The organism is Pseudonocardia sp. UM4_GMWB1 (genome assembly GCF_017312155.1).
Lineage (GTDB): Bacteria > Actinomycetota > Actinomycetes > Mycobacteriales > Pseudonocardiaceae > Pseudonocardia > Pseudonocardia alni.
On the sequence record NZ_QJPN01000001.1, the window covers coordinates 4,158,397 to 4,272,477 of the forward strand.

Below are 114,081 nucleotides of genomic sequence, written 5' to 3' on the forward strand. Positions count from 1 at the left end.
CCAGGCCGCGTGCGCGCCGCCCGGCGACCCGCAGCGCCGGGTCGCGATCGTGCTCGACCAGCAGGTCATCTCCTCCCCGCAGGTCGTCGAGGACATCCCGTGCAACGTCGGCATGCTCGGCGGGCAGACCCAGATCACCGGCAACTTCTCCCCCGAGCAGGCCTCCGAGCTGGCCGTACTGATCGAGGGCGGCGCCCTCCCGCTGCCCGTGGAGATCATCGAGCAGCGGACCGTCGGCCCGACCCTGGGTGCCGACGCGATCTCCGCGAGCGCCTGGGCCGCGATCATCGGCTCGGCGCTGGCCGGGGCGTTCCTCATCGTGGTCTACCGGCTCGTCGGGTTGGTCGCCGTCGTCGCGCTCGGCGGGTACGCACTCGTCGCCTACTCGGTGCAGACCGGGCTCGGTGCCACGCTCACGCTGCCCGGCCTGGCCGCGTTCGTCCTCGCGGTCGGCATGGCCGTCGACGCGAACGTGCTGATCGCCGAACGTTCCCGCGAGGAGTACGCGGCGAAGCCACGCCTGGAACGCGCCTCGGAGATGGGCTATGCGAACTCGCTGTCCGCGGTCGGCGACGTCGCCGTGACCTCGCTGCTCGCCGCGGTGCTGCTGTTCGGGCTCGCGTCGGGCCCGGTCCGCGGGTTCGGTGTCACGCTGGTCATCGGTGTGGTGGTGTCGCTGTTCTCGGCGCTGGTGCTGTCCCGGCTGCTCACCCTGGCCGTCCTCCGGATCCCCGCGGTGAAGCGTAGGCCGGGCATCACCGGTATCACCGGGGTCGGCCCGGTCCGGCGCAGGCTCGAGGCGAGGGACCCCGGATTCCTGCGGCGGCCCGGGCGGTACCTCGCCGTCGCCGGGGTCGTGGTGGTCGTGATGGTGTCCGGACTGTTCGTGCGCGGCCTGGAGCTCGGCGTCGAGTTCACCGGCGGCCGGCTGGTCGAGTTCACGACGACGGACCCGGTGGGCGTGGAGCAGGTCCGCGACGCCGTCGCCACCACCGGGATCGGCGGGCTCACCGTCACCGAGACCGGCGACGGCGCGGTCGCGCTGCGCTCCGGCGAGCTCACCGACGCCCAGGTCGGGCAGCTGCGCGAGGTCGTCGGCGCGGCCGGTGGCGGCGCCGAGCTGCTGCGCGACGAGCTCATCGGCCCCAGCCTCGGTGCCGAGCTGGCCCGCGGCGGGATCATCGCGCTGGGCGTCGCGCTCGCCGCGCAGTTCCTGTATCTGGCGTTCCGGTTCCGCTGGACGCTCGGCGCCGGCGCGGTCGCGGCGCTGCTGACCAACGCGCTGGTCGTGGTCGGGGTGTTCGCCTGGACCGGGCGCACCGCCGACGGCGTGTTCCTCGCGGCGCTGCTCACCGTCATCGGCTACTCGGTCAACGACACCGTGGTCGTGTTCGACCGCGTGCGCGAGCACTGGGCACGCGATGCGAAGGCGCCGTTCCACCGGGCCGTGGGGTCGGCGGTGCTCTCGACGCTGCCGCGGACGGTGAACACCGGCATCTCGACGCTGACGATCCTGGTCATGCTGCTGTTCCTCGGCGGGGCGACCCTCGGGGACTTCGCACTGGCGCTGATCGTGGGCATCGTGGTCGGCACGGTGTCGACGATCGTCGTCGCCGGGCCGGTGTCGATCCTGCTGCAGCAGCGCTGGACCGGGCCCGCGCCGCGGACCTCCGGAGCGAAGCAGCCGGTCGGCAAGGCGGGACGGCGACACCCCTCGAAGGCCGACCGGGCACGGCGCCGCGCGGGCGACGGCGCGGTCGTCTGAGTGCGGCTCGCTCACGTGCGGTCCCCGAGGTCGAGGCGCTCGCCGCAGCGGTCGATCCCGGCGCGGATCATCGCGCCGTAGCCGTCGTCGGGCAGCGCCCCCACCCGGTCCCGGGCCCGGGTCAGGTGGTGGCGCGCCCGGTCGTCGCAGCCGAGGCGACGGTGCACGTCGGCCAGGTTCAGGTGCAGCGACGGCAGGAACCCGCCGACCGTCAGCCCGGCGTGGTGGCGCTGCGCCCGCTCGTCGGTCAGCTCCTCGGCGGCGGCCAGGGCGCGCTCGTCCCACACCAGCTCGGCGGCCGGGTCGTCCTGCACGTCCGCGGCGTAGTGGGCCAGCGTGCACCGGTGGAACGGGTCGCCGTCGGCGGTCACCTGCTCCCACAGGGCCTCGAACCGGGCGCGGGCCCCGGCCCGGTCACCGGCACGGCCCGCCTCGACGGCGGCGCCGACGGCGTCCATGACGGGGTCCGCGGTGACGGGCTGGTCCACGGGGGCCTCCGGTGCTCGGGGGTGGGTCGGGACGCATGCTGCACCGGACCCCCGACAGTTCCGCCCGAGCGGTTCCGCTCGCGCCGATGCGGACACCCGCTGTCCGCATCAGCGGCCAGGATGGTCGCCGTGACCCCGACCCTGCAGATCGCGTTCGACGCCGCCGACCCGCATGCCCTCGCGCGGTTCTGGGCGGCCGCCCTCGGCTACGAGGTGGAGGACCACACCGCCGTCGTCGACGGTCTGCTGGCCGCGGGCCACCTCGGCGAGGCCGACGTGCTCGTCGACGGCGACCGCCGCGGCTTCCGCGACGTCGCCACCGCCCGCGGGCCGGGTCCGCGGCTGTTCGTACAGCGGGTGCCGGAGCCGAAGTCGGCCAAGAACCGGGTGCACCTGGACCTGCAGGTCGGCCCGGAGGAGGCCCCCGCGGAGGTGGAGCGCCTGGTCGCGCTCGGCGCCCGGGTGCTGTGGACGACGGCCGACCGCGGCCCGGTCACCACCACCCTGTGCGACCCCGAGGGCAACGAGTTCTGCGTGTCCTGAGGTCGCCGCGACCGGCTCAGGCGGGCTCGAAGTCGTAGGTCCGCCCGCCGACCCGGAGCAGGTCGACGGCCGAGACCAGCCCGGCGTCGCCGCCGCCCTGGTTGAACCCGGCGGCGTAGGCGGTCATGTCCGGGTACGCGGCCATGATGTCGGCCAGCGTGCGCTGCTCGCCGCCGTCGCGGCACTGCCGGTAGGCGTCGACCCGGCCGATCTGCTGTGTCGTGCAGTAGGTGCCGGACCCGACGTCGTAGCGGGTCCAGGTGCCGGTCGGGGCCCGGTCGGGCAGGTAGGTGAGGACGTACAGGTCGCCGGCCTCCAGGGTGCCGCCGTTCACGTCGACGGCGATCGCGAACGACGGCATCGCCCCGCTCGACGACGCCGGGTCGCGGTAGGCCCAGTAGCTCGCGTCGGTGAACCGGGACAACGGCCCGGCGACCTCGTCGGTGACGTACTGACGCTTGTCCCCGTCGCCCGGGGTGCGCAGCTCGAGGGCTCCGCTGCCGCCGTCGGGCGGGGCGCCGTGGCGGGCGGTGAACCCGCGGCTGCCGGAACCCTCGTCGAGGGTCCCGGCGAACTGGTTCGACGCCGCCGGGGTGACGGTCACCCGCCCCGACGGGCCGAACGGGCCGACCGCGACGGCGGGCTGCAGCGAGGCGAGCCCCACGAGCGCGACGACGGCCGCGGCCGTGGCGATCAGTCCGTTCCGTCGTCCTCGACGCATCCGCCCTCCCCGAAGCCGGTCGTGGGGATCAACGACCGGGGACGCCCGGGGATACCGCCCGGTTCAGGCCAGCAGCGTGCCCGGCGCCGCCTCGTAGGGCTGGAAGAAGTCGTTGGCGGGCGCCCCGGCGAGGGTGAGCACCAGCGCGGGCACCGCGACGCCGTCGATCTGCTCGCGGAGGATGTCGGCGTGCCCCGCGTGCCGGGCGAACTCCTCGACCAGGTGCACCAGGTAGTAGCGGGCGTGGATCGGCCGCGCGTCGTGGATCCCGTGCCAGGGGGCGGGCGGGGCGGTCGAGTCGCCGGCCGGGTCGGTCTTCGCGACGGTGGCGAGCAGCTCGGCCCGGACCCGGTCGAACTCCTCGACGGTCGCGGCGACGGTCTCGTCGTCGCCGACGGTGAAGCTGCCGGTGAACAGGGCGACCGCGGCCGCGTCGAGCGGCTGCTCGGTGACGTCAGCGGTCAGCCGGTCCAGCGCGCCGCGCATGCAGTAGGCGGCGTGCTTGACCAGGCCACCGACGGACAGCGCGCTGCCGCACGGCGTCGCGCGGGCCTGTTCCTCGGTGAGGCCGAGGAGCGCGGAGCGGATCGCCGTGAGCTGCTGGTCGATGTAGTTCAGGAGGCCGGTGACCTCGTCGTGGCGGGCGGGTGCGTACATGGGGTCCTCCGGGTGCTCGGGGGCGGTTCGAGGACGACTGTGCCGCCCGATGCGGTCAGGTCCGGTCCTCGACGGCAGAGGAGCGCGTGCGGATCCGCTACCGGGCCGCGCCGATCCACGACAGCCACGCCGGCATCGCGAGCCGGGCGAGGCGGTCGTAGCCGTCGGCACCGGGGTGGGCGCCGTCTCCGTCGCGGACCCCGGTCGTCCACACCTCGTCGGCCGACAGCGCATCGAACACGTCGACGAAGGGCACCCCGGCGGCGTCGCACACCCCGAGGAACCGCGCGGTCAGGTCCCGCACCCGCCGGTTCACCGCGGCGTCGGCGATCGGCGGGGGTCCGACGACGAAGGCCGGCAGGCCCGCGGCCTCGGCCCCGGCGAGCAGCCGGGTCAGGTTCGCGACCGTGACGTCCGGCTCCACCCGGCACCGGCCGTCCTCCTCGACGCCGTCGTTCACACCGAAGGACAGGACCAGGCGCTCGTCGCACCCGGGGGCACGGCGTGCGCCCGTCTCGCGCTCCCAGCGGGCGAGGACGTCGCTGCTGGTGTTGCGGCGGATCCCCAGGTTGTAGGCGGTCGTCGGGACGCCCCGGCGCCCGACCGCCGCCACCAGGCGGCCGAACCACCCCCGGCAGTCGGGGTCACCGACACCGGCCACGACGGAGTCCCCCAGCGCGACGACGCGGAGGTCGCGGGTGCTGCTCACCGGCAGATCGTCAAACGTGCCCGGGGCGACCACGCCGCCACGCCCCCGTCCGCGCGGGGCCCCGGCCCGCGAGCCCGGTCCCGGAGCCGTCCGAGCGACACAGCACACCCGGGAATCCACTGGTCCGCAGACCGTCGCCGTGATTCGCTCCCGATCACCAGCCGTTCGGTGAGGAGTCGCCGTGATCGAACCGTCCGCAGCCCTGGGTGTCGTCGTGATCGCCCTCGGCATGGTCCTCACCCCGGGGCCGAACATGGTGTACCTGACCTCCCGGGCGATCTCACAGGGCCGGCGCGCCGGACTCGTGTCGCTCGCCGGTACCGCGGTCGGCTTCCTCTGCTACCTCCTCGCCGCGACAGCCGGGCTCTCGGCGCTGTTCGTCGCCGTCCCCGCCGCCTACACCGCGGTCAGGATCGCGGGGGGGCTCTACCTCGCCTGGCTCGCCTGGGGCATGCTGCGCCCCGGCGGACGGTCACCGTTCGAGGCCCGCGACCTCGCGCCCGAGCGCGACCGGCGCCTGTTCGGCATGGGGCTGCTCACGAACCTCCTGAACCCGAAGATCGCGCTGATGTACGCCGCGCTGCTGCCCCAGTTCGTCGACCCCGCCGACGGCGCCACCGGGAGCCAGCTCCTGCAGCTCGGAGCGGTCCAGATCGCCGTCGCGGTGACCGTCAACGGGCTGATCGTCCTCACCGCCGCGTCCGTCTCGGGGTTCCTGGCCGCACGGCCGCGGGCGATGACGGTCCAGCGGTGGGTGGCCGGCACCGTGCTCGGCGGGTTCGCCGTCAGGACCGCACTGGCCCCCGGCCCGGCGACGAGCTGACCCGACCCACGCGGGCCACAGGAGTCAGGCCGTCCCGGTCCTCCCCGGCGCCCCGGACGGCGTGGTCACGACCTCGCGCCGGTGCCGGCCCCGGTCGCGGACCGGGTGCCCGGCGGGGATCGGGCGCGGGCAGGGCTGGGGTGCGGACGAGCCGGTCTGTAAGCCGGATCCTGTTCCCGGGCACCTCACGGTGCTCCGTTCGGCGACCATCCATCTCGGCCTGCCGTCGCCGGCAGGCTCCAGCGGTCCACCCGCAGGCTCGGGCGGGCAGCCCTCATGCGCCTGCGCAGCCGTACACGTACGGCCTCTCGACCTTGCTCCGGGTGGGGTTTACCGAGCCACCCCGGTCACCCGGGGTGCTGGTGGTCTCTTACACCACCGTTTCACCCTTACCCCGCGGCTCCGGGGAGCCGCGTGGCGGTCTGTTCTCTGTGGCACTGTCCCGCGGGTCGCCCCGGGTTGCCGTTGACAACCACCCTGCCCTGTGGAGTCCGGACTTTCCTCGGCGGGACCCGGAGGTCCCGCCGCGGCCGCCCGACCGACTCGTCCGCGTACACGAGGATACTCACGCCGCGACGGCGGCCCGCACGACCTCCGCCAGTTCGTCGCCGCCGGGGCCGTCGGCGAGCGGCGCGCGCCATCCGCCCTGGTAGACGGCGCGGGCGAGCGGCTCCACCGGGTCGAGGGACTCCGGGCCGGCGAGCATCGCGAGGTAGGGCCCGAGCGCCGGCGCGATCCGCGGGTCGGCCGCCGCGGCGGCGAGGATCAGGTCGCTCGGGATGCGCCGGGTGAGGTCGACGTCGCCGCTACCGGGACTGGCTGGTCACGGTCGCGCAGTGCTCGCTGCTCACGTCCCGCAGAACGTCGTGAACGGCGGCGAGTCCGGCCCCGCGGGCTGGGCGTAGCGCTCGTAGCCCTCGCGCTCGGTGAACGGGTGCGCGAGGACCTGCAGCAGCCACTGCACCGGCTCCAGGTCCCCCTCGACGGCGGCGCCCAGCGCCTCCTCGACCAGGTGGTTGCGCGGCACGTAGACCGGGTTGACCCGGTCCATTGCGTCGGCGTCCGGACCGGCGGCCCGCCAGGACTCCAGCCACGGGTCCAGCGCGGCCGGGTCGGAGAGCAGGGCGCGGACCGGCCCGGCGTCGCCCCGGGCGGCCTCGGACAGCCGTCGGAAGAACAGGGTGTGGTCGGGCTTCTGGTCCTCGATCACCGCGAACAGGTCGGCGAGCAGCTCCGGGGTCCCGACGCCGATCTTGGCGAGGTAGCCGCGGTCCCGGGCGGCGAGGTAGGCGTCGGCGAAGCCCGCCAGCTCCTCGGTCGCGAGGCGCACCGCCTCCTCCTGGGAGTCGGCGAACAGCCCCAGCAGCGACTCGCCGAGCCGGGCGAGGTTCCACTGGGCGATGCCGGGCTGGTTGCCGTAGGCGTAGCGGCCACCGGAGTCGATCGAGGAGTACCAGGTCGCCGGGTCGTGGGCGTCGAGGAAGGCGCACGGGCCGTAGTCGATGGTCTCGCCGGAGATCGTCATGTTGTCGGTGTTCATGACGCCGTGCACGAACCCGATCTGCATCCAGCGCGCGACGAGCCCGGCCTGGACGGCGATCACCGCGCGGTAGAGCTCCAGCGGCGAGGACGCCTGCGGGTGGTGCCGGGCGATCGCGTACTCCGCGAGCCGGCGCAGCACGTCGATCTCCCCCGTGGCGGCCGCGAACTGGAAGGTCCCCACCCGCAGGTGGCTGGCCGCGGTGCGGGCGAGCACGGCGCCCGGCTCCGGGCCGCGGTCGCGCAGCACGGGCTCGCCGGTGGCGACGACGGCCAGCGACCGCGTGGAGGGCACCCCCAGCGCATGCATCGCCTCGGAGATCACGTACTCGCGCAGCATCGGCCCGAGCGGGGCCCTCCCGTCGCCGCCGCGGGCGAACGGGGTACGTCCGGACCCCTTGAGGTGCAGGTCGCGGCGGACGCCGTCGGGGGTGACCAGCTCGCCGACGAGCAGCGCACGCCCGTCGCCGAGCCGCGGCGAGTAGTTGCCGAACTGGTGCCCGGCATACGCCTGCGCGACGGTCGTCGCCGAGTCGGGCACGGTCGTGCCGGTGAGCAGCGCGACGCCCTCGGGGGTGCGCAGCTGCGCCGGGTCGAGGCCCAGCTCACCGGCCAGGGACTCGTTGAGCAGCACCAGCCGTGCGTCCGGCGCCGGGGCGGCCTGCCAGGGCAGGTAGAGCCCGTCCAGGTCGCGGACGAAGGTGTTCTCGAACGCGATCTCGGTGGCAGCGGTCATGGGTTCCAGGCTACGGACCCGCACGGTCGGCTGCCGGGGAGGACCGCGGCGTTGCACCGGGATACCGTCCGGTGGTGATCGACCTCTCCCAGCCGTGGGCGCTGGTGTTCCTGCTGGTGGCCGGGCTGCTCGCGGGTGCGGTGAACGCCGTCGCGGGCGGCGGGTCGCTGCTGGTGTTCCCGGCGCTGCTCGGGGTGGGGTTCCCGCCGCTGGCGGCGAACGTCACCAATTCGGTCGCCCAGTGGCCCGGCTACGCCGGGCTGGTGCTCGGGGCCCGCCGTGAGCTGCCCGGACAGGGCAGGCGGATCGCGGTCACCGCGGTCGCCGCGGCGCTGGGCAGCGGAGTGGGCTGCACCCTGCTGCTGGTGCTGCCCAGCAGCGTGTTCGACGCCGTCGTGCCCGTCCTGGTGATCCTGGCCAGCCTCACGATGGCGGTCGGGCCGTGGCTCAAGCGCCGGATCGGCGACCCGGCCGCCCGGGGGCGGGACCGCACCCCGGCACTGTTGGTCGCGGTGTTCCTCGCCGCGGTCTACGGCGGCTACTTCGGCGGCGCCCTGGGCGTGGTGCTGATCTCGGCACTGTCGCTGTTCGCCCACGACGAGCTGCGCAGGCTCAACGCGCTCAAGGGCGTGCTGTCGCTGGTCGTCGCGACGGTGACGGTCGTCGTGTTCGCCCTCGGCGCCCCGGTCGACTGGCTCGCCGTCGCGCTGCTCGCGCCGACCACGCTGGTCGGCGGCTACGTCGGCGCACTGGTCGCGCGGCGGATGCCGGAGACCCTGCTGCGCTGGGCGGTGGTCCTGCTGGGCCTGGCCGTCGGCGTCGCGCTGCTGTTCACGTGAGCCTCCTGCTGGCGGTCGCCCTGCTGGCCGCGGTCCTGGCCGCCGCGACGCTGCGCCCGTTCGGGCTGCCCGAGGCCGTGGTCGCGGTCCCGGCGGCACTGGTCGCCGTCGTCGCCGGGCTGGTGACCCCGGCCGGGGCGTGGACCGAGATCGGCGAGCTCGCCCCGACCGTCGGGTTCCTCGCCGCGATCCTGCTGCTCGGGCACCTCGCCGACGCCGAGGGCGTGTTCCGCTGGCTGGGCGCGCGGCTGGCGACGGCGTCGGCCGGGTCCCCGCGACGGCTGCTGGTCGCCGTCTTCGCCGCGGCGGCCGGGACGACCGCGGTGCTGAGCCTGGACGCGACGGTGGTCCTGCTGACCCCGGTGGTGCTGGCGACGGCGGCCCGGCTGGGGGTGGCGTCGCGGCCGCACTCGTTCGCCTGCGCCCACCTGTCGAACTCGGCGTCCGGGCTGCTGCCGGTGTCGAACCTGACGAACCTGCTGGCGTTCTCGGCGTCGGGGGTGGGGTTCCTGACCTTCGCGGGGCTGATGGTCGGGCCGTGGGTGGCGGTGATCGTCGTCGAGTACCTGGTGCTGCGGTGGGTGTTCCGGCGCGACCTCGCCTCGGAGCCGGAGCCGGCCCCGGCCGGTCCCGCGGTGCCCGCGCCGGCCGCGCCGGTCGTCGCGCTGGTGGTGCTCGGGCTGACCCTGGCCGGGTTCGCGGTGGCCTCGCCGCTGGGCGTCGAACCGGGCTGGGTCGCCGCAGCCGGGGCCGCGGTGCTGGCGGTGCGGGCGCTGGTGCGGCGCGAGACCGGGCCGCTGCGCCTGGTCGCCGCGGCCTCCCCCGGGTTCTGCCTGTTCGTGCTGGCCCTGGGCGTGGTCGTCGCCGGGATCGGTGCGCAGGGGCTGTCGGGCTGGATCGGTGCGCTGCTGCCCGCCACCCCGGACCTGACCGGGCTGCTGGTCACCGCGGCCGTCGCGGCGGTGCTGGCGAACGTGGTGAACAACCTGCCCGCGACGCTGGTGCTGCTCACCGCACTCGGCCCGGCCGCGCACCCCGGCCTGGTGCTGGCGATGCTGCTGGGCGTCAACATCGGGCCGAACCTGACCTACGCCGGGTCGCTCGCGACGCTGCTGTGGCGGCGTATCGCCACCGGTTACGGCGACCCGCCGCAGCTCGGCACGTTCCTGCGCCTGGGGGTGCTCACCGTCCCGCTGGGCCTGCTCGCCGCGACGACCGCGCTCTGGGCCGGGCTCGCGGTGCTTCCCCGGTAGCGGCACGGCCCGGACGGCACGACGGCCCCACCCGGAAGGGGCGGGGCCGGTCGCGGACGGTGGGCAGGGATCAGAACTCGTGGGCCATGTCGTGGCCGAGGTCGGTGTCCGGGTCCATCTCGCGGGCCGGGACACCCATCGGGCGTGAGCTGCCGCGCCGCTGCTGGGGCAGCCGCGCGATCACCTTCATCTCGTGTGCCAGGTCGTAGCCGTAGTCGTGCTCGTGGATCTGCGACATCGCTGTCCTCACCGTCTCCCTGTTCCCCGCCGACACCGAGACTGTCGTTCACGCTCCGTAGGTTGACCACCCCGTACGGTGCACACGAAGCATCGCTCAGGTGAGGAAGGGGGACAACTGTCCGGAGTCGACACCGCCCGAACGGGGCAGGACGGTATCGATCCAGCAGGCGGTGACGGGCCGGTGACTACCGGAGGTCGTCCAGGTAGGACGTCTCGTTGACCAGACGCACCGAGGCGCCCCCGTCGGGGTAGAAGTCGGCGATGTTGAGGCAGGCCAGGTCCAGGTGCATGCGGTAGAGCACCTCGTCGCCGGCGCCGAGCGCGGTGCGCAGCAGCATCTTGATCGGCGTGACGTGGCTGACCAGGACCACCGTCCGACCGGCGAACTCCTCGACGATCCGGGCCCGCTCGGCCTCGACCCGCTCCCCCACCGCGCGGAAGCTCTCGCCGCCCGGCGGTTCGACGTCGGCGGATCCGAGCCAGCGGCCGTGCAGCTCGGGGTCGCGCTCGCGGGCCTCGGTGAAGGTGAGACCCTCCCAGCCACCGAAGTCGGTCTCGATCAGGCGGTCGCGGACCTCGAGGTCGGCCCCGGTCGTCTCGGCGACGGCGGCCGCGGTCTGGCGGGCCCGGCGCAGCGGCGAGGACAGCACCACGGCCGGTTCGACGCCCTGGCCCGACAGCCGGGTCGCCAGCGCGCGGGCCGCGGCGGCGGCCTGCTTCTGGCCCAGCTCGGTCAGCTCGGGATCGCCGTGGCCGGAGTAGCGGCGCTCGACCGACAGCTCGGTCTGGCCGTGGCGCAGCAGGATCAGCCGCGTCGGGGAGCCCGTCTGCCCGGTCCACGCGGCCGCGGCGGCCGCGGAGTCCGTCGACGCGGTCGCGTTCGCGGGCGGCTTCGGCGCCGGTCCCACCGCGCCGGACGGGTCCAGGCTGGGGTTCGACTCCCCGTCCATCGCCCGGTTGGCGAGCGCGTCGGCGCGGGCGTTGTCCTTGCGCGGGATCCACACGAAGGTGACCGCGTCGAAGCCCGCGGCCAGCTCGCGGGCGGTGTCGGCGAGCTCCTGCAGCGGCGGGTGCTTGATCTTCCAGCGCCCGCTCATCTGCTCGACGACGAGCTTGGAGTCCATCCGCGCCTCGACCTCGGTGGCCCCCAGGTCGCGGGCGGCCCTCAGCCCGGCGATCAGGCCGCGGTACTCGGCGACGTTGTTGGTGGTGGTCCCGAGGCCGTCGTAGACCTCACCGAGCACCTGGCGTGCGCCGGCGTCGAGCACGACCGCGCCGTAGCCGGCGGGCCCGGGGTTGCCGCGGGAGCCGCCGTCCGCCTCGACGACCAGCCTCACCTGCCACGCACCAGGATCGCGCCGCACTCCTCGCAGTGGACGACCTCGTCGGCGGCCGCCGTGCGGACCTGCCCGAGGAAGGTCCGGTCGAGCTCGAGCCGGCACGCGCCGCAGCGGGACTCGCGCAGCTGTCCGGCCGCGACCCGGCCGCCGGCGCGGATGCGCTCGTAGTCGGCGAGCAGGTCCGCGGGCAACGCGGCGACGACCTCGGTGCGGGCGCGGTCGCGCCCGGCGCGGGTGGCGTCGATGTCGCCCTCGGCGGACTCGCGCTTCGCGGTCACCTCGCCGAGGGCGGTCTCGGCCTCGGCCAGCTCGCCGCGGGCGTGGTCGAGCTCGATCCCGACGGCCTCGCGCTCCTCCATGATCCCCAGCTGCTCGTCCTCCAGGACGCCCTGGCGGCGGGCGAGGGTGTCGAGTTCGTGCTGCAGCTCGGTGGCCTGCTTCGCGGAGATGCCCGAGCCGGCGAGCAGGGTGTGGTCGCGCTCGGTGCGGGCCCGGACACCGTCGATGTCGCGTTCGAGCCGGGCGATGTCGCGGTCGAGGTCACCGGCGCGGGTCTCGGCGCGGACCAGGGCGTCGCGCGCCGCACGGACCCGCTGCTCGGCCTCGTCCAGCTGCGCGAGTTCGGGCAGCGTCGAGCGCCGGTGGGTGAGCCGGCCGATCTCGGCGTCCACCTCGGCCAGCGTCACCAGCTTCGCCTGCGCGGTGGGATCGGCCTTCATGCACTCGCCTCCGGTTGTCCTGCTGTCGTGTCGGATCCGCTGCTCGGGGCGGCGGTGGTCCAGGGGTCGGTACGGGCCCGCGAGACCGCGACCGAGACGCTACCTGCGAGGGCCTCGGCCACGACCCCGGCCGCCTGCCCGCACCACGGCCACTCCGAGGCCCAGTGGGCGACGTCGACCAGCGCGGGGGTCGGGCCGCCGGGGCCGGTCCCGGCGAGCGCGTGCTCGGACGCGGGGTGGTGGCGCAGGTCGGCGGTGACGAACGCGTCGACGCCGGCCCGGGCGGCCGAGTCCAGGGCCGAGTCCCCGGCGCCGCCGCAGACCGCGACCCGGCGGATCGGGCGCTCCGGGTCCCCGGCACCGCGCACCCCCCATGCGGTGGCGGGCAGCGCCGCGGCGACCCGGCGGGTGAATGCCGCGAACGGCTCGGCGGCGGTGAGCTCGCCGACCCGGCCCAGCCCCAGCGACGACGGCAGCGGCGCCATCTCCAGCAGGTCGAAGGCCGGTTCCTCGTAGGGGTGCGCGGCCCGCAGCGCGGCGACGACGTCGCGGCGCCGCGACCGGGGCAGCACCATCTCCAGCCGGGTCTCCGCGACGCGCTCCAGGCGGCCGACCGACCCGATGACCGGGGCGGCGCCGTCGAGGGGAAGGAACTGGCCGGTCCCGGCGGTGGCGAACGAGCAGTGCGAGTAGTTGCCGATCGCGCCGGCACCGGCGTCGGACAGGGCGGTGTGCACGGCGGCGATCGACGGGCCGACCGGCACGAACGTGACGATCTTGTCCAGGGCCGGGCCGGGCTCCGGTTCCAGCGGGCCGGACACGGTCAGCCCGAGGGCGGCGGCGAGCGCGTCGGAGACGCCCGGGTCGGCGACGTCGGCGTTGGTGTGCGCGGTGAACAGCGCGACCCCGGCCCGGATCAGCCGGTGCAGCAGGGCGCCCTTGGGGGTGTCGGCGCCGACGCCGTGCACCCCGCGGAGCAGCAGTGGGTGGTGGGTGACCAGCAGCTGGGCGCCGGAGGAGATCGCCTCGTCGACGGTCTCCGGGGTGGGGTCGACGGCGAACAGCACCCGGGAGACGGTGTCGTCGGGGTCGCCGCAGACCAGGCCGACCGCGTCCCAGTCCATGGCCAGCCGGGGCGGGTAGGCGGCGTCGAGGGCGGCGACGACGTCGCGCACCGTGCTCACGCCGACACCGCCAGCCGGCGCAGTGCGGCGTCGAGGGACTCGACGAGGCGGCGGACCGTCTCCGGCGGGCGGACCGCGACGCGCAGGTGGTCGGGCCCGAGACCGGGGAAGGTGTCGCCGCGGCGCACCGCGATCCCGGCCTCGCGCAGCATGCGCCGCACCGCCTCGCCGGTGCCGTCGGGCAGGTGCAGCAGCAGGTACGGGGCGGGCCCCGCCGACACGCCGACGCCGTCGAGGCCCGACAGCGCCGCGGCCATGGAGACGCGGTGTGCGGCGAGCTCGCGGGCCGTCCGGTCCGCGGCGGAGACCGCATCGGGCTCGCAGCAGGCGATGACCGCCTCCAGGGCGGGGGTGGAGACCGGCCACAGCGGGCGGGTCGCGGCGAGCCGGGCCAGCAGCTCGGGGGCGCCGAGCGCGTAGCCGGCGCGCAGCCCGGCCAGCGCCCAGGTCTTGGTCAGCGAGCGGAACACCAGCAGGCCGGGCACGCCGGCGTCGCCGGCGAGTGTCTCCGGCTCGCCGGGGACGGCGTCGGCGAACGCCTCGTCGACGAGCACGGTCCGTCCCGGGCGGGCGAGCGCGCGCAGCGCGGCGGCCGGGTGCAGCACCCCGGTGGGGTTCGTCGGGTTCCCGACGACGACGAGGTCGGCCTCCTCGGGCACCGCGGCCGGGTCGAGCGCGTGCCCGGTCGCGGCGTCGGTCAGCACCCGCACCACGTCCACCCCGCCGCCGCGCAGCGCGGCCTCCGGCTCGGTGAACCCGGGGTGCACGACGGCAGCGAGCCGGGGGCGCAGCGACGGGAGCAGCGCGAATCCCTCCGCGCTGCCCGCGAGCACCAGCACCTCGTCCGCGTGGCGGCCGTGCCGCGCCGCGACGGTGGCGCGGGCGCGGGCGTCGTGGTCGGCCCGCGGGTAGCGGCCGAGACCGTCCAGGGTCGCGACGAGCCGGTCCCGCAGCCAGGGCGGGGGGCCGTCGCCGATCACGTTGACGGCGAAGTCGACGAGCCCGTCGGTGGCCTCGGCGTCGCCGTGGTGCCGCAGGTCGTGCCCGCCCGCGTGATCCGTCCCGGCCGCATGGTGATCGAACGGCATCGGGCCACCCTACGGCGCGCACCGGTGCGCGGTGGACAATGGCCCGGCCACCACACCCGAGCGTCAGGGTCGACGTCGGTGCCCCCGCTCCCCGGAGGAACGTCGCAGTGAACGTCGTCTTCGTCTGTACCGGCAACATCTGCCGGTCCCCGATCGCCGAGAAGATCCTCGCCGCCGAGGTCGAGGCCGCCGGGCTGGCCGACCGGGTGCGCGTGACCAGCGCCGGGACCGGCCACTGGCACATCGGGCAGCCCATGGACGAGCGCGCCGCCCAGGTGCTGGCCGAGCACGGTCACGACACCGCCCACAGCGCCCGCCAGGTCGACTCGGAGATCCTCTCCGCGGACCTGCTGGTGGCGCTGGACATGGGGCACCTGCGGACCCTCGAGCAGTCGGTGCCCGATCCCAAGCGGGTCCGACTGCTGCGCTCGTTCGACCCGGCAGCCCCCGCGGGTGCCGAGGTGCCCGACCCCTACTACGGCGGCCCGGACGGGTTCGCCGAGGTCCACGCCATGATCGTCGCGGCGATGCCGGGCCTGGTCGAGCACGTCACCCGGAACGCATGACCGACCGCGTCGCCCGGCTGACCGGTCGTGCGGTGCGCGACGGGCCGGCCGGGCACCCCCCGCACGCGACCCTGGACGACGGCACCGTCGTCGTGGTCAAGGACGCCTCGGCGGACCCGGGCGCGGCCCCGGCCGAGGCCGCCGGGATGCGCTGGATCGCGGTGCCGGGCGGACCGCCGGTCCCCCGTGTGCTCGGCGCCGACGACGCGGTCCTGGTCACCGAGCTCGTCCCCCCGGGCCGGGCGACGCCCGGCGCCGCGGAGCGGTTCGGCCGGGAGCTGGCGACGCTGCACGCCGCGGGCGCCGACGCGTTCGGTGCCCCGCCGCCGGGCGGGCCGGCGCGGGCGTGGATCGGGCACACGCGGATGGAGAACCGTCCGCACGACGGCCCGTGGGCCGACTGGTTCGCCACCGACCGGGTGCTGCCCTACCTGCGGGCCGCCCGGGACCGCGGCGCCCTCGACCCGGCCGGCGCCGCCGCCGTCGACGACGTGTGCGGGCGGATCGGTGCCCTGGCCGGTCCGGACGAGCCGCCGGCCCGGCTGCACGGCGACCTCTGGTCCGGCAACGTGCTCTGGTCGGGCGACGGGGGCGGCGACGGCGCTGCGTGGCTGATCGACCCGGCCGCGCACGGCGGCCACCGCGAGTCCGACCTCGCGATGCTGGACCTGTTCGGGCTGCCGCACCTCGACGTCGTCCTCGCCGCCTACGACGAGCACTCCCCGCTCGCCGACGGGTGGCGCGAGCGGGTCCACCTGCACCAGCTGTTCCCGCTGCTGGTGCACGCCGTGCTGTTCGGGGGCGGGTACGGCGCGCAGGCCGTCGCGGCCGCGCGCCGTCTCCGCCGACTCCCCTAGTACGCCCCGTGCTCCCCGCGCAGCGGGAACCCGGCGGCCCCGCCGTCGGCGAGCTTCACACCCAGCACCTGGTGCAGCTGGATGTTGTTCAGCTCGAAGCCCAGCCGGCACGCTGCCATGTAGAGCCGCCACACCCGGGCCCGCCCGACACCGACCTCGGCGACGGCGTCGGTCCAGTTGCGCTCCAGGTTCGCGCCCCAGTCCCGCAGCGTCATGGCGTAGTGCTCGCGCAGGTTCTCCTCGTGCCGGATCTCGAAGCCGGCCTCGTTCATCGCGTCCACCAGCGCCGCGACCGGCTCCAGCTCCCCGTCGGGGAACACGTAACGGTGGATGAACGGGTCGGTGTGACGGTGGTCGGGCCGGTGCGGCTGGGTGATGCAGTGGTTCAGCATCCGCCCGCCCGGCCGGAGCTTGGCGTACATCGACGCGAAGTAGGAGTCCAGGTTGGCCTTGCCGATGTGCTCGGTCAGGCCGATCGAGGACACCGCGTCGTAGACGCCGTCGGGGACGTCGCGGTAGTCGAGGTGCCGGACCTCGGCCAGCTCGGACAGGCCCTCCCGCTCGATGGCCTCCTGCGCCCAGGCGGCCTGCTCGCGGGACAGGGTCACCCCGAGCGCGCGGACGCCGTGCTCGCGGGCGGCGTGGCGGACCATGCCGCCCCAGCCGCAGCCGACGTCGAGCAGCCGCATCCCCGGCTTCAGGTCCAGCTTGGTCGCCACCAGCTCGTACTTGGTGGCCTGTGCGGTCTCCAGCGACGCGTCGGCGTCGGGGTAGGCCGCGCAGGTGTAGGTCATCGACGGCCCGAGCACGAACTCGTAGAACCGGTTGGACACGTCGTAGTGGTGCGAGATGGCCTGCGAGTCGCGCCGCTTGGAGTGCAGCAGCCCCTTGGGGCGGGCCTCCAGGTCGGGCGGCGGCATCCGGTGCTCGCGCCAGTAGGGCAGCAGCCGGCGCGCCAGCCACAGCTGCTCCCGGCGCGGGATCGAGTGCAACGTCACCTCGGCCATCGCCCGCAGCGCGGTGTAGAGGTCCCCCTCCACGTCGAGCTCCTCGGTCACGTACGCCCGGGCCAGCCCGAGCGAGCCCGGGGCGCTCACCAGCCGGGCCAGCGCCCGGGGCGATTTGACCCGCAACGTGACCGGGGCGTCGTCGGGCCCCGACCGCGACCCGTCGAACCCCTCCACCCGCAGCTCACGCGTGGAACCCAGGACGTGGGACAGGATCCCCGCCACCGGCTCGGTCGTCGCGGCCCGCCGTTCCAGTACTCCTGTCATCGCCGATCCCTCCCCTGTCGATCCCCGCGGTGCGCTCGTCAGCGGCCGGTGACCTTGGCGAACAGGTCGGGAGACCGACCGTCCGGGTCGTACCGCTGCTTCACCGCCCGGTAGGCCGCACCGTTGTAGTGCGACCAGAACTCGTCCTCGCCGTAGTGCACGGTCGAGTACAGCGACTTGTGCCCGCCCAGGTCGGCGACACACTCCTCGATCAGCCGGTTGTGTGCCCACCGGTCCCCCGGCTTCTCCGCCACCGAGGACCAGAAGCCGACATTGACGTAGAGCCGGCCCGGCTCCATCGGGTACAGCGGCCAGCTCCGCTCCCCGCGCAGCTGCAGCGGGCACAGCCACACCGGCTCGATCCGGATCTCCCGGTGGAAGAACTCGAGGAACTCCGGGAGCCGCTCCACCGGGATCTCCACGTCCTGCACGACCATCTCCTCGGCGGTCCCGCCGAGGGCCTCCCGGACCCGGTTCGACGCGCCGTGACGCTGGTCGAGGGCGACGAGACGGCGGTAGACGTCCGAGCGGCGCAGGCGGCGTGGCCAGAACCGGCGCACCACCGGGTGCTGCACGCCGAACGCCCGCGAGCACCAGAACCAGTCGGTGTCCCAGCGCCACAGGTAGTCGTGCACGGTGAGGTGGTCGACCGGGCGGCGCTGCAGCGACCGGTAGAACACCTCCTGACCGGTGTAGTCGGAGATCCGGGCGCCCGGCATCGGGGCGTCGACGAACTCCCCGGTGGTCAGGTACTGCTCGTCGGGGCCGAACACGACACCGTCGAGGAAGTCCACCTCGCCCGCCGCCACGAACCGCTCGATCGCCGCCGACGCGGCGGAGGCGCTCGCGTACCGGTGGTGGGTGAGCTTCACGAAGGGCTTCACGGGCGCCAGCTCGACGACCAGGCGGACCGCGTAGCCGAGCGTGCCGTAGGAGTTGGGGAACGCCGCGAACAGGTCGGCGTGCTCCCCGTCGGGGGTGACGTGCAGCAGCTCCCCGGCCGGGGTGAGGACGTCCATCTCGAGCACCGACTCGTGCGGCAGCCCGTCGCGGAACGACGTCGACTCGACCCCGAGCCCGGTGACCGCGCCGCCGAGGGTGATGGTCTTGAGCTGCGGGACGACCAGGGGCATCAGCCCGTGGGCGAGGGTGGCGTCCACGATGGTCTCGTAGGTCGCCATCCCTTGGACCTCGGCCGTGCGCCGGTCCGGGTCCACACCGAGCACACCGTCCAGCGCGGAGGTGTCGAGGCGTCGCGCGGCGGCGCCGGTGTCGCGGTCGCCGAACCGGAACAGGTTCGACGACGGCTTCCCCAGCTGGACGGCGCCGGCTCCGGCGCGCGCCCGGCGCAGGTTCTCCACCGCGGCGTCGTGCGCGGTTCGGGTGGCGGTCCCGGCGAGCATGGCGGTGACGATAGACCCATATCGTTTGCGACGCTCATGATTAACGGAGGGTCCTCCGTCACAGGACGCAACGATCTTCCCGGCGGGCGGTACCGGCACCGTCGTGATGTCATCGCGCCCGTGGCACACACCAACGAGAACCCCGCGCAGAACGTCACCTTCCCCTCCGGCGGCGACACCGCGCACGGCTACCTGGCCCTGCCCGAGTCCGGGGCCGGACCCGGCCTGATCGTCATCCAGGAGTGGTGGGGCCTGACCGACCACATCGTCGACGTGACGAACCGGTTCGCGGCCGAGGGATTCGTCGCGCTCGCCCCCGACCTGTACGGCGGGCGCACCACGCACGACTCCGACGAGGCGGGGGCGCTGATGGGTGAGCTGCCCGTCAACGGCGCCGCGACCGACCTGGCAGGGGCGGTGGAGTTCCTGCTCGGGCGCGACGACGTCACCTCCTCGGCCGTCGGCGCGGTCGGCTTCTGCATGGGCGGCGGCTTCGTGCTGGTCCTCGCCGCGCAGCAGGGCGACAAGGTCGCGGCCGCCGTGCCCTTCTACGGGGTGCTCAAGGAGGACTACCCGTCGTTCGCGAACCTGACCGCGGCCGTGCAGGGCCACTTCGGGTCCGAGGACACCATGGCCCCGCCGGACGCGGTGGAGTCCCTCGCCGACCGCATCCAGGCCGAGTCCGGCACCCGCCCGGAGTTCCTGCAGTACCCGGCCGGGCACGCGTTCTTCAACGACGAGAACCACATGGGCACCTACGACGCCGAGCAGGCCGAGATCGCGTGGACCCGCGCGACGCAGTTCCTGCGCGAGCACGTCAAGTAGCGGCTCAGCGGGAGCGCAGCAGCTCCCGGGCCACGGCGGGCAGCGTGGCGGGTCCGGTGCGCAGCCGGACCCGCTGCGCGGCCGCGGTGAGACCGACGTACTCGTCGGAGGTCAGCACGATGTCCGCCGCGGCCACGTTCGACTCCAGCTGCGCCACGCTCGACGCACCGGGGATCGCCACCGTGTTCGGGTGGTACACCACCCACGCCAGCGCGACCTGCGACGGCGTCGCGTCGTGCGCGGAGGCGACGTCGCGCAGAGCGTCGGTGAGCGGGGCCAGCGCGGCCAGGTTCTCCGGCAGCCACTCCGGCTTACTGCGGCGCACCGCGTTGGTGGGCCGGTGGCCGGCGTCATAACGGCCGGTGAGCAGGCCCTGGGCGAGCGGGCTGTAGGCCATCACGATGCGGCCGTGCGCGGCGGCGTGCGGGACGAGGGCCGCGACGGGCCTGCGGCGCAGGAGGCTGAACTCGACCTGGTTGGACAGCACGGGTCCGCCGAGCGCCTCCTCCGCGGCCAGCCAGCGGTCCAGCGTGTACGACGAGACGCCGGCGTGGCGGACCAGCCCGGTCCGCTGCAGCTCGGCCATCCCACGCATCGCCGACGCGTCGCCGACCAGCGGGTGCGGCTTGTGCACCTGGTAGAGGTCGATCTCGGTCACCCCGAGCCTGGCGGCGGAGGCGGCCGCACGGTGCCGCAGCACCGGGCCCAGGGGCAGGACCGGGAAGAACTTCGTCGCGATCACGACGTCGTCGCGCCACCCGGGGCCACCGCAGGCGCGCAGCGCGTCGCCGAGGATCCGCTCGCTGCGCAGCGGGCCGTAGAGCTCCGCGGTGTCGAACACGGTGACGCCCAGCTCGCGGGCGCGGGCGACGATCCGCCCGGCCTCCAGCGCGTCGCCGTAGCCCCACTCGCTCGTGCCGAACTGCCAGGTGCCCAGGCCCATCACCGACCAGCGTCGTGGACCGGGACCGGGACCGTCGAGGTAGCGCACCTGCGCCAGTGTCCCCCACCGTCCCGGTCCCCGCCCCGCGTCCGTCCCCTCAGCGGACCGGGGCCCCCGGGCCCAGTGGGATCCCCAGTGCCCACCAGGCGAAGAACAGCAGCGTCCAGACCGCCGTCATGGCAACGGCCAGGGGCAGCGTGTACGACGCGAGCGTCCCGATGCCCGCGTCCTTGCGGTAGCGCTGCAGGAACCCCAGCGCCATCACGAAGTACGGGCTCATCGGGGTGATCGCCGTCGAGCCGGAGTCGGCGATCCGGAACAGCGCCTGGGTGGTCTCCGGCGGCACCTCGACCAGCATCAGCATCGGCACGATCACCGGCGCCGCGATCGACCACATCGCCGTCCCGCTGGTGACCATCACGTTCACCACGGTGAGCACGGCCAGCACCATCAGGAACACGACCGGGATCGGGACGCCGGTGGTGCGCAGCGCGTCCGCGGCGACGACGGCGAGCACGTCCCCGACGTGGGTCCAGTCGAAGTAGGCCAGGAACTGGGCGATCGCGAAGAACAGCGCCAGCACGGGGGCCATCTGCCGGATCCCGTCGGCCATCAGCTTCGGGACGTCGGCGGCGGTGGCGATCGTCCCGACCGCGCGGCCGAAGACGATGCCGAGCAGGCCGAACAGCAGCGCGATGACCGCGCCGATGCCCTCGACCAGCGGGGACTCGACGACCGAGCCGTTCTCGCCGCGCAGCGGGGACCACTCCGGGGCCATGACCGCGGCGAGCAGGACGGCACAGCCGAGCAGGACCCAGCCGGCGCGGCGCAGGCCGGTCCGCTCGGCCGCGGACAGGCTCAGCCCGGCGACGTCGTCGTCGGGGGCGTCGGGGTCGGGGTCCAGGTCGGGCCGCTTGGCCAGGACGACCCGGGTGACCAGCGTGATCACCAGCGCGAGGACGACCGAGGAGGCGATGTTGAAGAACCAGTTGCCGACCGGGGTCACCACGACCGCCGGGTCCACGATCCGGGCCGCGGCGGTGGTGATGCCGGCGAAGATCGCGTCGTTCGGGGTGGGGACCGGGCTGGCGTCGTAGCCGGAGGCGATCGCGGTGTAGGCGACGACGATCCCGAGGATCGGCGAGCGCCCGACCGCCCGGAACGCGAGCCCGCCGAGCGGCACCAGGATCACGTACGCCGCGGCCGACGCGACGTGCGCGACGGTCCCGGCGAACGCGACCGCGAACACCACCAGCGACGCGGGCACCCGGGCGACGCCGGCGCGCATGGCCGCGGCGAGCAGCCCACTGCGCTCGGCGACCGCGACACCCATGATCACCGTGACGATGGTGGCCATCGGCGGGAACTGCGCGAAGTTGTCGATCATCGACGAGACGGCCATCGCGAGGCCGTCGCCGGAGAGCAGGTTCCGCACCGCCACGGGCTCGCCGTCGGGTGCGACGACGGCGACGCCCGCCGCCGCCAGCCCGGCGCTGACCACGGCGAGGATCGCCGACAGCACCCAGAACAGCCAGAACGGGTGTGGCAGCGCGTTCCCGACCCGTTCGACGACGGCCATCGCCCGCACGAGTCGGGGCAGCTCCCGGTCCTGGGTGGCGGCGGGGGTGCTCATCGCGGTCCCCCGAGGCCGAAGAAGTCCCCGACCAGGGCGGTGGCGCGGACCGTCTGCGTGGTGACGCCGCCGCCGGAGTAGGCGGTCGCGCCCGGCCAGGTGTGGCCGCCGCCGTCGACGGCGACGTGCCGCACCCGGGCCCCGTCCCGGCAGCCGCGCCAGGTCGCGATGGTCACGTCGGGCTCGATCCGGCGGGTCTGCGGGCGGGCCCGGCAGCCGTCGCGGGCGACCCACTCGGCGACCTTCGCCGGGATCGCGGGCAGGCCGCGGTCGGCGTCGCCGGTGTAGGGGATGGTGGCGTCGCCGGTACCGTGCACGAACAACGCCGGGACCGGCCGGCCGGGCCGGCACGGCGGTTCGCCGTCGCGGTAGTAGGCGCCCGCGACCGGGGCGATCGCGGCGATCCGGTCGGGCATCCGGCAGGCCAGGATCTCGGTGAAGCCGCCGCCGTTGGACTTGCCGGTGGCGAAGACCCGGCCGGGGTCGACGCAGAGCGTGGACTCCAGCTCGTCGAGGAGGTCACCGGTGAAGGCGACGTCGTCGACGCCCGGCGCCGAGTACGGGGCGCCCTGCCAGGAGCGCTTCCCCTCACCGCCGGGGACCCCGTCGGGGTAGGCGACGACGGCGGGCAGCCCGGACAGGCCGGAGAAGTCCTCGGTGGTGGCGCCGTCGTTGCCGCGTCCGTGGAAGACCAGGACCACCGGGGTGGGCCGGTCGGGGCGGTACCCCTCGGGCAGGTGGACGCGCACGGTGCGGGCCAGGCCACCGCCGTCCACGGTGCGGACGGCCGTGGTGCCCGGTGCCTGCGGTGGGGTGAGGCCGCAGCCGGGGCTCCGCGCTCCGGCCGGGCCGCCCGCCGGTCCGGCGGCCGCGCCGAGGCCGGCAGCTCCGGCAGGTCCGGCGGGTGCGCCGGAACCGGCGGGTCCGGCCGGCGCCCCGGATGCGGTCGGGGCCACGGCGGCGTCGGACGGTGTCGGGGCGACGGCGGCGCCGGTGGTCAGGGCGGCCGCGGCCAGGCAGGCCGCCGCCACGGCACGCAGGCGGCGTCCCCCGGGACGTCGCGTCGCGCCCACGCTCGGGCGTCCCGGAACGGGCGGTGTCGCTGCGGACGGTCTCGGTGCGGACATGGGGTTCCCTTCGGACGGCGTCGTCGACGGCCGGTGCTGTGGCCCCGCCCGGGTCGCGGGCAGGGTCGTGCGACGGGGGCACCGGGTGGCGCCACCGCGGGAGTGCTGTGGGTCCGTGCGGGTCGGAGGGGGCGTCAGTCCCTGAGCCAGGCCGTGACGAAGTCGGTGATCCGGTCGACGATCGCGGCGACGATCGCCTCCCCGTGCTCCGGATCGGCCCGGCGGGGGTCGCCGAGGACCCCGTTGCCGGACAGACGGTCGTAGGGCGCGGTGAGCCTCGGACCACCGCGCCGGCGGGCCAGTGCGCCGAAGGCGTCGAGCTCGGCGAGCCGGGTGGTCCCGGCCGCGAGCCGGTCGGTGTGCACCAGGTGCGGTGCGACGGCGAGCATCTGCGCCGTCTCGGCCTGCCCGCTGTGCCCGCTGACCTCGGGCGGCCCGGCCGCGGCGACGACGTCGGCGGCCAGCGTGGTGAGCGGGCTCCAGGCGAACTGCAGGTCCGGACGGGCCGCGAGGAGGTCCTGCGCGACCGTCGCGAGGGTGGCGTCGTTCCCGCCGTGCCCCGTGACCACGCAGATCCGGCGCCAGCCGTGCCGGTACAGACCGTCGACGTACTCGCGGACGAGCGTGGCGAACGTCGTGGTGGTCAGGCTGACCGTGCCCGCGAAGGCCAGGTGGTGCGGCGACACCCCGACCGGCAACGACGGCCCGACGACGGCGGTGCCGCCCAGTGCCTCGGCGACCCGGTCGCAGACCGCCTCGGCGCGGATCAGGTCCGTCGCGAGCGGCAGTCCCGGCCCGTGCTGTTCGAAGGCCCCGGCCGGCAGCAGCACCACCGGGCTGTCGACGACGGCGGCCGCGGCCTCGACCGTCGTCATCTCCCCCAGGCGCCGCGTGCTCACGCGCCCACCGCCGCGGCGATGGAGGCGAGGTGCTCGCGACACAGCCGATCGGCCAGGTCCGGGTCGCCCCCACGGACGGCCTCGAGCAGCGCGACGTGCTCGGCGTGGTCGCGCTCGCGGTCGTCGTAGCGGTGCCGGATCTCGACCTGGTCGTGCGCACGCACGTGCAGCAGCGCCTCCACCGTCTCCCGGAGGAGCGCGTTGCCGCTGGTCGCGGCCAGCGCGACGTGGAAGTGCACGGCCGGACGGAGGTCACCGACCGGCGGGTGCAGGGCGTTGGTGACGCTCTCCGCGAGCATCGCCAGCCCCGCGGCGTCGCGCTCCCGGGCCGCGGCGGCCGCGATCGGCGGCTCCAGGACGAGCCGGGCGCGGATCAGCTCGTGCACGCCGTCGGGGGTCCGGGACGGCCGGTGCGGGTTGGCGAGCAGCCGCCGCCCGACCCCGGCGCCGACGTAGGTGCCCGAGCCGTGCCGGAACTCCACCGCACCGGTGGCCTCCAGGCGGCGCAGCGCCTCGCGGACGGTCGGGGTGGTGACCTCGAACCGTCGCGCCAGGTCGCGGGAGGACGCGAGCTGGTCCCCCGGGCCGAGGTTCCCGGTCCGGATGATGTCCATGATGTCGTCGGCCAGGCGCTCCGACAGCGTCTCCCCTGCGGTCATAAAGTGACTAAATCACTTAGAGACCTGACCGGTCAACTCTCTCCCGCCGCCTCCGCACGCCGGTGATCGCGATTCCGCGCGCTGATCCGCTGGGCGCGCGCGTCCGGACGCACGCGGACCGCGGATCACCGCGCGAACTCCGGATCACCGTGCGGGCGGGCTGCGGACGGACCGGGGACGGCGAGGCGCCGTCGGCGGCGGACGAACCGGGCCGCTCGGGCGGCAGTGGTCGGAGCGGGCCGGTCAGGCCCCGGCGGCGGCGGCCGGGCCGTCGGCGTCGTCGGGGGTGTCCGCGGCGGCGTCCCAGTCGGCCAGGGCCCGGTCGAGCTCGGGCCAGGTCGTGTCCCGGGCCCGGCGCCCGGTCAGCACGCCCAGGTGCCCGCCCGGCGAGGTCGTGAACCGCACCTCCGGGCTGCCGGTCAGCAGCGGAACGCCGGCGCGCACCGCCCGCAGCGGGGCGATGACGTCGTCCCGCCCGGCGACGACGAGCACCGGCACCCCGACGTCGGACAGCTCCACGTCACGCCCGCCCAGGCGCAGTCCGCCGTCGGCGAGGTCGTTGCTGCGCAGCAGCAGGTGGAAGATCTGCCCGAACACCCGCCCCGGGTAGCCGTGCATGTTGCTCATCAGATGGTCGACGGCCTCGATCTGGGCCAGGCAGTCCCGGTCGTCGATCCGCGACGCGATCGCCAGCGGCTTGGTGACGAGCTTGTCCACCGCGGTCAGCTGGAACGCCCAGCTCACCATCGGCGCCGGGAAGCTGCCGACGCCCCGGTAGATCGAGGAGATCAGCCGGCCACCGGTGATCTGCGCGAGCGGCCGGATCGGCGCCACCAGCGGCACCCGGGAGATGTCGACCGGGGTGCCGATCGCGGCGACCGAGCGCACCGGCAGCGGGTCGCGGGCCTGCACCGCGGCGGCGACGGTGAGCAGGGCGAAGATCCCACCGAGCGACCAGGCGACGAGGTGTACCTCGTCGTCGGTCTCCTCGGCGACCCGGCGGATCGTGTCGGGCAGCAGCTCGTCGACCCAGCTCTCGATGCCCAGGGTGCGGTCGGAGAACGACTTGGGACCGTAGTCGATCAGGTAGACGGTCCGGCCCTGCTGCAGCAGGTGCTCCACCAGTGAGCAGCCGCGACGCAGGTCGTAGGCGAAGTCCGGGGCGCCCAGCGGCGGCACGAGCAGCACCGGTGCACCGCCGGAGGGGTCCACACCGGACAGCGGGCGGTACCGGAACAGGATGCCCTGCGGCGAGCCGACCACCGCGTCGCGCGGCATCCGTCGCAGGTCGGCGAGGTGACCGACCACGGCCCGGTCCCACACGTTGGCGGCGGCGTCGACGAGATCCACGGGCGCACCCTACCGGCACGCGCGGGTCACCGACGGCCCGTGAGGACGACCGGAGTTACCGACGGGTATGTGAGACTGCCGGGCATGCAGCGCGAGATCTTCGACGACGAACACGACGCGTTCCGCGACCTGTGCCGGACCTTCATCGCGAAGGAGGTCACCCCGCACCACGAGCAGTGGGAGGAGGACGGCCAGGTCGACCGCGCGGTATGGACCGCGGCCGGGGCGGCGGGCCTGCTCGGCACCGCGGTCCCCGAGGAGTACGGCGGCGGCGGGGTCGACGACTTCCGCTACAACGCGATCCTGGCCGAGGAGATCGTCGCCGCCGGGGCCAGCGGGATCGGTTTCCCGCTGCACAACGACGTGGTGCAGCCCTACCTGCTGCGCCTGTGCACCGACGAGCAGAAGCAGCGCTGGCTGCCCGGGTTCTGCAGTGGTGAGCTGATCACCGCGATCGCCATGACCGAGCCCGGCACCGGCTCGGACCTGCAGGGCATCGCCACCAACGCCAAGCAGGACGCGAACGGCGACTGGATCCTCAACGGCTCCAAGACCTTCATCACCAACGGCATCCTCGCCGACCTGGTGATCGTCGTCGCCAAGACCGACCCGGACGCCAAGCACCTCGGCTTCACCCTGTTCGTGGTCGAGCGCGGGATGGAGGGGTTCGAGCGCGGCCGCCGCCTGAAGAAGGTCGGCATGAAGGCTCAGGACACCGCGGAGCTGAGCTTCACCGACGTGCGGGTGCCCGACGCGAACCGGCTCGGCGAGGTCGGCCAGGGCTTCGTCTACCTGATGCAGAACCTCGCCCAGGAGCGGCTGTCGATCGCCGTCGCCTCGGTGGCCGGCGCCGAGGCCGCGGTGGCGATGACGCTGGAGTACACCAAGGAGCGCAAGGCCTTCGGCCGCCCGGTGGCGAACTTCCAGAACACCCGCTTCGAGCTCGCCGAGATGGACACCGAGGTCTCCATCGCCCGGGTCTTCGTGGACCGCTGCATCACCGAGCACAACCGCGAGGGGACCGAGCTGTCGGTGCCCGACGCGGCCAAGGCCAAGTGGTGGTGCTCGGACCTGCAGAACCGGGTCGTCGACCGCTGTGTGCAGCTGCACGGCGGCTACGGCTACATGCTCGAGTACCCGATCGCCCGCGCGTTCGTGGACTCCCGCGTGCAGGCGATCTACGGCGGCACGAACGAGATCATGAAGGAGATCGTCGGCCGGTCGCTCATCGGCTGACGGTGTCCAGGGCCCGCGCGATGTCGGCCACGAGGTCGCGCGGGTCCTCCAGCCCCACCGACAGCCGCAGGTGGCCGAGCCGGCGGAACTCCGGCGGGAAGTGCGCCGCGCGGCCCTCACCGCCCGCGCCGACGTGCACGATCAGCGACTCGTCGTGCCCGAGCGACACCGCCGAGGTGATCACGCGCAGTGCGGCGACGAACCGGTTCTGCAGCTCCGGCGGACCGTCGAGGGCGAAGGCGAGCATGCCGCCGTACCCGCCGTCGAGGGTGCGGGTCGCGAGCGCGTGCTGCGGGTGCGACGCCAGCCCCGGGTAGGCGACGTACGCGACCTCCGGGCGGGACTCCAGGTACTCCGCGACCTGCTGCGCGCCGGCGCAGTGCGCGCGCATCCGCATCGGCAGGGTCACCGCGCCGCGGGCGATCAGCCAGGCGTTGAACGGGCTGATCACTCCCCCGGCGTCGACCATCGCGTCGGCGCGGATCCGCTCGACCAGCTCGCGGCGGCCCAGCACGGCACCGCCCATCGCGTCGCCGTGGCCGTTGACGTACTTGGTCAGCGAGTGCACGACGAGGTCCGCGCCCCGCTCCAGCGGCCGTTGCAGCACCGGGGTCGCGAACGTGGCGTCCACGCTGAGCAGGGCACCCGCCTCGTGTGCGACGGCGGCGACGGCGTCGACGTCGGTGATCCGGGTCGTCGGGTTCGCCGGGGTCTCGACGTGTACCAGCCGGGTCTCCGGACGGATCGCGGCGCGCACCGCGTCCGGGTCGGAGGAGTCGACCAGGGTGGCGGTGATCCCCCACCGGGCCGGCAGCAGCTCGGTGAGCAGCCGATGGGTGGCGACGTAGGTGACGTCGGAGCTGACGACGTGGTCCCCGGACCGCAGGAACGTGAAGAACACCGCGTGCAGCGCGGCGACGCCCGAGGCGAGCGCGACCGCGGCACAGCCGCCCGGCGACACCCCGGAGGGATCCTCCAGGGCCACGAGCTTGTCCTCCAGCCAGCCCTGGTTCGCCCCGCCGTTGCGGGTGTAGAGCCGGGTCGCGGTGCCCGACCAGTCCAGCTCGGAGGGGTCCTCGGGCAGCGCGTAGGAGTTGGCCGCGACGATCGGGCGGCGGATCGCACCGGTCCCGGGATCGACGTCGTTGCCCGCGTGCACCGCGCGGGTGGCGAGGAAGGGCGGTCGGTCGCCGGAGGTCACGCCGGAGATCATGCCTCGGCGATCGGCTCCGGGGCACGCAGCGACGGGCCCGCGTCCGGCACGACCAGCGGGGTGCCGGTCACCGGGTCGGGCAGCACCCGCGCCCGCAGCCCGAACACCTCGGCCAGCAGCTCCTCGGTGACGATCTCGGCCGGCGACCCCGCCGCGACGATCCGGCCGTCCTTCATCGCGACGAGCCGGTCGGCGTAGCGGGCGGCGAGATTCAGGTCGTGCAGCACCATCACCACGGTGCGGCCCGCCTCGGACTGCAACCGCCGCACCAGCTCCAGCACGTCGACCTGGTGGGCCAGGTCGAGGAAGGTGGTCGGCTCGTCGAGCAGCAGCAGGTCGGTCTGCTGCGCCAGGGCCATCGAGATCCAGGCCCGCTGGCGCTGGCCACCGGACAGCTCGTCGACCGGACGCTCGGCGAGGTCGGACAGGCCCGTCCAGGTCAGCGCCTCGGCGACGGCGCGCTCGTCGTCCGAGGACCACTGCCGGTACCAGGCCTGGTGCGGGTGCCGCCCGCGGGCGACGAGGTCGCCGACGGTCAGCCCCTCGGGCGCCAGCGGCGACTGCGGCAGGATCCCCAGCACCCGGGCGACCTCCCTGGTCGGGGTGCGGTCGATCCGCTTGCCGTCGAGCAGCACCTGACCGGTCCGGGCGGGCAGCAGCCGCCCCAGCGCCCGCAGCACGGTGGACTTGCCGCAGCCGTTCGGGCCGATGACGGTGGTGACCGCGCCGGGCTGCACCTCCAGGTCGAGCCCGTCGACGATGGTGCGGTCGCCGTAGCCGAGCGTGACCTGCTCGGCCGACAGCCGGACCACACCGGGACGGACGGGGTCGCCCGCCGTCGTCGTCCGGGAGGTGGTGGCCTCCGCGACGCTGATGTCCTCGACGGTGCTCATCGACGGGCCTCCTGGCGGGTGCGGGCGAGCAGGTACAGCAGGAACGGGGCGCCGAGCACCGCGGTCACGATGCCGACCGGGAGCTCGACGGACCCCAGTGCGGTGCGGGCGATCAGGTCGGACAGCACGGTCAGTGCCGCGCCCAGCACGAGGGAGACCCCGATCGGCGGGGTCCCGACCCGGCAGAGCCGGCGCGCGATCTGCGGGGTGACCAGTGCGACGAAGGCGATCGGGCCGGCGGCCGCGGTCGCGACCGAGGCGAGCCCGACGGAGACGAGCAGCAGCGCGGTGCGGGCGCCGTTCACCCGCACGCCGAGGCCGCGGGCGGTGTCGTCGTCGAAGCGCAGGGCGCCGAGCAGGTGCACCAGGGCCAGCGCCGCGGGCACGAGCACCAGCATGGAGATCGACAGCGGGACGACCTCGTTCCAGCTGCGCGCGTTCAGGCTGCCGTTGAGCCAGACCTGGGCCTGGGCGGCCTGGTAGATCTGGGCGACGGTCAGCAGCCACTGCACCGCGGCGACGAGCACGGCCTGGATCCCGATGCCGATCAGCACGAGCCGGAAGCCCTGGATGCCCTTGCGCCAGGCCAGGACGTACACCGCGGCCGACGACACGAGCCCGCCGATCAGGGCGGCGAGCGGGATGCCGAGCGAGGCGAAGGCGCCGCCGACCCCGGCCACGCCACCCCCGAGCACGATGACGAACACCGCTGCCGCACTGGCGCCCCACTGGACGCCGATGATGTCCGGGCTCGCGAGGGGGTTGCGGGCGACCGACTGCAGGATCGCGCCCGAGACGGCCAGCGCGCCGCCGACCAGCGCACCGACCAGGGTGCGCGGGAGCCGCAGCTCGAGCACGACGAGCTGCTGACCGGCGTCACCGCCGCCGAACAGCGTCGCCAGCACGTCGGTGATCGCGATCGGGTAGTCGCCGCGGCCCATGTTGACCGCGGCGGCGAGCACCAGCGCGACGGCACAGGCGAGCAGCACGACCGCGGTGCGGATGCGCAGCACGCCGGAGAAGCGGCCCGCGCGGACGGCGCGACGGCCGGGGACGGCCACCGTGCTCGGCGGGCCGGGTTCGGTCACGGTGCTCACACGGCCCCCAGCTTGCGACGGCGCACGAGCGCGATGAAGAACGGCCCGCCGATCAACGCGACCACGATGCCGACCTGCAGCTCACCGGGGCGGGCCACCACCCGTCCGACGACGTCGGCGAGCAGCAGCAGCACCGCCCCGGCGAGCCCGGAGGCGGGCAGCAGCCAGCGGTGGTCGGGCCCGGTGAACACCCGGACGACGTGCGGGACGATCAGTCCGAGGAACACGATCGGCCCGCAGGCGGCGGTGGCCGCCCCCGCGAGCAGCGTGATCGCGACGACGCCGACCACCCGGGTCCGGCGGACCGAGTGCCCCAGCGAGGTGGCGACGTCGTCGCCGAGGGAGAGCGCGTTGAGGGCGGGCGCGCTGGCCAGCGCCAGCGCCGTGCCCGCGAGGATGAACCACACCACCTGGCCACCGACCGCGGCGTCGCGCCCGGCGAGCGAGCCGACCACCCAGAACCGGTAGGCGTCGAGGCTGGTCTCGTCCAGCAGCACCACCGAGGACGTACCCGCCTGCAGCAGGAAGCTGACCGCCGCACCGGCCAGGGCCAGCGACACAGGGGTGGCGCCGCCGGGTGCCCGGGTGCCGATCACGAACACCACGACGCTGGCGACCAGCGCCCCGGCGAAGGCGAACCAGACGTAGCCGAACAGCGTGCTGACACCGAAGACGTAGATGCCGAGGACGACGAAGAACGCCGCACCCGCGTTGACGCCCAGCAGGCCGGGGTCGCCGAGCGGGTTGCGGGTGAAGCCCTGCACGAGCGCGCCGGCCAGGCCGAGCGCGATCCCGACCAGTACCCCGAGCAGGGTGCGCGGGATCCGCAGGGAACGGATGACCACGTCGTTCTCGCTGCCGGTCGGGGCGACCAGCGCGGAGAACACCTCGTTCACCGGGATGACCTTGGTCCCGATCGCGATGCTGGCGAGTACCGCGAGCAGCAGCGCCGTGGTCAGGGCGGCGAGGCCGAGCAACCGCCTGCGCCGGAGCGACCGCCGTGGGGGCGCCGGTTGTTCCACCGACGGTGGTCGGACGCGGATCGCGTTCACCTTGCTCGTGGCCCCCTGCTCGACCGGATGCCCCACCCGTCCGGTGCGGCTCCGCTCACCATAAGTGAGGCTGCCCTACGACAGAACACCCCCGTGCGTCACGCCGCCCGCACGGCGGGATGCTCGGGCGGTGCCCATCGAACCCTCCGCGTCCGGTCCCCCGCCCGTCCGGCCGCGGGTCACCGCGGTCATGGTCAGCTCCGCCGACGGGGCCGTGACGGCAGGCGGAGCGGGGTCCGGTGGCCTGTCCACCCCGGCCGACCGCGACCTGTTCCGCGCCCTGCGACGGTCGGCCGACTGCGTGCTCGTCGGGGCGGGCACCGCGCGGGACGAGGACTACCGGGGCGTCCGGCCACGCCGCCCCGGGCCGGACGGGCGGCCGCCCGGGCCGCCCCCGCCGGTCGTCGTCGTGAGCGGGTCGGCCGGACTGGACCCGGGTGCGCGGCTGTTCACCGACACCGTCACGGCGCCGGTCGTGCTGACCACGGCCGCCGCCCCCGCGGACCGGCGCGCCGCGCTGCGCGCCGCGGGTGCCGAGGTCGTGCTGCTCGACGACCTCTCCCCCGCCGCACTGCTCGCCGCGCTCGCCCGCCGCGGCCACACCTCCGTGCTGTGCGAGGGCGGGCCGACCCTGCTCGGCGCGCTGGTCGGGGCCGACGTCGTCGACGAGCTGCGCCTCACCCTGGTTCCGGTGCTGGTCGGGGGCCCGGAGGGACGGATCGCGACCGGGCCGCGGCCCCTGCCCGTACCGCGCGCGCTGCGCCTGGCCGGCCACGAGGCGGCCGCCGACGGGACCCTGCTGCTGCACTACGTCCGCGCCGCCCCCGGGACCCCGGCTCCTCCGAACGAGTGAACCACCGTGAGGGAGGGCCACGGACGGGCATCCCACGGGGGACACCACACGCACCGCGGCGGGCCCCCACCCGGGGCCGGCCCGTGAGAGGAGCACCGATGACCTCCGGCACCCCGACCACCACCCCCGCCACGACCCCGGCCGCGCCCCCCGCGGGACGCCTCGCCGACGGCACCGGCCAGGGCCGCACCACCATCGCCGCGTCCGTCGTCCAGAAGATCGCCGGCATCGCCGCGCGCGAGGTCTCCGGCGTGTACTCCATGGGCTCCGGCGCATCCCGCGCCTTCGGTGCGCTGCGCGAGCGCATCCCCGGCGGCGGCACCAGCGGCGCCTCCACCGTCGCCGGCGTGGCCGTCGAGGTCGGCGAGAAGCAGGCCGCGGTCGACCTGGACGTCGTCGTCGAGTACGGCGTCGCCATCGCCGACCTGGCCTCCGCGGTCCGCCGCAACGTCGTCGGCGCCGTCGAGCGGATGACCGGACTGGAGGTCATCGAGGTCAACATCTCGGTGAACGACATCCACCTGGCCGGCGAGGACGACAACCGCGACGAGGCCCCGGTGGCTCCGGCCCCGACCGGCCGCGTCGTGGAGTGACGGTGTCCGAGCCGACCCCGCCCGACGCCCGGTCCCCCGCCGCCGTGGTCACCGGTCCGCCCGGTGCGGCGGAGGTCGCCGCGCAGCGGCGCCGGGAACCGGCACCGGCCACGCTGGCCGAGCTGGTCGCCGAGGCCGTCGTCGCGCACCCGTCGGTGGTGCGGCTCGACGGCGGCACCTTCGGGACCGTCGCGACCTGGCTGTCCGGGCGGCGGTTGGTCGGCGTGCTCGTCGGCAGTACCGACGAACCGGTCGAGATCGGGGTGGTGCTGCGCCTGGACCGGCCGATCCCGGCTACCGTCGCGGCGCTGCGGGCGTCCCTCGCGCCGTTGGTCGACGGGGTCCCCGTCGACGTGACGGTCGCGGACGTGGAGGTCCCCTGAGGTGGAGGTGGGTACGGGATGGACGAGCCGGATCCCGGCGGGCACGGGGGCCTGACCCCCGCGCAGCGGTCGGCCTACCGCTCGTTCGTCCGAACCCACCACCCCGACCGCGGCGGTGACCCGGAGGTCTTCCGCGCCGGGCTGGCCCGCTTCCGCGCGCTCGCGGCCGACCCGCACGCCGGCCGGACGCCCGACCCGGACGACCGCCGCTACGACGCACCGATCGAGATCGTGCCCGACCTGCCGCTGCCGACCCGGGTCCTGGTGGCCCTGATCCGCACCATCCGACGTCGCACGCACCCCCGGGTCGACCGGCCCGGCCGGCACGCCCACCGCTCCACCCGTCCCGGAGAGGACATTCCATGAACGCCACCCAGACCGGCCTGCTCGCCGGCCTCCTGCTCGGAGTCGCCGGTGCCACCGGCGGCTTCCTCGCCTTCGTCATCACCCTGGTGCTCGGCATCATCGGCCTGGTCGTCGGCCGGCTCCTCGACGGCGAGCTGGACCTGTCCGGCCTCGGCCGGGGCCGCGACCGGTGAGCACCCTCCCCGACCCCGCCGAGCGCGGTGTCCTGGAGATCGACCCGGCGGTGCTGCGCACGATCGTCGAGTACGCCGCGGACACCGCCCCGGCTACCCGGCACCGCGCCCGGCGGGTCGCCGGGCTCGACGTCGGCGAGTCCGGGCCGACCGCCCGGGTGACCCGGCGGCCCGGTCCGGCACGGGGCACGGTCGGGGCCGCCGTCGGCGCGGCGACCGGCGACGCCGGTGAGGTCGACGTCCGGCTGCGGCTCACCCTGGCCCACCCCGGGTCGGTGCGGGCCGCCGTCGCCGACGTCCGGGAGCGGATCGACGCCGACCTGCGTCGCACCACCGGGCACCGGCTGCGCGGCCTGACCGTCGAGGTCGAGGCCCTCCGGCCGGAGGACGCCCGGCCGCGCCCGGACGCCCCGCGCGTGCAGTAGAACCGTCGGATCCTGAACGAGTCGGAAGAAGGAGGCCGGGCCCCGTGCGTGTCCTGCTCCGCGTTCTCGCGCCGCTGCTGAGCCTGGTGGTGGCCGCGATCGGCGCGCTCGTCGTCGTCGAGGTGGTGGCCGCCTGGGTCGGCCGGGTCTCCGGCGCCGGGCTGCTCGTCCCCTGGCGGGACTGGCGCACCACCGTCCAGAACACCCTGTGGACCGCCGAGCCGGTGCTCTGGATCGCCGTGGGGCTGATCGTCGTCGGGGCCGTGCTGCTGCTCGTCGGGTTGCTCGCCCGCCGCCACGACGTCGCCCTCGACGCGCCGTCGCCCGGGCTCACCGTCGCCACCGCGCCGCGGGTGCTGGCCCGGCTGGTCGGCACCCGGGTCCGGGCCGCGGACCCGGTGACCGCGGCGTCGGTGACCGCGTCGGCCCGGTCGGTCGTGGTGAACGCCCGCGGCCGCGGCGACACCGACGCGCTGCGCGAGGCGGCCCGCGGTGCCGCCTCCGGCGTCCTCGACGCGCTGCCCCTCGCGCGGCGCCCGCGCCTGACCGTGCGCGCCACCCCGGAGCAGCCGGGCTCGAAGGGAGTGCAGTGATGGCCGACGCCGTGACCTCGACGGGGAGCACGCCGGGGACCTCCGGCCCGAACCCGCGCCGCGCCGCCCGGACCGCGCGACGCGCCCAGTACCGCTCCGCGGGCGGCGCCCGCGGCGGGCTCGTCCTGCTCGGCGTGGTGCTGCTCGCCGTCGGTGTGCTCACCGTGCTGCTGGTGACCGGGGTCTTCGGGCAGGGCCGCCCGCAGCGCCCGCTGCTGGACCCGCTGGTCGAGCAGTTCCTGCTGGCCAACGGCACCGCCGCCCGCCTGGTCGCGATCCTGGCCGGTCTCGTGCTGGTGCTGCTCGGGCTCTGGTGGACCGCGCGGTCGCTGCGCCCGGAGAGCCGGCCGGACCTGGTCCTGGACGGCGGCCCGGACACCGAGATCCGGATCGGCGCCTCCGCCGCGGCCGACGCCGTCGCCGACGGGGCCGCCACGCTGCCCGGGGTGACCCGGGCCCGCGCCCGGATGGTCGGCAGCACCTCCGCGCCCGCGGTGCGCGCCACCGTGTGGGTCGGCGAGGACGTCGCCGACGGGGAGGTCGCCGAGATCTGCCGCCGCCTCGACGCCGAGATCCTGCCCGGGATCCGCGACGCGCTGGGGATGGCGGACCTCCCCGTCGCGGTCCGTCTGGAGCTGGACGCGGCCCGCCGCGACGACCGCCCGCGGGTCTCCTGACCCACCGGCCGGGTCCGTGACCCGGCTCACAGGGGCCGGGCCGGTCGGCGACCGTACGGTCGTCGGCATGAGCGCAGTGCTGGACGGCAGGACGGCCCTCGTCACCGGGGCGGGCAGCGGGATCGGGGCCGCCGTGGCCCGCAGGCTCGTCGCCGACGGGGCGAAGGTGTACGCGGTGGACCTCGCCGAGGACCGGGTGGCCCTACTGGCCGCCCAGAGCGACCTGGTCACGCCGCTGGGCTGCGACCTGTCCGACCTCGACGCCGTGGAACAGCTGCCCACCGACGTCGACATCCTGGTCAACAACGCCGGCCGCCAGCACGTCTCGCGGCTGGAGGAGTTCGACCCGGAGATGTTCTCGAACATCCTGCGCCTGATGCTGGAGTCGCCGTTCCGGCTGATCCGCCGGTCGCTGCCGCACATGTACGCCCGTGGCTGGGGACGGGTCGTGAACATCTCCTCCGCGCACGGCCTGCGGGCCTCGCCGTACAAGTCCGCCTACGTCTCGGCCAAGCACGGCCTGGAGGGCCTGTCGAAGGTCACCGCGCTGGAGGGCGCCGAGCACGGCGTGACCAGCAACTGCATCAACCCCGCCTACGTGCGCACGCCGCTGGTCGAGGCGCAGATCGCCGACCAGGCCCGCACGCACGGGATCTCCGAGGACGAGGTCGTCACGAGGATCATGCTCACCCCGGTGGCGGTGAAGCGGCTGATCGAGCCCGCCGAGACCGCGGAGCTGGCCGCGCTGCTGTGGGGGCCGGCGTCGGCGTCGATCACCGGCACGTCGCTGTCCCAGGACGGCGGCTGGACCGCCCGGTAGGGGTGCGGCGCTCACCGCGGCCACACCCCGGTACCGGCATGATCGGTGCTCGTGCGGCGGTGGAGTGTGCTCGGGGTCCTGCTGCTCGCCGTACTGCTGCTCGCCGGGTGCGCCGTCGGGCCGTCGCAGCGGCCGCCGGTGGCCGTGCGGGGCGAACAGCTGCCTGCCGCTCCCCCGACGTCGGCCGCGGGCCCGCCCGCCGACCCGGACCTGCTGCCCGACTCCGACCCGGTCCGCACCACCGGGTTCACCGACTGCACCGCCGGCACGGCCGCGGCCCTGACCACGGCGGGCACCCCGCTGCCCGCCGGGCGCGTGCTGTCCGTCGGCTGCGCCCGGCTCACCGTGCCCGCCGACCGGGACCGTCCCGAGCTGGGCCCGGCCCGGCTCGGCCTGACCCGGGTCACGACACCCGGCGCGGCGGACGGGCGCCCGGCGCTGGTCGTGCTGGGTGACACCGGCACCGACGGGTCCGCACGGGCGGCGGTGAGCCTCGCCGCCCGGCTCCCCGCCGCCGTCCTCGACCGCTACCAGGTGATCGGCGTGGACCGCCGCGGCACCGGCGAGGACCTTCTCGACTGCGCCCCGGTCGACGCCCGCGCCGCCCTGCTCGACGCCGGACCGGACCGCCGCGACGAGGCCGCCATGACGGCACTGCTGGAGCGGGCCCGTGAGGTCGTGCAGGACTGCAACCTGCTGCTGTCGGGCACGTTGACCAGCTACCGCGCCGCGAGCGGTGCCGACGACCTGGAGTCGCTGCGGTCCGTGCTGGGCGCGGCCCGGCTGGACCTGCTCGCCGTCGGCGACGGTGCCGACGCGGCGGCCGCCTGGATCGGCGCCCACCCGGGCTCCGTCGGGCGGGTCGTGCTCGACGGGCCCGGTGACCCCACCCTCGACGAGCCGGCCCGGACCGAGACCACGACCGCGGCGGCGGAGAAGGCCTTCGACGCCTTCGCCGGGGCCTGCACCGCGTCGCCGACCTGCCCGCTGGGTCCCGACCCGCGCGGCTACGTCGACGAGCTCGTGTTCCGCCTGTCCCGCACCGCGCTGCCCGTCGGCGACGGCGACGCGGTCACCGCGGGCGCGACGCTGCGCGCGGTCCGGTCGGTCATGTCCCAGCCCGCGCGCTGGCCTGAGCTGCAGTCCGCGCTGGTCGCGGCCGGCGACGGCGACCCGGCGGGGCTGGTCCGCATCCTCGCCCCGCTCGGGGGTCCGCAGGGCCGTTTCGACGCCACCCTGGCCACCCGCTGCAACGACAGCCGGGTGCGGGTCACCCCCGGTGAGGCCGCGGACCTGGCCGGGCAGTGGGCGCAGCGCTTCCCGCTGTTCGGGGTCGCGGCGGCGCAGGAGCTCGTGGCCTGCGGGCCGTGGCCGTCGGGTGGACCGGTCACCCCGGCGGCGCCGCGGGGCGCTCCCCCGCCCCCGGTCGTCGTGATCGGGACCGCGCAGGACCCGCAGTCGCCGCAGAGCGGTGCCGAGCGGACCGCCCAGCAGCTCGCGACGGGGCGGCTGGTGCGCTGGCAGGGCAGCGGGACCGGGGCCTACCCGCGCACCCCGTGCGTCACCGACGTCGTCGACCGGGCGTTGCTGACCGGCCGGGCGCCCTCCCAGCCCGTGGTCTGCCCTCCGTAACCCCGTGCTCCGGGCGGCTCACCCTGGGTAGGTCCAGACCATGGTCGGGATGCGACGAAACCGGCGCAGAAGGTCACGATTGCGTATCCGCCGTTTTCCGGGGCGGTTGCGGGAACAGCGTTGTCGGCCATCCTCACCTGCGACAACGGGCGTACGAAACGTTTCCGGAATGGCTACGCCATCGTCGCGGAACGGTCCGTTCGGCTTACCGGTGCCGCCGTTCTGCGGCTAGGCTCCGTCCGGCGAGCGGGAGACCGCAGGTCGTGCCCACCGCACCGGTGGGCGTACGCGAACTCCCGGTCACGTCGTTCGGGTGGGTGTAACGCCGAACGGACCCGACGACGAGTGGTGCGGAAGGACCGTGCCCCTGCCCCGAGCGGCGGGCACGGACCCCGGGCGGAAGGAGCACGGTGGATTTCTTCACCTATGTCGGCAGCCAGCTGAACCAGTTGGTGTTCTACGGCCAGCAGCATTTCCTGCTGGTCGCGATCTCGGTCGGAATCGCGGTCGTGATCTCGTTGGTGGCGGGCACCCTGCTGCACACCAATCGGCTGACTCCCGAGTCGTGGAGCCGGCCGGTCCGGGCGGGCTCCCGTGAGGCGTTGCTGATCATGTTCTCCGCCGCGCTGACGATCCCGTCGCTGGCGCTGTTCGGTCTGCTGCAGCCGATCCTGGGGCTCGGCGTCACGCCGTCGCTGACGGCGCTGACGATCTACGCGATCTACCCGGTGCTGCGTAACGTCGTGGCCGGGCTCTCCTCGGTGGACGACGCCGTCCTCGAGTCCGCCCGCGGGATGGGGATGGGTTCGGTCCGGCGGATGTTCACCATCCAGCTGCCGCTGGCCTGGCCGGTGATCCTGTCCGGCATCCGGGTCGCCGTTCTGATCATCATCGGTATCGCGGTCGTCGCCGGCGCCATCAACGGCCCGGGCTTCGGCTCCTCGCTCTTCCTCGGCCTGCAACGGCTGGGATCGGTCAACTCGTTCAACCAGGTTCTGGCGGCCACACTCGGCTGCCTCGTCGTGGCTGCGGTCTACGAGCTCGTCTTCTGGATCGTGCAGCGTTTCACCACCCCGAGGGGGATCCGTGTCTGATTCCGGCAAGCCGATGATCGCCCTCGAAGGCATCAGCAAGACCTATCCGAAGTCCACCACCCCGGCCGTGCAGGAACTCGACCTGCACGTACCCGAGGGCACCATCTCGATGTTCATCGGGCCGTCCGGCTGCGGCAAGACGACCACGCTGAAGATGATGAACCGGCTCATCGAGCCCAGCACCGGCCGCATCCTGCTCGACGGCGACGACGTCACCGACGTCAACGCCGACGAGCTGCGCCGCCGCATCGGCTACGTCATCCAGCAGGTCGGCCTGTTCCCGCACTTCACGATCGGCGACAACATCGCCGTCGTCCCGCGGATCCTCGGCTGGGACCGCAACCGGATCACCGCCCGGATCGACGAGCTGCTCCACCTGGTCGGGCTCGAGCCGAAGACCTACCGCGACCGCTACCCCCGCCAGCTCTCCGGCGGCCAGCAGCAGCGCGTCGGCGTCGCCCGCGGGCTCGCCGCGGACCCGTCGGTGATGCTGATGGACGAGCCGTTCGGCGCCATCGACCCGATCACCCGCGAACGCATCCAGGACGAGTTCCTGGAGCTGCAGCAGCAGATCGCCAAGACCATCTGCTTCGTCACCCACGACCTCACCGAGGCGGTCAAGCTCGGCGACCGGATCGCGGTGTTCGGGCCCGGCGGCGCGCTGCAGCAGTACGACACGCCCGACATGATCCTGACCCACCCGGCCAACGACTTCGTCGCCGAGTTCGTCGGTTCCGGTGCCGCGGTGCGACGGCTGTCGCTGCTGGAGCTGTCCCGCCTGGAGCTGCAGTCGGTCGACCTCGACGGGACCGCCGCCCGTAACGGCTCCCCCACCTACGAGGCCGACGCCGAGGGCCGCCCGGTGCGCTGGGCGTACCTGCCGGGCACCGCCGACCTGCCGAAACTGGTGACGGTGCCGCGCACCGGCACCGTCTACGACGCCGTCGACGTCATGCTCGACTCCCAGACCGAGCTGGTCGGTGTGGTCGACGAGCAGCAGCGGCTGCAGGGCGCGCTCTGGTGGCGCGACCTGGTCGAGGGCCTCAAGACCAAGGCCGGTTCATGAGCGCCCCCGCCGCCGAGGAGACCGGCGCGGCCGAGCCGTCCGGGTCGCCCTCGGCCGAGCCGGTCGTCCGCCGGACCCGCCGGCTGGACCGGTCGCTCGTCGTCAACCCGCTCATCGCCGTCGCCGGCGTGGTGCTGGTGCTGGTCTACGCCGCGTCCCAGGGGCTCGACGGCGTCGAGGCCTCGGTCATCAACGCGTCCTCGCTCGGGCAGCGGCTCGGCGAGCACCTGATCCTGACCGGGCTGTCCACCCTCGTCGTGATCATCGTGGCGATCCCGGCCGGCATCGCGATCAGCCGCCCGTCCGCGCGTCGTATCCAGCGTCCGATCCTGGCCTTCACCGGGTTCATGCAGGCGCTGCCCGCGTTCGGTGTGATCGTGCTGCTCGCGTTCTCCCCGCTCGGTCTCGGCCTGCCGACGGCCGTCGTCGCGCTCGCGCTGGCCGCGCTGCTGCCGGTGCTCACCAACACCGTCGTCGGGCTCCAGCAGGTCGACAAGGCGCTGATCGAGGCCTCCCGCGGCATCGGGATGTCGGCGCGGCAGACCCTGCTGCGCGTCGAGCTGCCGCTGGCGACGCCGGTCATGGTCGCCGGTGTCCGCGTCGCGCTCGTACTGAACGTCGGCACCGCGGCCCTGGCCACCTACGTCGGCGCCGGCGGTCTCGGCGAGCCGATCAAGGGCATGCTCGAGCTCGGCCGCCCCACCGGAACCCTCGTCGCGGCGACCATCGTCGCCGCGCTGGCCCTGATCGTGGACTGGCTCGCCGGTCTCGCCGAGTACGCCGTCCGCCGCAACGCCGGCTGACGCGGGCCCCGCTCGCCCCCGAATCCCCGCAGTACCGCATTCCCTGGAGGACACGTGAAGTTCGGACGATCCCGGCGTCTCGCCCTGACGGCGATGGCCGCCGCCGCGGCGCTCGCCCTGGCGGGCTGTGGCGGCCTGAGCGGCAGCGGCCCCTCGGCCTCCGGCGGCTCCCTGGCCCAGGCCGGCGACCTGAGCGGACAGAACTACGTCGTCGGCGGCAAGAACTTCGACGAGCAGCTGGTGCTCTGCCAGATCACCGTCGCCGCGCTCGAGTCGGCAGGCGGCAACGTCACCGACCGCTGCAACACCGGTGGCACCGACGTCACCCGCCAGGCACTGCTGGCCGGGGACATCAACATCTACTGGGAGTACACCGGTACCGCCTGGGCGTCGTTCTTCAAGGAGACCCGCCGGATCACCGACGACAACGAGCTCTACGACCTCGTCGCCCAGCGGGACCTGCAGCAGAACCAGATCCAGTGGCTGGACAAGGCCAACTTCAACAACACCTACGCCTTCGCCATGACCGAGGCGAAGTCACAGGAGCTCGGCATCACGACGCTGTCGCAGATGGCGGACTACATCAAGTCGGGCAAGGCACCGGCCGGCTCGGTGTGCGTGGAGACCGAGTACAACTCGCGTGACGACGGCCTGCGCGGCCTGGAGAAAACCTACGGCTTCACCGCACCGAACCCGCAGGTGCTCGCCACCGGCGTGATCTACCAGGCGACCGCCGACAACAAGTGCCTGTTCGGCGAGGTCTTCACCACCGACGGCCGCATCCCGGGCCTGAAGCTCAAGGTCCTCGACGACGACAAGAAGTACCACGTCACCTACAACGCGGCGCCGACGATCAAGGCCGACGTCTACAACGCCAACCCCGCCGTCCGGCAGGTGCTGGCGCCGATCGCCCAGGCCCTGGACTACAACACCATCCTCGACCTGAACGGCAAGGTGTCCTCCTTCGGCCAGAACGAGCGCGACGTCGCCCGTGAGTGGCTGACCCAGCAGGGCTTCATCGGCTGAGGTGTCCCGGTACGCCCACCGCGTCCCCGCCCCCGCTCCACCGGGTGCGGGGACGCGGTGTGTTCCGGGTCGATCACCGTGTGTGCGTGGGCGTTGCGCCGACGGACGGATCGTGGTCGGCTGGCCGGACCACCCATCCCCGCGAACCAGGACGATCCCGTGAGCCCCTTCCCCGGCCGCAGGCTGCGGACGCTGGTCCCGGCCCTGCTCGCCGTCGCGCTGCTGGCAGGCGGCTGCACCGGGCTCGCCGGAGGTGGGCCGCGGGCCTCCGCCGGGTCGCTCGCCCCGCGCGTCGACCTGTCCGGCCGGACCTACGTCGTCGGGTCGAAGAACTTCGACGAGCAGCAGACCCTCTGCCAGATCTCGATCGCGGCACTGGAGTCCGCCGGGGCGTCGGTGACCGACCGGTGCAACGTCGGGGGCTCCGACGTGACCCGGCAGGCGCTGCTGTCGGGGGACATCTCCACCTACTGGGAGTACACCGGCACGGCGTGGGCGTCGTACCTGCGCGAGACCCGCACCCTCGCCGACGACCAGGTCCTCGCCGACCTGCGCACCCGCGACCGTGCGCAGAACGGCGTGGTGTGGCTGGACCGCGCCGGGTTCGACAACACGTACTCCTTCGTCGTCGACGGGGCGACCGCGGCGCGGCTGAACCTGAACACGATCAGCGACATGGCCGCCTACGTCCGCTCCGGACAGCCCGGCGACGTCTGCGTCGAGACCGAGTACGCCTCCCGCGCCGACGGCCTCGCCGGGCTCCAGCGCGCCTACGGCTTCGAGCTCCCCCGCGACCGCCGCGAGACCCTCGAACAGGGTCTGATCTTCCAGTCCACCGCCGACGGCGTCTGCCTGTTCGGCGAGGTCGCCGCCACCGACGGGCGCATCCCGGCGCTGGGCCTGAAGGTCCTCACCGACGACCGCGGCTACCACATCACCTACAGCGCGGTCCCGGTCTTCCGGGCCGACGTGTTCGACCGGGCCCCGCAGGTCGCCGACCTGTTCGCCCCGATCACCGCGGCCCTGGACCAGCAGACCATGCAGCAGCTCAACGGCCGGGTCTCCGCAGGCGGGCAGAGCCCCCGTGACGTCGCGCGGGCCTGGCTGGCCGAGCGCGGGTTCATCGGGAGCTGAGCCGTGGCGCGCCGGCAGGTCGACGAGGTCCGCGACGGCGTGGAGCTCACCAGTCTCGACGCCGAGGCCTTCGACGGCGCCGGCGTCACCAAACGGGCCCTGCTCGACCACCTCGACGCCGTCGCCGCGCTGCTGCTGCCCGCGCTGGCCGACCGGCCCCTGTCGGTGGTGCGGGCCCGTCCCGGCCAGGCGCCGTTCATGCAGAAGAACCTCCCGCGCGGGGCGCCCGGCTGGATCCCGACCGTGGACGTGTGGGCGGACTCGTCGCAGCGCACCGTGCACTACCCGCTCTGCCACGACCGCCGCACGCTGCTGTGGTTCGGCAACCAGCGCGCCGTCGAGTTCCACCCGACCCTCGTGCCGCACGGTGCGACGACCACCGGCGAGCTCGTCGTCGACCTCGACCCGCCCGACGGCGCCGGCTTCGACCGGGTCGTCGCCGCCGCGCACCCGGTCCGGGCGGCGGTGGCCGAGCTGGGCCTCGCCGCCGCGGTGAAGACCAGCGGCGCGACCGGCCTGCACCTGGTGGTCCCGCTGTCGGAGCCGCTCCCGGTCGAGGACGCGTTCGCCGCGACCCGCGCGGTGTGCGCCCGTGCCGCGGCGCTGGCCCCCGACGTCGCGACGACCGCGTTCATCCGGGACGACCGCGGCGGCCGGGTCTTCCTCGACCCGACGCGCGTGGGCGGGGCCACCCTCGCCGCGCCCTACAGCCCGCGGGCCCGCCCCGGCCTGCCGGTGTCGTTCCCCCTCACCTGGGACGAGCTGGACCGGGTCACGCCCGCCGACTTCACGGTGGGCACGGTGGCCGGGCTGCTCGCGGGCCGTCCGACCTGGGCGGAGCTGCGGCCCGGGCCGGCCCCGCTACCGGAGGTCCTGCTCACCGAGGGCAGGGCGATCCCGGTGCCGCGGGTCGCGGCCATGCACGAGGGGAAGCGCCGCAAGCGCGCCCGCGAACGCGGTGAGTGATCACCCGTCGTGGAGGATCCGGCCCGCCCCACGGACGCTGCGCTCCACCACCGGTGATCACTCGTCGATGTCGCCCCGGGCGCGCCGGTAGATCCACCGGTCGGCGTCGGCGTGCGGACCGATCAGCACGTAGCCCCTCGGGTCCCCGCCGGGGTCGGACAGCTCGATCGTCCGCGGCGGACGGCCCGTGACGTCGGGGTCGATGCGCACCTGCTCGCCGGCGTAGGGGCCGTCGTCGATGACCGCGTACATGGCAGACGATTGTGCCACCCCGGGCGCCCCGCCCGGCCCCGTCGGACGAGGGGGCCGGGCGGGGCGTGGACCCAGGTCAGGTCGCCGACCCGGTCCTGGTGATCGTGGTGATCGCCAGGGTGGGCGCGGTGGTCGAGCCGCCCATCGTGTTGCCGTGGGTGTAGGGCTGCCCGACGACCACCTCGGCGCGGAAGAGGTCACCCTGCACCAGATCGGCGAGGGCGCTCTGCTCACCGGAGAGCAGCGTGTTGGTCCTGTACTCGTACCACTTCGAGTGCCGGACACCGTCGACGTTCGCACGGAACGACGTCGGTCCCGTCCCCGAGTCGAACTGCGTGATGTGCCCGTGGACCACGATGTGTCCGTCAAAAGGGGTCCCGACGGGTCATCGGTTCTGTGGATCCACGGGCCCGTCCTCGCCCGCCCGCCTCACTGCTTGCGCGCCCGGCTCGGCTGCACCCGCAGCGGTTCGCCGGGCATCTTCGGGTACTCCGGCGGGTACGGCAGGTCCCCCAGCCCCCGTTCGGCCTCGTCCTCGGCATACCACTCCAGCGCGGTCGCGCAGCTCCCCCGCTCCTCGCCCGCGCCGGCGTGCGGGTCGCCGTGGCGCCCCAGTAGACCGGGCACGGTGCGCAGGGTGAACTCGGCGGGGTCGACCTCGCCGAGGTCGTCCCAGGTGACCGGCATGGAGACGGTCGCGGCGGGCAGCCCGCGCACCGACCAGGCCGAGGCGATGGTGCGGTCGCGGGCGGCCTGGTTGTAGTCGAGGAAGACCCGCTCGCCGCGCTCCTCCTTCCACCAGTCCACGGTGGCCAGCTCCGGGATGCGCCGGCAGACGCGGCGGGCGATCGCGATCACCGCGTGCCGGACCTGCACGAAGTCCCACTCGGGCCGGATCGGGCAGGCGACGTGCACGCCCCGCCCGCCGGAGGTCTTGGCCCACCCGGTCAGCCCGGCCTCGGCGAGGACTTCGCGCAGCGTCTGCGCGACGACGACGGCGTCGCCGAAGTCGGTGCCCGGCTGCGGGTCGAGGTCGATGCGCAGCTCGTCGGGGTGCTCGGTGTCGGCACAGCGGACCGGCCACGGGTGGAAGTCGAGGGTGTTGAGGTTCGCCGCCCAGGCGATCGTCGCGGGCTCGGTGACCGACACCGACTCGGCGGTACGGCCGCTGGGGAAGGTCACCGTGCAGGTCCGCACCCAGTCCGGCGCGCCCTTCGGGACGCGTTTGACGAAGAACGGCTCGCCGGCCACCCCGGAGTTGAAGCGCTTCAGGTTGGTGGGGCGGTCGCGCAGCGCGCCGGTCATGGGCTCCCCCACCGCGACGTAGTACTCGACCACCTCGCGCTTGGTGATGCCGAGCTCGCCGAACACGACCTTGTCCGGGCTGGTCAGGCGGACGTCACGCGGCCCGTCGGGCCCGTCCACCTGCAGCATCACGACCTCACGGCTCGCCACCCGGCGAACCTACCCCCGGCGTCTATCGTGTGCCCATGAGTTCCGACCGGTCCCCCCGGTTCGACGACGACCTGCTGGGCCTCGACCCGGAGGACCCGGAGGCGCGGGCGTTCGCCGCGCACCTGGACCGCATGCAGCGGGTGCCGTCGTGCTCGGTGGAGGGCTACATCCGCGGCGTCGGGGACTTCGCGGAGTCGGCGAACCGGCTCCGGGGGCCGCAGCGCGCCGCCGCCGTCGGGGTGACGGTGCTGCTGTTGCTCGTCGCGGCCTGGGTCATCGCGAACGCGGCCGGGTTCGTCGTCGCCACCTGGGTCTGACGACCGGCGGCACACGACCGATCAACGGGTTACCGTGGATGCATGGGTCTGTTCAGCCGCAACACCACCACCTCCGACGCCGAGCTCCCGGCGGCGCCGGTGCAGAAGACCGACGACGAGTGGCGGGCCCAGCTCAGCCCGGACGAGTACCAGGTGCTCCGCAAGGCCGGGACCGAGCGCCCGTTCACCGGTGAGTACACCGACACGACCACGACCGGCGTCTACCGCTGCCGGGCCTGCGGGGCGGAGCTGTTCCGCAGCGACTCCAAGTTCGAGTCGCACTGCGGGTGGCCGTCGTTCTTCACCCCGCTCGCGGGTGAGGCCGTCATCGAGCGCACCGACTCCAGCCTCGGCATGACGCGCACCGAGGTGCTGTGCGCGACCTGCCACGGCCACCTGGGCCACGTGTTCGCCGGGGAGGGCTACGGCACGCCGACCGACCTGCGCTATTGCATCAACTCGGTGTCGCTGACCCTCGAGCCCGCCGCGGAGTAGGGGCCGCCGGCCGGCGGCCCCCACCGCCGGTCAGGGCAGGGACGCGACGAGGTCGCCGACCTCGACCCGCGGGCCGGTGTAGAACGGGATCTCCTCGCGGACGTGGCGGCGGGCCTCGGTGCCGCGCAGGTGCCGCATGAGGTCGACGATGCGGTACAGCTCGTCGGCCTCGAAGGCCAGGATCCACTCGTAGTCGCCGAGGGCGAAGGCCGGGACGGTGTTGGCGCGCACGTCGGCGTAGTCCCGGGCCTCCTTGCCGTGGTCGGCGAGCATCGTCCGACGCTCGGCATCGGGCAGCAGGTACCACTCGTAGGACCGGACGAACGGGTAGACGCACACGTAGCGCTTCGGGTCCTCACCGGCCATGAACGCCGGGACGTGGCTCTTGTTGAACTCCGCCGGGCGGTGCAGCGCGGTCTGGCTCCAGACCGGCACGCTCGCACGGCCGAGCGCGGTGGTGCGGCGCAGGTCGGAGTAGGCGGCCTGCAGCGACTCGATCTCCGAGGCGTGCCACCAGATCATGTAGTCGGCGTCGTGCCGCACACCGGCGAGGTCGTAGACGCCGCGGACGGTGACGTCCTTGTTGGCGAGCGAGTCGAGGTACTCGGTCGCCTCGCGGGCGGCGGCCGAGCGGTCGTCGCCGAGGCGGCCGGGCTCGACCCGGAAGACCGACCACATGGTGTAGCGGATGGTGTCGTTGATCGCTTTGACGTCCACGCGGGCCATGTCCGGCATGGTACGCGGCCGGTGAGGGTGCCCTCAGCGACCGGTCCGTGCGGCGAGCAGGGCCGGGGCGAGCCGCTCGGCGGCGGCCCGTGCGGTCGCGACACAGGCGGGGACGCCGACCCCGTGCAGCATCGACCCGGCGACCTCCAGCCCCCCGACAGCGGCGACGGCGGACTCCAGCGCGTCGACGACCGCTCCGTGCCCCACGCCGTACTGCGGCAGACCGCCGCCCCAGCGCTGCACGAACGACGCGACCGGGACGGCGTCGACGCCGTCGAGCACGGCCAGGTCGGCACGGACACGGGCGACGAGCTCGGCGTCGTCGACCTGCAGGCTCGCCTCCTCGCCGAACCGGCCGATCGAGGCCCGGAGCCGGACCAGGCCGTCCTCACCGAGGTGGGCCCACTTCGTCGACGCGTGGGTGACGCCCTTGACCGACAGGGGCTCGTCCGCGGCGACCAGACAGCCGGAGGTGCCGGGCATGCCGGTGACGTCGGCGGCCCGGAAGGCGAGCGCGACGACCGCGGAGGAGGCGAGTTCGATCCGCCCGGCCGCGGCGGCCGCGGCCGGTGCGACCGGCTCCAGCAGCCGGCGGGCGGCGGGTGCGGGGACGGCGAGGACAACGGCGTCGACGTCGAGCGCCTCCGGCTGCGGGACCGGTCCGAGGACGAGCCGCCAGCCGTCGGGGCGACGGTGCACCTCCCGCACGGTGACGCCGGTGCGCACCCGGGCCCCGGACGCGGCGACGAGTGCGGCGATCACCTCGCGGTAGCCGCCGCGCACGGCGCCGAAGACCGGTCCCGCGGCCACCGGCTGTGGCACCGCGGAGGGGCCGGCCCCGGAGCCCCCGGCGGCGGTCGGCACGGCGCCCCGGCTCCCGGCGACCGGCGGTGTGGTGGCGCCGGCCCCCGCGGCCGGTGTCCCGGCGGCGAGGGTGCCGCTGGGCTGGCCGGACGCGGCCATCCCGGTGCTGGCCGCCTCGGTGACCGACCCGGCCCCGGCGTCGAGCGCGGCGGCCAGCGCCGGGACGGTGGCGCGCAGGCCGAGCCGGTCGACCCGCCCGGCGTAGACACCGCCCAGGAGCGGGTCGGCGATCCGGTCGACGACCTCGGGGCCGAACCGGCGGCGCAGCAGCGCCCCGAGCGCGACGTCGGTGCCCGGGTCCCAGTCCAGCGGCGTGGTCGGCTCGGCGGCGACCGCGGCCCGTCCGGCGTCGGACAGCACTCCCCCGAGGTCGGCGTCGCGGCCGGGCACGCCCATCAGGGTGCCGCGGGGCAGGCCGACGGTCCGCCCGCCCGCGCGGATCGTCGCCGTCGCCGCGGTGGGGTGGGTGAGCGCGTCGGCCAGCCCGATCTCGGTGAGCAGCGCGGGGACCTCGGGACGGCGGGCGAGGAAGGCCTCGGCGCCGACGTCGAAGGGCGCCCCCGCGAGATCGACCGTGCACAGCACGCCGCCGAGCCGGTCACGCTGCTCGAGCACGACGATCTCGGCGGCCGGGCCGAGCAGCGTGCGCAGCCGGTGCGCGCAGGCCAGACCGGAGACACCGCCGCCGACGACGGCGACGCGGGTCATCGCGACGGACGGTCGCCCGTCGGCCCGGCCACGGGCTGGGCGTGCACCGTCTCGACGGTCCGGGTGATCGCGTCCGGGTCGGTGGGGGGCAGGACACCGTGGCCGAGGTTGAACACGTGCCCGCGGGTGCGCGCCCCCTCGGCGGCGATCCGCACGACCTCGGCGTCGACGGCCTCCTGACCGGCGAACAGCACCGCCGGGTCCAGGTTGCCCTGCACGGGCACCGCGCCACCGGCCCGGCGGGCCGCGACGTCGAGCGGGGTCCGCCAGTCGACGCCGATCACGTCGGCGCCGGCGTCGGTCATCGCACCCAGGAGCTCGGCCGTGCCGACCCCGAAGTGGATCCGCGGCACGCCGGCCCCGGCGAGCGCGCCGAGCACGGCCGCGGAGTGCGGCAGCACGAACTCGCGGTAGTCGCGCTCGGACAGCGCACCCGCCCAGGAGTCGAACAGCTGGACCGCGTCCACCCCGGCGGCGACCTGCTGCTGCAGGAACGTGCCGGTGAGCACGGCGAGCTTGCCGAGCAGGGCGTGCCACACGTCGGGGGCCGAGCGCATGAGGGACTTGGTCCGCTCGTGGTTGCGGCTCGGGCCGCCCTCGATGAGGTAGGAGGCGAGGGTGAACGGGGCGCCCGCGAACCCGATCAGCGGGACGCGGCCCAGCTCGGGCAGCAGCAGGCCGATCGCCTCGGTGACGCGCGCCACCTGCTCGGGCGCCAGCTCGGGCAGCGCCGCGACGTCGGCGGCGGTGCGGACCGGCGAGTCCACGACGGGCCCGGTGCCCGGCACGATGTCCACCCCGATACCCGCCAGGTACAGCGGCACCACGATGTCGGAGAACAGGATGGCCGCGTCCATGTCGTGGCGGCGGACCGGCTGCAGGGTGATCTCGCAGGTCAGGTCCGGGGTGAGGCACGCCTCGAGCATCGCGTTGTCCCGGCGCAGAGCCCGGTACTCCGGCAACGAGCGACCCGCCTGGCGCATGAACCAGACCGGCAGCCGCGACGGCGTCGCACCGCGCACTGCGTCGAGGAACGGTGCTCCCGCGAGGTCGCGGCGGGCGGGGGGCGCGGAGACGATACCTGCAGTCATGACCTCCTGATGATCCCACGCGGACCGGGCCGGTGCTCGGGCGCCCCGGCGCGCCTGCCAGGGACGACGGGTGTCGCACCCTAGAGTCCGACGCCGTGCCGGACCCGAACTCACCACCACCAGCAGCGTTCCGCAGCGCGGTCCGCTCGCTCGCGTCGGTCCGACCGCGCCCCGAGCTCGTGGTGCGGCCGCTCGAGGCCCCGCCCCGGCTCGCGCCGTACAGCTGGGCGACCAGCGTCGAGGCCGACATCGGGCACCGCGGCGACGGGACCGACGACCTCGACGAGCCGGACACCTCCGGCCGGTTGATCCTGCTCCACGACCCCGACGGCCAGGAACGCTGGGAGGGCACGTTCCGGCTGGTCTGCTTCGTGCAGGCCCGGCTGGAGCCCGGCCAGCTCGGCGACGACATGCTGCCGCGGATCGGCTGGTCCTGGCTGACCGACGCGCTCGAGCACGCCGGCGCCGGGTTCACCGCGCTCGGCGGGACCGTCACCCAGACCTCGTCGGTCCGCTTCGGCGGGCTCAGCGGCGTCGGTGGCGGCCCCGGCGAGGGGCCGCCGCGGGAGGACGACGTCGAGCTGCGCGCCTCCTGGTCGCCCACGGAGAGCGACGGTGATCTGTCCCGACACGCCGTCGCGTTCGCGTCCCTGGTGTCGACCGCTGCGGGTCTGCCGCCGGTAGGCGCAGTGCCGTTGAGCCGATCACCCGGCTGAACGTCGCAGGTCAACGGCATGCGTCGGAAATCTTTCACCCGGAGGGGTGGGACCGCGCCCACATGCATGTAACTTTCCAGGCCGGAAAGACGAATGCACACCAGACGTTAGGCCGCATGGAGGGATACCATCTCTTCCATGGCACCCGCCCGGGCGGCCGAGCGCCACTCTCCGTCCCTCGGGTTCCGGTGTTGGTCGGGGGCGTACGACCGACTCCAGGAAGGTTGACGACGTGGCTGTACTTGGCCAGCAAGTGCCGGCGCAGAGCTCCGGCAGCACCACCCCAGGTGGCGCTCCGATCGGTGGAGCAGTGCTCTCGCCGGGGATCGTCCCGCAGCCGCGGGAGGAGCTGTTCTCGGTGCTCGTCGTGGACGACCACCCGTTGCTCCGGGAGGCGATCGCCGGACGGCTGCGCTCCATGGGAGCGGGCACCGTGCACGAGGCCGCCTCGGTCACCGAGGCGCGGGCACGCGCCCACGCCGCAGGTCCCTGCGACCTCGCGATCCTCGACCTGACCCTGCCGGACGGCAGCGGGCTGGACCTGGTCAGCGAGCTCCGCTCGCTCGGCTGGAACCGGCTGGTCGTGCTCGCCTCCTCCGACGACCCGTACGCGGTCCGCTCGGCGTTCCAGGCCGGCGCGCAGGCCTACCTGCTCAAGTCGGCGTCGCCCTCGGTCGTGACCGACGGCGTCAAGCGGGTGCTCGACGGCGGCGTCTACGCCGACCCGACGGTCGCCCCGCTGCTCGCCACCGGGTCCCGCGTGCCGGGCACCGACAACACCCCGCGGGAGCTCTCGGCCCGCGAGGTCGAGGTGCTGCAGCTCGTCGCGGACGGCCAGTCCAACAAGGAGATCGGTGAGGCCCTGAACCTCTCCGCCCTCACGGTGAAGAGCCACCTCTCCCGGATCGGCCGCAAGCTCGGCACCGGCGACCGCGCCCAGATGGTCGCGCTCGCCATGCGCGCGGGGGTCATTCGCTGACTCCCGGGACCGGCGCCGCCGGCGGTACGGACACGACCCGGCCGCCGGCCTCGGCGACTCCGGACGGTTCACCCGATCCGGTACCGCTGCTCCGTCCCGCCGACGGCCTCCCCCCGGTCACCGCGACCCCCGACGACCTCGCCCGCGTGGCGGCGGCGATCGCCGGGGGCAGCGGCCCGGTCGCCGTCGACGCGGAGCGCGCCTCCGGCTTCCGGTACTCCCAGCGCGCCTACCTCGTGCAGCTGCGGCGTGCCGGGGCCGGGTCCGCCCTGGTGGACCCGATCCCGCTGCGCGGCGAGCTGGGCCCGCTCGCCGAGGCCCTCGACGGGCCGGAGTGGGTGCTCCACGCGGCCTCGCAGGACCTCCCGTGCCTGGCCGAGCTGGACCTGCGCCCGGCGTCGTTGTTCGACACCGAGCTCGCCGGCCGGCTGGCCGGACTGCCCCGGGTCGGGCTCGGCCCGATGGTGGAGAACCTGCTCGGCCTCGGCCTCGAGAAGGGGCACGGCGCCGCCGACTGGTCGCGCCGCCCACTCCCCGAGGACTGGCTGGTCTACGCCGCGCTCGACGTCGAGGTGCTCGTCGACCTGCGCACGGTCCTGACCCGGATGCTCGACGAGCAGGGCAAGCTCGACTGGGCCCGCCAGGAGTTCGAGGCGGTCCGCACCGCCCCGCCGTCCCCGCCGCGTGCGGAGCCCTGGCGGCGCACCTCGGGCATCCACAAGGTCCGCCGCCCCCGCCCGCTCGCCGCGGTCCGGGAGCTGTGGCAGGCCCGTGACTCCCTCGCCGCCGAGCGCGACATCGCCCCCGGCCGGGTCCTGCCCGACGCGGCGATCGTCGACGCCGCGGTGCGCAACCCCGACTCCCCACAGGCACTGGCCGAGCTGCCGGTGTTCCGCGGACGCTCCCAGCGCAGGCTGGCCCGCTACTGGTTCGACGCGCTCCGCCGGGCCGCCGACCTCCCCGAGACCGAGCTGCCGCGCGGCGCCGCCACCACCGACGGCCCGCCGCCGGTGGCGCGCTGGGCCGACCGGGACCCCGACGCCGCGGCCCGGCTCGCCGCCGCCCGCGCGGCACTGGCCACGGTCTCCGAGCAGCACGACGTGCCGGTGGAGAACCTGCTGCAGCCCGACCTCCTGCGCCGGGTCTGCTGGACCCCGCCCACCGACGGCGACCTGCCGGCCGCCCTGGCCGCCGGCGGCGCCCGTCCGTGGCAGGTCGAGTTGCTCGCCCCGCTGCTCGAACCGGCCCTGGCCACCCGCGCCCGCTGAGCCGCCCGAGCCGCCCCGGCCCGCGTCCCGGGTGAGCCACCCGGACCGGGTCGGCGTCCGGTCAGCGGGCGATGACCGGGGCCCCGCCCGAGGGCTCCGGGGCCGTGCCGTCGTCGGGCAGCGCGACGTGCACCTCCAGTCCCCCACCGGGCACCGCCTCGGCGTGCACGGCCCCGCCGTGCGCGGTGGCCACCGACCGCACGATCGACAGCCCCAGGCCGGAGCCGCGGGTGTGGGCGGTGCGGGCCACCGGGCCCCGCCGGAACGGCTCGAACAGCTCGGCCACCCTGTCCGGGGCCAGCTCCGGCCCGGACGACGCGACCCGCAGCACGACCCCCGGCCCGGGCGTTCCGGTCCCGCAGCCGACCTCGATCCAGCCGCCGTCGCGGTTGTGCCGCACCGCGTTCTCCAGCAGGTTCGCCACCATCCGGCGCAGCAGCGGCTCGTTCCCCCGGGTCGTCGCCGGCCGGGGGTCGGTGCGCACGACCAGGCCGCGGACGGCGACGTCCCCGGTCACGGCCGCGAGCTCCGCGGCGACGAGCGCGGCCAGGTCCACCGGCACCCGGTCGGAGCCCGGCATCGCTCCCCCGGCCTCGGTGCGGGCGAGCAGCAGCAGCCCGCTGACCAGCTCGTCGCAGCGGCGGCCCGCCTCCCGGACGACCCCGGCCATCCGGCGCAGCTCCTCGGCGTCGGCGTCGGGGTCCTGGAGCGTCACGTCGATCTCGGTGCGCAGCACCGCGAGCGGGGTGCGCAGCTCGTGCCCGGCGTTGGCGACGAACCGGGACTGCGCGTCGAACGCGGCCTGCAGCCGGTCGAGCATCGCGTCGACGGCGGCGGCCAGCTCGGCGACCTCGCCACGGGCACCGGCGAGCGCGACCCGTTCGTCGAGCGAGCTCGCCGAGAGCCGCGAGGTGGTCTCGACGACCCGGCGCAGCGGGTACAGCACCCGCCCGACCAGCACCCAGGACGTGACGGCCCCGGCCGCGACGACCAGCGGGAACGCGATCAGCCCGGCCCGCAGCACCTCGGCGCGGGCCGCGGCCGCGACCGCGTCGCGGGCGGTCTCGGCAGGCACGGCGACCCCGCCGACGAACACCGTCCCGGGCAGCGCCGGGGTGCCCGCGACCACCGCGCCGACCAGCATCCACCCGAGCCAGAGCAGCAGCGCGGCGACTGCGGCGACGAGCGCCGTCGCGAGCAGCGTCAGCCGCGGCCGGAGGGCGCCCACGCCGTCACGCCGTGGGGGTCCCGTCGGCGGGCACCCGGTACCCGGCACCGACGACGGTGTCGATCGGCCCCGGCGCGCCGAGCTTCTTGCGCAGGGTCATGACGGTGACCCGCACCGTGGTGGTGAACGGGTCGGCGTTCTCGTCCCAGACGCGTTCGAGCAGCTCCTCCGAGGACACCACGGCCCCGCCCGCGGCGAGCAGGACCTCCAGCACGCCGAACTCCTTGCGGGTCAGCTCGACCGGCCGCCCGGAGCGCAGCACGGTGCGCCGGGCCGGGTCCAGCACGACGTCGCCGGCCCGCAGCGTGGGTGGCACCGCCGGGGTCGCCCGGCGACCGAGCGCCCGGACCCGGGCGACCAGCTCGGGGAAGTCGAACGGCTTGACCAGGTAGTCGTCGGCGCCGCGGGACAGTCCCTCGACCTTGTCCGCCGGGGTGCCCGACGCGGTGAGCATCAGCACCCGGGTCAGGCCGCCCGCCGCGACGAGCTCGTCGCACAGGTCGTCGCCGCTGCGGCCGGGCAGGTCCCGGTCGAGGACGGCGACGTCGTAGCGGGTCACCGACAGCTTCTCCGAGCCCTCGTCGCCGTCGTAGGCCACGTCGACGGCCATCCCGTCCCGGCGCAGGCCGCGCACGACGGCGTCGGCCATCGCCGGCTCGTCCTCGACGACGATGACGCGCATCAGCGGGTGCGCTCCCGCCCGGGAACGGCACCCTCGGGGGTCGAGGGGACCGCCGCGGCCGCCCACTCGGTGATCCGGCGCGCCATGTCCTGCTCGGTCAGCCCGGTCGCGGCGAGCACGTCGTCGCGGCTGCCGTGCTCCAGGTACTCCTGGGGCAGCGCGAGGTCGCGCTGGCGCACGTCGAGCTCGGCGGCGCGCAGCGCGTCGGACAGCGCGGAGCCGAACCCGCCGTGCGTGCCGCAGTCGGAGACGGTGACCACGAGCTGGTGGTCGGCGGCCAGCGTGAGCAGCTCCCGCGGGACCGGCAGCACCCACCGCGGATCGACGACGGTCACGTCGACGCCCTGGTCGGCGAGCCGCCGGGCGACGGCGACACCGGACGTCGCGAACGCGCCGACGCAGACGAGCAGCACCTGGGAGCGCCCGTCGGACGGCTCGTGCAGCACGTCGACCCCGGCCGGGCCGTCGAGGCGGCGCAGCGCGGGCACCGAGCCGATCACCGAGCCCTTGGGGTAACGCAGGGCGGTCGGGCCGTCGGTCACCGCGGTGGCCTCCCGGAACTCCTCGCGCAGCGTCTCCTCGTCGCGGGGGGCCGCGACCCGCATACCGGGCACGATGCCCAGCAGCGACAGGTCCCACATCCCGTTGTGCGACGGGCCGTCGCTGCCGGTGACCCCGGAGCGGTCCAGCACCAGCGTGACGCGCTCGCGGTGCAGGCCCACGTCCATCAGCAGCTGGTCGAAGCCGCGGTTGAGGAACGTCGAGTACAGCGCGACGACGGGGTGCCGCCCGGCCCGGGCCAGCCCGGCGGCGGTGGTCAGCGCGTGCTGCTCGGCGATCCCGACGTCGACGATGCGGTCCGGGTGGGCGGCCGCGAACGGCGCCAGGCCGGTCGGGCCGAGCATCGCCGCGGTGATCGCGACGACGTCGGTGCGCCGCGACCCGAGCGCCACCATCTCCTCGGCGAACACGTCGGTCCAGCCGGTGACCGGGGTACCGGTGGGCAGACCGGTCTCCGGGTCGAACGCGGCCGGGCTGTGCATCTGCTCGGCCTCGTCGTTCTCCGCGGGCGGGTAGCCGTTGCCCTTGCGGGTGACCGTGTGCACGATGACCGGCCCGCCGAAGCGCTTCGCCCGGCGCAGCGCGGACTCGAGCTGGCCGATGTCGTGGCCGTCGACCGGGCCGAAGTACTTGAGCCCCAGGTCGGAGAACAGCTCCTGGGGGGAGAGCGCATCCTTCACCCCGGCCTTGAACGCGTGCAGGCCGGCGTAGAGCGCGGGCCCGACCACGGGGGTGCCGCGGACGGTGCGCTTGCCGGCCTCGAGCACCCGCTCGTAGCCGGGCTGCAGCCGCAGCGACGCGAGCCGGTCGGCCAGCCCGCCGATGGTCGGCGAGTAGGAGCGGCCGTTGTCGTTCACGACGACCACGACGTTGCGGTCCTCGCCGGCCGCGATGTTGTTGAGCGCCTCCCAGGCCATGCCACCGGTCAACGCCCCGTCGCCGATCACGGCGACGACGTGCCGGTCGACCCCGGTCAGGGCGTGCGCGCGGGCGATCCCGTCGGCCCAGGACAGCGACGACGACGCGTGGCTGGACTCGACGTGGTCATGCTCGGACTCGGCGCGGCTCGGGTAGCCCGACAGCCCACCGGTCTTCTTCAGCCGGTCCCAGCCCTCCTGACGGCCGGTCAGCAGCTTGTGCACGTACGCCTGGTGCCCGGTGTCCCAGATCAGGGTGTCCTGCGGGGACTCGAAGACCCGGTGCAGGGCGATACTCAGCTCCACCACACCCAGGTTGGGCCCCAGGTGGCCCCCGGTGCGGGACACGGCCTTGATCAGGAACCCACGGATCTCGGCCGCGAGCGAGGTCAGCTCGTCGGGCCCGAGCCCTCGCAGATCGGCCGGGCGCCGGATCGCCGAGAGTCCCCGGTTCGTCGTCACGTACTGCCTCCTCGCCGCCGGTCCCGTTCGGGCGTCCTCCACGGCGGAGGGACCGCAGGGAGGACCGGCATCGACTCGTGGTCCCACTCTACGGACCGGTAGCCGAGGCGACCCGATGGCGCTGCCGGGCGCGGCGGGCGTCGTCCGTCACCCGGACGGGGCCCGCCGCGCCCCGTGCTGCGACGCGGTACGTCCACTGTTCTCACCAACCCCAGTTGCGCATTGTCGATCTCCTTTCGCACTCGGACCCACAGTTGATCGACACAATGACCGCAGCCCTTACCGCGGACGCCTTCACCAACCCCAGTTGCGCATCGGACACCCCTTTCCTGATCGACATCCCGCACGTCGCGGCGCCGCCGTGACATCACGGGACAGCAATTACCGGCATACCGACATCGTCTCTCACGCATTCACCGGTGCCGCCGCCGAAAAGGGTGGCCCGCCGTCGGCCCGCGAACAAACCAGGGAGCACCATTGCGATATCAACAATCACCGGTCCGGCCGTGCGGCCGGCACTCAGCGTGATCACACCACTCGTCCGAGCAGCTACGACGCGATCACGAAGCCGTATCGATCACTGACGGCGACGAGTGCGGTTAGGATCACGGAGGGGCGGCACGCCGGTCGCTGCTGCGGACGGGCAGGATCGGGTGGGACGACGCCGGCGAGGGAGGGACGTATGGCCCGGGAACCGGTCCGGCTGCACCAGGTCACCCGCTGGCCGATCTGGTCCATCCCGGGACGGCTGCTCGGCCCGGTCCTCGCCGTGGAACTGCTGGCGGTCTGCCTGGTGCTCGCCGGTCTGCTGAACCCGCCCCGGCTCGACCACGCGACCCTGGTGCTGCTCGCCACGCTGACCGTGGCCGGGATCCTGCACACCGAGGTCGTGGCCGGCGTCGAACGCATCCGGCGCTACACCGCCGAGACCCACCACGTGAACCTGACCTCGGTCTGGACCTTCGCCTCGGCCCTGCTGCTGCCACCGGTACTGGGCGCGTTCGTGGTGGTGGTGGTCTACACCCACCTCTACGTCCGGGTGCTGCGGCCGGTGCCGCCCCCGGACCGCAGGCCGGTCTACCGCGAGGTCTACAGCACCGCGACGGTCATCCTGTCCGTGCACGCGGCGGCCGGGGTGCTCGCCGCGACCCGGCCCGGCGAGCTCTACGGCAGCCTGCCCGGCACCCTCGCACTGCTGCTCGCGCTGCTGACCTACACCGTCGTCAACACCTGCCTGGTCCTCGGCGTGGTGGCGGTGGCCAGCCCGGACACCCGGGTGGTGCGCATCCTGTTCGGCGGCGACGAGCTCACCCTGGAGCTGGCGACCCTCTGCCTGGGGGCGCTGACGGCGGGGGCGCTGGCCGCGAGCGGGCCGTTCGTCGCGTTGCTCGCGGTGCCGCCCATCCTGGCCCTGCACCGCACGATCCTGGTCCGCCAGCTGCGCGAACGGGCCGACACCGACGCCAAGACCGGGCTGCTCAACCACGCGGCCTGGCACCTGCGCGGGACCCACGAGCTGACCCTCGCCGATCGCGAACGGCGGACCGCGGCGCTGCTGATCCTCGACCTGGACCACTTCAAGGAGATCAACGACACGCACGGCCACCTCTACGGAGACCAGGTCCTCGCCGCCACCGCCCAGGTGCTGCGCGAGGAGCTGCGCGACCACGACCTCGTCGGCAGGTTCGGCGGGGAGGAGTTCGTCGTGCTGCTCCCCCGGCTCTCCGGGAACGACGGGCGCGAGGAGGTCCGGCAGATCGCCGAGCGTCTGCGCAGGCGGATCGCGGGCGGCTCCGGCCCGGTGGCTCCGCCGGACGGGGTCCCGGCCCAGCGGCTGCCCGCACCGTCCCCGGGCGCCGCCCGGACCGACGGCCGTCCGTCGCCCCGGGCCGGCGCCGGGATCACCGTCTCGATCGGCGGGGCGCTGTTCCCCGACGACGGCCACGCCCTGACCGGCCTGCTCGAGGTCGCCGACTCCGCGCTCTACGCGGCCAAGCGGGCCGGGCGCGACGCCGTGCGGATCGGGCGCCACACCTTCCCGGCCGAACCCGAACACGCCTGACGCTCCCGCGCCGACGCCGCCCCCTCCGGGACGGAGCCGATCAGCCGCCGCGGCCCGGCGGCCCGGCGGCCCGGAGCCCGCTGTGCCCGGCGACCCGGTGGCGTATCCCCCGTCGTCCCGTCGCCCACGCCGGCGCGGGGTCCCGGTGCCGGTGCGGCGGACCCGGTCGCGCAGGGGTCAGCGGCCGGGGACGCTCCCGTCGCGTCCGGTCCGGACCTGGTCGCGCCCGGCCCGCTTGGCCGCGTAGAGGGCGTGGTCGGCGACCTGCAGCAGCTCGTCGAGGGACTCGCCGTCGCCGCCGGTCACCGCGACCCCGACCGACACCGACAGGTCGCAGATGGTGATGCCGCCGCCCTGGCCGTCGACGTGCACGGCCAGCGACCGGACGGTCCGCCGGATGCGCTCGGCCGCGTTGTGGGCGAGCTCGCGCCCCTCCGGCCCCACCGGCAGCCCGGCCAGGAGGACGACGAACTCCTCCCCGCCGAAGCGCCCGACCGGGTCGACCTCGCGGACCTGGGCCTTCAGCGTCCCGGCGACGGCGGAGAGCACCTCGTCGCCGGCGAGGTGGCCGTAACCGTCGTTGACGGCCTTGAAGTGGTCCAGGTCGAGGATCAGCACCGCGACCGCACCGCGCTGGCGCCGCGCCCGGGCGAGCGCCCGGTGCGCCCGGCCCCGCCACGCGACGGCGGTCAGCAGGTTGGTCTTGGCGTCGGTGTTCGCCCGCTCCTCCAGCTGCCGGATCAGCACCGCCCGGTGCAGCACCAGCAGCGGCGGGAGGACCAGCAGCACGAGCAGCACCTGGCGCTGCACGGCGAGCGCGGCCAGTACCGCCAGACACAGCGTCGCGCCCTCCAGCACGTGGTCGTCCCAGTCCCCCACCAGCCGTCGCCACTGGGGGCGGTGCGGCGAGGACAGCGCCAGCGCGGTCGCGACGAGCAGCTGGTTGACCAGTCCGTAGACCGCCATGGCCAGCAGCAGCGACAGGTAGCCGACCACCCGGCTCCCGCCGCCGACCCCCGCGGCCGCGGTGAGCGACTCGGACGGGACGAGGACCGAGGCGGCCATCGCGGCGAGCACGACGGTCGCGGTGGTGTAGGCGTGCCGGTACAAGTGCGCCCCGGCGGGACGCCAGACCCGCCACCACAGGTGGCCGTAGACGGCCACGACCACCAGGCCCGCCATCCCCGGCGACAGCAGCAGCGCGGCCGCGAAGGTCCAGACCGTCGACAGGTCGAAGTAGGAGACGTGTGCGACCCGCCGGCGCACCCGCTCGATGCCGGTCGCCAGCTCGGTGTGCACCGCGCCGAGCGCCGCGAGACCGAGTGCGCCCAGTGCCAGCAGGCCGGTGTCGCGGTCCCACGGCAGCCGGGCCACATCGGTCACGACGAGCACCACGGCGGTGAGCTCGACGAGCACCAGCACGGCGAGCACCCGCGCCGGCAGGCCGCGGAAGGGCCAGCGGGGACGTTCGGGCTCACCACTCCGGATCCCGGTCACGAGCACCTACCCGAACGGACGGGACCGATCGGCACACCGCGTTCGTCCGACACCGTCGATGTCACCCGAACGGGTATAATGGACGTCGATTCGTCACGTTGAGTGACACGAATGGCGGCGGTGCCGTCGTACCGGACGACAGGAGGTGACATCGTGCGCAACCGAGGCTGGTGATCACCGGGAACCACGCGTGGCGGGGTCATGCGACCGCCCCCGGACCGGCCGACCGGAGCATCCGGACCGCGCCGAGGGCGAGCACGATCCCCACCGCACCGAACACACCGAGCGCCGTCGCCGGAGCGGTCCACTCGGCCAGCATCCCGCCGGCGAGGACCGCGACCCCCTGGGTCGCCACGAGACCCGACGCGGCGACGCCCACGGCGCTCCCGCGCACCGCGCTCGGCGTGGCCCGCGCGAAGCCCGACTGGGCGGCGATCAGGCAGGCCGTGGCGCAGGCTCCCGACACCGCCCAGAGTGCGACCGCCTGCCACAGGCCGGCCGCCAGCGGCGTCAGTGCGAGCGGTAGCGCCGCCCCGACGGCCAACGGCACCAGGCCGCGCTCGCGCAGCCGGGCCGGCAACACGTAGGCGACGAGCAGGGCCCCGACCGCGCTGCCCGCCGGGTCGGCCGCCATCAGGAGCCCGGTCGCCGCCGGGCCCGCCCCGATCGCGACGGCGTAGGCCGCCGCCAGCGCCTCGGGCAGCACGAAGATGCCGAGCATCCAGGCCATGAGGGCCAGCGAGCGCCGCCGGGGGTGGCCGAACACGACCGGCAGGCCGGCCAGCGCCGACCGCCACCAGGCGCCGGACCGGGCCGCCCACCGCGTCGCAGACCCGGGCTCCGACGCCGCCGCGGTCTCCGCGGCGGTCGCCGCCGACGGTCCGGCCGCGACCGCCGCGTGCCGGGACCGGACACCGAGGGCGACGAGCACCGCCGAGCCGACGAACGTCGCGGCGTCGACCAGCAGTGCGCCGCGCGGGGTCAGCGTCGCGACGAGCAGACCGCCCCCCGCGAAGCCCGCCACCTGCGCCACCTGCACCGAGACCTGGCGCAGCGCCAGGCCTCGGGCGAGCAGGTCTCCGGACAGCAGGTCGGGCAACAGGGCCGAGCGGGCCGCGGTGTGCGGGCCGCCCAGCAGGACGACCAGCACCAGCAGCGTCCCCAGGACCGGCAGCCCGGGACCGGGCACGGCCATGGCGACGACGAGACCGGCCCGGACCAGGTCGGTCCCGATCAGCAGCCGGCGACGCGGCCACCGGTCGGCGAGGTGGCCGAGCAGCAGCCCGCCGAGCAGCGCGGGCAGGAAGGTCAGCGCGTAGACCCCCGCCGACCACGCGACCGAGCCGGTCTCGCTCAGGACCAGGACGGTCAGCGCGACCCGCGCGACCTGGTCGCCGGCGACCGACAGGATCTCCGCGGTCCACAGCGCGCGGAAGTCCGGGACGGAGAAGGGGCCGCGGACGCCGGCGGCGGGATCGGGGTCGCGAGGCTCGTCGCCTCCCGTCCCGGAGCCGCCGCGCTCGACCATCGGCGTGGGGTCCCTTCGGAGTCCGGCGTGGGTGGCCCGCTGCGGACCCGGCACCCGACCTCGGCACGGGGCCTACCGCCTCGGCGTCGGTGGCGGGCAGGAGTTCCCGTCGAGCCTAGGTACACCCCGCCCGGCCGTCGCCCCGGATGATGCGCGTGAAGCCGGGCGGCGCAACGACGGCGGCGAACGGCGTATGAGCGGCGTCACAGGCCCGCCACGTGCGCCATCGTCGACGGCAAACGGTCGACGGCAAGCGGTCGACGCGACCGTCACACAACGGTCCGCACCGGGATCAGAGCAGGTCCGCGACGTGGGCCGTCTCGTTCACCGTCCGGACCTTGCGCATCCCGTCGCGGGCGCACACCACCCGCGAGATCCCGACGTAGTCCAGCGGGAAGGGCAGGTCCCGGCCGATACCCAGCACCTCGGCGAGATAGGCGTTGACCACGCCCGCGTGCGCGACGACGACCACCGTCGCCCGCCCCGGGTGCGCCGCGACGACCTCCTCGATCCCGGCACACACCCGGGCCCGGAACGCGGCGCCGTCGACGTGCTCGGGCAGGTACCCGGCCCGCATCCGCTCCCACGCCGCCGGGTCGGCCTGCGCCATCCGGGCGACCGGCACGTAGAGGGAGCGTTCGGCGTCGTACTCGCGCAGGTCGGAGCGGGTGTGCGGGGTGAGACCGCGCTCGCGCGCGAGCGGCTCGGCGGTCTGGACCGCGCGGAGCATCGTGCTGGTGTGCAGCGCGTCGACCGGGGTGCCGGCCAGCGCGTCGACCAGCTGGGCCGCCTGGTCACGGCCCTGCGGCGCGAGGCCCGGGTCGGCGTGGGTGCCGTCGTCGTGCTCGACGGCCTCGGGCAGCGCGTGCCGGACGAGCAGCAGGTGCACCCGCTCAGCCCGGGACGTGCGCGTCGTGCCCGGCGGCCCGCAGCGCCGTGCGCAGGGCCTCGGCGTGCCCGTCCTGCTCGGCGCCGTCGACGGTGGCGGCCGCGTTCGCGAAGTCGAAGGCCCGCATGTCCCAGGCCGGGAACACGTGGACGTGCAGATGGGGCACCTCGAACCCGGCGACCAGCAGACCGACCCGGGGCGGCGACCAGATCTCGCGCACCGCGAGCCCGACTGTCCGCGACACCTCGGTGAGGTGGGCGACGAGCCCGGCGTCGGCGTCGACCCACTGGTCGATCTCCGCCCGCGGTACGACGAGCGTGTGCCCCGGGCCGAGCGGGTTGATCGACAGGAACCCGACGCACTGCTCGTCGGCCCAGACGAACCGGCCCGGGATCTCGCCGTTGATGATCTTCGTGAAGACGGTGGCCACGGAGCCGGACCTTAGTGGCCCGCGGCGCGGATGAGGAACGGCGGGCGCGGGGCCCCCGGCCGCCCTAGGATTCCGGCATGCCCCGCACCATCGCCCGCAACGACCGCGTCGACCGGGACGAGCTGCTCGAGTTCATCCGTCCCCGGCACCACATGGTGCTGATGACCACCCGTTCCGACGGCGGTGTGCAGGCCTCCCCGGTCACCGGCGGCGTCGACGACGACGGACGCATCGTGATCGCCACCTACCCCGAGCGCGCCAAGTCGGCCAACGTCGCGAAGGCCGGCCGGGCCGCGGTCGTCGTGCTGAGCGAGGAGTTCGACGGCGCCTGGGTGCAGGTCGAGGGCGACGCCGAGCTCCTCACGCTGCCGGACGCACTCGAGCCGCTGGTCGACTACTTCCGTGCCGTCTCCGGCGAGCACCCGGACTGGGACGAGTACCGCCGCGCCATGTCCGACCAGGGGAAGGCCCTGATCCGCATCACCCCGGCCCGGTGGAGCCCGGTCGCCACCGGCGGCTTCCCCGCCCGGCTCGCCGACTCCTGACCGTTCCTGGGACGATCGACCGCCCCCGTCCGCAGCTGCTGCGGGACGCGGGGGTGATGTGGCGTGGACCGCTGACGGCCCCGCCCACCATGCGGCAACGGTGCCCGCCCGACACAGTGTGAGCGTGCCCCCGGTCTGCGGCCGGGGCGCGCGACGAGAGGACGCAGACCATGCAGGCCTGGCCCGGGCACGCCTATCCGTTGGGTGCCAGCTACGACGGCACCGGCACCAACTTCGCCCTGTTCTCCGAGGTCGCCGAGGGCGTGGAGCTGTGCCTGTTCGAACCCGACTCGGGAGCCCCCAGCGGGCTCGCCGAGACCCGGGTGGCACTGACCGAGGTCGACGGCTTCGTCTGGCACGGCTACCTGCCCGGCGTCGAGCCCGGCCAGCGCTACGGCTACCGGGTGCACGGCCCCTACGACCCCGCCCAGGGTCTGCGCTGCAACCCGAACAAGCTGGTCATCGACCCCTACGCCAAGGCCCTCGACGGCCCGGTCGACTGGGACGAGGCCGTGTTCGGCTACAACTTCGGCGACCCGGACTCGCGCAACGACACCGACTCGGCGCCGCACGTGCCGAAGTCGGTCGTGGTCAACCCCTACTTCGACTGGGGCTCGGACCGCCCGCCGAAGATCCCCTACAACGAGACCGTCGTCTACGAGGCGCACGTCAAGGGCCTGACGATCCGGCACCCGGACGTCGAGGAGGACCTGCGGGGCACCTACTCCGGTGTCGCGCACCCGGCGATGATCGAGCACTACAAGCGGCTCGGGATCACCGCCGTCGAGCTCATGCCGGTGCACGAGTTCGTGCAGGACCACCACCTCACCGAGAAGGGCCTGTCGAACTACTGGGGCTACAACACGATCGGCTTCCTGGCCCCGCACCACGCCTACTCGGCGGGCTCGGTCCGGTCCGGGTCGCAGGTCGCGGAGTTCAAGGCGATGGTGCGCGACCTGCACGACGCGGGCATCGAGGTCATCCTCGACGTGGTCTACAACCACACCGCCGAGGGTTCGGACATGGGTCCGACGCTGTCCATGCGCGGCATCGACAACCACGCCTACTACCGGCTGGTCGACGACGACGCGCGCTACTACATGGACTACACCGGCACCGGGAACTCGCTCAACGTCCGCAACCCGCACACCCTGCAGCTGATCATGGACTCGCTGCGGTACTGGGTGACCGAGATGCACGTCGACGGCTTCCGCTTCGACCTCGCCTCGACCCTGGCCCGCGAGTTCTACGACGTCGACCGGCTCTCGACCTTCTTCGACCTCGTCCAGCAGGACCCGGTGATCTCGCAGGTCAAGCTGATCGCCGAGCCGTGGGACGTCGGGCCCGGCGGCTACCAGGTCGGCAACTTCCCGCCGCTGTGGACCGAGTGGAACGGCAAGTACCGCGACACGGTGCGCGACTTCTGGCGCGGCGAGGCCGGCACGCTCGGTGAGTTCGCGTCCCGGATCACCGGCAGCTCGGACCTCTACCAGGGCGACGGCCGCCGTCCCTACGCCTCGATCAACTTCGTGACCGCGCACGACGGGTTCACCCTGGCCGACCTCGTGTCCTACAACGAGAAGCACAACGAGGCCAACGGCGAGGACGGCAACGACGGCGAGAGCCACAACCGGTCCTGGAACTGCGGCGTCGAGGGTCCCACCGACGACGAGACCGTGGTCGAGCTGCGGGCCCGGCAGCAGCGCAACTTCCTGGCGACGCTGCTGCTCTCCCAGGGCACCCCGATGCTGCTGCACGGCGACGAGGCCGGGCGGACCCAGGGCGGCAACAACAACGTCTACTGCCAGGACAACGAGATCGCCTGGCAGGAGTGGGAGCTCGCGGGCAAGCACGACGAGCTGACCACCTTCACCGCGGGCGTCGCCGCGCTGCGGCACGCGCACCCGGTGTTCCGCCGGCGCCGGTTCTTCGCGGGCCGTCCGATCGGCCGGTCGTCCACCAGCGAGGACGTCGCCGACATCGGCTGGTTCACCCCGGCCGGGCGGGAGATGACCGAGGAGGACTGGGACAACGACCTGGGCCGCTCGGTGGTCGTGTTCCTCAACGGCAGCCAGATCGCCGACGTCGACCAGCGCGGCCAGCGGATCGTCGACGACTCGTTCCTGCTGTGCTTCAACTCCTTCTGGGAGGACATCGACACCACGCTGCCGCCCGTCGAGTTCGGGCAGGCGTGGGAGATCGTCGTCGACACCCACTCGGGCGAGGTGCACCCGCCGAACGCCGCCGGCGTCACCGGGACCGACCTCGACCCGGTGTCCGCGGGCTCGGTGCTGACCCTGCCCGCCCGTTCCCTGCTCGTCCTGCGATCGAAGGGCTGAGGCGTGACCCGCCTTCCGGGATCGACCTACCGGCTGCAGCTGTCGGCCGACCAGACCTTCGCCGACGCCGCCGCGCTGACCGGCTACCTGGACCGGCTGGGGATCGGGGCGCTCTACGCCTCGCCGCTGCTGGAGTCCACGGCCGGATCCACCCACGGCTACGACGTGACCGACCCGACCCGGGTGTCGGGTGAGCGCGGTGGTGAGCAGGGGCTGCGGTCGTTGCTCGCGACGCTGCGCGAGCACGGGCTGACGATGCTGATCGACATCGTCCCCAACCACGTCGGCGTCGCGAAGCCCGCGGAGAACCCGTGGTGGTGGGACGTGCTCACGCACGGCGAGGCGTCCCGGTGGGCGGGCCACTTCGACGTCGACTGGGGCGCCGGGCCGATCCTGCTGCCGGTGCTCGACGCCGACGAGGAGAAGGCGCTCACCGAGCTCTCGGTGACCGACGGCGAGCTGCGCTACTACGAGCACCGCTTCCCGGTCGCGCCCGGGACCGGCGAGGGGACCGCGCAGGAGGTGCACGACCGCCAGCACTACCGGCTCGTGTCCTGGCGGCGCGGCGCCGCGGAGCTGACCTACCGGCGGTTCTTCGACGTCAGCGACCTCGCCGCGGTCCGGGTCGAGGACCCGGCGGTGTTCGCCGACGCCCACCGCACGGTGCTCGACATCGTGCGCTCCGACGACACCGTCGTCGGGCTGCGGGTGGACCACCCCGACGGCCTGTCCGACCCGGGCGGCTACGCGCGCCGGCTGCGCGCCGAGCTCGGCCCGGGCCGGTGGCTGCTCGTCGAGAAGATCCTCGGGGTCGGCGAGGAGCTCCCGATCTCCTGGCCGGTCGACGGCACCACCGGCTACGAGGCGCTGCGCGAGGTCTGCGGGGTGCTCGTCGACCCGGACGGGGCGGGGCTGCTCACCCAGTTCGCCGCCGAGCACACCGGGGAGAAGCGCTCCGCGCACGCCGTCGAGGACGACGGCCGCCACCTCGTCGTCCGGGAGATCCTGGTCGCGGAGGTGCGCCGGATCGCCGACGCCTTCCGCGCGGGACCCGGCGCCGACTCCGGCACCACCGGGCTCGACCTGGCCGACGTCGCCGCCGGGGACCTGCACGACGCGGTCGCCGAGCTGCTGTGCGGGTTCCCGGTCTACCGCTCCTACCTCACCCCGGAGATCACCGAGGGCCGGGCGGCCGCCGACACCGCGGTCGCGGTGGCGCGCACCCGTCGCCCCGACCTGGCCGCGGTGCTGGGTGCGCTGCACTCCGGGCTGGTCCGCGAGCCCGGGTCGGACTACGCGACCCGGCTGCAGCAGACCTCCGGGATGGTCACCGCGAAGGGCGTCGAGGACACCGCCTTCTACCGGTACAACCGGCTCGTCGCGCTGAATGAGGTCGGGGGCGACCCGGCCCGCTTCGGGGTGACGCCCGGGGAGTTCCACGCCGGACTCGCCCGCCGGGAGGCCGGGCGGTCGCGCACCATGACCTCGCTGTCCACGCACGACACGAAGCGCTCCGAGGACGTCCGGGCGCGGCTCGCCGTACTCGCCGAGCGTCCCGCGTCGTGGGCGGCGAAGGTCCGCGAGTGGTCGGTGCGCCACCCGCTGCCGGACCGGTCGCTGGAGCTGCTGGCCTGGCAGTCGCTGGTCGGGGCGTGGCCGATCCCGGCCGACCGGCTCGCGGGCTACCTCGGCAAGGCCTCCAAGGAGGCCAAGCTGGTGACCTCGCACATCGACGCCGTCTCCGAGGTCGACGAGGCGGTCGCGGCCTGGCCGGAGCAGGTCCTCGCCGACACCGAGCTCGTCGCCGAGATCGAGGCGTTCGTCGCGGAGATCGCCGAGCCCGGCTGGTCGAACTCGCTGGCCCAGAAGCTGCTGCAGATGGCCGGGCCCGGCGTGCCGGACGTCTACCAGGGCACCGAGCTGTTCGAGTACTCGCTGGTCGACCCGGACAACCGGCGCCCGGTCGACTGGGACGCGCGGCGCGCGATCCTGGAGCGTCTCGACGCCGGCGAGCAGCCACCGGTCGACGGAGGCGGTGCGGCGAAGCTGCTGGTCACCTCGGCGACGGCGCGGCTGCGGCGGTTCCGCCCGGAGCTGTTCAGCGGCTACGGCCGGGTCGACGCCCAGGGCACCGCGGCGGAGCACGCCGTCGCGTTCTCCCGCGGCGGGGGCGCGCTCGTCGCCGTCGCGACCCGGCTGCCCGAGGGGCTGGCCCTCCGCGGCGGGTGGGGCGACACCCGGCTGCCGCTGCCCGGCGGCTTCGACGACTGGCACGACATGATCGCGAACCGTCCGGTGGACGGTCCCGCGCCCGCCCTGTCGGACCTGCTCTCGCGCTACCCGGTCGCGCTGCTGGTGCGCCCGGCCTGACCCGGCACCGCCCACCCTCCGGGCGGTCCCCAGGGGAACCCTCGTAGCGCTCTACGCCACGAAGGTTCCCCTGGGGGCACCCGTGGCGGGGGTCAGGGCTCGTCGACGACGTGCACGGCGGCCTCCTCGGCCGACGCGCCCGCCCCGTCGATCCCGGCGTCGCCCGCCACCAGCTCCTTCTCGCCGCCGTCGCTGCCGTCGACGCTCGCGTGGTCGATCGTGAGTCGCCCGGCGCGGCGCTCGCCCACCTCGTCGTCGGCGAGCAGCTCGCCGTCGGTGCCCGGGGCGTCCCCGAGCAGGTCGCCGGTGGCGTCGTCGACGTCGGAGAAGTCCTCGCGGGAGTCCGGGTCACCGACCACCCCGGCCGCCCGGGCGTCGTCGCGGCCCTCCGCGTCGGCGGTCGCGTCGAGCTCGGCCGCCCAGGTGTCGGGCTCCTCGTCGGCGAGGCGCTCGTCGAGGGTCTCGTCGTCGCGGTCGTTCCACGGGCGCTCGGGCGGTGAGTAGCCCTCGTCGAGCACGTCGGTGACGCCGCCGTACTCGAGGGTGTCCTCGGGCTGCAGCTGCGCGTCGGAGTCGAGGTCGTCACCGGAGTCGGGGTCACTCATCACAGCAGCGTAGCGACGCGTGAGCCGACCCACCCCCGCCGGACGCGCCACGCGCCGCAAGGTGCGGAAGGATCGGCGTCCGTGACGGAGTTCGCCGTGTGGGCCCCCGACAGGAACCGCGTCAGTGTGCTGGTGGGTGAGCAGCGGATCGCGCTCGACCCCGCCCCGGGGGGATGGTGGCACACGGACCAGCCCGACCACGGGCACGGGACCGACTACGCGTTCCTGCTCGACGACGACGCCACGCCGCTGCCCGACCCCCGCTCCCGCTGGCAGCCGAAGGGGGTGCACCAGCGCTCCCGCGTCTACGACCACGACGCGTTCTGGTGGACCGACGACACCTGGACCGGCCGCGCGCTGGCCGGGTCGGTGCTCTACGAGTGCCACATCGGCACCTTCACCGACGGCGGCACGTTCGACTCCGCGATCGGCCGGCTCGACCACCTGGTCTCGCTCGGGATCGACCTGGTCGAGGTGCTGCCGGTCAACGCCGTCGACGGCCCGGTGAACTGGGGCTACGACGGCGTCGGCTGGTACGCCGTCACCGAGAACTACGGCGGCCCCGACGCCTTCAAACGCTTCGTCGACGCCTGCCACGCGCGCGGCCTGGGCGTGGTCCTGGACGTCGTCTACAACCACCTCGGGCCGTCCGGGGCCTACCTCGACCGGTTCGGACCGTACTTCGCCGGCTCCAACATCTGGGGCCCGTCGCTGAACCTCGACGCCGCGGGCTCCGACGAGGTCCGCCGCTACATGATCGACAACGCGCTGATGTGGCTGCGCGACTTCCACGTCGACGGGCTGCGCATCGACGCCGTCCACGCGCTGCGCGACACCCGGGCCCAGCACGTGCTGGAGCAGCTCGCCGTCGAGGTGACCGCGCTGGAGGCACACGTCGGCCGCCCGCTGTCACTGATCGCCGAGTCCGACCTCAACGACCCGAGGATGATCACCGCCCGGGAGGGCGGCGGCCACGGCCTCGACGCCCAGTGGGCCGACGACGTCCACCACTGCCTGCACACCGTGCTCACCGGCGAGTCCCAGGGCTACTACGGCGACTTCGCCGAGGCGGGCCTCGACGGGCTCGCGCACGTGCTCACCCGCGGGTTCCTGCACGAGGGCACCTGGTCCTCGTTCCGGCGGCGCAGCCACGGCGCCCCGATCGACACCGCCCGCATCCCCGGCTCGCGACTGGTCACCTACCTGCAGAACCACGACCAGATCGGCAACCGCGCCACCGGCGACCGGCTCACCCACACGCTGTCCCCCGGCCTGCTGGCCTGCGGCGCGGCGCTGCTGTTCACCTCCGGGTTCACCCCGATGCTGTTCATGGGCGAGGAGTGGGGCGCGCGAACGCCGTGGCAGTTCTTCTCCCGTTTCGGCGACCCGGGCCTGCAGAAGGCCGTCCGCGACGGCCGTCGCGCCGAGTTCGCCGACCACGGCTGGGACGACACCGCCGAGGTGCCCGACCCGAACGCCGAGTCCACCTTCACCGACTCCCGGCTCGACTGGTCCGAGCCCGAGCAGGAGCCGCACGCGACGCTGCTGCGGATGCACCGCGAGCTCATCGCGCTGCGCCGCGCCTGGCCGGAGCTGTCGGACCCGTGGCTGGACCGGATCGGGGTCGACGTCCACGAGCAGGCGCGCACGCTCGTCGTCGCCCGCGGGCGGATGCGGGTGGTGGTGAACCTCGGTCCGGAGCCGGTGACGCTGTCGCTCGGGTCGGAGATCACCCGGATCCTGCTGGCGTCCGAGCCGACGACGAGTGACGGCTCCTCGTTCACCGTTCCGGCGGAGGCATTCGCCATCTGCCGCGTGGCGGAGTAGCGAGAGCCTCTCGCGTCACCCGTCCGAGTGTCGTCGTTCACCTGTTCGCCGGACACCTGACACGGCCGGGCCACACGAGACTGCGAGGGTCTGCGAGGTCGCGACGGTGCGATCCCGCGTTCGCCCCTGCGACAGACGTGAGGTCACGTGACGTCCACCCCCACCCGGTCCGCCTCGACGCCGACGGCGCCGGGTACGACCTCGCACCCCCCGCCGCGGCGACGGCGACGCTTCACCGCCCGGGACCGGCACGACTTCTGGGTGTTCCTCGCCCTGGTGCTGCCCAACGCCGCGCTGATCGTCGCCTTCGCCTATCGCCCGGTCATCGAGAACATCCGGTACTCGCTGCTGAACTGGACCCTCGGGTCACCGTCGGCGACGTTCGTGGGGCTCGGGAACTACGTCACGTTCCTGACCTCGCCGTCGTCGGCGGAGATCGTCTGGACGACGCTGGTGTTCACCGTCGTGACCGTCGGCGGGTCGATGGTGCTGGGTCTGCTGATCGCGCTGGCGCTCAATCGGCGGGTGCCGGGGACCGGCGTCGCGCGGGCCGCGGTGTTCTCCCCGTACGTGCTGTCCGGGGTCGGTGTCGGGCTGGTGTGGCTGTTCGTGTTCGACCCGTCGATCGGGGTGCTCGGCGCGGTCGTCCGCGCCTTCGGCGGGACCGCACCGGACTTCTTCAACGACCCGTCGATGTCGCTGGCGATGATCTGCATCGTCTACGTCTGGAAGAACATGGGTTACGCCGCGGTGATCTACCTGGCGGGCCTGCAGTCGATCCCGAAGGACCTGCTGGAGGCCGCGGCGCTGGACGGGGCGTCGTCGACGCGGACGTTCTTCCGGGTGACGCTGCCGCTGCTCTCTCCGGTCACGTTCTTCCTGGTCGTGACCAGCGCGCTGAACTCACTGCAGGCCTTCGACCTGATCCGGATCATGACCCCGCTCGGGCAGGGCACGACCACGCTGATCTACGAGGCCTACCTGCAGGCGTTCGGGTCGAGCAACCGGGCCGGCTACTCGGCGGCGGTGTCGACGGTCCTGTTCGTGGTGCTGGTGGTCTTCACCCTGGTCCAGCTGCGGTGGATGGAACGGCGGGTGCACTACGCATGACCACCACCGCTCCGGAGCCCCGGTCGTCCCGCGCGCTGTCGCCGCGGGCCCTGTTCGAGGTCGTGACCAGCGCCTACGTCCCGCTGCTGGTCGCCGTGCTCGTCGTGCTGTTCCCGCTGCTGTGGATGACGCTGTCGTCGTTCAAGCCGCTGACCGAGATCATCACCCAGACCCCGGCGCTGCTGCCCGCCGCGCCGACGACGGAGAACTACTCCACCGTCGCCGAGCGCCTGCCGTTCGGCCGGGTGTTCCTCAACTCGGTACTGGTCACCGCGGTCGGTGCCGCGCTCAAGGTGGCGCTGGCCGTGTTCACCGCCTACGGGCTGGTGTTCGTCCGCTTCCCGTTCAAGAACTGGATCTTCGCCGGTCTGCTGGTCACGCTGATGGTGCCGCCGCAGGTGGCGCTGCTGCCGAACTACACGCTGATCACCGCGCTCGGTGGCGCGGACACCTACTGGGGCATCATCCTGCCCGGTCTCGGGACGGCGTTCGGCACGTTCCTGCTGCGCCAGCACTTCCGCACGCTGCCGCCGAGTCTGCTCGAGGCCGCGGAGCTCGACGGCGCCGGGCACTGGCGCCGGCTCACCCGGGTCGTCCTGCCGGTGTCCGCGCCGACCGTCGCCACCGTCGCGCTGATCACCATCGTCTACGAGTGGAACGACTACCTCTGGCCGCTCGTGATCATCTCGAAGCCGGAGATGATGACGCTGCCGGTCGGGCTCACCCTGCTGGCCAACGTGGACAACCGGGCCGCGGCCTACGGTCAGCTCATGGCCGGGTCGGTCGCCGTCATCGTGCCGGTCCTGATCGTCTTCATCGCGCTGCAGCGCCACATCATCGCCGGGCTGACCCAGGGTGCGGTCAAGGACTGAGACCGCTCCCCGCTCCTCCTCCCCACCCCGAAAGGACGCCAGCTGCCATGCATCTCGACCGTCGCGGATTCCTGAAGTTCGCCGGCATCACCGGCGCCGCCGCGGCGCTGGCCGCCTGCGGTGGCCCCTCCACCGGCGGCGGCGGGCCCGCCGCCGTCCCGGAGGTCGACTACTCCGGTGTGCAGCCGGCGAAGGAGATCACCTGGTGGACGAACAACCCGGGCAGCTCGGAGACGGTGTCGCGCCAGATCATCGACGCCTACCAGAGGGCCAACCCGGGCACGAAGGTCAACCTGGTGACCGCGGGCGCGAACTACGAGGAGATCGCGCAGCGCTTCCAGACCGCGCAGGCCGGCGGCGGCTCCCAGCTGCCCGACCTCGTCGTGCTCTCCGACGTCTGGTGGTTCCGCTACTACATGCAGCGCTCCATCGTGCCGATGGACCCGCTGATCGCCGCGACCGGCATCGACACCGCCGACTACCGGCAGCAGCTGATCGAGGACTACCGCTACGGCGGCAAGCTCTGGGCGCTGCCCTGGGCCCGCTCGACGCCGATCTTCTACTACAACAAGGCGCACTGGCAGAAGGCCGGTCTGCCCGACCGCGCGCCCGCGACCTGGGCCGAGATGGCCGAGTGGGGGCCGAGGCTGCAGGCCGCGGGCACCGGTGCGCAGAAGGCGTACCAGCTCCCCGCCCTGGCCGACTACGCCGGCTGGTCGTTCCAGAACAACCTCTGGGGCGAGGGCGGTGCGTGGTCGGACGAGTGGGACGTCACCTGCGACTCCCCCGAGGCGGTCCGCGCGGTCTCGGCCCTGCAGAACGCGGTGACCTCGGGCTGGGCCGGCGTCGCCGCCACCGACGGCACCACCGACCTGGGTGCCGGGGCGGTGTCGGCGACGGTCGGCTCCACCGGCTCGCTGGTCACCGTGCTCGACGCGGCCCGGTTCGACGTCGGCGCCGGCTTCCTGCCCGCGGGCCCGGTCGCCGGGCCGGTGTGCCCGACCGGCGGCGCGGGGCTCGGGATCCCCGCCGGGGTCCCGCCGGAGCGCCAGCTCGCCGCGGCGGCGTTCGCGAAGTTCCTGACCAGCCCGGAGAACACCGTGCTGTTCTCCCAGGCCACCGGCTACCTGCCGCTCCGGACCTCGGCCGACACCGGCCCGCTGCTCGCCGAGACCCCGCTGCGCAAGATCGCCATCGACCAGCTCGACCGGACCCGCACCCAGGACCGGGCGCGCGCGTTCTTCCCGGGCGCCGACCAGGAGATCGCGCGGACCTGTGCCAACATCCTCAACCAGCGGGCCGACGTGCAGGGCGAGCTCACCACCCTCAAGGGCACGCTGACCCGGATCTTCGACACCGACGTGAAGCCCAACATCTGATGGCGGGACGCTGACATGGCAACGGTCACCTACGACTCGGCGACGCGGATCTACCCCGGGTCGGACACCCCCGCCGTCGACGGGCTGGACCTGGAGATCGCCGACGGCGAGTTCCTCGTGCTCGTCGGGCCGTCCGGCTGCGGGAAGTCGACGTCGCTGCGGATGCTCGCGGGCCTGGAGGACGTCGACGCCGGCGCCATCCGGATCGGCGACCGCGACGTCACCGACGTCCGGCCCAAGGACCGCGACATCGCGATGGTGTTCCAGAACTACGCGCTCTACCCGCACATGACGGTCGCCGCGAACATGGGCTTCGCGCTGACCAACGCGGGCCGCCCGAAGGACGAGATCGCCCGCCGCGTCGCCGAGGCGGCGACGATCCTCGACCTGGAGGGGCTGCTGGACCGCAAGCCGCGTGCCCTGTCGGGCGGGCAGCGTCAGCGGGTCGCGATGGGCCGGGCCATCGTGCGCGAGCCCGCCGTGTTCTGCATGGACGAGCCGCTGTCCAACCTGGACGCGAAGCTGCGGGTGTCCACCCGCACCCAGATCGCGTCGCTGCAGCGGCGCCTGGGTGTCACCACCGTCTACGTCACCCACGACCAGGTGGAGGCGATGACGATGGGCGACCGCGTCGCGGTGCTCTCGGGCGGGGTGCTGCAGCAGTGCGCCACGCCGCGCGAGCTCTACGAGCGGCCGGTGAACGCCTTCGTCGCCGGGTTCGTGGGGTCACCGGCGATGAACCTGGTGACGGTGCCCTCCCCCACCGACGGGTCGGTGTCCCTCGGTGGGGTGCGGATCCCCGTGCCCGGCGGGGCGTCGGGCACGGTCACGGTCGGGATCCGTCCGGAGGACCTGCGCCCGGCCGGGGCCGGGGACGGGCTGGAGGTGACCGTCGACGTCGTCGAGGAGCTGGGGGCCGACGCCTACGTCTACGGCACCCTCACCGACGGCTCCGGGACCTCGCTCGTCGCCCGTACCGACGCGCGGGTCCCCCCGGGGCGCGGCGACCGGTTGCGGCTCGCCCCGGACCCGCAGCGCATCCACGTCTTCGACGGCGGGACGGGCGGGCGCCTGGCCTGACGCCCGGCGCCGTACGGGGCCCACAGCTGCTCCGTTCGCGTTCGCCCCGTCCCCGTTCGGCACCGATCGGCGACCGCTGGTACCGGCCCCCTTGCGATGCCCCGTCGCGCCAGCGATGCTCCGAAGGGCCCCGCGCACGGACCGGGAACCGGCCCCGGGCGGCCGGGGCCGCCAGGAGCGGGTCCGACATCGGCGGCGCGATGCCCACGGGGACCGGCCGGGGCGTCGACGCCCCTGTCCGACCGGGGGCGGCGGGGCACGTTGGACGGTCGGCCCGGGGAGGACGACGATGCCCGAGAACCCCGACACCCACGTCTACCGCACCTACGACCAGATCCTGGCCGGCGCAGGGTCCGGCGCCGAGGCCACCCACCTGCGCCCTCGGGACTGGTGGCCACAACGGCTCGATCTCGCACCGCTGCGCAGACCGCACCCGCGTGACGACGACTACCCCTCGCGCTTCGCGACCGTCGATCTCGACGAGCTCGCCCGGGACGTCGACGAGGTGCTCACCACCTCGCAGGACTGGTGGCCCGCCGACTCCGGTCACTACGGACCGCTGGTGCTGCGCATGGCCTGGCACGCGGCGGGCACCTACCGCGCCGGTGACGGCCGGGGTGGAGCCGCCGCCGGCATGCAGCGCTTCGCCCCGCTGAACAGCTGGCCGGACAACCGCAACCTCGACAAGCCGCGGCGCCTGCTCTGGCCGGTGAAGCGCAAGTACGGCCGGTGCCTGTCCTGGGCCGACCTGATGATCTTCGCCGGCAACCGTGCACTGGAGTCGATGGGGCTCACGACGCTCGGGTTCGCCGGCGGGCGCCCGGAGGTGTGGGAACCGGACGACACGTACTGGGGCCCCGAGCGCAAGTGGTTGTCGGAGCGGCGCTACACCGGTCTCCACGAGCTCGACGAGCCGCTGGGTGCGAGCGAGATGGGGCTGATCTACGTCGACCCGCAGGGTCCGGCCACCAACCCCGACCCGAAGCTGTCCGCGCGCGACATCCGTCAGACCTTCCGCCGGATGGCCCTGGACGACGCCGAGACCGTCGCACTGATCGCAGGGGGTCACACGTTCGGCCGGATGCACGGCCCGGCGGACCCGATGGTCACCGCGGGACCGGAACCCGAGGCAGCTCCGCTGACCGCCCAGGGCATGGGCTGGAGCGGTGGTCACGGCACCGGCCTCGGCCCGGACACGGTGACCGCCGGGCTGCACGGCGCGTGGACACGCACCCCGACCCGCTGGGACCACACCTACCTCGAGACGCTCTTCGAGTACGAGTGGGACGTCGAGCTGAGCCCCGCCGGCCTGTGGCAGTGGGTCCCCCGCGACGGCGGCGGCGCGGACACCGTGCCGGACCCGTTCGACCCCGGGGTCCGCTCGCACCCGGTCATGCTCACCACCGACCTCGCGCTCCGGGCCGATCCCGGGTTCGAGTCGATCGCGCGTCGCTACCTCGACGACCCGGACGAGTTCGCCGACGCCTTCGCCCGGGCCTGGTTCAAGCTCACCCACCTCGACATGGGCCCGGCCCGCAGATACCTGGGTCCCCTCGTCCCCGAGCAGCCGTTCCTCTGGCAGGACCCGGTCCCCGAGGTCGACCACGAGCTGGTCGACGACGACGACGTCGCCGCTCTCAAGCGGATGGTCCTCGGGTCCGGCCTGACCGTCGCCCAGCTCGTCGGCACCGCGTGGGCGTCGGCCTCGACCTACCGCGACACCGACAAGCGCGGAGGCGCCAACGGAGCACGGATCCGGCTCTCGCCCCAGCGTCACTGGGAGGTCAACGACCCGGAACAGCTCGACGAGGTCCTCACCGTCCTGGAGGGGGTCCGGGAGCGGTTCGAGGGGGCGCACACCGGCGGCAGGCGGATCACGATGGCGGACCTCGTCGTGCTCGGCGGGTGCGCGGCGGTGGAACGCGCCGCCGCGGACGCCGGGCACGAGGTCGTGGTGCCGTTCCGGCCCGGGCGCACCGACGCGACGCAGGAGTGGACCGACACCGGATCGTTCGCGGCCCTGCAGCCGCGCGCCGACGGGTTCCGCAACTGGGTCGGGGACACCTCCGGCATCGCGCCCGAGCACCTGCTGGTGGACCGGGCCGCGCTGCTGACGCTGACCCCACCGGAGATGACCGTCCTCGTCTCCGGGCTCCGTGTACTCGGAGCCACCCACCGCGGTTCCCGTACGGGCGTGCTGACGACGTCGCCGGGGACGCTGACCAACGACTTCGTCGTGAACCTCCTCGACGGTCGCACCCGGTGGTCGGCGAGCCCCGACGGCGACGGGTCCGTGTTCGAGGGCCGGGACGTGGACACCGGTGAGCTGCGGTGGACCGCGAGCCGGGTCGACCTGGTCTTCGGGTCCAGCTCGGAGCTGCGGGCGCTGTGCGAGGTGTACGCCGCGGACGACGCGGCTGACCGTTTCGTCCGTGATTTCGTCGCGGCATGGGTCAAGGTCATGGAGCTCGACCGTTTCGACTTGATCTGATCCTGCGCCCGGACAAGCGATCGTGGGCGGTCCGGGAAATTGCGTCCGAACGCGTCTGCGGGACCGGCGATCTCCGTGTGGGAGATCAGGTCCGGCCGGCGCCGCCGGACGCACGGGACGCGGCCCCGGCACACGACGCCGGCACCGCCGGAGGTCGTCCCGCGCGGTGCCGGCCGCGGCGGCGGACCGGCCGCTCCCACCCTGTGGACGTCGTCTCCGCACGGGCGGGGACCGGCGCGACCGGCAGGACCGGAGATCGGCTGCGCCCAGGACGGGCCGGAGTGGTCGCGACGGCCTCGTTACCCCCGTGACGTGCGGTTCGTCCGTGTCCACGGCTCCGGACCGGGCCGCGGCGACACCGCCGGGGCAGCGGCCCCGGGACTGCTCCGCGGGCTCCGAGGGGGTACGAACGGTAGGCCGCGACCGGCGAACGGGGTCTGTTGCCCCGTCAACGGCGAGCCATACCGTAACACCCTCGTGCGATGTAACGTGTGTTGCGCGGCGGGTGATGGCAATCACCACCGGAATGGTGGCCGGATGATCGTCCCATTCCCGCAGCGGCTGTTGTATCGCAGTCGGCCGGCGCGCGGGACGCGCGTGTTCCGCACACACCGGCGCCGCCGAATTGCTTTTTTCTCAACGACGAGGAGGCGAAGCGATGACATCCATACAGGACCGCGAGGACTCGGCCCAGGACAGCCGGGAGGAACTCCTGGCCGAACTCAGCGGGCAGAATCGCGCGACCATCGGCGCGGTGCTCGGGACCGGCTCGGTCGCCCGGGCGACCGAGCGTCCCGACGGCGTGATGGAGGCGACGATCAGGATCCCCGAGGACGCCATGACGTGGGATCCGGCGATCTTGATCATGCCGCACAGCGGCACGCTCGAGCTGACCATCATCAACGACGACAAGAACACCCACGCGTGCCTGCTGCCCAGCAACGGGGACCGGCAGTTCATCGGCCTGGTGAACCACTCCAAGGGGAGCGCGACGATCGAGCTCGACGGTCCCGGCTGCTACTGGTACGGCTCCCCGGCGGGTAACGACGAGGGCCGCGGTCTGACCGCCGCGATCGTGGTGACCGGTGAGGTCCCACCGGAGGCGAAGCTCGACCGTCCTGCCCAGCCGCGACCGTAAGAAGGGCGAATCACCATGACCATCGAGTACGTGGACGCAGGCAAGGCGTTCGACCACAGCAAGCTCTCGAACCTCCCGCACAGCGCACCGGACGTGACACGCGGGCTGGACTACGACCGGATCCTGCAGGCGCGCAGCGAGTCGCACAACTGGATCACCTACTACGGCGACTACGACGGCAAGCGCCACAGCCTGCTGGACCAGATCAACGCCGGGAACGTCAAGGACCTGAAGGTCGCCTGGATCTTCCAGGCGAGCGCCACCGGCATGATCGCCTCGACCTCCACCTACGCCTTCGAGGCGTGCCCGATCGTCGTCGACGGCGTCATGTTCGTGACGGGCTGGGACGGCCAGATCTGGGCGCTCGACGCCGTGACCGGCGAGCAGCTGTGGCGCTACAAGCACGCCATCCCGATCGACGTGACGCTGTGCTGCGCCAACGTCAACCGCGGTTGCGCGGTCGCCAACGGCAAGGTCTACATGGTGACCCAGAACGCGCAGCTGGTCGCACTCGACGCCACCACCGGGCGCAGGGTCTGGCAGAAGACCATCGGCGACGTCCGCGCCGGCGAGAGCGCCTCGATCGCGCCGCTGGTCATCAAGGACTTCCTCATCACCGGCTCCGCCGGCGGTGAGTACGGCGTCCGTGGCCACATCGACGCCTGGGACCTGGAGACGGGCGAGCAGCGCTGGCGCACCTACACGGTGCCGAAGCCGGGCGAGCCGGGGTCCGAGACCTGGCCCGACGACGGTGAGGCGTGGCAGCGCGGCGGCGCGAACCACTGGGTCACCGGCACCTACGACCCCGAGCTGAACCTGTACTACGCGGGCACCGGCAACCCGGCCCCGGACTTCGACGGCGAGGTGCGCCCCGGCGACAACCTCTACACCGACAGCGTCGTCGCGCTGGACGTGGACACCGGCGAGATCAAGTGGCACTACCAGTTCACGCCGCACGACCTCTGGGACTACGACTCCACGATGGAGATGACCCTGTTCGAGCGGGACGGGAAGAAGCTCCTGGCCCACTTCGACAAGAACGGGTACATGTTCGTCCTGGACCGGACGAACGGCGAGCTGCAGCACGTCACCCCGTTCGTGGACCGGATCGACTGGGGCGTCATCACGCGCGACGGCAAGGTCACCCCGCGCAAGTACCCGGACAAGGAGGGCGAGCCCTGCCACTTCTTCCCGGGACCGGCGGGCGCGAAGGAGTGGACCCACGCGTCCTACAACCCCGACCACGACCTGTTCTACGTCCCGGTCGCCGATGTCGGTGCCACCGCCACCCGCCGGCGCCGTGAGTTCAAGGAGGGCATGCCCTACTGGGGTGCCGCCGTCGAGGTCGACATCGACAACATGGCCGGTTCGGTCAGCGCGTTCGACTCGCACGGCGAGGAGAAGTGGCGCTACCGGCTCAAGGACATGCCGATGGCCGCCTCGACCCTGAGCACCGCGGGGAACCTGGTGTTCGCCGGCACGCCGGCGGGCGAGTTCCTGGGGCTGCACGCCGAGACCGGCGAGAAGCTCTGGAGCTTCCAGTGCGGCAGCGGCCATCACAGCAGCCCGAGCACCTTCACCGTGGACGGCAAGCAGTACATCGCGGTCCCGGTCGGATGGGGCGGCTGGCTGGAGGGCATCGTGCCGGGTCTGTCCGGACAGGGACACGGGGCATCACTGATCGTGTTCTCCCTGTGACACCGGTCCTCTGACCAGCACCCGGCCGGTGGGGACGTGGTCGCGTCTGCGGCCCCACCGGCCGGGTGTACCGGCCCGACCACGGAAACCGACGGTGATGACGATGACCCAGACCCCGGCCACACGACCGCGGCAGAACCTGCCGTGCATGCTGTGCGGCGAGCGCTTCGGGCCCGAGGACATGGCCCGCCACACCGAGCCGGTGGAGTGCGGCCCCTGCATCACCTGCGTCGGGAAGCCCGAATGCTTCGAGTGCCGGCTGATGTACTGCGTCTGCGACGTGCACCGTTACCGCGGCTGAAGGCCGCGGCCCGGGTCAGAGTTCGAGCGCGCGGCGGACCGTCGGGATGTTGCGGCGGGACACCGGCACGACCGTCTCGGCCGGGTCGTCCATGACGAGCACCAGCTCGCCCTTCTCCCGGCGTTCGACCTCCCGGATCCGGCTGAGGTTCACCACGAACTGGCGGTGCACCCGTAGGAAGCCGGCGCCGTTCAGCTCGGACTCGAGCCGGTCGAGCCCCAGCGACGCGGACCGCATCTGCCCCTCCTCGGTGGTCAGCCACACCTCGTTGCCGTCGGACTGCGCGAACGCGACCTCCGCCAGACGCAGCAGGACCATCCTGTTCTCGCGGGCCGCGACGAGCCGGCGCGGCGGGGTCTGCGGGGCGGCCGGTGCGTCCGGGGCGTCCGTCGACGCGGGAAGCGGCTCGCCCTCCGAGACACCGAAGGAGACGACGTTGCCGACCAGGTGCCCGGCGAGGAACACGGGACGGAAGCTGATCGTCATCGGCTCGCGGGAGAGCCGGGTGAGGATCTGCGTCGAGCCGGTCCAGCCGGCGTCCCTGCCCGCCTGCCCCGCGGCGTACCGGGCGGCCCGGATGAACTCGGGCAGCTCGGGCCTCCACCGGACCGCCGGGTCCGGCGCCGGTGTGGAGCCGGGGATGCCGAGCAGCACCCCGGCGGTGTCGTCGGCGACGACCACCCGCCCGGCCGGGTCGACGCCGGCGAGCGGAGCTGTCGTCAACGACCGCGCGTGGTTGACCGCGGCGATCAGCTCGGTGCCGTCGCCCCGCGCTCGCTGGCGCAGGATGCGCTGCGTCGCGGACGCCGCGGTGCCGAGCCATCCCTGCGCCGACCGGGGGAGCTCGCGCCGCCAGCAGGAGATGTTCAGGACCGCCACCGGCTGTCGGCTCACCGCGTCGCGGACCGAGACCCCGGTGCAGTTCCAGTCCTGGAACGCCCCGCACCAGTGCTCGGCGCCGCGGACCGTGACGGGGGTGTGCGACGCGAGCGCGGTCCCCATGCCGTTGGTGCCGACCGAGCTCTCCGACCAGCAGTACCACTGCGCGAGGTTGGCCTCGGCGGCGAGTGCACGGGTCGCCTCGTCGCCCCACTGCGCGAGCACGCGGCCGTTGGCGTCGGCGATGGTGACGATCCCGCCCTCTCCACTCAGCTCGTGGGCGATGGGGCCGGCCCGGAACCCGAGCTCGGCGATGACGACGTCGTGTTCCAGGGTGTGGACGACCTCGGTCACGGCGGCCGGGGCCTCGGAGATGAGCGGGTCGACCCCGTACTGGTCCCGGCACCGGTGCCACGACACCGCGATCTCGGGCCGGATCCCGCTGAGCGCGTCGTCACCGGCGGCGAACCGCTCCCAGGCCCGCCGCACGTCGGCGTCCTCCGGGCCGGTGCCGGGACGCACTACCTGTGGCATGGCGACCGCCTTTGGTCTGTCTCGATCGAGCGCGGTGATGCAACCTGACTCGCACGCTAAACGCACGGTCGAATCGAGGGCAAGCGGACTGCGCCGGGAGATCACGAACGGCGGGGAATGCGTGACAGGCGGGCGCGGCGCGCTCTCCGGGAGAAGCGTCCGATCACTGCGCCGTCGAAACGGCACACGCTTCCCCCGCATGCCGGACGTCGTCGGCTGAGTGTGCCGGCGCGGACGTTCCCGCGGATCCGGCACATGGCGCCGGCACCGTACGTGCCGGCGGGAGGAAATGCAGAACGGATGTGGGTGGCCGGGGCGAACTGACCCCGGCGCCCGGCGACAAGGAGGTCGCGATGACGGGGAGAGTCCCACCGCTGGTCCTGGCTCCGGAGCGGAGCGGGAGCCGGAACGTCGCCCCGCGGGGTCCGCTCGTCGCGGCGTCGTCGGCCCGCGAGGTCGCACGGGCCTGGGAGGACTTCGCCGCGGGCAACGAGGTCAGGACCGGGGTGCGTCCCGAGATCCTCGCGTCGTGGTACCGGTGCCGGGACCGCTACGGGGTCGACAGCACCCTGGACGTCGCCCCCGGAGCCGGCAGCGGCGCGGAGAGCCCCCGGGTGGACGACGGCGTGGTGTTCACCGCCCTCGGTGGGCTGGGCGCGATGGCGGGCCGCGAGATCGAACGCGACGGGGGCGTCGTCACCGTCGCGGACAGCCGGGGGCGGGTGCTGGGCGCCTGGGGCGACTCGTCGGCGCGGCGCCGCGCCGAACTGCACAACCTCGCTCCGTGGTCGTCGTGGTCCGAGGCGTGTACCGGGACCAACGGGATGGGCACCTCGCTCGAGGTGGACGGTCCGGTGACCGTGACCGGTCCGGAGCACTGGTGCCAGGGGTTCCACGACTGGGCGTGCGCGGGCATCTCGGTGCGGGACGTGGTGACCGGCGCACCCGTCGCCTCCATCAACATCTCGCGGTGGAACGCGTCCCTCCCGCCTCTCGTTCTGCCGTGGCTGACGGAGGCCGTCGCCTGTGTCGAGCAGGTGATCCGCCGGCGGGCCGCGTACGAGGCAGATGTCGTCGTCACCGCGTTCGAGACGCGGGCGGCCCGGACGCGGGGCGCACTCGTCGCGATGGACCGGGGCGGCAGCGTGATCGCCGCCGACGACGAGGCGGCCGTGGCACTGGGGCTCACCGGCGCGGCACCCGTCGTCGGGACGAGCGCGACCGCGGCGCGCCGGGTGCCCGACGTCCCCGGTCTGCCCGAGGTGGTCCGCTGGGCGATCGAACGGTCCGGGTGCGGCCCGGACTGGTGCGGACACGCCCGCCTGGCGGTGTGTCCCGGCGAGGCGGAGGTCCCGCTCACCTTGTGGCCGGTCGTCGACGGCCAGGGCGTGGTGGGACTGCTGTGCGCCGTCGGGGTCGCGGACGGGGAGGCCTACTCCCCCGGTGACGCCGGTGGCCAGGCCTCCGAGGTGCTCCCGCGGCGGGTGATCGGCGTGCGTGACGACCGGCTGGTCCTGCTGACCCCGTCGGAGATCCGCTACGCCGAGGCCGACCGCAACACCGTCTGGCTGGTCACCGAGCGGGGCCGGATCCAGTCCGCCACCCGCGGGCTGGACAACGTCGAACAGGCTCTCGCCCCGTTCGGGATCCGACGGGTCCACCGGCGCTACCTGGTGAACCTGCGCCGTGTGGCCGAGATCGAGCGGGGTCCGCGCGGTGAACTGTTCCTGATCACCGACGGCCGGTCGCACGAGGGCGTGCCGGTCTCCCGGCGCCATGCTCCGGACGTCCGGCGCAGGTTCGGCATCTGATCACCGACGCCGGTCGCGGACGGCGTCGACCTGGCGGCGCAGCCCCTCCAGCGCCCGTGCCGGATCCGCGGCCGAGTAGACCGCGGATCCGGCCACGAAGCAGTCGACGCCGGCCTCCGCCGCCTGCTCGATCGTGTCGGCGTTGATGCCACCGTCGATCTCGACGACCAGGTCCAGGTGTCCGGTGTCGACCAGTGTGCGGGCCCGGCGGACCGTGTCGAGGACATCCGGGTCGAAGGCCTGACCGCCGAACCCGGGCTCCACCGACATCACCAGCAGAGTGTCGAAGTGCCGGAGCACCTCGAGCCAGGGGTCCAGGGGGGTGCTGGGCCGGATCGCGAGCCCCGCGCGGGCGCCTGCCGCGCGCAGGTTCCGTGCCAGGGCCACGGGATCGGCGGCGGCCTCGGCGTGCACCGTGACGTTGTGGGCACCCGCCTCGGCGTAGCCCGTCGCCCAGCGGTCCGGGTCCTCGATCATCAGGTGGCAGTCCAGCGGCAGGTCGGTCGCGGCGAGCAGCGAGGAGACGACCGGTAGACCCAGGGTCAGGTTCGGCACGAAATGGGCGTCCATGACGTCCACGTGCAGCCAGTCGGCGCCCCGGCCGTCGACACCGCGCACCGCGTCCGCCTCCTCGGCGAGACGGGCGAAATCGGCGGAGAGGATGGACGGGGCGAACAGCGTTCTTCTCGACGAATGTCTCGACACCATTCGATCGTAGGGCGGCCGTTCCGGTTGTGGGGGTATTCGGGGTGCGGATCGGGTGATCGGTTTTCCGGATGTGTGGTGGTGTTGTGGGTGGGTGTCGGCGGGGCGACGGTGGGGGTGTTGTTCTTCCTGTTGTCGTGGTGAGGAGTTCGTCGTGCAGTTGCAGGTGGCTTTGGATGTTCTGGATCTTCCGTCGGCGTTGACGCTGGCGAATCGGGTGTCGGAGTTCGTGGACATTCTGGAGTTGGGGACGCCGTTGGTGAAGTCGGCGGGTATCGGGGCGGTGACCGCGGTGAAGGCGGCGCATCCGGACAAGCTGGTGTTCGCGGACCTGAAGACCGCCGATGCCGGTGAGCTGGAGGCGGATCTGGCGTTCGGTGCGGGTGCGGATCTGGTGACGGTGATGGGGGTGGCCGACGACGACACGGTGCGGGGTGCGGTCGCGGCCGGTGCCCGGCACGGGAAGCGGGTCGTGGCGGACATGATCGGGGTGGTGGACGGGCGGGTCGAGCGGATCCGTCAGGTCGCGGAGCTGGGTGTGGCGTTCGTGGAGATCCATGCGGGTCTGGACGAGCAGGCGCGTCCGGGGTACTCGATCGACCGGTTGCTGGCCGACGGTCGGGCGGCCGGGGTGCCGTTCTCGATCGCCGGTGGGGTGAAGGCGGACACCATCGGGTCGGTGCGTGAGGCCGGGGCGGTGGTCGCGGTGGCCGGTGGGGCGATCTACAACGCCGACGATCCCGCCGCTGCCGCCGCCGAGCTCCAGAAGCGCATCGTCTCGTGAGTGGAGCGCCCGTGGAGATACGACGAACGAGTCCGGAGACACCGGTGAACGCCTACGGCGACCTGATGCTGCAGACCGCACGGGTGGTGCGGATGCGCTACGTCCGCTGCACCCGTGACCCGCGGCTGTCCCCCGCCGAGGCGGACGAGCTGGCGGACCTCTTCGAGCGGCTCGCCCGGGGCGACTCCGGTGTCGATCAGATCGACCCGAACGAGGCCATCGGTCTCGCGTTCCGCATCCTCGACGACGACAATCCGGAGTTCTCGAGCCTCTGGCCACGGCGCCCCTGAGCCCGGACGGCCCGTGGGCCGATGCGACGACGGCGGCCCGGGACAGGAACGGCAAGTTCTAGCGGTCGCTGCAACACCTCGATCCTGAGGAGTTGCAGCGACCGTGGCCGTTGTAGGTGGTGGTGAGGGGCGGGCCGAGTTGGCTCGGCTGCGTGAGGAGTCCTTGGCCCGTTTCGATGTGGTCGGCTCGGCGACGACGGTCGCCCGGGAGCTGGGCGTCAACCGCCACACCGCGGCGGGGTGGGTTCGCCAGGCCGGGAAGCGGTCGCATGGTCCTGGTGGGCGAGGGCGTCATCCCGGGCGGGACGAGTTCGAGCGCCTGCGTGGTGAGGGGGTTCGGCGTGCTGAGGCTGCCCGTGTCGTCGGAGTGAACATCCGGACGGCCAGGGACTGGGACCACGGGGGCCGCAAGACCGGGAACAGTCGGGTCCATCCCGACGGACGGCGGGTAGACTACACCACGGGCATGATCACGATGGTGCTGTCGATGGCCAAGGTGGAGAAGGTCCTCCACCGACGGTTTGTGTCGTTGGCCGAACGGGAGACCATCACCGACCTGCGTCGGGAAGGTCTGTCGATCCGCAGGATCGCCAACCGGCTGGGGCGCCACCCTTCCACCATCAGCCGTGAGGTCGCCCGCAACAGTGACAAGCAAGGTGAGTACCGGCCGCACGCCGCGCACCGCGCGGCCGCGATGCGTCGAACTCGACCGAAGCCGTCGAAGCTGGCCTTCGACTCACCACTGCGCGACTACGTGACCGCGAAGCTGGCGGTGCGCTGGTCTCCCGAGCAGATCTGCCACGCTCTGGTCGCTGAGTTCCCCCACGACCCCGAGATGCGCGTGAGCCACGAGACGATCTACCAGGCGCTCTACCTGCAGGCCCGTGGCGGGCTGCGCCGCGAGGTCGCCGCGGCCCTGCGCACCGGCCGTGCCCGTCGCCGGCCCTGCCGCGACCCCCGGACCAGGCAGAGCCGTTTCCTCGACCCGATGGTCATGATCTCCGAACGACCGGCCGAGGTCGCCGATCGGGCGGTGCCCGGACACTGGGAAGGTGACCTGCTCATCGGTGCCGAGGGCGGCTCCGCGATCGGCACCCTGGTCGAGCGCGCCACCCGCTACGTGATGCTGGTCCACCTGCCCGACGGGCGCAGCGCCGAACAGGTCCGCGACGGACTCGTCGCCACCATGGCGACCCTGCCCGCGCAACTACGCGGCTCATTGACCTGGGACCAAGGCTCGGAAATGGCCGCGCACGTCTCGTTCTCGCTGGCCACGGACATGCCGGTCTACTTCTGCGACCCCGCCAGCCCCGGCAGCGCGGCTCGAACGAGAACACCAACGGCCTGCTGCGGCAGTACTTCCCCAAGGGCACCGACCTATCCGTCCACGACCCGGCCGACCTCGAACACGTCGCTCAACAGCTCAACGGGCGCCCACGCAAAACGCTCGGCTGGAAGACTCCAGCCGAGCGTCTGCGTCAACTACTGTCCGCTTGAACTACCAGCGGTGTTGCAACGACCCCTTGAATCCGCCAACCTGTCCCGGGCCGCCGTCGTGCGATGTCCGCCCCCGGCGCGGGCGGGTCCGTACCCGCGGCGGCGGGCGGACTCAGCAGAACCCCGCGTGGAGGGGGTGTGCGCCGGCCGCGCCGAACCCGGCGGGCTGGCAGGTCGCCTCCAGCACCGACAGCCACATGTCGCCGTTCGGGTCGACCTGGTTGCGACGGCTGGTCATCAGGGTCAGCGGGACGTGGACGAACCGGCGACGCCAGCGCGCGACCGCGGCCTCGGTGCGTCCCGCCATGGCCGCGTGCACCGCGGCGTGCGCCAGGCGCAGGCAGTAGACGCTGTCGTAGGCGTTCGCGGCCACGCTGCGGATCGCGTAGCTGGGGTCGATGTAGCGGATCGTGGGGGCGAGGCCCGCGTCGGTGAGGTGCGTGCCGACGCGCTCCCGCAGGAGCTCGGCGACGTCGCCCAGCCGGACGTTCCCCGAAGCGTCGGTCGCCGAGCCGGCCGCCGGGTGCTCCGCCAGCAGGTCCTGACCCGCCCCCTCGGCGAGGACGATCACGACGTGTCCCGCGGTCCGCACGTGCCTCTCGACGTGCGCGAGGAGGCCGTCGTCACCGTCCAGGGCGAACGGCACCTCGGGGATCAGCACGATGTCGGCCAGACTCGAGGCCAGCGCCGCGTAGCTCGCGATGAACCCCGAGTGGCGGCCCATGAGCTTGACGATGCCGACACCGTCGCGGCTCGCGGCGGCCTCGACCGCGACCGCGGTGATGAACTCCGTGGCCCGGGCGAACGCGCTCTGGAACCCGAACGACTGGTCGGTGAAGGGCAGGTCGTTGTCGATCGTCTTGGGGACGCCGATGACGGCGATGTCGAGGCCCCGTGCCCGGATCGCCGTGCTGATGCAGGTGGCCGCGCGCATCCCCCCGTCGCCCCCGACCACGAACAGCATGTCGACACCGCGGGACACGAGGCTGTCGACCATCTCGTCCGGGTCGTGGCCGCCGCGCGAGCTGCCCAGGATCGTGCCCCCGGAGTTCTGGATGTCGCGGACGTCGTCGAGGGTCAGCTCGACCGTGTCGTCGACACGGGCCGCCGTCAGTCCCTCCAGACCGTTGCGGAAGCCGAGGATGCGCTCGACCCCGTAGTGCACGGTCAGCTCCTGCACCAGGCCGCGGATCACGTTGTTCAGGCCGGGGCAGAGCCCTCCGCAGGTGACGATCCCGGCGGTGACCCCCTCGGGCCGGAAGTAGATCCGCCGACGCGGACCTGCCGCCTCGAAGCTCGCGGCCTCGACGGAGGGCCGGTCGTGCTCGGCCAGCATCGAGACGGTGTCCTCGAGGAGGACCCGGTCACCCTCGGCCACGTAGTGCGGTGAGGTCTGTTTGGCGGTGAGCAGGCCCGCCATCGGCGAGTCGTAGCGGCACTCACCCAGTTCGCGGACCCGGAGGTCGTCCCGGTGCAGGGTCACGGCTGCTCCCTCCTCGTCCCGGTGGCCCGGTCGAAGGTCGTGTGGGTGACATGGCGGATCTGCCCGTCGGTGATCAGCAGGGACTCGACGACGGTGGTGCCGCCGCTGCTGCGGGGCCTGCCGAGCAACGGGCCCCCGTTCACCCCGGAGGCGGCGAAAAAGGCCGTGTCCGCCACCAGCTCCTCACAGCGCAGGATGCGGTCGGTCGACCGGCCCGCGGCGCGCAGGGCCGCCGCCTCCGCCTCGCGCTGCGGTGCGAGCCGGCCCAGCATCCCGCCGCCGAGCGCGCGGACGGCGGCTGCCGTCAGCACACCCTCCGGGGTGCCCCCCACGCCGAGCAGGAGATCGACGTCGAGGGTCGGCATCAGTACCGCCAGGCTCCCGCCGACGTCGCCGCCGGCCGGGGTCTGCACCGCCGCACCGGCCCGCAGCACCCGGGCGATCAGCTCCGCGTGGCGTGGCTTGTCCATGATCATCACACGCAGGTCGCCGACCTTCTTGCCCACGGCCTCCGCCACCTTGGCGACGGTGCGCTCGGGCGGGTCGTCCAGATCGACGACGTCGCGCGCGGCAGGCGGAACGACGATCTTGTCCATGTAGAAGCCGGGGCCGGGCGACCAGAACGATCCCGTCCGGCCGAACGCGATCGTCGCCAGCGCCCCGGGCAGGTCCCGGGCACAGAACGACGTGCCCTCCAGGGGGTCGACGGCGATGTCGAAGTCGGGCCCGTCACCGGTCCCGACGATCTCGCCGTTGAACAGCATGGGGGCGTCGTCCTTCTCCCCCTCCCCGATGACCACCGTCCCCCGCCCCGGTGCGCGGGCCAGCGCTGTGCGCATCGCCTCGGTGGCCGCTGCGTCGGCCGCATCCTGATCGTCACGGCCGGCCCACGGGTAGGCGGCCACCGCGGCGCTGCGGGTCGCCTCCAGGGCCACCGCCTCCAGTGTGCTGATGTCGGGTGCCGACATGTCGGGCTCCTCGGGTCGGTCGGGCGGGCACGGCGGTCGGACTCACTCGAGGTTGGCGTGCAGCCGCCAGAGGTCGCGGGCCTGGCTGTCCCCGGACTTCCAGAGCGTGTGGAACAGCGCGTCACTGATCAGCAGCACCGACTGCTCGAAGAGGCTGCCCGCGTACTGGACGGAGGCGCTGCCGTCGAAGTCCTGCTTGTCGGCGGCCGGCACCACCAGGGTCTCGGTCGCGATCTCGGCCAGCGGCGAGCCGGCCGCCGTGGTCAGTGCGATCACGTCCGCGTCCTGGGCCCGGGCCGTCTCGGCCGCCCGGACCACACGTCCCGTCGTGCCCGAGCCCGACGCCGCCACCAGGACGTCGCCCGCTCCGATCGCCGGAGCGGTGACCTCCCCGACGACGTGGGTCGGCAGCCCGAGGTGCATGAAGCGCATCGCGGCCATGTTCAGCGCCAGACCGCTGCGCCCGGTCCCCACGGTGAAGACCGTGCGGGCGCGCAGCAGCAGGGCGCCCGCACGGGTCCATGCCTCGGGCTCGATCCTGGCGCTGACCCGCTGCACCTCGTCGACGACGGCGCGGGTGGCGACCGAGAACTCGCCCGGGGTCAGGTCGTGGGTCATCTGGCGGGTCATCGCGTTCTCCCTCTCGTCGTCGTCCCGGTCATGCCCGGCCGACCGATGCCAGGCTGCGCCGGGCGGCCTCGGCCACGGCCGCGGCGGTGATGCCGAACTTCTCGAACAGCGTCGCGACGTCGGCCGACGCCCCGAAGTGCTCCAGCGAGACGATCTCGCCGGCGTCCCCCGCGATGCGGTGCCAGGGCTGCGCCACACCGGCCTCCACGACGACCCTCGCCCGGACCGACGGGGGCAGTACCCGGTTCCGGTAGTCCTCGTCCTGGCCGTCGAACCACTCCAGGCAGGGCAGGGAGACCACCCGGGTGGCGACGCCCTCCGACTCGAGCATCCGCCGCGCCCCGAGGGCGAGCTGGACCTCCGACCCGGTGCCCACGAGCACGACGTCCGGACGTCCCGACGAGGCCTCTGCGAGCACGTACCCGCCCCGTGCGACGCCCTCCCGCGAGGTGCCCTCCAGAGTCGGCACGGCCTGGCGGGTCAGGGCCAGGCCGGCCGGGCCCGCGTTCTCGAGCACCGTCCGCCAGGCGTACGCGGTCTCGTTCGCGTCGGCGGGGCGCACCACGGACAGGCCGGGGACGGCGCGCAGCGAGGCCAGCTGCTCGACGGGCTGGTGGGTCGGCCCGTCCTCGCCGAGCCCGATGGAGTCGTGCGTCCACACGAAGACGACGGGCAGCTCCATCAACGCGGCCAGGCGCACCGCGGGCCGCATGTAGTCGCTGAAGACGAGGAAGGTCCCGCCGTAGGGCCGGGTGCCCCCGTGCAGCGCGATCCCGTTGAGGATCGACCCCATGGCGTGCTCGCGGACGCCGAAGTGCAGCGTCCGTCCGTGGGGCTGGGCGCTCCAGCTCGACGTCGAGATCCCGGCCGGGCCGAAGGAGTCCGCGCCGGCGATCGTCGTGTTGTTGCTCCCCGCCAGGTCCGCCGAACCACCCCACAGCTCGGGCAGCCTGTCGCCGAGCGCCGCCAGCACCGTCCCCGATGCCTTGCGGGTGGCGACACCGGCATCACCGGGCTCCCAGACCGGCAGGGCGTCCGCCCAGCCGGGGGGCAGCTCGCGTCGCCGGAGCCGGTCCAGCAGCGCCGCACGTTCCGGGTTCGCCCGGGCCCACGCGTCCGCCTCGACCTGCCACGCGGCGCGGGCGGTACGGCCGCGGTCGGCCGCCTCCCGCGTGTGCCGCAGCACGTCGTCGTCGACCTGGAAGCTGAGCTCCGGGTCGGCACCGACGCTGCGCTTGACCGCGGCGAGCTCCGCACCGCCCAGTGCGGCGCCGTGGACGGCGCCGGTGTTCATCAGCCCGGGGGCCGGATAGCCGATCACCGTGCGCAGCACGATCAGCGTCGGGCGGGTGCTGTCGGCCCTGCTGTGGTCGACGGCGTCGAGGAACGCCGCGACGTCCTCGCCGCCGTCGACGGTCAGGACCTGCCACCCGTAGGCCTCGTACCGTGCCGCGGTGTCCTCGGACAGCGCGATACGGGTGTCGTCCTCGATGGAGATCTCGTTGCTGTCGTAGATCACCGTGAGATTTCCGAGCTGCTGGGTCCCCGCCAGCGACGACGCCTCGGAGGTCACCCCCTCCTGGATGTCGCCGTCGGAGGCGATCACGTAGATCCGGTGGTCGAACACGCTGGTGCCGGGTTCGGCGTCCGGGTCGAGGAGGCCGCGTTCACGCCGGGCGGCCATCGCCATCCCGACCGCGTTGGCGAGGCCCTGCCCGAGCGGGCCGGTGGTCGTCTCGACACCGGCCGTGTGGCCGTGCTCGGGGTGGCCCGGCGTCCGCGAGCCCCATGTCCGCAGGGACCTCAGGTCGTCCAGCTCCAGGCCGTACCCGCACAGGTAGAGCTGGATGTAGAGGGTGAGGCTGGAATGACCGGCGGAGAGCACGAACCGGTCCCGGCCGAGCCAGTCCGGATCGGTGGGGTCGTGCCGCAGGACCCGCTGGAACAGCGCATGGGCGACCGGCGCGAGGCTCATCGCGGTCCCGGGATGGCCGCTCCCGCACCGTTCGACCGCGTCGGCCGCCAGCACGCGTGCGGTGTCGACGGCGCGCCGGTCGAGGTCGGTCCAGTCGGCGGGGACCCGGGGGGCGGTCAACCGGGCCAGCTCGTCGTCGGAGCGCGGCGGGGACACGGACGCCCCCGGCGGCGCGGTACGGACGGTCACCGGCCGATGCGCTTCTGGAGCTCGGCGGCGGCAGCGGCGGGATCGTCGGCGTTGTAGATCGCCCCACCGGCCACCGCGACCACCGCCCCGGCCTCACGCACCGACCCGATGGTGTCCGCCTTCACCCCGCCGGCGATCGAGAACGGCACCCCGGCCGCCCGACCGTCGGCCAGCAACCGGTCGATCGAGTACCCCGGACGCGCCTGCTCGTCCAGACCCGCATGGATCTCCACGAACGCCACACCCAGCTCCGCGACCTGACGGATCCGCTCGACCCGCCCGTCCACCACCCCGATCATGTCCGCCACGACCCGCTTCCCGTGCCGGGCACCGGCCGCGACCGCACCCCGCACCGTGTCGTCGTCGGCCACCCCCATCACCGTCACCAGATCCGCACCCGCACCGAACGCCAGATCCGCCTCCAGCTCACCGGCATCGGCGGTCTTCAGGTCCGCGAACACCAGCTTGTCCGGATGCGCCGCCTTCACCGCGGTCACCGCCGCGATACCCGCCGACTTCACCAACGGCGTCCCCAACTCCAGAATGTCCACGAACTCCGACACCCGATTCGCCAGCGTCAACGCCGACGGAAGATCCAGAACATCCAAAGCCACCTGCAACTGCACGACGAACTCCTCACCACGACAACAGGAAGAACAACACCCCCACCGTCGCCCCGCCGACACCCACCCACAACACCACCACACATCCGGAAAACCGATCACCCGATCCGCACCCCGAATACCCCCACAACCGGAACGGCCGTCGGCGTACCCCGGTGCCGGAGGGGCGTCGTCGCGCCGGCGAGGAGATCCCGCCGCAGTTCGGACCGGGTCGGTCCGTCCCGGAGCTCCTGGCTGCGCCGCCACCCGATGCGCGTTTTCCGGGACGAACGGCGACCTAGGAGGAACGAACGAAGCAGTATCGGGAACCGGCGGAGAACGGGGACGGAAAATGCCCTCCGGTCCTCGTGCCGCACCGCAGGAGACGCGAATCCCGCCTCTCGTACACGGATCACGTGCGTTCGTGTCCGTGCGGTTGACCCGTTCTCCCCCGGTCCGCATCATCGCCGGGCGCCGCGTTTCGACGGAGTTTCGCGGGCGGAGCGAGAGGACAAGAACGTTGGTGATTCCGTCCCGGATGCCTCAGCTCGCAGACCTCGATCTCCTGCTGTCGGTGGCGAGCCGTGGCAGCGTCGGAAAGGCAGCGCAGGAACACCGCATCTCCCAGCCTGCCGCCAGCACGCGGATCAGTGCGATGGAGAGACGACTCGGTCTCCGGCTGCTCGAGCGGTCGCCTGCCGGGTCGACGCTGACCACGGAGGGCGAGGTACTGGCGCGCTATGCACGCAACGTGATCCGGGCGGCCGACGAGCTGCTCGAGTTCGGCTCCCGCATGGGATCCACGGAGGCCCGCAGGCTCCGCATCGCGGGCAGCCCCGCGATCTCCGAGCACCTGATCCCCGACTGGCTGAACCACGCCGGCTCCACCACCGACGACGTCCTCGTCGAGGTGCGGACCGGCAACCTCGAGACGCTCCACCGCCTGGTCCTGGAGAGCCGGGTCGACCTCGCGTTCGTCGACGGATGGTGCGGTACCGGCGACCGGACGGGCGCGGCGCACCATGACGAGCTGGTGACCCGAGACATCTGCGACGACCGGCTGGCCGTCGTCGTCGGGCCCCGGCACCCCTGGGCGGACCGGAGGACACCCGTCACCGTCGCCGAGCTCGCGGGTGCACCTCTGGTGCTGCGGGAGCGCGGGTCGGGCCTGCGCGCGTTCACCGACGAGCTCCTCGCCTCGCACCGGCCCGCCGGCGGCCAGGTCGAGCTGCCGTCCAGCAGCGCGCTCAAGCTCGCCGTCGCCACGAGCAGACGGGTGACCGTCCTGAACGTGTCGACCGTCCGTACCGAGATCGCGGACGGTCGGCTCCACCTCGTCGCCGTGGACCACGAGATGCCCGGGCGTCCCATCCGCGCGACCTGGAACCGGCAGCGCGGGCTCACCGGGCACGCGGAAGCCCTCGTCGAGATCGCCGCGGCGAAGGGCTCGCCGCCGCCCGGCCCCCACGACGCCCCGGAGACCGGAGGCACGCCCGGACGCGACCACGCAGGCCACCGGGCGATCGCATGACCGCCCGCGACCGTCAATTCCCAGGAGGGGACGAAGTGTCAGCTCTGAACAAGATCGCCCGCACGATGGTCTCGCACCGGCGGGGGATCCTCGCCGCCGACGAGAGCATCGGGACCATGTCCGCCCGGCTCGAGTCGGTCGGCGTCGCCCCGACCGAGGAGAACCGCCGCGTCTACCGCGAGCTCATCGTGACCACACCGCGGCTCGCCGAGTCCGTGAGCGGGGTCATCCTCGCGGACGAGACCTTCCACCAGCAGCTCGACGACGGGCGGTCGTTCCCCGAGTACCTGTCCGACATCGGGATCCTGGCGGGCATCAAGGTCGACACCGGGGCGAAGCCGCTCGCCGGGGCGTCCGGCGAGAAGATCACGGAGGGACTCGACGGGCTGCGCGAGCGCATCGCGGACTACGTGCGGCGCGGCGCGACCTTCGCGAAGTGGCGGGCGGTCATCACCATCGGCGACGGGCTGCCGTCGGACCGCGCGGTGCGCGCCAACGTGCACGCACTGGCCCGCTACGCCGGCCTGTGCCAGGAGGGCGGGCTGGTGCCGATCGTGGAGCCGGAGGTGCTCATGGACGGCGACCACTCCCTGGCCCGGTGCCGGCAGGTGACCACGGAGACCCTCGAGGAGCTGTTCGAGGAGCTCGACCTCCTGCAGGTACAGCTCGACGGGATCGTCCTGAAGCCGAACATGGTGGTCCCCGGCTCCGGCAGCGGCGAGCAGGTCACGGTCGCCGACGTGGCCGAGGCCACGGTCGAGACACTGCGGGAGACCGTGCCCCCGGCCGTCCCGGGCATCGCCTTCCTGTCCGGGGGCCAGGACCCGGAGGTGGCGACGGAGCACCTCGGGGCGATGCAGGGTCTCGACCCGCTGCCGTGGGAGCTCACCTACTCCTTCGGCCGGGCGCTGGTCGGGCCCGCGCTGGAGGCGTGGCGGGGGCAGGAGCAGAACCGGGACGCCGCCCAGTCGGCCCTGTCCGCCCGTGCCGTGGCCAACGCCGCGGCGCGCTGACCGGCGCCGCGTGGTGCGGACGGCACACGGTGACGGGGTGGACCCGCCACCCGACGAGGTGCTGATGCTGGAACTCGTCCGCGCGACCGAGTCGGGCGCCGTGGTGGCCGGGCGGTGCTCCGGCCACCACGGCGCCGCCGGGACCAGGGGCGACGACCGCGACCCGGACCGGGACCGGGCGGTCGCCGCGATGCGCGCCCGTCTCGCCGACGTGGGCCTGCCCACCGCCGTCGCGCTCGGACGTGACGGCCCGTCGGGGTGCGCGCCGGCGTGCACCGCGGCGTTCGGGCTGACGCGCGGTACACCGTCGGCCGGTGGAGGGGCGCCGGCCGCGTTCGCCGCCGCGGTCGTGGCCCGGTCCGGAGCGGTCCGGGTGTTGCCCCCCGGCGAGCACGGTCTGGTCCTCGCCGTGGGCGCCGGCGTCCACGGTGCGGAGGTGGGTCACCCGGTGCCCGACATCCTGCGGGCTGTGGCCGCGGCGCGAGGGGTCCGCGTCACCGACCTGGTGGTCGCGTGCGCGGACACGGCGGGGCGGGGACCCGCCGACGCCGTCCGTGCCGAGGGCGCGCGGGCCGTCGTCCCGGCCGGGGGCGTCCTGGAGGGAGCCATCACGGCCGCGTGCCCGACGCGGCCCGTGGACCTGATGCTCGGGCACGGTCCCGCCGCAGAGGCCGTCCTCGCGGCGGCCGCGGTGAGGTGCCTGGGTGGTTCGGTGCAGTTCCGGACCGGTGCCGGCGGTCTGCGGCGCGCCGAGGACCTCGTGGGGAGCGGCGGGGTCGTGTTCTGCGCCACCGCGGTGGGCGACGGCACCCTGCTGCGTGGTGTGCGGGTTCGGGCAGGGCGCGTCATCACCCGGTCGCTGACGCTGGCGTCGGCTCCGCGGTCGGCCCGGCTGGTCGAGACCGAACACGGGCTGCGACCGGGTCCGGGCACCGCCGGGGCCAGCGCACGGGCCACGGACGGCGTCCGTCCGCGGCCCGTGCGGGGTGGCGGTCTCAGATGAGGCCGAGCGTGGCGACGGTGTCGCGCTCCTCGACCAGCTCGGCGACGCTCGCGTCGATCCGCCCGCGGGAGAACTCGTCGATCTCCAGGCCCTGGACGATCTTCCACTCGCCGTTCTCGGAGGTCACCGGGAACGAGGAGATGATGCCCTCGGGGACGCCGTAGGAACCGTCCGACGGGATCGCGGCGGAGGTCCAGTCACCGGCCGGGGTGCCGTTGACCCAGTCGTACACGTGGTCGACGGCGGCGTTCGCGGCCGACGCAGCCGAGGACGCGCCCCGGGCCTCGATGATCGCGGCACCGCGCTTGGCGACGGTCGGGATGAAGTCGTTCTCCAGCCACTCCCGCTCGACCTGCTCGGCGGCGATCTTGCCGCCGACCTCGGCGTGGAAGAGGTCCGGGTACTGGGTGGCCGAGTGGTTGCCCCAGATCGTGAGCTTGCTGATCTCGTCGAGGCCGACGCCGAGCTTCTTCGACAGCTGCGCCAGCGCGCGGTTGTGGTCGAGGCGGGTCATCGCGGTGAACCGGTCCGCCGGGACGTCCGGCGCCGAGGCCTGGGCGATGAGGGCGTTGGTGTTGGCCGGGTTGCCGACGACCAGGACGCGGACGTCGTCCGCGGCACCGGCGTTGATCGCCTTGCCCTGCGGGCCGAAGATGCCGCCGTTGGCCTCGAGCAGGTCGCCCCGCTCCATCCCCTTGCTGCGGGGACGGGCGCCGACGAGCAGCGCGACGTTGGTGCCGGAGAACGCGGCGTTCGCGTCGTCGAAGATGTCGATGCCGCGCAGCAGCGGGAAGGCGCAGTCGTCGAGCTCCATCGCGGTGCCCTCGGCGGCCTTCACGGCCTGCGGGATCTCCAGCAGGTTCAGCTTCACCGGGGTGTCGGGCCCCAGCAGCTGCCCGGAGGCGATCCGGAAGAGCAGCGCGTAACCGATCTGGCCAGCGGCTCCGGTGACGGTAACGGTAACGGGGGTAGCAGACACGCCACGGACCCTAGCCCTGATCGCGCCCGCGTACCGCGACGGGGAGCACACCCACCGCCACGCGTGGCGGGAACCACACCGCCGGTAGCGTAGGGCGTGATGCGTGACGTCCCGGTGACCGGTCGTGCACCGGCGCCGGACCTGGCCCGCGGCGCGGCGCTGCTGCTGATCGCCGTCGCGAACGCCCATACCTTCGTCACCCACCGCGGCATCGGGGTGCGCGCCTACCCGCTCGACCCGACCGGCGTCGACGCCTGGCTCGCCGCGGCGCAGCTGACCCTGGTCGACGGCCGGGCCTATCCGCTGTTCGCGCTGCTGTTCGGCTACGGCATCGCCGGGCTCGCCCGCCGTGCGGCCCGCGACGGTGCCGGGCCCGACCAGGTCCTGGCCCTGGTGCGTCGCCGGGGCGGGGCGCTGTTCGCCGTCGGTGCCGCGCACGCGGTGCTGCTGTGGCACGGGGACTTCGTCGCCGCCTACGGGCTGATCGCGGTGGTTCTCGCGCCGGTGCTGGTCCGTGGGTCGACCGCGGTGCTGGTGCTCACCGGGGTGGGCGCGACGACGCTGCTGGCGCTGCTCTACGCCCCCGTCGCGCTGACCCGGTCCGACGCGGCGTCGGCGTCGCCCTCGCTGGTCGCGCCGGACGTGCTGTCGGCGGCGGTGGAGCGGTTCGGCGAGTGGTTGTTCGGCAACCTGCTGATCAGCGCGCTCGGGCTCCTGGGCGCGGCGGTCGCGGGGGTGCTCGTCGCCCGCGCCGGGTGGCTCGACGCCCCGGCCCGGCACCGGCGGGCGCTGCGCCGGGTCGCCGTCGCGGGGATCGGGGCCGGGGTCGTGGGCGGCCTGCCGCTGGGTCTGGTCGCCGCCGGGGTGTGGGTGCCCTCGGAGCCGGTGGCGCTCGTGGTCGGGGTGCTGCACGCGGTGACCGGCTACGCGGCCGGGGCCGGGTACGCCGCCGCCGCGGCGCTGGTGGTGGCCCGGGGGTCGGCGACCCGGCCGGTCGCGGGCGCGCTGGTGGCGCTCGGGCGACGGTCGCTGAGCGGGTACCTGGCGCAGTCGGTGGTGTTCGTCGGCCTGTTCCCGGCGTGGACGCTGGGGCTGGGGGCCGGTCTGCCGTTGTGGGCGGCGACGCTCTGCGGGGCCGGGGTGTGGCTGCTGACCGTCGTCGCGGCGGTGGTGTCCCGGCAGCGCAGCCGGCGCGGGCCCGCGGAGGTGCTGCTGCGGCGGCTGACCTACGGCCGCGCGCCCGCCGCGGCCCGCTGACCCCGCGCCGGTCCGCCCGGGCCGGCGTCGACGGCCGCGGGGCCGCGGCCCGCCTCGCTACCCTCGCCGCATGAGCGGCACCCGCGGCGACGGCACCCACGGCGACCGGGCGGACGACGGCCGGGACGGCGGCGCCGCCGTCCCGGGCTCCGGGCCGGACGGTCCGCCGCCCGCGTGGCAGGGCGCGACCGGCTGGTCCGGGGTGGACCCGCTGCCGTCCGGGTCCGCGGAGGTCGGGCCGCACGCCCCGCTGCCCGGCGCGCCGCCGTACCCGCCGGGCACCGAGCCCGAGCGGGCCGCGGTCGCCGACCGGCCGGCGGCGCTCCCGCGGCCGGCCGCGGTGCTGCCCCGGTGCCTGGCCGCGACGGCCGGCTGGGTCGCGGTGGCACTGCTGCTCGCGCTGGCCACCGGGGTCGCGTCCTGGCCGCTGCGCGGCGTCGCCCTGCTCGTCCCCTGGGGGCTCGCCGCCGTCGCACTGGTGTTCCCGGCCCGGCGCGGCGTGGGGCCCGGCGGGCTGGTCGCCCTGGCGTTCGCCCCGTTCTGGCTGGTCCACGCGTTCCTGGTCGGCCTGCTCGGCTGGTGAGCCGGATCAGCCCGCCGGAGGGACGTTGACGTTGCGGTGGAAGACGTTGTCCGGGTCGTAGACCGCCTTGACCGCAGCGAGCCGTGCATAGTTGGGGCCGTAGGTGGCGCGGACCCGACCGGCGTCGTCGCCCATCATCGAGTTGACGTACACGCCGGCGCCGAGCGCGTGCGGGGCCATCGCCGCGGCCAGGCCCCGGACCCACTCCCGCTCCGCGGCGAGGCCCTGCGGGTCGGTGGTGAGCCCGACCGCGAACAGCCCGAGCCGCGGGCTGCGGCCGCCGCCGAACGCGGTCGCGTCGTCGTCGACGGCGGAGAAGGCGCCGTCGAGGGTGTACAGGTGCACGACCGACATCGGCGAGACCTTCCGCGCGACGTGCGCGGCGAGGTCCTCGACGGCCGCGTCGGTCAGCGACGGCAGGAAGCAGCCCTTCTCGTAGCAGTGCACGCCCCAGCCGTTGGGCTCGTCGAACATCTGCTGCAGCGCCGTCCAGGGCATCGGGGTGCAGAACTCGAACAGCCGGTCCGGCAGCGTCACGCGGAGCAGGTCGTGCACCTGCTCCGCGTCCGGGTCCGGGACGGCTCCGGTGGTGCCGACGACCATCACCGCCCATCCGGGACGCAGGCGCACCTCCTCCGGGACGAACGGGGCGGGCGGTGCGTTCACGGCGACGACCTGGAACCCGACCGTCGACGGCAGCCGCCCGATCGCGTCGCGGGCGGCGCGCAGCAGGGCCGGCCCGTCGTCGAGGCCGCAGAAGAACATCCCGACCGACACGAGCGGGCCGACCGGTACCGCCGTGAACTCGAACTCGGTGACGATGCCGCAGTTGCCGCCCCCGCCGCGCAGCGCCCAGAACAGGTCGGGGTGCTCGTCGGCGGCGGCCCGCACGACCCGGCCGTCGGCGAGCACGACCTGCGCCGACACCAGGTGGTCGACGGTCAGCCCGGCCCGCCGGGTCAGCCAGCCCATGCCACCGCCGAGGGTCAGCCCGCCGACACCGGTGTGCCCGATCTCGCCGGCCGGGACCGCGAGCCCGTGCTCCTGGGTGGCGGCGTCCATCCCGCTCAGCAACGCGCCACCGCCCACCCGCACCCGGCGGGCGTCGGGGTCGACGACGACGGCGTCGAGGTCACCCAGGTCGATCACCAGGGCGCCGTCCCCCGCGCTGTGCCCGGCGGAGTTGTGTGCGCCACCGCGGACGGCGACCTCCAGCCCGGACCTCCGGGCGTGGTCGAGGGCGGTCACGACGTCCTCCACGTCGGCGCAGCGGACCAGGACGGCAGGTCGCTGGTCGATCGCGGCGTTCCAGACCCGCCGCGCGGCGTCGTAGCCGGGGTCGGCGGGTCCGAGGACGGGGCCCCGCACCCGGGCGCGGAGGAGGGCGACGTGGTCGACGGTGGCGGTCATAGCGGTTCCCCCGGATCTGCGGGTCGATGGACGACGGCGGTCCACCGTGTCCCCCGTCACAGCCGCTGTCACGGTCCCGACCCGGATTTCGTCACGGTTGACGACGGCGGACCGGACCCGCGCCACGAATGGCGCACGTCGCTGCGGCGCGCAATGATGCCCGTCACGCCACCGAAGGAGGCCCCCGTGGACGGTCACGACCCGCAGGTGCTGATGATGGCCGACGTCGCCGACCGGTGGGTGGTGCGCTGCGACTGCGGGTGCGGGGTCCTCACCGAGTACGCCACCCGGGAGGAGGCCGACGAGGCGGCGGAGCAGGCCCGCGCCGAGGCCGGTCCCCCGGCGGCGAGCGAGGAGGTCGTCGACGACGCCGGGCGGGCCCCCGAACGGATCTGACCGCCGGGGGCACCCGGGTCAGTCCCGGCGCCGCGAGGTGATCACTCCGGTGTCGAACCCGGCCAGGTGCAGTCCACCGGCGAACCGCGCGTGCTCGACCTTGAGGCAGCGGTCCATGACGACGGTCAGGCCCGCGCTCTCGGCGCGGCGGGCCAGGTCCTCGTCGAACAGCCCGAACTGCAGCCAGAACGTCGACGGGACCGGGTCGAGGGCGAGGGCCTCGTCGAGCACGCCGCCGAGGTCCTCGGGCCGCCGGAACACGTCGACCAGGTCGGGCGTCACCGGGAGCTCCGCGAGCGAGGGGTACACCGGGCGCCCGAGGATCGTGGTCGCGTTCGGGTTGACGAAGTACACCTCGAACCCGGTCGAGGCCAGCAGGTAGGTGGCGACGAAGTTGCTGGCCCGGGCCGGGTTGGGGCTCGCCCCGACGACGGCGACGGTGCGGGTGTCGCGCAGGATCTGCTGCCGCCGCCACGCGGGCGGGTTCTCCCAGGTCACGCGGTCTCCTTCTGCGAGGCGGTGAGGGCCTGGTCGAGGTCCCAGACGATGTCGTCCGGGTCCTCCAGCCCGACCGAGATCCGGATCATGTCCTCGGGGACGCCGGCGTGCTCCAGCTGCTCGGTGGTCAGCTGCTGGTGGGTGGTGGACCCGGGGTGCAGGACGAGGGTGCGGGCGTCGCCGACGTTGGCGAGGTGGCTGCACAGCTGCACCGACTCGATGAACCGCGCCCCGGCGGCCCGGCCACCGCGCACCCCGAACGCGAACACCGCGCCCGGTCCCGCGGGCAGGTACCGGCGAGCCCGCTCGTGGTGGCGGTGCGACGGCAGCCCGGGGTAGGTCACGTACTCCACCCGCGGGTCGGCCTCGAGCCACTCGGCGACCTTCTGCGCTCCTGCCACGTGGGACTCCATCCGCTGCGGCAGCGTCTCGACGCCCTGCATCAGCAGGAACGCCGAGTGCGCGGACAGCGTGGCACCGACGTCGCGCAGCTGCTCGGCACGCAGCTTGGTGAGGAACCCGAGCTCCTGGAAGTTGCCCCACCAGGTGAGCCCGCCGTAGGACGGGACCGGCTCGGTCATCCCGGGGAAGCGACCGTTGCCCCAGTCGAAGCGGCCGGACTCGATCACGACGCCGCCGAGGGTGGTGCCGTGCCCACCGAGGAACTTCGTCACCGAGTGGATCACAATGTCCGCGCCGTGCTCCAGCGGCCGGCACAGGTACGGCGTCGCCAGCGTCGCGTCGATGATCAGCGGGAGCCCGGCCGCGTGCGCGACCTCGGCGAGCCCGGCGATGTCGGCGACCTCGCCGCCCGGGTTGGACACGACCTCGGCGAAGACGAACTTGGTGTTGTCGCGGATCGCGGCGGCGTAGTCGGCCGGGTCGGTGCCCGGCACGAAGGTCGTGTCGACCCCGAAGCGGCGCAGCGTCACGTCGAGCTGGGTGATGGTGCCGCCGTACAGCCCGGCCGCGGCGACGGCGTGGTCCCCCGCCCCGGCGAGCGCGGCGAAGGTGAGGAACTCGGCGGCCTGCCCGCTGGCCGTGCACACCGCGCCGATGCCCCCGTCGAGGCTGGCCAGGCGTTCCTCCAGCGCCGACACCGTCGGGTTGGCGATCCGGGAGTAGATCAGCCCGTACTTCTGCAGCGCGAACAGCGCCGCGGCGTCGTCGGTGTCGCGGAAGACGTAGCTGGTCGTCTGGTGGATCGGCACCGCCCGGGAACCGGTCGCGGCGTCCGGCACCGTCCCCGCGTGCACGGCCCGGGTGCGGAAGCCCCAGGCCCGGTCCTGCTGATCATCGCGCTCGCTCACACCCCCCATCCTGCCCCGGCTACAGGTGGTCGCGCAGGAAGGCCCGTACCCGCTCCGTCGCGTCCGTCGCCGACGGCTCGTGGTACTCCGCGTGCAGCGGCGTCCGGCGCGCCACCGCGCCCTTCACACCCGGCGTGCGCGTCATGAACGAGTGCCCGGCCTCGGGGTAGACGACGACGTCGTGCGGGATCCCCCGCTCGGTCAGGTCGGCCTCCAGGCGCTGCGGGTAGCCGTCGGCGAACTGCGCGTCCCGGCCGCCGAAGCTGGCGACGACCGGGCAGACCGGTTCCACCTCGACGCCGGCGCGGCCGTAGAACGGCACCGCGACCCGGTACAGACCGCTCTGGGACAGCAGCATCGCGAACCCGCCGCCCATGCAGAACCCCATGACCCCGATCCGGTCGGCGTCGACGGTGGGCTGGTCGGCCAGCCAGCGCCGCGCGGACTCGCAGTCGCCGAGCGCGGCGCCGCGGCCGGTGGCCATCGTCGCCACCGTCGAGGCGATGCACAGCGGCTTCACCCGGCCGCGGGCGAACAGGTCCGGGATCAGCACGGTGTAGCCCTCGCGGGCCAGATCGCGGGCGACCCGGCGCATCTCCGGGGTCATCCCGAAGATCTCGTAGATCATCACGATCGCCGGGCCCGGGGTGGTGGTCTCGGGGCGGGCCAGGAAGCCGGGCAGCCTGCCGCCGTTGACACTGGGCAGTGAGATCTCGGACTCGACGGTCATGGGCGTGCGTCCCTCCCGGCGCGCGGGACCCGGACGAGTCCCTCCTGCATGGTGGTGGCGACCAGGCGGCCGTCGGCGGTGAAGAAGCGGCCGCTCGCGAGACCGCGCCCGCCCGACGCGGCCGGCGAGAAGCACGAGTACAGCAGCCACTCGTCGGCCCGGAACGGCGCGTGGAACCACATCGCGTGGTCCAGGCTCGCCATCTGCAGCCCGGTCCGGGGCACGTCGTGGCGGGCGACGACCGACCCCAGCAGGGTCAGGTCGCTGGCGTAGGTGAGCAGGCACACGTGCAGCAGCGGGTCGTCGGGCAGCTCGCCGTCGGCGCGCAGCCACAGCCGCATCGGGTCGTCGGACGGACCGGGGTGGTCCTGCGACCAGGACGGCTCGTCGATCAGCCGGATGTCCAGCGGGCGCGGCAGCCCGGCCATCCAGCCTCCGTCGCCGCGGGCGGCGCGGGTGCCGAGGTCGTCGACGGCATCCGGCGCGGGGACGTCCGAGGGCATCGGCTGGGAGTGCTCCAGGCCGTTCTGCGGCAGCTGGAACGACGCCGACAGCGAGAATATCGGCTCGCCGCGCTGGATGGCGAGCACCCGGCGGGTGGTGAACGACCGGCCGTCGCGGACCCGCTCGGTCTCGTAGACGATCGGGATGCTCGGGTCCCCGGGCCGGATGAAGTAGGCGTGCAGCGAGTGGACGCCCCGCTCGGCCGCCACCGTGCGGCCCGCGGCGACCAGCGCCTGGCCCGCGACCTGCCCGCCGAACACACGGGGCAGCGACACCGGCGGGCTCACCCCGCGGAAGAGGTTGTCCTCCAGCCGCTCCAGGTCCAGCAGTGCGACCAGGTCGTCGAGGACGGCCTGGCCGCGCGGTTCACCGTCGGCTGCGGTCTGCGCGGTTGCGGATTCGGCACTCACGGTCGGTGAGTATGCCCAACCGGCCTCAGGCGTGGTCGTTCTCGCCCAGGCGGTGCACCCGGATCAGGTTGGTCGAACCGACCGTGGAGGGCGGCGACCCGGCGACGACGACCACCAGGTCACCCGGCTTGAACCTGCCGATCGACAGGATCGCGTGGTCGACCTGGCGGATCATCGCGTCGGTCGAGTCGACCTTGTCGACCAGGAACGTCTCGACGCCCCAGGTCATCGCGAGCTGACTGCGCACCGCGGGCTCCGGGGTGAACGCCAGCAGCGGGAGCCGGGTGTGCAGCCGGGCCAGGCGGCGGACCGTGTCACCAGACTGGGAGAACGCGACCAGCGCCCGCGCCGAGAGCCGCTCGCCGATGTCGCGGGCGGCGTAGGACAGCACGCCACGCTTGGTGCGGGGCACGTGGTTGAGCGGCGGCACGTCGGCCGGGCCCGCCTCGACGGCCTCGACGATCTCGGCCATCGTCCGCACGGTCTTGATCGGGTAGCGGCCGACGCTGGTCTCACCGGAGAGCATCACGGCGTCGGTGCCGTCGAGGACGGCGTTCGCCACGTCGGAGGCCTCGGCGCGGGTCGGGCGCGAGCTGGTGATCATCGACTCCAGCATCTGGGTCGCGACGATGACCGGCTTGGCGTTCTCCCGTGCGATCTGCACCGCGCGCTTCTGCACCAGCGGCACGTTCTGCAGCGGCAGCTCCACGCCCAGGTCACCGCGGGCGACCATGATGCCGTCGAAGGCGAGCACGACGGCCTCGAGGTTGTCGACGGCCTCCGGCTTCTCCAGCTTCGCGATCACCGGGACGCGGCCGGCGCCGGTGTTGTCCATGATCTTGTGGACGAGGTCGATGTCCGCGGGGCTGCGCACGAACGACAGCGCGACGACGTCGACCCGCAGCGACATCGCGAACTCCAGGTCCGCGATGTCCTTGTCCGACAGCGCGGGCACCGAGATGTTCATCCCGGGCAGCGACAGGCCCTTGTTGTCCGAGACGGGGCCGCCCTCGGTCACTCGGCAGACCACGTCGTTGCCGTCGACGGCGACGACCCGCAGGCCGACCTTGCCGTCGTCGACGAGTAACCGGTCGTCGACCTGGGCGTCCTGGGCGAGGCCCTTGTAGGTGGTGGAGACCCGGTCGGGGGTGCCGGCCACGTCGTCGACCGTGATCCGCACCTCCTCGCCGGTCGCCCACTCGGTGGGCCCGTCGGTGAAGCGGCCGAGCCGGATCTTCGGGCCCTGCAGGTCGGCGAGGATGCCGACGGCGCGCCCGGTCGAGTCGGCGGCGTCGCGGACCATCTCGTAGACGCGCTTGTGGTCGGCGCGGTCCCCGTGGCTGAAGTTCAGCCGGGCCACGTCCATGCCCGCTTCCACGAGGTCACGGATCCGGTCCGGGGTCGCCGTGGCCGGACCGATGGTGCAGACGATCTTGGTTCGACGTGTCACGGCTATCAGGGTAGCGCTGTCTGGAACGATCAGGACGACGGGAACCCGGCCTGTCGGCGTCCGGTTCGACGGTGTTCATCCCGGCGGTCACCGGTGGAGCAGACTGGGGGCGTGCGTGTCCAGCCGTTCGTCCTGTCGGTCCTGTTGAGCCTGGTGGTCCTGTTCACCCCGGCGTCCGGGGTCCCGACGGCACCTCCGGGCACCGACAAGGTCGTCCACCTGCTGCTGTTCGCGCTGCTGGCGTGGACCGGGCGGGCCGCCGGGATCCGGGTGTGGCAGCTGCTGGGCGGGCTCGTCGTCTACGCCGCGGCGTCGGAGGTCGCGCAGGCGCTGCTGCCGATCGGGCGCAGCGGGGACGTCCTCGACGCGCTCGTCGACGTCGCCGGGGCGGCGCTCGGGGTGGGGCTGGCCGTGCTGGTGGCGCGCCGCCGGCCGGGCCGCGAGACGTCGTCGCGGCTCTGAGGCGGACTGGTCCCCACGGCCGCCCGTGGGACCCGGTCGGGTCGGCTCAGCCGGAGGGGCGCTGGGTGGCGTCGGCGAAACGGGCCAGGGTCGCCGCGATCGCCCGGGTGTAGCGGTCCAGCTTCACGGTGTCGACGTTGCCGATCCGGTCGCAGGCCGAGTGGTAGCAGCCGTCGTAGGCCCGGCCCGGTTCACCGCCCCAGAGCTGGGCCTGGGAGCGGGATTTGGTGTCCTCGTCGCCGGTGACCGCGCCCGCGACCGGAATGCCGACCTCGGCGAAGGGGCCGTCGTCGTCGCCGTAGAGGCCGATGGTCTCGGGCTGCGGGGCGCCCGCCGCGGCCAGCTCCTCGGCCAGCACCGAGGCGACGACGCCGGACCCGGGCGGGCCCCGCTCCTCGTCGTCCTCGCCGCGGCCGCCCTGCACGAAGTAGCCGCCGTTGGGCGAGCCGAGCATGTCGGCGTTGAGGTAGAGCAGGTGGTGCTCGCGCTCCTCCTCCGACAGGGACCGCACGTAGCCGGTCGAGCCCTGCAGGTCGTCCTCCTCCGAGCCCCAGAACCCGAAGGAGACGGTGGCGCCGACGCCCGGCTGCGGGCCGAGCGCGGTCGCCGCGGCGAGCAGCCCGGCGATGCCGCTGCCGTCGTCGTTGATGCCGGGGCCGGCCTGAACGGAGTCGAGGTGGGCGCCGGCGAGCACGATCCGGGCGGAATCGCCGCCGCGGGTGCGGGCGACGACGTTGCGCAGCTCGCGGCCGTCCCCGGCGTCGTAGGTGGGGGTGGTGACGTCGAAGCCGGCGTCGCGCAGCACGCCGGCGACGTAGTCGACCGTCGCGTCGTAGCCGGGGGTCCCGGCGGCGCGGTTGCCGCCGTTGTCGTCGGCGATGCGTTCCAGGGCCCGCAGGTGCGGCACCGCGGCCTCGCCGGTCGCGGCGCCTGTGACCTGCTGGGACAGCGCCCCGGCGGGCGGCGGCGCGGTGGCGGGCCCGGCCGCGGTGCACCCGGCGACGACGAACGCCGCCGTCACCAGTGCCAGCAGCCCGTCACGGGTGCGCCGGCCCCGCGTCCGCCCCTGCACTCCCATGCCCACTCCCCCGTGCGTCGCCCCGGACCGCGTCGGCCCGTCCGCTGTGTTCGTACCCCGGCCGTCGTCCGGATCACCGCGCAGGTTGTCGACCGTGTCACGGAAACCCGTCGGGCGCCGCCCGGACCGTCGGCGGGTCAGCGGCGCGGGAGCTCGCTGGGACCGACGTGGTCGTCGAGCCACTCGGTGACCGGGCGGGAGGCCCGCCACACCGCGCGGACCCGGTCCCGGGCCCGCGGGCCGTGCAGCACGTCGTCCGGCGGCCAGTTCCGCGACACGTAGAGCCCCTTGTGCCGCAGCAGGTCCAGCCGCGGATGGCCGGGGTCGGTGCCGCGCGGGCGGGTCTTGAGCGTCGCGCCGTCGACGGTGAGCCCGGCGGCGCGGGCGGTGTCGAGCCGGGCCCGCAGGTCCTCGCCGCGGCGCTGGTCGTCGACGCTCTCGCGGTAGCGGGTCAGCTGGTCGGTCGCCATGTAGTAGTAGCCGCCCGCGGCGAGCATCCCGTCCGCGGACACCTCGACGTAGAACGGCTCGGCGAAGCCGCCGCAGTGGGTCTTGTACGGCGTCTTGTCCGCGGCGAAGCGCACGTCGCGGTAGGGCCGGAACACCTTGCCCGCCCCGAACTCCGGTTCGAGGTCGGCGAGCAGCGCCGTCATCGGGCCGCGGACGTCGCTCTCGTAGACCTCGCGCTGGTCGGTCCAGTACGCCCGGGAGTTGTCGGCGAGCAGGCCGTCGTAGAACTCGACGGCGCCGTCGCCGAAGCCCGCGAACGCGCTCACGCGTCCTCGCGCTCCTGGGGCGTGCCCTGCTCCCCGGGAGCGGTGGTGTCCTCCGGCTCGGGCGCGACGAACTCCTCGCGGCCGCGCCGGGCGAACGCGACGTAGAGCACCGCCCCGACGAACACGACGGCCGAGACGACGACGTTGATCCGGACGTCGCCGAACACGCGGGTCGCCGGATCCGTGCGCATGAGCTCGATGAAGAACCGGCCGAGGGTGTAGCCCGCGACGTAGAGCGCGAACACCTTGCCGTGGCCGAGCCGGAACCGGCGGTCGGCCAGCACGATCAGCGCGGCGACGACGAGGTTCCACAGCAGCTCGTAGAGGAAGGTGGGGTGCACGACCGCGATCGGCGTGGGGTCGAGCGCGACGCCGCCGAGCGGGTCGTCCAGCCCGGTCGCGGGGTCGACCCGGCGGTAGATCTCCAGGCCCCAGGGCAGCGTGGTCGGGCCGCCGTAGAGCTCCTGGTTGAACCAGTTCCCGAGCCGCCCGATCGCCTGGGCGACGATGATGCCGGGCGCGACCGCGTCGGCGAACAGCGGCAGCGGGACGCCGTGGCGGCGGCAGCCGATCCAGGCCCCGACCCCGCCGAGCGCGATGGCGCCCCAGATCCCGAGCCCGCCGTTCCAGATCTCCAGCGCACCCCACGGGTTGCCGCCGGGGCCGAAGTAGGTCCGCCAGTCGGTGGCGACGTGGTAGAGCCGCCCGCCGAGCAGGCCGAACGGCACCGCCCACACCGCGACGTCGAGCACCGTCCCGGCCCGCCCGCCGCGCGCCTGCAGCCGACGCTCGCCCCACCACAGGGCGACCGCGATGCCGGCGATGATGCACAGCGCGTACGCCCGGATCGGGACCGGGCCGAGGTGCCAGACACCGCGGTCCGGGCTGGGGATGGACGTCGGGAGCGCCGCGGCGAGCGTGACGAGCACGGCTCAGCCGCCGTTGCGGCTGCAGGACGGGTGGAACCCGGCCGCGACCAGCCCGCGCACCGCGGCCGACGGGTCACCGCTGGTCACCAGGCCCTCGCCCACCAGCACCGCGTCGGCTCCCCAGCCCGCGTAGGTGAGCAGGTCACCGGGGCCACGGACGCCGGACTCGGCGACCTTGAGCACGTGCGACGGCAGCCCGGGGGCGATCTCACCGAAGACCGACCGGTTCACCTCGAGGGTGTGCAGGTTGCGGGCGTTCACCCCGATCAGGGTGGCGCCGGCCTCCAGGGCGCGGTCGCACTCCTCCTCGGTGTGCACCTCGACCAGCGGGGTCATCCCGAGCGACTCGACGCGGTCGAGCAACGAGGCGAGCACCGGCTGCTCCAGCGCGGCGACGATCAGCAGTACGACGTCCGCGCCGTGCGCGCGGGCCTCGTGCACCTGGTACGGCGTGACGACGAAGTCCTTGCGCAGCAGCGGGGTGTCGACCCGGGCGCGGACGGCGTCGAAGTCGGCCAGCGAGCCGCCGAAGCGGCGCTGCTCGGTGAGCACGCTGATCACCCGCGCACCGTTGGCGGAGTAGGCCTCGGCGAGGTCGGCCGGGTCGGGGATGTCGGCGAGCGACCCCTTCGACGGGCTGGCCCGCTTCACCTCGGCGATGACGCCGACACCCGGCTCGCGCAGGGCCGCCATCGCGTCCCGCGGCGGCGGCGCGGCCGCGGCCCGCCGTTTGATCTCGGCGAGGTCGACGACGCTCTCGCGCTCGGCGAGGTCCTCCCGGACTCCGTCCACGATGGACTCGAGGACGCTGGGTACGCGACCCGGTGTCCCGTTCGGGTGTCCGGCAGTACCGGCAGTGCCCGTAGTGCTCACAGGGCCGACTCCTCCTCCGCTCGCGCGTCGCCCGGACGTCGAGGTCATGCTAGTTCTCCCCCTCACGCGGGCCGACGGTCGGGTCGCCGCCGGCGTCGAGCCGTTCCCAGGCCGCCCGGTCGGGGTCGGCCGGTGTCGTGGCCGCCTGCGTCCCCGGTGCGGCGTACCGGGCGCCGAGCCGCGGCAGCCGCGGCTCGCGGACCACCAGCAGCACCGCCGCGGCGAGCGCGACGACCCCGCCGGCGACGGCCAGCCAGGGCCACGGCGTCGCCGAGACCGCACCGGAGCCCGCGGGGGCGTTCGGGGCGGTCAGCCCGGAACGGGCCGAGGCCAGCTCCACCGCCGACGGCGGCACGGCGACCAGCCGCAGGGTCAGCACCACCGCGGCCGCCCCGGCGAGCCCGACCAGCACGCCCAGCACGCGGCGGGCGATCCCGGACAGCGCGACCAGCGCGGCGACGGCCGCCACCAGCAGCGCCGCGACCGCGGTGACGGCGGGCTGCAGCTGCGCGCCGGTGGCGCCGAGCTCGACGGTGCCGCGGGTCGCGGTGGGCACCTCCAGCACGAACCACTCGGCCGCACCGGCACCCCACAGCGCACCGGCGCCGAGCAGCAGGCCGAGCACGGTCAGGCCGAGTGCCCGCCGGTCGGTGCGGCCCGCCGTGGGCGCGGCGGCGCCGTCGTCGCCGGGCGCCGTCACGCGCTGCCCGGGACCGGCGGGGGTGACATGGACCCGGCCGCGGCGACGGCCGAGAGCACCGCCCGGGCCTTGTTCAGGCACTCCATGTCCTCCGCGGCCGGGTCGGAGTCGGCGACGATCCCACCGCCCGCCTGCACGTACGCGGTCCGGTTGCGGATCATCGCGGTGCGGATGGCGATCGCGGTGTCGGCGTTGCCCGCGAAGTCGAGGTAGCCGACGATGCCGCCGTACTGACCGCGCCGGGTCGGCTCCAGCCGGTCGATGACCTGCATGGCCCGCACCTTCGGCGCCCCGGACAGGGTGCCGGCCGGGAAGCAGGCGACGACGGCGTCGAACGCGGTGCGGTCGCCGCGCAGCAGCCCGGTCACCGTCGACACCAGGTGCATGACGTGGCTGTAGCGCTCGATCTCGAAGAAGTTCCGCACGGTCACCGTGCCGGGCTCGCACACCCGGCCGAGGTCGTTGCGGCCGAGGTCGACGAGCATCAGGTGTTCGGCGCGCTCCTTCTCGTCGCCGCGCAGCTCCTTCTCCAGGAGCTGGTCCTCCTCGTCGGTCGCGCCGCGCCAGCGGGTGCCCGCGATGGGGTGCGTGGTGGCACGCCCGTCGAGCACGCTGACCAGCGCCTCCGGGCTGGACCCGACGATGGAGAACGGCGGCCCGCCCGCCGCGTCGTCGAGACGCAGCAGGTACATGTACGGACTCGGGTTCGTGGTGCGCAGGATCCGGTAGACCTCGAGCGGGTCGGCGTCGCACTCCATCTCGAAGCGCTGCGAGAGCACGATCTGGAACGCCTCGCCGGCGCGGATCTGCTCCTTGGCGTCCTCGATCGCGGCGTGGTGCTGCTCGGGGGTGCGCCGGCGGAGGAACTCCGGGCGGGTCGGGGTGTACACCGCGACCGAGCTGGGCGCGGGCACGGCGAGCTCGCCGGTCATCCGGTCCAGCCGGGCGACGGCGTCGTCGTAGGCCTGGTCGACGCGCTCGTCGGTGGCGTCCCAGTTGATCGCGTTCGCGATCAGGGTGACGGTGCCCTCGTGGTGGTCGAGCGCGGCCAGGTCGGTGGCCAGCAGCATGACCAGCTCGGGCAGCGCCAGGTCGTCGACGGCGGGGTCGTCCGGGTCCGCGATGCGCTCGACGCGGCGGACGATGTCGTAGCCGAGGTAGCCGACCATGCCGCCGGTCAGCGGCGGGAGCCCGGGCAGCGGCTCGGAGTGCAGCTCGGTGACCACGGTGCGCAGCGCGTCGAGCGGGTCGCCGGTGGTGGGCAGGCCGTCGGGCACCTCCCCGGTCCAGACCAGCTCGCCGTCGACGGCGGTGAGCGCGGCGGCGCTGCGAGCCCCGACGAACGACCACCGCGACCAGGACCGGCCGTTCTCGGCGGACTCCAGCAGGAACGTGCCCGCGGTCCCGCCCGCGAGCTTGCGGTAGACCCCGACCGGGGTCTCGTCGTCGGCCAGCAGCCGCCGGGTCACCGGGATGACCCGGTGCGCGCGCGCCAGCTCCCGGAACTCCTCACGGGTGGGGCTCACCGCGCCCAGGGCGGCGGCCGCGGGAGCCGCGGGGGCGGGGGCCCCGGTCGTCGTCGCGCCACCGGATGCGTTCTGGGTCCGCTGGGTCATGCGACTCATTGTCCCCGAGCAGTGACGGCCGCCCTCGCGCGGGTGAGGATGGGGCGCATGACCGATCCGAGCGCCACCGCACCCCCGGACCCGGGGGCGTCGCCACGGCGTCGTGGCCGCCGGTCCGGCGGCGCGGACACCCGCGCCGGGCTGCTCGCGGCCGCCCGCGCCGAGTTCGCCGACCGCGGCTTCGACGGCGCCACGGTCCGCCGGATCGCCGATCGGGCCGGGGTGGACCCGGCCATGGTGAACCACTGGTTCGGCGGCAAGCAGAAGCTGTTCCTCGCCGCGCTGGACCTGCCGGTCGACCCCGGACGGATCCGGCGGATGGTGCTGGACGGCCCCGCCGACCGGGTCGGCGAGCGGATCGTGCGGGGGTTCCTGACGGTCTGGGACACCGGCGGCGGCGCCCCGATGGCGGCGGTGCTGCGCAGCGTCGCGGGTCACGACATCGCGGCCCGGATGCTGCGTGAGTTCGTCGGCGGCGCGATCCTGCGCCCGGTCACCCGGGCGCACTCCCCCGACCGGCCCGACGAGCGGGGCGCGCTCGTCGGCTCCCAGCTGATCGGGCTCGGCATGATGCGCTACGTGGTGCGGCTGGAGCCGCTGGCCTCGGCGCCGCGCGAGGACGTCGTCGCCGCGGTCGGGCCGACCGTGCAGCGCTACCTGACCGGGAACCTGGGGTCGACGAACCCCGAGGAGTAGGCGGCGACGACGGCCTGGGTCCGGCCCCGCGACCCGGTCTTGGCCAGCACCGCGGCGACGTCGGTCGTCACCGTGCCCACGTCGAGCGCCAGCTCCCCGGCGATCTCGGCGTCGGACAGCCCGCGCGCCATCAGTCGCAGCACGCCGCCCTCGCGCGCGGTCAGCCCGGCGGCGGCGAGCCGGTCGCCGTCGTCGGTGGCGAACCCGGCCACGAGCTCGCGCACCGCCGCCGGGAACAGCAGCGACTCCCCCGCGGCGACCGTGTGCACGGCCCGGACCACGTCGCGCGGCGGGGTCCGCTTCAGCAGGAAGCCACCGGCCCCGCGTCCAGGACGTGCCGGTCGTGGCCGAAGGTGGTGAGCAC

Annotated in this window: 111 protein-coding genes, 1 other RNA gene and 2 pseudogenes (2 of these 114 cut by a window edge); 55 read left to right on the forward strand and 59 right to left on the reverse strand. The window is 74.1% G+C overall.

Annotated elements, in window-relative coordinates; all coding sequences use genetic code 11:
- Positions 1-1,765 carry the 3' portion of a protein translocase subunit SecD gene (secD, locus tag DMP15_RS19305; RefSeq protein WP_161152093.1) on the forward strand. Its footprint begins 542 nt before the window's first position, so only the last 1,765 of its 2,307 coding nucleotides appear in the window; the start codon falls outside the window, past its left edge; its stop codon occupies positions 1,763-1,765.
- Positions 1,766-1,776: 11 nt separating this feature from the next.
- Here the strand turns inward: secD and DMP15_RS19310 are convergent, their stop codons facing one another.
- On the reverse strand, positions 1,777-2,253 hold the full coding sequence (locus DMP15_RS19310; protein ID WP_322789694.1) for a hypothetical protein: 477 nt from the start codon (positions 2,251-2,253) through the stop codon (positions 1,777-1,779).
- Between the two features lie 129 nt (positions 2,254-2,382).
- Between DMP15_RS19310 and DMP15_RS19315 the strand changes: the two genes are divergently transcribed.
- Positions 2,383-2,796 carry a VOC family protein gene (locus DMP15_RS19315; RefSeq protein ID WP_208623078.1) on the forward strand — a complete coding sequence of 138 codons (414 nt, stop codon included), beginning with the start codon at positions 2,383-2,385 and terminating at the stop codon, positions 2,794-2,796.
- A 16-nt stretch (positions 2,797-2,812) separates the two neighbouring features.
- On the opposite strand, the gene DMP15_RS19320 is transcribed toward DMP15_RS19315, so the two are convergent.
- From DMP15_RS19320 to DMP15_RS19330, 3 genes are all read right to left on the reverse strand, one after another.
- Entirely contained in the window at positions 2,813-3,517 is a 705-nt protein-coding gene (locus DMP15_RS19320; RefSeq protein WP_073577064.1) for a hypothetical protein, read from the reverse strand.
- 63 nt (positions 3,518-3,580) lie between these two features.
- Complete coding sequence (locus DMP15_RS19325) at positions 3,581-4,174, reverse strand: DinB family protein (RefSeq protein WP_073577065.1); 594 nt, start codon at positions 4,172-4,174, stop codon at positions 3,581-3,583.
- 97 nt (positions 4,175-4,271) lie between these two features.
- Positions 4,272-4,883 (reverse strand): GDSL-type esterase/lipase family protein, encoded by a 612-nt coding sequence (locus tag DMP15_RS19330; protein WP_208623077.1) that lies wholly within the window; start codon positions 4,881-4,883, stop codon positions 4,272-4,274.
- 181 nt (positions 4,884-5,064) lie between these two features.
- Between DMP15_RS19330 and DMP15_RS19335 the strand changes: the two genes are divergently transcribed.
- Complete coding sequence (locus tag DMP15_RS19335; protein ID WP_073577066.1) at positions 5,065-5,706, forward strand: LysE family translocator; 642 nt, start codon at positions 5,065-5,067, stop codon at positions 5,704-5,706.
- Between the two features lie 143 nt (positions 5,707-5,849).
- On the opposite strand, the gene rnpB is transcribed toward DMP15_RS19335, so the two are convergent.
- From rnpB to DMP15_RS19350, 3 genes are all read right to left on the reverse strand, one after another.
- Positions 5,850-6,252: RNase P RNA component class A (gene rnpB / locus DMP15_RS19340), an RNA gene on the reverse strand.
- A 19-nt stretch (positions 6,253-6,271) separates the two neighbouring features.
- The gene (locus DMP15_RS19345; protein WP_157818543.1) at positions 6,272-6,412 is read right to left on the reverse strand and encodes a hypothetical protein; all 141 of its coding nucleotides are present in this window, start codon (positions 6,410-6,412) and stop codon (positions 6,272-6,274) included.
- A 141-nt stretch (positions 6,413-6,553) separates the two neighbouring features.
- Complete coding sequence (locus tag DMP15_RS19350) at positions 6,554-7,981, reverse strand: protein adenylyltransferase SelO (protein ID WP_073577067.1); 1,428 nt, start codon at positions 7,979-7,981, stop codon at positions 6,554-6,556.
- Positions 7,982-8,055: 74 nt separating this feature from the next.
- Between DMP15_RS19350 and DMP15_RS19355 the strand changes: the two genes are divergently transcribed.
- Positions 8,056-8,820: a sulfite exporter TauE/SafE family protein gene (locus DMP15_RS19355; RefSeq protein WP_083658913.1), complete on the forward strand. Its 765-nt coding sequence runs from the start codon at positions 8,056-8,058 to the stop codon at positions 8,818-8,820.
- Positions 8,817-10,073, forward strand: a complete 1,257-nt coding sequence (locus tag DMP15_RS19360; RefSeq protein WP_167379095.1) for an SLC13 family permease — start codon at positions 8,817-8,819, stop codon at positions 10,071-10,073. The genes DMP15_RS19355 and DMP15_RS19360 overlap by 4 nt, the downstream gene beginning before the upstream one ends.
- Before the next feature lie 70 nt (positions 10,074-10,143).
- Here DMP15_RS19360 and DMP15_RS19365 read toward each other — a convergent pair whose 3' ends face one another.
- The 5 genes from DMP15_RS19365 to cobC form a co-directional block, all read right to left on the reverse strand.
- Positions 10,144-10,311, reverse strand: coding sequence for a hypothetical protein (locus DMP15_RS19365; RefSeq protein WP_020622575.1), 168 nt, complete (start codon positions 10,309-10,311; stop codon positions 10,144-10,146).
- 187 nt (positions 10,312-10,498) lie between these two features.
- Complete coding sequence (locus DMP15_RS19370) at positions 10,499-11,644, reverse strand: bifunctional RNase H/acid phosphatase (protein WP_202416250.1); 1,146 nt, start codon at positions 11,642-11,644, stop codon at positions 10,499-10,501.
- A gap of 2 nt (positions 11,645-11,646) precedes the next feature.
- Positions 11,647-12,372, reverse strand: coding sequence for a zinc ribbon domain-containing protein (locus DMP15_RS19375; protein WP_073577069.1), 726 nt, complete (start codon positions 12,370-12,372; stop codon positions 11,647-11,649).
- Positions 12,369-13,496 (reverse strand): Nif3-like dinuclear metal center hexameric protein, encoded by a 1,128-nt coding sequence (locus DMP15_RS19380; protein WP_434094288.1) that lies wholly within the window; start codon positions 13,494-13,496, stop codon positions 12,369-12,371. Before DMP15_RS19380 ends, DMP15_RS19375 begins: the two co-directional genes overlap by 4 nt.
- 56 nt (positions 13,497-13,552) lie before the next feature.
- The gene (cobC, locus tag DMP15_RS19385; RefSeq protein ID WP_073577071.1) at positions 13,553-14,644 is read right to left on the reverse strand and encodes an Rv2231c family pyridoxal phosphate-dependent protein CobC; all 1,092 of its coding nucleotides are present in this window, start codon (positions 14,642-14,644) and stop codon (positions 13,553-13,555) included.
- A 107-nt stretch (positions 14,645-14,751) separates the two neighbouring features.
- Here cobC and DMP15_RS19390 point away from each other — a divergent pair, with 107 nt between their 5' ends.
- Together DMP15_RS19390 and DMP15_RS19395 are read left to right on the forward strand one after the other, a co-directional pair.
- Entirely contained in the window at positions 14,752-15,210 is a 459-nt protein-coding gene (locus DMP15_RS19390) for a low molecular weight protein-tyrosine-phosphatase (RefSeq protein ID WP_073577072.1), read from the forward strand.
- Positions 15,207-16,067, forward strand: a complete 861-nt coding sequence (locus tag DMP15_RS19395) for a fructosamine kinase family protein (protein WP_100880315.1) — start codon at positions 15,207-15,209, stop codon at positions 16,065-16,067. The genes DMP15_RS19390 and DMP15_RS19395 overlap by 4 nt, the downstream gene beginning before the upstream one ends.
- Here the strand turns inward: DMP15_RS19395 and DMP15_RS19400 are convergent.
- Together DMP15_RS19400 and DMP15_RS19405 are read right to left on the reverse strand one after the other, a co-directional pair.
- Positions 16,064-17,341, reverse strand: a complete 1,278-nt coding sequence (locus DMP15_RS19400; protein ID WP_237454038.1) for a class I SAM-dependent methyltransferase — start codon at positions 17,339-17,341, stop codon at positions 16,064-16,066. The genes DMP15_RS19395 and DMP15_RS19400 overlap by 4 nt on opposite strands.
- A 38-nt stretch (positions 17,342-17,379) precedes the next feature.
- Positions 17,380-18,744: an FAD-binding oxidoreductase gene (locus DMP15_RS19405; protein ID WP_073577075.1), complete on the reverse strand. Its 1,365-nt coding sequence runs from the start codon at positions 18,742-18,744 to the stop codon at positions 17,380-17,382.
- A 120-nt stretch (positions 18,745-18,864) separates the two neighbouring features.
- Between DMP15_RS19405 and DMP15_RS19410 the strand changes: the two genes are divergently transcribed.
- Entirely contained in the window at positions 18,865-19,569 is a 705-nt protein-coding gene (locus tag DMP15_RS19410) for a dienelactone hydrolase family protein (RefSeq protein WP_073577076.1), read from the forward strand.
- A 4-nt stretch (positions 19,570-19,573) separates the two neighbouring features.
- Here the strand turns inward: DMP15_RS19410 and DMP15_RS19415 are convergent, their stop codons facing one another.
- The 6 genes from DMP15_RS19415 to DMP15_RS19440 form a co-directional block, all read right to left on the reverse strand.
- Entirely contained in the window at positions 19,574-20,560 is a 987-nt protein-coding gene (locus DMP15_RS19415) for an aldo/keto reductase (RefSeq protein ID WP_073577077.1), read from the reverse strand.
- A 49-nt stretch (positions 20,561-20,609) separates the two neighbouring features.
- On the reverse strand, positions 20,610-22,145 hold the full coding sequence (locus DMP15_RS19420) for an AbgT family transporter (protein WP_073577078.1): 1,536 nt from the start codon (positions 22,143-22,145) through the stop codon (positions 20,610-20,612).
- Entirely contained in the window at positions 22,142-23,218 is a 1,077-nt protein-coding gene (locus DMP15_RS19425; protein WP_301549211.1) for an alpha/beta hydrolase family esterase, read from the reverse strand. Before DMP15_RS19425 ends, DMP15_RS19420 begins: the two co-directional genes overlap by 4 nt.
- A 188-nt stretch (positions 23,219-23,406) precedes the next feature.
- Complete coding sequence (locus tag DMP15_RS19430) at positions 23,407-24,171, reverse strand: creatininase family protein (RefSeq protein ID WP_073577079.1); 765 nt, start codon at positions 24,169-24,171, stop codon at positions 23,407-23,409.
- Positions 24,168-24,830 carry a FadR/GntR family transcriptional regulator gene (locus DMP15_RS19435; RefSeq protein ID WP_073577080.1) on the reverse strand — a complete coding sequence of 221 codons (663 nt, stop codon included), beginning with the start codon at positions 24,828-24,830 and terminating at the stop codon, positions 24,168-24,170. The genes DMP15_RS19430 and DMP15_RS19435 overlap by 4 nt, the downstream gene beginning before the upstream one ends.
- Before the next feature lie 243 nt (positions 24,831-25,073).
- Complete coding sequence (locus tag DMP15_RS19440) at positions 25,074-26,180, reverse strand: alpha/beta fold hydrolase (protein WP_073577081.1); 1,107 nt, start codon at positions 26,178-26,180, stop codon at positions 25,074-25,076.
- An 84-nt stretch (positions 26,181-26,264) separates the two neighbouring features.
- On the opposite strand from DMP15_RS19440, the gene DMP15_RS19445 reads away from it, so the two are divergent.
- Positions 26,265-27,416, forward strand: a complete 1,152-nt coding sequence (locus DMP15_RS19445) for an acyl-CoA dehydrogenase family protein (RefSeq protein WP_073577082.1) — start codon at positions 26,265-26,267, stop codon at positions 27,414-27,416.
- Here the strand turns inward: DMP15_RS19445 and DMP15_RS19450 are convergent.
- From DMP15_RS19450 to DMP15_RS19465, 4 genes are read right to left on the reverse strand one after another with little or no spacing between them, the layout of a single operon-like run.
- The gene (locus tag DMP15_RS19450) at positions 27,406-28,617 is read right to left on the reverse strand and encodes a trans-sulfuration enzyme family protein (protein ID WP_301549210.1); all 1,212 of its coding nucleotides are present in this window, start codon (positions 28,615-28,617) and stop codon (positions 27,406-27,408) included. The two genes, DMP15_RS19445 and DMP15_RS19450, sit on opposite strands and share 11 nt — an antisense overlap.
- A gap of 8 nt (positions 28,618-28,625) precedes the next feature.
- On the reverse strand, positions 28,626-29,522 hold the full coding sequence (locus DMP15_RS19455; RefSeq protein WP_083658891.1) for an ABC transporter ATP-binding protein: 897 nt from the start codon (positions 29,520-29,522) through the stop codon (positions 28,626-28,628).
- Positions 29,519-30,619, reverse strand: a complete 1,101-nt coding sequence (locus DMP15_RS19460) for a FecCD family ABC transporter permease (RefSeq protein ID WP_083658892.1) — start codon at positions 30,617-30,619, stop codon at positions 29,519-29,521. Before DMP15_RS19460 ends, DMP15_RS19455 begins: the two co-directional genes overlap by 4 nt.
- Positions 30,616-31,596 carry a FecCD family ABC transporter permease gene (locus DMP15_RS19465; protein WP_202417136.1) on the reverse strand — a complete coding sequence of 327 codons (981 nt, stop codon included), beginning with the start codon at positions 31,594-31,596 and terminating at the stop codon, positions 30,616-30,618. The genes DMP15_RS19460 and DMP15_RS19465 overlap by 4 nt, the downstream gene beginning before the upstream one ends.
- 205 nt (positions 31,597-31,801) lie before the next feature.
- Here DMP15_RS19465 and DMP15_RS19470 point away from each other — a divergent pair, with 205 nt between their 5' ends.
- From DMP15_RS19470 to DMP15_RS19545, 16 genes are all read left to right on the forward strand, one after another.
- Positions 31,802-32,524 (forward strand): dihydrofolate reductase family protein, encoded by a 723-nt coding sequence (locus DMP15_RS19470; RefSeq protein ID WP_301549209.1) that lies wholly within the window; start codon positions 31,802-31,804, stop codon positions 32,522-32,524.
- A 98-nt stretch (positions 32,525-32,622) separates the two neighbouring features.
- Complete coding sequence (locus tag DMP15_RS19475) at positions 32,623-33,117, forward strand: Asp23/Gls24 family envelope stress response protein (RefSeq protein WP_073577084.1); 495 nt, start codon at positions 32,623-32,625, stop codon at positions 33,115-33,117.
- A 2-nt stretch (positions 33,118-33,119) separates the two neighbouring features.
- On the forward strand, positions 33,120-33,500 hold the full coding sequence (locus DMP15_RS19480; protein ID WP_301549208.1) for a hypothetical protein: 381 nt from the start codon (positions 33,120-33,122) through the stop codon (positions 33,498-33,500).
- 18 nt (positions 33,501-33,518) lie between these two features.
- Positions 33,519-33,866, forward strand: coding sequence for a hypothetical protein (locus tag DMP15_RS19485; RefSeq protein WP_073577085.1), 348 nt, complete (start codon positions 33,519-33,521; stop codon positions 33,864-33,866).
- Positions 33,863-34,039 (forward strand): hypothetical protein, encoded by a 177-nt coding sequence (locus DMP15_RS19490; RefSeq protein ID WP_167410056.1) that lies wholly within the window; start codon positions 33,863-33,865, stop codon positions 34,037-34,039. Before DMP15_RS19485 ends, DMP15_RS19490 begins: the two co-directional genes overlap by 4 nt.
- Positions 34,036-34,464 (forward strand): Asp23/Gls24 family envelope stress response protein, encoded by a 429-nt coding sequence (locus tag DMP15_RS19495; RefSeq protein WP_073577086.1) that lies wholly within the window; start codon positions 34,036-34,038, stop codon positions 34,462-34,464. The genes DMP15_RS19490 and DMP15_RS19495 overlap by 4 nt, the downstream gene beginning before the upstream one ends.
- A gap of 44 nt (positions 34,465-34,508) precedes the next feature.
- Entirely contained in the window at positions 34,509-35,057 is a 549-nt protein-coding gene (locus DMP15_RS19500; protein WP_100880314.1) for a DUF6286 domain-containing protein, read from the forward strand.
- Positions 35,057-35,734 carry an alkaline shock response membrane anchor protein AmaP gene (locus DMP15_RS19505; RefSeq protein WP_157818542.1) on the forward strand — a complete coding sequence of 226 codons (678 nt, stop codon included), beginning with the start codon at positions 35,057-35,059 and terminating at the stop codon, positions 35,732-35,734. The genes DMP15_RS19500 and DMP15_RS19505 overlap by 1 nt, the downstream gene beginning before the upstream one ends.
- Before the next feature lie 67 nt (positions 35,735-35,801).
- Positions 35,802-36,554, forward strand: coding sequence for a 3-hydroxybutyrate dehydrogenase (locus tag DMP15_RS19510; protein ID WP_100880963.1), 753 nt, complete (start codon positions 35,802-35,804; stop codon positions 36,552-36,554).
- Positions 36,555-36,605: 51 nt separating this feature from the next.
- Positions 36,606-38,186, forward strand: a complete 1,581-nt coding sequence (locus DMP15_RS19515; RefSeq protein ID WP_073577165.1) for an alpha/beta hydrolase — start codon at positions 36,606-36,608, stop codon at positions 38,184-38,186.
- Between the two features lie 410 nt (positions 38,187-38,596).
- Positions 38,597-39,280 carry an ABC transporter permease gene (locus tag DMP15_RS19520; protein ID WP_073577088.1) on the forward strand — a complete coding sequence of 228 codons (684 nt, stop codon included), beginning with the start codon at positions 38,597-38,599 and terminating at the stop codon, positions 39,278-39,280.
- The gene (locus tag DMP15_RS19525; protein WP_392567389.1) at positions 39,273-40,346 is read left to right on the forward strand and encodes an ABC transporter ATP-binding protein; all 1,074 of its coding nucleotides are present in this window, start codon (positions 39,273-39,275) and stop codon (positions 40,344-40,346) included. Before DMP15_RS19520 ends, DMP15_RS19525 begins: the two co-directional genes overlap by 8 nt.
- Positions 40,343-41,149 carry an ABC transporter permease gene (locus DMP15_RS19530; protein WP_073577090.1) on the forward strand — a complete coding sequence of 269 codons (807 nt, stop codon included), beginning with the start codon at positions 40,343-40,345 and terminating at the stop codon, positions 41,147-41,149. The genes DMP15_RS19525 and DMP15_RS19530 overlap by 4 nt, the downstream gene beginning before the upstream one ends.
- A 54-nt stretch (positions 41,150-41,203) precedes the next feature.
- A complete protein-coding gene (locus DMP15_RS19535; protein ID WP_253067901.1) occupies positions 41,204-42,175 on the forward strand; it encodes a glycine betaine ABC transporter substrate-binding protein in 972 nt (323 codons plus the stop codon).
- Between the two features lie 159 nt (positions 42,176-42,334).
- Positions 42,335-43,309 (forward strand): glycine betaine ABC transporter substrate-binding protein, encoded by a 975-nt coding sequence (locus DMP15_RS19540; protein WP_337826272.1) that lies wholly within the window; start codon positions 42,335-42,337, stop codon positions 43,307-43,309.
- Between the two features lie 3 nt (positions 43,310-43,312).
- On the forward strand, positions 43,313-44,275 hold the full coding sequence (locus DMP15_RS19545) for a DNA polymerase domain-containing protein (RefSeq protein ID WP_073577091.1): 963 nt from the start codon (positions 43,313-43,315) through the stop codon (positions 44,273-44,275).
- Positions 44,276-44,332: 57 nt separating this feature from the next.
- Here DMP15_RS19545 and DMP15_RS19550 read toward each other — a convergent pair whose 3' ends face one another.
- The 3 genes from DMP15_RS19550 to ligD form a co-directional block, all read right to left on the reverse strand.
- The gene (locus tag DMP15_RS19550; protein WP_073577092.1) at positions 44,333-44,527 is read right to left on the reverse strand and encodes a hypothetical protein; all 195 of its coding nucleotides are present in this window, start codon (positions 44,525-44,527) and stop codon (positions 44,333-44,335) included.
- Between the two features lie 76 nt (positions 44,528-44,603).
- Positions 44,604-44,882: a hypothetical protein gene (locus tag DMP15_RS19555; protein WP_073577093.1), complete on the reverse strand. Its 279-nt coding sequence runs from the start codon at positions 44,880-44,882 to the stop codon at positions 44,604-44,606.
- 74 nt (positions 44,883-44,956) lie between these two features.
- A complete protein-coding gene (gene ligD, locus DMP15_RS19560; protein ID WP_073577168.1) occupies positions 44,957-45,961 on the reverse strand; it encodes a non-homologous end-joining DNA ligase in 1,005 nt (334 codons plus the stop codon).
- Positions 45,962-46,017: 56 nt separating this feature from the next.
- On the opposite strand from ligD, the gene DMP15_RS19565 reads away from it, so the two are divergent.
- Complete coding sequence (locus DMP15_RS19565) at positions 46,018-46,299, forward strand: hypothetical protein (protein WP_073577094.1); 282 nt, start codon at positions 46,018-46,020, stop codon at positions 46,297-46,299.
- A 42-nt stretch (positions 46,300-46,341) separates the two neighbouring features.
- Positions 46,342-46,794 carry a peptide-methionine (R)-S-oxide reductase MsrB gene (gene msrB / locus DMP15_RS19570; protein ID WP_083658895.1) on the forward strand — a complete coding sequence of 151 codons (453 nt, stop codon included), beginning with the start codon at positions 46,342-46,344 and terminating at the stop codon, positions 46,792-46,794.
- Positions 46,795-46,824: 30 nt separating this feature from the next.
- Here the strand turns inward: msrB and hemQ are convergent, their stop codons facing one another.
- Genes hemQ through hemE form a run of 3 tightly spaced genes read right to left on the reverse strand, consistent with a single transcriptional unit; the run spans position 46,825 to position 50,183 of the window.
- On the reverse strand, positions 46,825-47,520 hold the full coding sequence (hemQ, locus tag DMP15_RS19575) for a hydrogen peroxide-dependent heme synthase (protein WP_062404609.1): 696 nt from the start codon (positions 47,518-47,520) through the stop codon (positions 46,825-46,827).
- Between the two features lie 33 nt (positions 47,521-47,553).
- On the reverse strand, positions 47,554-49,092 hold the full coding sequence (hemG, locus tag DMP15_RS19580; protein WP_073577095.1) for a protoporphyrinogen oxidase: 1,539 nt from the start codon (positions 49,090-49,092) through the stop codon (positions 47,554-47,556).
- Positions 49,089-50,183: a uroporphyrinogen decarboxylase gene (hemE, locus tag DMP15_RS19585; RefSeq protein WP_073577096.1), complete on the reverse strand. Its 1,095-nt coding sequence runs from the start codon at positions 50,181-50,183 to the stop codon at positions 49,089-49,091. The genes hemG and hemE overlap by 4 nt, the downstream gene beginning before the upstream one ends.
- A gap of 95 nt (positions 50,184-50,278) precedes the next feature.
- Between hemE and DMP15_RS19590 the strand changes: the two genes are divergently transcribed.
- From DMP15_RS19590 to DMP15_RS19600, 3 genes are all read left to right on the forward strand, one after another.
- Positions 50,279-50,899, forward strand: a complete 621-nt coding sequence (locus tag DMP15_RS19590) for a DUF3000 family protein (RefSeq protein WP_073577097.1) — start codon at positions 50,279-50,281, stop codon at positions 50,897-50,899.
- A gap of 325 nt (positions 50,900-51,224) precedes the next feature.
- Positions 51,225-51,878 (forward strand): LuxR C-terminal-related transcriptional regulator, encoded by a 654-nt coding sequence (locus tag DMP15_RS19595; RefSeq protein ID WP_100880960.1) that lies wholly within the window; start codon positions 51,225-51,227, stop codon positions 51,876-51,878.
- Positions 51,879-51,964: 86 nt separating this feature from the next.
- The gene (locus DMP15_RS19600; protein ID WP_246352878.1) at positions 51,965-53,146 is read left to right on the forward strand and encodes an HRDC domain-containing protein; all 1,182 of its coding nucleotides are present in this window, start codon (positions 51,965-51,967) and stop codon (positions 53,144-53,146) included.
- A 61-nt stretch (positions 53,147-53,207) separates the two neighbouring features.
- Here DMP15_RS19600 and DMP15_RS19605 read toward each other — a convergent pair whose 3' ends face one another.
- Genes DMP15_RS19605 through dxs form a run of 3 tightly spaced genes read right to left on the reverse strand, consistent with a single transcriptional unit; the run spans position 53,208 to position 56,996 of the window.
- Positions 53,208-54,374 (reverse strand): HAMP domain-containing sensor histidine kinase, encoded by a 1,167-nt coding sequence (locus tag DMP15_RS19605; protein WP_337826273.1) that lies wholly within the window; start codon positions 54,372-54,374, stop codon positions 53,208-53,210.
- A gap of 4 nt (positions 54,375-54,378) precedes the next feature.
- Positions 54,379-55,056, reverse strand: a complete 678-nt coding sequence (locus DMP15_RS19610; RefSeq protein ID WP_073577170.1) for a response regulator transcription factor — start codon at positions 55,054-55,056, stop codon at positions 54,379-54,381.
- Complete coding sequence (gene dxs / locus DMP15_RS19615) at positions 55,056-56,996, reverse strand: 1-deoxy-D-xylulose-5-phosphate synthase (RefSeq protein ID WP_073577101.1); 1,941 nt, start codon at positions 56,994-56,996, stop codon at positions 55,056-55,058. The genes DMP15_RS19610 and dxs overlap by 1 nt, the downstream gene beginning before the upstream one ends.
- 682 nt (positions 56,997-57,678) lie before the next feature.
- Between dxs and DMP15_RS19620 the strand changes: the two genes are divergently transcribed.
- On the forward strand, positions 57,679-59,058 hold the full coding sequence (locus DMP15_RS19620; RefSeq protein WP_073577102.1) for a GGDEF domain-containing protein: 1,380 nt from the start codon (positions 57,679-57,681) through the stop codon (positions 59,056-59,058).
- A gap of 177 nt (positions 59,059-59,235) precedes the next feature.
- On the opposite strand, the gene DMP15_RS19625 is transcribed toward DMP15_RS19620, so the two are convergent.
- The 4 genes from DMP15_RS19625 to DMP15_RS19640 form a co-directional block, all read right to left on the reverse strand.
- Entirely contained in the window at positions 59,236-60,555 is a 1,320-nt protein-coding gene (locus DMP15_RS19625; RefSeq protein WP_139282926.1) for a GGDEF domain-containing protein, read from the reverse strand.
- A gap of 199 nt (positions 60,556-60,754) precedes the next feature.
- Positions 60,755-62,083 carry an MFS transporter gene (locus tag DMP15_RS19630; protein ID WP_073577103.1) on the reverse strand — a complete coding sequence of 443 codons (1,329 nt, stop codon included), beginning with the start codon at positions 62,081-62,083 and terminating at the stop codon, positions 60,755-60,757.
- Positions 62,084-62,375: 292 nt separating this feature from the next.
- A complete protein-coding gene (locus tag DMP15_RS19635) occupies positions 62,376-62,972 on the reverse strand; it encodes a histidine phosphatase family protein (RefSeq protein ID WP_073577104.1) in 597 nt (198 codons plus the stop codon).
- 4 nt (positions 62,973-62,976) lie between these two features.
- Complete coding sequence (locus DMP15_RS19640; protein ID WP_062402348.1) at positions 62,977-63,402, reverse strand: HIT family protein; 426 nt, start codon at positions 63,400-63,402, stop codon at positions 62,977-62,979.
- A gap of 77 nt (positions 63,403-63,479) precedes the next feature.
- Between DMP15_RS19640 and DMP15_RS19645 the strand changes: the two genes are divergently transcribed.
- The 3 genes from DMP15_RS19645 to treY all read left to right on the forward strand — a co-directional run bounded on the left by DMP15_RS19645 (position 63,480) and on the right by treY (position 68,656).
- Positions 63,480-63,947 carry a PPOX class F420-dependent oxidoreductase gene (locus tag DMP15_RS19645; protein WP_073577105.1) on the forward strand — a complete coding sequence of 156 codons (468 nt, stop codon included), beginning with the start codon at positions 63,480-63,482 and terminating at the stop codon, positions 63,945-63,947.
- A gap of 170 nt (positions 63,948-64,117) precedes the next feature.
- Complete coding sequence (glgX, locus tag DMP15_RS19650) at positions 64,118-66,286, forward strand: glycogen debranching protein GlgX (RefSeq protein ID WP_337826274.1); 2,169 nt, start codon at positions 64,118-64,120, stop codon at positions 66,284-66,286.
- 3 nt (positions 66,287-66,289) lie between these two features.
- Positions 66,290-68,656 carry a malto-oligosyltrehalose synthase gene (treY, locus tag DMP15_RS19655; RefSeq protein WP_337826275.1) on the forward strand — a complete coding sequence of 789 codons (2,367 nt, stop codon included), beginning with the start codon at positions 66,290-66,292 and terminating at the stop codon, positions 68,654-68,656.
- 92 nt (positions 68,657-68,748) lie between these two features.
- On the opposite strand, the gene DMP15_RS19660 is transcribed toward treY, so the two are convergent.
- Positions 68,749-69,261, reverse strand: coding sequence for a DUF5709 domain-containing protein (locus DMP15_RS19660; RefSeq protein ID WP_337826276.1), 513 nt, complete (start codon positions 69,259-69,261; stop codon positions 68,749-68,751).
- 81 nt (positions 69,262-69,342) lie between these two features.
- Between DMP15_RS19660 and treZ the strand changes: the two genes are divergently transcribed.
- The 9 genes from treZ (at position 69,343) to DMP15_RS19705 (ending at position 81,157) form a co-directional block, all read left to right on the forward strand.
- On the forward strand, positions 69,343-71,088 hold the full coding sequence (gene treZ / locus DMP15_RS19665; RefSeq protein ID WP_337826277.1) for a malto-oligosyltrehalose trehalohydrolase: 1,746 nt from the start codon (positions 69,343-69,345) through the stop codon (positions 71,086-71,088).
- A 147-nt stretch (positions 71,089-71,235) separates the two neighbouring features.
- Entirely contained in the window at positions 71,236-72,198 is a 963-nt protein-coding gene (locus DMP15_RS19670) for a carbohydrate ABC transporter permease (protein ID WP_253067780.1), read from the forward strand.
- Positions 72,195-73,070 carry a carbohydrate ABC transporter permease gene (locus tag DMP15_RS19675; protein ID WP_202416725.1) on the forward strand — a complete coding sequence of 292 codons (876 nt, stop codon included), beginning with the start codon at positions 72,195-72,197 and terminating at the stop codon, positions 73,068-73,070. The genes DMP15_RS19670 and DMP15_RS19675 overlap by 4 nt, the downstream gene beginning before the upstream one ends.
- A 47-nt stretch (positions 73,071-73,117) precedes the next feature.
- A complete protein-coding gene (locus DMP15_RS19680) occupies positions 73,118-74,449 on the forward strand; it encodes an ABC transporter substrate-binding protein (RefSeq protein ID WP_337826278.1) in 1,332 nt (443 codons plus the stop codon).
- Between the two features lie 15 nt (positions 74,450-74,464).
- Positions 74,465-75,529: an ABC transporter ATP-binding protein gene (locus DMP15_RS19685; RefSeq protein WP_337826279.1), complete on the forward strand. Its 1,065-nt coding sequence runs from the start codon at positions 74,465-74,467 to the stop codon at positions 75,527-75,529.
- 289 nt (positions 75,530-75,818) lie between these two features.
- A complete protein-coding gene (gene katG, locus DMP15_RS19690) occupies positions 75,819-78,020 on the forward strand; it encodes a catalase/peroxidase HPI (RefSeq protein WP_337826280.1) in 2,202 nt (733 codons plus the stop codon).
- Positions 78,021-78,678: 658 nt separating this feature from the next.
- Positions 78,679-79,158, forward strand: a complete 480-nt coding sequence (locus tag DMP15_RS19695; RefSeq protein ID WP_062402320.1) for an MSMEG_3727 family PQQ-associated protein — start codon at positions 78,679-78,681, stop codon at positions 79,156-79,158.
- Between the two features lie 15 nt (positions 79,159-79,173).
- Complete coding sequence (locus DMP15_RS19700; RefSeq protein WP_337826281.1) at positions 79,174-80,856, forward strand: PQQ-dependent dehydrogenase, methanol/ethanol family; 1,683 nt, start codon at positions 79,174-79,176, stop codon at positions 80,854-80,856.
- Between the two features lie 103 nt (positions 80,857-80,959).
- Positions 80,960-81,157, forward strand: a complete 198-nt coding sequence (locus tag DMP15_RS19705; protein ID WP_073577173.1) for a recombination activating protein 1 — start codon at positions 80,960-80,962, stop codon at positions 81,155-81,157.
- Positions 81,158-81,172: 15 nt separating this feature from the next.
- Here DMP15_RS19705 and DMP15_RS19710 read toward each other — a convergent pair whose 3' ends face one another.
- On the reverse strand, positions 81,173-82,570 hold the full coding sequence (locus tag DMP15_RS19710; RefSeq protein ID WP_073577115.1) for a DNA-binding protein: 1,398 nt from the start codon (positions 82,568-82,570) through the stop codon (positions 81,173-81,175).
- A 353-nt stretch (positions 82,571-82,923) separates the two neighbouring features.
- Between DMP15_RS19710 and DMP15_RS19715 the strand changes: the two genes are divergently transcribed.
- Positions 82,924-84,381 carry a DNA-binding protein gene (locus DMP15_RS19715; RefSeq protein WP_073577175.1) on the forward strand — a complete coding sequence of 486 codons (1,458 nt, stop codon included), beginning with the start codon at positions 82,924-82,926 and terminating at the stop codon, positions 84,379-84,381.
- On the opposite strand, the gene rpe is transcribed toward DMP15_RS19715, so the two are convergent.
- Entirely contained in the window at positions 84,382-85,059 is a 678-nt protein-coding gene (gene rpe, locus DMP15_RS19720; RefSeq protein WP_073577174.1) for a ribulose-phosphate 3-epimerase, read from the reverse strand.
- A 181-nt stretch (positions 85,060-85,240) separates the two neighbouring features.
- Between rpe and hxlA (DMP15_RS19725) the strand changes: the two genes are divergently transcribed.
- The 3 genes and pseudogenes from hxlA (DMP15_RS19725) to DMP15_RS19735 all read left to right on the forward strand — a co-directional run bounded on the left by hxlA (DMP15_RS19725) (position 85,241) and on the right by DMP15_RS19735 (position 87,657).
- Positions 85,241-85,870: a 3-hexulose-6-phosphate synthase gene (gene hxlA / locus DMP15_RS19725; protein ID WP_073573854.1), complete on the forward strand. Its 630-nt coding sequence runs from the start codon at positions 85,241-85,243 to the stop codon at positions 85,868-85,870.
- Positions 85,871-85,914: 44 nt separating this feature from the next.
- Positions 85,915-86,160: a hypothetical protein gene (locus tag DMP15_RS19730; RefSeq protein WP_253069305.1), complete on the forward strand. Its 246-nt coding sequence runs from the start codon at positions 85,915-85,917 to the stop codon at positions 86,158-86,160.
- Between the two features lie 319 nt (positions 86,161-86,479).
- Positions 86,480-87,657: pseudogene (locus DMP15_RS19735) on the forward strand (IS30 family transposase).
- 112 nt (positions 87,658-87,769) lie between these two features.
- Here DMP15_RS19735 and DMP15_RS19740 read toward each other — a convergent pair.
- From DMP15_RS19740 to hxlA (DMP15_RS19760), 5 genes are read right to left on the reverse strand one after another with little or no spacing between them, the layout of a single operon-like run.
- Positions 87,770-89,140, reverse strand: coding sequence for an ATP-dependent 6-phosphofructokinase (locus DMP15_RS19740; RefSeq protein ID WP_073573856.1), 1,371 nt, complete (start codon positions 89,138-89,140; stop codon positions 87,770-87,772).
- Positions 89,137-90,108, reverse strand: a complete 972-nt coding sequence (locus tag DMP15_RS19745) for a fructose-bisphosphatase class II family protein (RefSeq protein WP_073573857.1) — start codon at positions 90,106-90,108, stop codon at positions 89,137-89,139. Before DMP15_RS19745 ends, DMP15_RS19740 begins: the two co-directional genes overlap by 4 nt.
- Before the next feature lie 42 nt (positions 90,109-90,150).
- Positions 90,151-90,738, reverse strand: coding sequence for a 6-phospho-3-hexuloisomerase (hxlB, locus tag DMP15_RS19750; RefSeq protein WP_073573858.1), 588 nt, complete (start codon positions 90,736-90,738; stop codon positions 90,151-90,153).
- Positions 90,739-90,766: 28 nt separating this feature from the next.
- Positions 90,767-92,869 carry a transketolase gene (gene tkt / locus DMP15_RS19755; RefSeq protein ID WP_217266845.1) on the reverse strand — a complete coding sequence of 701 codons (2,103 nt, stop codon included), beginning with the start codon at positions 92,867-92,869 and terminating at the stop codon, positions 90,767-90,769.
- Between the two features lie 29 nt (positions 92,870-92,898).
- Positions 92,899-93,528 (reverse strand): 3-hexulose-6-phosphate synthase, encoded by a 630-nt coding sequence (gene hxlA / locus DMP15_RS19760; RefSeq protein ID WP_100880288.1) that lies wholly within the window; start codon positions 93,526-93,528, stop codon positions 92,899-92,901.
- Positions 93,529-94,042: 514 nt separating this feature from the next.
- Between hxlA (DMP15_RS19760) and DMP15_RS19765 the strand changes: the two genes are divergently transcribed.
- Genes DMP15_RS19765 through DMP15_RS19775 form a run of 3 tightly spaced genes read left to right on the forward strand, consistent with a single transcriptional unit; the run spans position 94,043 to position 97,051 of the window.
- Positions 94,043-95,035 carry a LysR family transcriptional regulator gene (locus DMP15_RS19765; protein WP_073573861.1) on the forward strand — a complete coding sequence of 331 codons (993 nt, stop codon included), beginning with the start codon at positions 94,043-94,045 and terminating at the stop codon, positions 95,033-95,035.
- A gap of 35 nt (positions 95,036-95,070) precedes the next feature.
- Entirely contained in the window at positions 95,071-96,048 is a 978-nt protein-coding gene (locus tag DMP15_RS19770) for a class I fructose-bisphosphate aldolase (RefSeq protein ID WP_073573862.1), read from the forward strand.
- A gap of 37 nt (positions 96,049-96,085) precedes the next feature.
- A complete protein-coding gene (locus DMP15_RS19775; RefSeq protein ID WP_073573863.1) occupies positions 96,086-97,051 on the forward strand; it encodes a fructose-bisphosphatase class II in 966 nt (321 codons plus the stop codon).
- Here DMP15_RS19775 and DMP15_RS19780 read toward each other — a convergent pair.
- Positions 97,044-98,030 (reverse strand): malate dehydrogenase, encoded by a 987-nt coding sequence (locus tag DMP15_RS19780; RefSeq protein ID WP_073573864.1) that lies wholly within the window; start codon positions 98,028-98,030, stop codon positions 97,044-97,046. The two genes, DMP15_RS19775 and DMP15_RS19780, sit on opposite strands and share 8 nt — an antisense overlap.
- 99 nt (positions 98,031-98,129) lie before the next feature.
- Between DMP15_RS19780 and DMP15_RS19785 the strand changes: the two genes are divergently transcribed.
- Both DMP15_RS19785 and DMP15_RS19790 read left to right on the forward strand, forming a co-directional pair.
- The gene (locus DMP15_RS19785) at positions 98,130-99,287 is read left to right on the forward strand and encodes a DUF418 domain-containing protein (protein WP_337826282.1); all 1,158 of its coding nucleotides are present in this window, start codon (positions 98,130-98,132) and stop codon (positions 99,285-99,287) included.
- A 70-nt stretch (positions 99,288-99,357) separates the two neighbouring features.
- The gene (locus DMP15_RS19790) at positions 99,358-99,870 is read left to right on the forward strand and encodes a hypothetical protein (protein ID WP_337826283.1); all 513 of its coding nucleotides are present in this window, start codon (positions 99,358-99,360) and stop codon (positions 99,868-99,870) included.
- A 6-nt stretch (positions 99,871-99,876) separates the two neighbouring features.
- On the opposite strand, the gene DMP15_RS19795 is transcribed toward DMP15_RS19790, so the two are convergent.
- Entirely contained in the window at positions 99,877-101,280 is a 1,404-nt protein-coding gene (locus DMP15_RS19795; protein ID WP_337826284.1) for an FAD-binding oxidoreductase, read from the reverse strand.
- A 186-nt stretch (positions 101,281-101,466) separates the two neighbouring features.
- Here DMP15_RS19795 and DMP15_RS19800 point away from each other — a divergent pair, with 186 nt between their 5' ends.
- Positions 101,467-101,676, forward strand: coding sequence for a hypothetical protein (locus tag DMP15_RS19800; RefSeq protein ID WP_073573867.1), 210 nt, complete (start codon positions 101,467-101,469; stop codon positions 101,674-101,676).
- Positions 101,677-101,694: 18 nt separating this feature from the next.
- Here DMP15_RS19800 and DMP15_RS19805 read toward each other — a convergent pair whose 3' ends face one another.
- From DMP15_RS19805 to pyk, 5 genes are read right to left on the reverse strand one after another with little or no spacing between them, the layout of a single operon-like run.
- Entirely contained in the window at positions 101,695-102,174 is a 480-nt protein-coding gene (locus DMP15_RS19805) for a CoA-binding protein (protein ID WP_073573868.1), read from the reverse strand.
- Complete coding sequence (locus tag DMP15_RS19810) at positions 102,171-103,484, reverse strand: O-acetylhomoserine aminocarboxypropyltransferase/cysteine synthase family protein (protein WP_374210239.1); 1,314 nt, start codon at positions 103,482-103,484, stop codon at positions 102,171-102,173. Before DMP15_RS19810 ends, DMP15_RS19805 begins: the two co-directional genes overlap by 4 nt.
- A 19-nt stretch (positions 103,485-103,503) precedes the next feature.
- Entirely contained in the window at positions 103,504-104,214 is a 711-nt protein-coding gene (locus DMP15_RS19815) for a dienelactone hydrolase family protein (protein ID WP_073573870.1), read from the reverse strand.
- On the reverse strand, positions 104,211-105,128 hold the full coding sequence (locus DMP15_RS19820; protein WP_073573871.1) for an acyl-CoA thioesterase: 918 nt from the start codon (positions 105,126-105,128) through the stop codon (positions 104,211-104,213). The genes DMP15_RS19815 and DMP15_RS19820 overlap by 4 nt, the downstream gene beginning before the upstream one ends.
- Positions 105,129-105,153: 25 nt before the next feature.
- Complete coding sequence (gene pyk / locus DMP15_RS19825; protein ID WP_073573872.1) at positions 105,154-106,578, reverse strand: pyruvate kinase; 1,425 nt, start codon at positions 106,576-106,578, stop codon at positions 105,154-105,156.
- A gap of 111 nt (positions 106,579-106,689) precedes the next feature.
- On the opposite strand from pyk, the gene DMP15_RS19830 reads away from it, so the two are divergent.
- Positions 106,690-107,040, forward strand: coding sequence for a VanZ family protein (locus tag DMP15_RS19830; RefSeq protein WP_304580014.1), 351 nt, complete (start codon positions 106,690-106,692; stop codon positions 107,038-107,040).
- 46 nt (positions 107,041-107,086) lie between these two features.
- Here the strand turns inward: DMP15_RS19830 and DMP15_RS19835 are convergent, their stop codons facing one another.
- The 6 genes from DMP15_RS19835 to DMP15_RS19860 all read right to left on the reverse strand — a co-directional run bounded on the left by DMP15_RS19835 (position 107,087) and on the right by DMP15_RS19860 (position 113,012).
- A complete protein-coding gene (locus tag DMP15_RS19835; RefSeq protein ID WP_337826285.1) occupies positions 107,087-108,118 on the reverse strand; it encodes a M28 family peptidase in 1,032 nt (343 codons plus the stop codon).
- A 137-nt stretch (positions 108,119-108,255) separates the two neighbouring features.
- Positions 108,256-108,894, reverse strand: coding sequence for a DUF2461 domain-containing protein (locus DMP15_RS19840; protein ID WP_073573875.1), 639 nt, complete (start codon positions 108,892-108,894; stop codon positions 108,256-108,258).
- On the reverse strand, positions 108,891-109,823 hold the full coding sequence (gene lgt, locus DMP15_RS19845; RefSeq protein WP_253068745.1) for a prolipoprotein diacylglyceryl transferase: 933 nt from the start codon (positions 109,821-109,823) through the stop codon (positions 108,891-108,893). Before lgt ends, DMP15_RS19840 begins: the two co-directional genes overlap by 4 nt.
- A gap of 3 nt (positions 109,824-109,826) precedes the next feature.
- The gene (gene trpC / locus DMP15_RS19850; RefSeq protein WP_301549202.1) at positions 109,827-110,696 is read right to left on the reverse strand and encodes an indole-3-glycerol phosphate synthase TrpC; all 870 of its coding nucleotides are present in this window, start codon (positions 110,694-110,696) and stop codon (positions 109,827-109,829) included.
- Positions 110,697-110,745: 49 nt separating this feature from the next.
- Positions 110,746-111,396 (reverse strand): Trp biosynthesis-associated membrane protein, encoded by a 651-nt coding sequence (locus DMP15_RS19855; protein ID WP_083658010.1) that lies wholly within the window; start codon positions 111,394-111,396, stop codon positions 110,746-110,748.
- Positions 111,393-113,012 (reverse strand): anthranilate synthase component I, encoded by a 1,620-nt coding sequence (locus tag DMP15_RS19860; protein WP_301549201.1) that lies wholly within the window; start codon positions 113,010-113,012, stop codon positions 111,393-111,395. The genes DMP15_RS19855 and DMP15_RS19860 overlap by 4 nt, the downstream gene beginning before the upstream one ends.
- 57 nt (positions 113,013-113,069) lie before the next feature.
- Here DMP15_RS19860 and DMP15_RS19865 point away from each other — a divergent pair, with 57 nt between their 5' ends.
- Positions 113,070-113,717: a TetR/AcrR family transcriptional regulator gene (locus DMP15_RS19865; protein WP_337826286.1), complete on the forward strand. Its 648-nt coding sequence runs from the start codon at positions 113,070-113,072 to the stop codon at positions 113,715-113,717.
- On the opposite strand, the pseudogene DMP15_RS19870 reads toward DMP15_RS19865, so the two are convergent.
- Positions 113,675-114,081 (reverse strand): annotated as a pseudogene (locus tag DMP15_RS19870) (response regulator) (it continues 252 nt past the right edge of the window). The gene DMP15_RS19865 and the pseudogene DMP15_RS19870 overlap by 43 nt on opposite strands.

Coding starts and splice junctions, on each gene's coding strand:
- DMP15_RS19745 (WP_073573857.1), bottom strand. CDS start 90,108: ATGTCGGCACCCGACATCAGCACACTGGAGGCGGTGGCCCTGGAGGCG.
- DMP15_RS19680 (WP_337826278.1), top strand. CDS start 73,118: ATGCATCTCGACCGTCGCGGATTCCTGAAGTTCGCCGGCATCACCGGC.
- glgX (WP_337826274.1), top strand. CDS start 64,118: ATGCAGGCCTGGCCCGGGCACGCCTATCCGTTGGGTGCCAGCTACGAC.
- DMP15_RS19790 (WP_337826283.1), top strand. CDS start 99,358: ATGAGCGGCACCCGCGGCGACGGCACCCACGGCGACCGGGCGGACGAC.
- DMP15_RS19380 (WP_434094288.1), bottom strand. CDS start 13,496: ATGGACTGGGACGCGGTCGGCCTGGTCTGCGGCGACCCCGACGACACC.
- DMP15_RS19645 (WP_073577105.1), top strand. CDS start 63,480: ATGCCCCGCACCATCGCCCGCAACGACCGCGTCGACCGGGACGAGCTG.
- DMP15_RS19675 (WP_202416725.1), top strand. CDS start 72,195: ATGACCACCACCGCTCCGGAGCCCCGGTCGTCCCGCGCGCTGTCGCCG.
- DMP15_RS19715 (WP_073577175.1), top strand. CDS start 82,924: ATGACGGGGAGAGTCCCACCGCTGGTCCTGGCTCCGGAGCGGAGCGGG.
- DMP15_RS19375 (WP_073577069.1), bottom strand. CDS start 12,372: ATGAAGGCCGATCCCACCGCGCAGGCGAAGCTGGTGACGCTGGCCGAG.
- DMP15_RS19705 (WP_073577173.1), top strand. CDS start 80,960: ATGACCCAGACCCCGGCCACACGACCGCGGCAGAACCTGCCGTGCATG.
- DMP15_RS19860 (WP_301549201.1), bottom strand. CDS start 113,012: ATGACCCAGCGGACCCAGAACGCATCCGGTGGCGCGACGACGACCGGG.
- DMP15_RS19365 (WP_020622575.1), bottom strand. CDS start 10,311: ATGTCGCAGATCCACGAGCACGACTACGGCTACGACCTGGCACACGAG.
- hxlB (WP_073573858.1), bottom strand. CDS start 90,738: ATGACCCGCCAGATGACCCACGACCTGACCCCGGGCGAGTTCTCGGTC.
- ligD (WP_073577168.1), bottom strand. CDS start 45,961: ATGCTGCAGGTGGACGGGCCCGACGGGCCGCGTGACGTCCGCCTGACC.
- DMP15_RS19685 (WP_337826279.1), top strand. CDS start 74,465: ATGGCAACGGTCACCTACGACTCGGCGACGCGGATCTACCCCGGGTCG.
- hemQ (WP_062404609.1), bottom strand. CDS start 47,520: ATGGCCCGCGTGGACGTCAAAGCGATCAACGACACCATCCGCTACACC.
- DMP15_RS19320 (WP_073577064.1), bottom strand. CDS start 3,517: ATGCGTCGAGGACGACGGAACGGACTGATCGCCACGGCCGCGGCCGTC.
- DMP15_RS19325 (WP_073577065.1), bottom strand. CDS start 4,174: ATGTACGCACCCGCCCGCCACGACGAGGTCACCGGCCTCCTGAACTAC.
- DMP15_RS19765 (WP_073573861.1), top strand. CDS start 94,043: ATGCCTCAGCTCGCAGACCTCGATCTCCTGCTGTCGGTGGCGAGCCGT.
- DMP15_RS19620 (WP_073577102.1), top strand. CDS start 57,679: ATGGCCCGGGAACCGGTCCGGCTGCACCAGGTCACCCGCTGGCCGATC.
- DMP15_RS19815 (WP_073573870.1), bottom strand. CDS start 104,214: ATGACCGTCGAGTCCGAGATCTCACTGCCCAGTGTCAACGGCGGCAGG.
- DMP15_RS19345 (WP_157818543.1), bottom strand. CDS start 6,412: ATGCTCGCCGGCCCGGAGTCCCTCGACCCGGTGGAGCCGCTCGCCCGC.
- cobC (WP_073577071.1), bottom strand. CDS start 14,644: ATGCCGTTCGATCACCATGCGGCCGGGACGGATCACGCGGGCGGGCAC.
- DMP15_RS19405 (WP_073577075.1), bottom strand. CDS start 18,744: ATGCTCGCCGGGACCGCCACCCGAACCGCGCACGACGCCGCGGTGGAG.
- DMP15_RS19695 (WP_062402320.1), top strand. CDS start 78,679: ATGACATCCATACAGGACCGCGAGGACTCGGCCCAGGACAGCCGGGAG.
- DMP15_RS19395 (WP_100880315.1), top strand. CDS start 15,207: ATGACCGACCGCGTCGCCCGGCTGACCGGTCGTGCGGTGCGCGACGGG.
- msrB (WP_083658895.1), top strand. CDS start 46,342: ATGGGTCTGTTCAGCCGCAACACCACCACCTCCGACGCCGAGCTCCCG.
- katG (WP_337826280.1), top strand. CDS start 75,819: ATGCCCGAGAACCCCGACACCCACGTCTACCGCACCTACGACCAGATC.
- hemE (WP_073577096.1), bottom strand. CDS start 50,183: ATGACTGCAGGTATCGTCTCCGCGCCCCCCGCCCGCCGCGACCTCGCG.
- DMP15_RS19795 (WP_337826284.1), bottom strand. CDS start 101,280: ATGACCGCCACCGTCGACCACGTCGCCCTCCTCCGCGCCCGGGTGCGG.
- DMP15_RS19510 (WP_100880963.1), top strand. CDS start 35,802: ATGAGCGCAGTGCTGGACGGCAGGACGGCCCTCGTCACCGGGGCGGGC.
- DMP15_RS19505 (WP_157818542.1), top strand. CDS start 35,057: ATGGCCGACGCCGTGACCTCGACGGGGAGCACGCCGGGGACCTCCGGC.
- DMP15_RS19435 (WP_073577080.1), bottom strand. CDS start 24,830: ATGACCGCAGGGGAGACGCTGTCGGAGCGCCTGGCCGACGACATCATG.
- DMP15_RS19420 (WP_073577078.1), bottom strand. CDS start 22,145: ATGAGCACCCCCGCCGCCACCCAGGACCGGGAGCTGCCCCGACTCGTG.
- DMP15_RS19490 (WP_167410056.1), top strand. CDS start 33,863: ATGAACGCCACCCAGACCGGCCTGCTCGCCGGCCTCCTGCTCGGAGTC.
- DMP15_RS19350 (WP_073577067.1), bottom strand. CDS start 7,981: ATGACCGCTGCCACCGAGATCGCGTTCGAGAACACCTTCGTCCGCGAC.
- DMP15_RS19630 (WP_073577103.1), bottom strand. CDS start 62,083: ATGGTCGAGCGCGGCGGCTCCGGGACGGGAGGCGACGAGCCTCGCGAC.
- DMP15_RS19400 (WP_237454038.1), bottom strand. CDS start 17,341: ATGACAGGAGTACTGGAACGGCGGGCCGCGACGACCGAGCCGGTGGCG.
- DMP15_RS19835 (WP_337826285.1), bottom strand. CDS start 108,118: ATGGGAGTGCAGGGGCGGACGCGGGGCCGGCGCACCCGTGACGGGCTG.
- DMP15_RS19785 (WP_337826282.1), top strand. CDS start 98,130: ATGCGTGACGTCCCGGTGACCGGTCGTGCACCGGCGCCGGACCTGGCC.
- DMP15_RS19610 (WP_073577170.1), bottom strand. CDS start 55,056: ATGCGCGTCATCGTCGTCGAGGACGAGCCGGCGATGGCCGACGCCGTC.
- DMP15_RS19700 (WP_337826281.1), top strand. CDS start 79,174: ATGACCATCGAGTACGTGGACGCAGGCAAGGCGTTCGACCACAGCAAG.
- DMP15_RS19660 (WP_337826276.1), bottom strand. CDS start 69,261: ATGAGTGACCCCGACTCCGGTGACGACCTCGACTCCGACGCGCAGCTG.
- DMP15_RS19550 (WP_073577092.1), bottom strand. CDS start 44,527: ATGTACGCGGTCATCGACGACGGCCCCTACGCCGGCGAGCAGGTGCGC.
- DMP15_RS19455 (WP_083658891.1), bottom strand. CDS start 29,522: ATGAGCACCGTCGAGGACATCAGCGTCGCGGAGGCCACCACCTCCCGG.
- DMP15_RS19865 (WP_337826286.1), top strand. CDS start 113,070: ATGACCGATCCGAGCGCCACCGCACCCCCGGACCCGGGGGCGTCGCCA.
- DMP15_RS19565 (WP_073577094.1), top strand. CDS start 46,018: ATGAGTTCCGACCGGTCCCCCCGGTTCGACGACGACCTGCTGGGCCTC.
- DMP15_RS19710 (WP_073577115.1), bottom strand. CDS start 82,570: ATGCCACAGGTAGTGCGTCCCGGCACCGGCCCGGAGGACGCCGACGTG.
- DMP15_RS19475 (WP_073577084.1), top strand. CDS start 32,623: ATGACCTCCGGCACCCCGACCACCACCCCCGCCACGACCCCGGCCGCG.
- DMP15_RS19445 (WP_073577082.1), top strand. CDS start 26,265: ATGCAGCGCGAGATCTTCGACGACGAACACGACGCGTTCCGCGACCTG.
- hemG (WP_073577095.1), bottom strand. CDS start 49,092: ATGACCCGCGTCGCCGTCGTCGGCGGCGGTGTCTCCGGTCTGGCCTGC.
- DMP15_RS19530 (WP_073577090.1), top strand. CDS start 40,343: ATGAGCGCCCCCGCCGCCGAGGAGACCGGCGCGGCCGAGCCGTCCGGG.
- DMP15_RS19485 (WP_073577085.1), top strand. CDS start 33,519: ATGGACGAGCCGGATCCCGGCGGGCACGGGGGCCTGACCCCCGCGCAG.